This window comes from Neobacillus bataviensis LMG 21833, from assembly GCF_000307875.1.
In the GTDB taxonomy this organism is placed as follows: Bacteria; Bacillota; Bacilli; order Bacillales; family Cytobacillaceae; genus Neobacillus; species Neobacillus bataviensis.
On sequence record NZ_AJLS01000118.1, the window covers coordinates 1 to 89,666 of the forward strand.

An 89,666-nucleotide genomic window follows, 5' to 3' on the forward strand; every position below is an offset into this window, starting at 1 on the left:
GCGAAGCGAACCGATATTGACTTATCGTAGGGAGAAGAGCGAAGTACACTAGCCGATGGCGCCTGGAGCTGGACAATTCTCAAAGTCCATTTTTATAACTTTTTAAACGGGTGCCAAAAGGCACCCGTTTATTTCAATGTAAATCCGGTTACATTTTTTATTGGGTTATCCTGATTTGATCCATCAGGATAAAGAATGTGAACTGGCCCATCTGAAGATAATGGTTGTCCATTTTTTGAAAATGCTAAAATGAACTCATATGCTTTTTCAAGTGAAAACTCAGATTCGCCTTTTGTTGTATGAACTACCAGGGTTTTTGCTTCACTAGCCGGTTCGGCATTTAACAAGAACGGTTTTAAAGGGATTCCGAAGGTACCCGTTAAAACTTTTTCTTTTTCAAATTTCTTCTCTGTTTTTAAGGTAGGAGGAACGACTGCCCCTTCCATGATTTCACGATCCCAATGCTTTGAAACTGCTTTCGTATATGCCTCAACAGAATCAGAATTTGCTTTTTCCTTTATAAAATAAGTCGTTAAATCAATCCGGCGGTCATCAAAAATCCAGACGCCTGGATCAAGCGTAATAGGATATTTCACATTTCCCGATATACTCATAATTGTTTCCATTATCCATGCCCCCTCAAGTTCTACCAAGATTAAGTATAGCTTTTTTTGTGTGGAATGTCATAGATGTAACATATGTTTTGCAAAATCCTTCATTGTTCTTGCAATTTTAACTTGTAAACGGTAAAATTTATAGATAAGTTGAATTATCGCTCTGAAACGGGGGGATCAATGGTGGCGTCTGAAATGATCGTGAATCACCAGGAAAAAGCCTTAGCATTATTACAGGCTGATGCTGATAAAATATTAAAGCTTATCAAAGTGCAAATGGACAATCTCACGATGCCTCAATGCCCTCTTTATGAAGAGGTATTGGATACACAAATGTTTGGATTATCTAGGGAAATAGACTTTGCTGTTCGATTAGGCTTAATAGATGGTAAGGATGGTAAAGCGATTCTAGCTCAATTAGAGAAAGAATTATCGGCACTTCACGATGCATCCTTGAAAAAATGATGACTTAAAAACTCAAACAATTCACCGTAATTGTTTGGGTTTTTTATTAAGTTAAATAAGTTTCAGAATCTTCTTTATTAAATTATTATAACAAATGAACTTTTCATCAAGTCATATCATTCATTTTCTATTATAATAGAGTGTATATATCAATTTTGAAAATGAGGACGTCTTACATGGTTAAAAAAATACTGAAATCATACGATTATACCTTGTTCATAACCATAATCCTTTTGTGTGCTTTTGGATTAGTTATGATTTATAGCGCAAGCATGGCCTGGACTGTTCAATATTATAATAAGCCAAGTGATTTCTATTATCAAAGACAAAAATTGTTTTTGATAGCCGCTTTATTCGTATTTATGGTTTGTGCCATTATTCCTTATAAAATAATGCAATTTACCAAATGGTTTCTAGCACCAATGGTTTGCCTGTCTATTTTGGGGCTTTTGGGGTTGGATGTTTTTGGACATGTTGCCGGCGGTGCTCAAAGCTGGTATCAAATTGGTCCGTTTAAATTTCAGCCTTCTGAGTTTGTAAAGCTAACTATTATTATCTATTTAGCTGCAGTCTATGCAAAAAAGCAGAATTACATTAATCAATTTAATAAAGGGATTCTTCCTCCACTAGTTTTGCTTTTTATCGTTTGCGGGTTAATCATCTTACAGCCGGATTATGGCACAGCTTTTATTATTGCGGCAATTGCGGTTACGATTATATTTGCATCCGGAATGAGCTTTAAAAGTATTTCAAAATTAGTGATTATGGCACTGATCATCCTTCTTCCACTTGTTTTTGTTGCAAAGGATAAAATCTTTTCTGAAAAACGACTGAGTCGATTTACGGTATTAAATAATCCATTTGCAGAAGATATTGTAAACAAAAGCGGGTTTCATCTGGCGAATTCTTACATAGCTATTGGATCAGGGGGCATCAATGGACTTGGCCTAGGGAAAAGCATTCAAAAGCTTGGCTACTTACCTGAAGCACACACTGACTTCATTATGGCTATTGTCGCCGAAGAATTAGGGATTTGGGGAGTAGGATTCGTCATTATTTTATTGGCTTATTTAGTTTTAAGAGGAATTTATATTGGTATTCAATGTAAGGATCCATTTGGAAGCCTGCTAGCCATAGGGATATCCAGTATGATTGGTATTCAATCTTTTATCAATTTAGGCGGTGTATCAGGGGTTATCCCTCTTACAGGTGTAACACTGCCATTTATTAGCTATGGAGGTTCATCTTTGTTAATGCTTGCTGCAGCGGCTGGAATTCTTTTGAATGTGTCAATGTTTGTGAAGTATGAAAAGAAATATAAAAACAAACAAGAAGAAATTGGTAAAAAGCCAAAAACCAAAGATGGAAAAGTTTATTACATGTAATGAAAACGCTGGGGACAAGTAATCCCTTGCGTTTTTAAAAATACATAGAATAGAAGGTGCTTTAAGAGTGACAAGACAGATAAATAAAGTATTGGTTGCTAATCGGGGAGAGATTGCAATAAGGGTTTTCCGCGCTTGTACTGAACTGAATATTCGCACTGTTGCAATTTATTCGAAAGAGGATTCAGGATCCTACCATCGCTATAAAGCGGATGAGGCCTACATAGTTGGGGAAGGAAAAAAACCAATTGATGCCTATTTGGATATAGACGGTATCATTGCCATCGCCAAAAAGAGCGGTGTGAATGCGATCCATCCCGGCTATGGCTTTATGTCCGAAAACATTCATTTTGCCAAACGTTGTGAAGAAGAGGGAATTATTTTTATCGGCCCAACGTCCGAACACTTGGACATGTTTGGAGATAAGGTAAAAGCGAGAAGACAAGCAGAGCTTGCCAATATTCCAGTTATACCTGGAAGTAATGGACCCGTTGATAATGTAATGGAAGTGGAAGAGTTTGCAAATGTTCACGGATTCCCGATCATTATTAAAGCCTCGCTTGGCGGCGGCGGCCGTGGGATGAGAATTGTCAAAACTCGGCAAGAGGTTCGGGAGGCCTTCGACCGGGCAAAATCAGAAGCAAAAGCGGCGTTCGGTAATGATGAAGTCTATCTTGAAAAGTTAATTGAAAAACCTAAGCACATTGAGGTTCAAATCATTGGAGACAGTCACGGGAATATCGTACATCTTTTTGACCGTGATTGTTCCGTTCAAAGACGTCATCAAAAAGTAGTTGAAGTTGCCCCAAGTGTATCCATCTCGGATGACCTACGTAAGCGCATTTGTGATGCTGCTGTAAAATTAATGAAAAATGTCGATTATTTAAACGCAGGGACTGTTGAGTTTCTTGTTGCAGGAAATGAATTTTATTTTATTGAAGTAAACCCTCGTATTCAAGTTGAACATACGGTGACGGAATTAGTCACAGGTATTGATATCGTCCAAACACAAATATTAGTTTCGGAGGGCCATGAGTTACACGGACCAATCATTAACATACCGGCACAGGATAAAATACAGCTTAATGGATTTGCTATTCAATCACGGGTCACCACAGAAGATCCACTAAATCAATTCATGCCTGACACAGGTAAAATTATGGCTTACCGTTCTGGAGGGGGATTTGGGGTTCGTCTTGATGCGGGAAATGGGTTTCAAGGGGCTGTGATTACCCCATATTATGACTCGTTGCTTGTTAAACTTTCTACATGGGCTTTGACTTTTGAACAAGCTGCATCAAAAATGGTTCGTAATTTACAAGAATTTAGAATAAGAGGAATTAAAACCAATATTCCGTTTTTAGAGAATGTAGTCAAGCATGAGAAGTTTCGGAATGGGGAATATGATACCTCTTTTATTGATACGACACCTGAATTATTCATTTTTCCGGTAAGCAAAGACCGAGGAACAAAGATGCTAAATTACATTGGAACGGTAATAGTTAATGGGTTTCCAGGTATTGAGAAAAAGAAAAGGCCTGTTTTCGTCAAGCCAAGAATACCAACCGTAAAATTTGACTTACCTTTGCAAGACGGAACCAAGCAAATCTTGGATAAGTACGGAGCGGATGGACTTGTTCAATGGGTAAAGGATCAAAAACAGGTTTTATTAACGGATACAACCTTTCGGGATGCACATCAATCATTGTTAGCGACGAGGATGCGGACAACAGATATCATGCATATTGCAGAACCAACTGCCAAACTACTACCTGATTTATTTTCGTTTGAAATGTGGGGCGGAGCAACGTTTGATGTTGCTTATCGGTTTTTAAAAGAAGATCCATGGGATCGATTATTAACACTGCGTGAAAATATTCCCAATGTTCTGTTCCAGATGCTCATCCGCGGAGCCAATGCCGTAGGCTATAAAAACTATCCGGATAATTTAATTCGAGAGTTTGTTAACCAATCAGCAGCTGCGGGAATTGATGTTTTCCGGATTTTTGACAGCTTAAACTGGGTAAAAGGTATGGAAGTGGCGATTGACGCAGTTCGTCAGACCGGAAAAATAGCAGAAGCTTCGATTTGTTATACTGGCGATATTTTAGACCCAACAAGAGCGAAATATAATCTTGAATATTATAAAAATCTTGCTAAAGAGCTTGAGCAGCAGGGTGCCCATATTTTAGGAATCAAGGATATGGCAGGCTTATTGAAACCTGAGGCAGCCTACCGTTTAGTGTCCGAATTAAAAGAAGCAATCGAGATCCCAATTCATCTCCACACACACGATACAAGTGGAAATGGAATCTTTACTTATGCTCGTGCAATTGATGGAGGGGTTGACATTGTTGATACTGCCTTAAGTACAATGGCGGGGTTAACGTCCCAGCCGAGTGCAAATTCATTATATTACGCGCTACAAGGTACTGATCGAAGACCAAAAGTAAATATTGAGGCACTTGAGAAATTATCGTATTACTGGGAAGATGTCCGCAAATATTATCAGGACTTTGAGAGTGGGATGATGTCACCACATTCTGAAATTTATCAGCATGAAATGCCTGGCGGACAATATAGTAATCTGCAGCAACAGGCTAAGGCAGTTGGCCTTGGAGAGCAATGGGAAGAAGTAAAAGAAATGTATGCCCGAGTGAATAACCTGTTCGGTGATCTTGTCAAAGTGACACCTTCATCAAAGGTTGTCGGGGATATGGCATTATTTATGGTTCAAAATGAGTTAACAGAGGATGACGTATTATTAAAGGGACATACGCTTGATTTTCCTGACTCTGTTGTGGAATTATTCGAGGGATACCTTGGGCAGCCATATGGAGGATTTCCCGAGGAGCTCCAAAAGGTCATTTTAAAAGGGAAGAAGCCTTTAGAAGTAAGACCTGGTGAACTGCTTGAGCAAGTGGATTTTAGCAAGCTCCAGTCAGAACTTTTTGACGAGCTTGGCAGACAAGTGACAACACATGAGATCATTTCCTATGCATTGTATCCAAAGGTATTTATGGAATATAGAAAAACGATAGAACTTTATGGGAAAATTTCTATGCTCGATACCCCAACATTCCTTTACGGGATGAGACTGGGTGAAGAAATTGAAATCGAAATTGAAACAGGTAAAACACTGATTGTTAAACTTGTATCTATTGGACAGCCTCAGGCTGATGGCACGAGAGTAGTCTATTTTGAACTAAATGGACAGCCGCGGGAAGTCGTGATCAAGGATGAAAGTATCAAATCCACCGTGATTTCAAGATTAAAAGCGGATCCGAAAAACGAAGAACATCTATCAGCTTCAATGCCAGGAACAGTCATAAAAGTTGTCGTCCAAAAAGGGGAAAAGGTTGAACGTGGTGACCATTTAATGATTACAGAAGCGATGAAAATGGAAACGACGGTTCAGGCTCCTTTTTCAGGTATTGTAAAGGATATTTATTTGAAGAGCGGTGATGCAATCCTAACAGGTGATCTTTTACTTGAATTAACTAAAGCATAAAAAAAGCTGCCGGGAGAATTTCACCGGCAGCTTTTTAGTTATGTTTTCTTTTTGAACGAGAATATAACAACAGAAAATAACTTAATACACCAAACAAGCATGTAATAAAGAAGGCATGAAGCAGTGCAATATATAAGTTTAATCTGCTAAAAATAATGAACGCACCCGCTATCACCTGTAATGACACAAGGATGAAGGAGATCATCCACCCATAATATAGTACCTTTTGATCCTTGTAATGGCGAACGGCCAAATAAAAAATATAGGTAATCCAGATAAAGATAAGTCCTGCAGCAGCCCGGTGTCCCATTTGCACCCATTCATAAATGTTAGACGGCAATGAAGGCGCATCATTTAAACATAGTGGCCAATCGCGGCAAACGAGGCTTGCTTTCATATGCCGTACTAATGCACCTGTATAAATTACAAGGTAGCTATAGATGGATACACCAAGGATGTGGAAGCCCATCCGCTTATCAATGTAGACCTTATCAGCATCAAATTTTTTATCAATTTCAAAAATTAGCAGTGTCAGTAATAAGACAGCTGCAAAAGAAACGAGAGAAATACCAAAATGTAAGGCAAGGACAAAACTTGATTGCCCCCATTTTACGGCAGCAGCTCCAATCAATGCTTGTAATAGTAAAAAGAAAAAAGAAAGCAAGGAAAGAAATTTGGTTTCCCGAATATGACCAATCGCCTTCCAAGACCAAACTGAAAGAGCGAGAACCATAATCCCGCCTACACCGGAGACAAGCCGATGGGCAAGTTCAATGATTAATTCAGGAGTTATTTCCGAAGGAAGAAATTTACCATGGCATAAGGGCCAGGATCTGCCACAGCCCATTCCGGAACCAGTCTTTGTCACTAATGCCCCGCCAATTAAAATAAATATCATTCCGATTGTAGTTGCAACAGCCAACCACTTCAAAGAACGTCGCAAAAAATTCACCTCTTAAAAAAGTTCAATAATTTGTCATAGGATAAACCTGACAGTATAATGAATGAAAAGTAACTAGATTTAAAAGTCCCTACCTATCATAACGAAAAAAAAAGAAAAAGAACAGGTTTTAAGCATAGATTTTTAGATTACTTTTAATAAACAAAAACAACTAATGAATAATAAATATTTTTCACTATTATTATAGTGAAAACAGTTGAAACTTAAGTTTGAGTCTGTTAGAAATATATATATAGGTGTTTTATTTAGAATGATTATTTTTTAAAAGTAATAAAAATTAATTTAATTTAGGTTAATTACTCTAGACTTTTCAAGAATATAATATGAATTGATATGTATGAAAAGAGTAATTATTGATAATTGTACTAGTTTTGAAAAAAAAAATTAACTCTGTCACAATTTAGTCAAAAATTATTCAAAAAAAATTCACAAAAATACCGGAAAGTGTGATTTAATATACAGAGAAAGTGTTTTAAAAATCACTACTTTTTTTAGAATTCGATTTTTACATAATGATTTTCGGACAAAATAAATAATAGCGACTTATAAAAATAATTTTTGTATTTATATCCCCTCGTTTGGTTAATATTTGTAAGTAAGGATTAGGAGGAGAAATATATGTCCAACACAAAGGCTTATGGAGATGCTGCCATCGAAAATGGCGCTGCAAGCCTACATACAACATTGGAAAAGACCTCGGCTTGGAAAGACTTCATGGCCCTAATCAAGATTGGGATTGTGAATTCCAATTTGATTACCACATTTACAGGACTTTGGCTTGCGCTCCATTTTTCAGGTCAAAGCTTTCTAGGTAATTTAGATATTATATTTTTTACTGTGGCAGGTTCTTCCCTGATCATTGCAGGGTCATGTGCCGTCAATAATTATGTAGATCGTGATATCGATCATTTGATGGAAAGAACGAAAACAAGACCTACCGTTACAGGAAAAATAGTACCCGCTAAAGTTCTTGGTTTAGGTATTTTACTAATTGGACTGGGAACACTGTGTTTATTCTTTACAACCATGACTGCAACAGTAATTGGACTGCTTGGAGTTTTTAGTTATGTTTTCCTCTATACGCTGTGGTCAAAGCGTCAATTGGTTTCAAATACAATCATTGGAAGTATTTCAGGTGCGGTTCCACCGTTAATTGGCTGGGCTGCAGTTGATGCGAATCTTGACATCATGGCGTGGGCATTATTTGTTCTTATGTTTGTTTGGCAGCCTCCACATTTTTATGCACTCGCAATGAGGAGAGTAAAAGAATACAAAGCAGCTGGTGTTCCGATGCTCCCTGTAGTGAAGGGCTTCAAAACAACCAAAATTCATATTTTAACATGGGTAGCGCTGCTCTTGCCCATCCCATTTTTTCTTACCAAATTAGGAATCCCATTTCTAATTCTAGCGACTGCGTTAAATATTGGTTGGCTGGCATTAGGGATTTATGGATATAGGGTCAAAGATGATATTAAGTGGGCAAAGCTAATGTTTGTTTATTCTTTGCAATATTTAACTATTATTTTTGTAGCAATGGTTATCGTTACACTCATTTAGTTTTGTCAACGATTCTTTCCGATTTTAAAAGAAAGGAAAGGGTCGTCTTACATACTTCTTCGACCAAACAAATTTTTTTAGAATTCATTAGTGAAAGAGGGGTTTGATTAAGCTATGAAAAGGCTTGCGAAATGGCGTCTGACATCGTTATTTGCGATCTTAGCGCTTATACTTTCCGGATGCAGCGGTGAAAGATATGTTTCTGCACTCCGACCAGCCGGTGAAGTTGCCGACATGCAATATGATTTAATGAAGTTAAGCACCTACGTCATGGTGGGAGTAATCATTGTAGTAATGCTCATTTTTGTTATTATATTTTTCCGTTTTAGAAGGAAAGATGACAAAATTCCTAAGCAAGTAGAAGGAAGTCATACATTAGAAATATTATGGACTGCGATTCCTATTCTTTTACTACTAATTTTGGCGGTTCCAACTGTTTCCGCAACATTTAAGCTTGCTGATGTTAAAGAGATGGATAAGAAAGACTCTAAAGCTCTTGTTATTAATGTTAGATCACATTTATATTGGTGGGACTTTGAATATCCCGGACAAAAGATTGTGACGAGTCAGGAATTAGTCGTTCCTACAGATGAGAAGGTTTATTTCAACCTAAAATCTTTAGATGTAAAACACTCATTCTGGATCCCAGCTGTTGGTGGGAAACTAGATACCAACACTGATAACATCAATAAATTCTGGTTGGAATTTGATGATAAACGTGCAAATGAAGCCGGAAATCTTTTTTACGGAAAATGTGCTGAGCTTTGCGGGCCATCACACGCTTTGATGGACTTTAAGGTAAAAGCTATAAGCCGTGATAAGTTTGATACATGGGTATCTGCGATGCAGGATGTAAAAGAGCCACAAAAAGCGCAAACAGATTTAGCAGTAAAAGGACAAGATATTTTTAATCAAAGCTGTATCGGCTGTCATGCTGTTACACCTGCGAATAAAATGCCAGAGACAGCACGTCTTGCACCTAACCTTTCCAATTTTGGTGAAAGATCCCGTGTCGCAGGTATTTTAGATCATAATAAAGAAGAATTAAAAAATTGGATCAAAAATCCTGAAACCTATAAACCAGGTAATACGATGACTGGCAAGTATCCAGAGATGTCAGATGACCAGCTTGATGCGTTAGCGGAGTATCTGATGGGCTTAAAGGTTCAGGAATAAGGGGAATTGGTTGAAAGGGAGGTAAAATTGTGAGTACCATTGCTCAAAAAAAGGGATTTGGCGCAACAATATGGGACTTTTTAACAACTGTCGACCATAAAAAGATTGCCATTCTCTATATGATTGCAGGTGGATTTTTCTTCGTAGTCGGAGGACTAGAGGCTGTATTTATTCGGATCCAACTTGCTGTACCAAATAATGATTTTGTCAGTGCAGGTGCATTTAATGAAATTATTACGATGCACGGAACAACGATGATTTTCTTAGCCGCCATGCCGCTTCTTATTGGTTTTATGAATGCGGTTATGCCATTGCAAATTGGTGCCCGTGACGTTGCATTTCCATTTCTGAATGCATTGGGATTCTGGCTGTTCTTCTTTGGGGGAATCTTTCTAAATCTATCATGGTTTTTAGGGGGAGCTCCTGATTCAGGCTGGACGTCTTATGCATCACTTGCCTTACACTCAAAAGGACACGGCGTTGATTTTTATGTATTAGGACTTCAAATATCAGGTCTTGGTACATTAATTGGTGGTATTAACTTCCTCGTTACAATTATTAACATGCGTGCACCAGGAATGACATATATGAGAATGCCATTATTTACATGGACAACATTCGTTGCATCTGCAATGATTCTGTTTGCATTCCCGCCTTTAACAGTTGGTCTTACACTGATGATGTTTGACCGTATGTTTGGTGCTAATTTCTTTGATGTAACAATGGGCGGTAATACTGTTATTTGGGAGCATCTTTTCTGGATTTTCGGGCATCCTGAAGTTTATATCTTAATCCTACCGGCTTTTGGTATTTTCTCGGAAATTTTTTCGATTTTTTCAAGAAAGCGTTTATTCGGATATTCATCAATGGTTTTCGCAACCGTGTTGATTGGTTTCTTAGGGTTCATGGTTTGGGCACACCACATGTTCACAACTGGTTTAGGACCTGTTGCTAATGCGATTTTCGCTGTTGCAACAATGGCAATTGGTGTACCTACAGGTATTAAGATTTTTAACTGGTTATTTACGATGTGGGGCGGCAGTGTTAAGTTCACGACTCCAATGTATTATGCATTTGGATTTATTCCATCATTTGTTTGCGGTGGTGTAACTGGGGTAATGGTAGCTACTGCTGCGGCTGACTATCAGTATCATGATACTTATTTTGTTGTCGCACACTTCCACTATGTAATCGTTGGTGGAGTAGTATTAGCTATCCTTGCAGGTGTACATTTATGGTGGCCAAAAATGTTTGGAACAATGTTGAATGAAACATTAGGTAAAGTTACATTCTGGTTCTTCTTTATTGGATTCCATTTAACATTCTTTATCCAGCATTTCTTAGGTCTATGGGGCATGCCTCGTCGTGTCTTCACATACCTGCCAGGTCAAGGATTTGATACGGCAAATATGATTAGTTCTGTTGGTGCAGCATTTATGTCTATTGGTGTCATTGTCTTGCTTATTAACATTATTGTTACTTCTGTTAAAAATGTTAAAGTCGGAAATGATCCATGGGGCGACGGAAGAACACTTGAATGGGCAATACCATCACCTCCGCCATTCTATAACTTTAAACAACTTCCACTTGTTCGCGGATTGGATGCTTATTGGTTGGAAAAAATGGAAGGTAAAAAAGGCATGACGCCTGCAGAACCACTTGGTGACATTCACATGCCGAATGCTTCGTTCATTCCATTCATGATTTCGCTTGGTTTGTTTATTGCTGCTTTCGGTGCAATGTATCATGTTGACAAGGTTGCATGGGCATTACCGCTTATGATTTTTGGTTTACTTGTAACATTTGGGTCTATGTTAGTTCGCTCAATCAAGGACGATCACGGTTTCCATATCCATAAAGAAGAATTACAAGAAGAGAAGGGGGCTAAGGCATAATGCATGTTGAAGATAAAATGACGTATGAAACATGGCCTGCGGCACCGGAGAAATCCACCCTTGAAGCAAAAAATAAATTTTTAGGCTTTTGGTTATTCTTAGGGGGAGAGACAGTTTTATTCGCCTCTCTCTTTGCCACCTATCTTGCCTTAAAAGATAAGGTGCCAGATACGAGTCAACATTTGGCAAAGGATTTATATGAATTGCCGCTTACATTTGTTGCTACGATGTTGTTATTAACAAGTTCCTTAACAAGTGTTTACGCGATGTACCATATGAAAAACTTTGCCTTTAAGAAAATGATGGTTTGGCTTGGTTTGACAGTTTTATTAGGTGCTGGATTCCTAGGGCTTGAGGTTTATGAATTTACACATTACGTCCATGAATTTCACCATACCTTTACAAGCAGTGCATTTGGATCCGCCTTCTATACGCTTGTTGGATTCCACGGTGCGCACGTGGCCTTTGGGTTATGTTGGATTTTATCGTTAATGATTCGTAATTCTAAACGAGGTCTAGACCTTTACAATGCTCCAAAGTTCTATGTCTTCAGTCTTTACTGGCATTTTATCGACGTTGTATGGGTATTTATCTTTACGGTAGTTTATTTAATGGGGATGGTGGGATAACATGACAAATCAGCCATTAAACTCAGGTAATCCAAGTGTAGATCTTGAATATCGCCGCAAGAAAAGTGCGGAGGAAATGCGCTATCAAATTATTTCCTTTGCCTTGATGATTTTCTTAACGCTTATTGCGTTTGCTTGTGTAGCAATCAAGGGATTTTCCTCATGGTTTACCGTACCATTTATACTGCTATTAGCGGCAGTTCAAGTTGTTTTTCAATTATTTTACTTTATGCATATGAGCCATAAAGGCCATGAAGCTCCACAAATGTTTCTGTTTTCTGGAGTGTTTGTAGCTATACTAACGATATTGACATTTGTTACCATTATTTGGTGGTAATGAAAAAAAAAGAAAATCGGCTTTATGCCGATTTTCTTTTTAGGTAAAGAAATAGTAAACATTATGGTAATTTTATTTTTTGCACTAAAAATTTTCTATGGTTATAATAAAGAAAATACTTCTTTTACTATATACTTGAGGTGATATCAAGGTGCTACCATTAGATATATTTGGATTTAAAGCCCTTTGGAGCCCGTACTTTTTGCTAATCTTGCTTGCGCTGACTGTTGGATATTTTCTCATTACGATTCCCTTTAGATCAAAGTTTCGTGATAGTGAACCATTAGCAGTGAAACAAGCTATGTTATTCTTGACAGCTATTGTTTTATTATATGCGATTAAAGGTTCACCACTAGATTTAATGGGTCATCTTATGTTTTATATTCATGGGATAACAATGGTTATTTTAGTCTTATTGATCCCTCCATTGTTTATATTATCGATTCCTAAGTGGCTTTGGAGAAGTGTTCTTGATGTTAAAATAATCAAATCGATATTTAAGCTCTTTACAAAACCGGTTATTGCGATTCTATTATTTAACGGCTTTTTCTCCTTTTATCACATCCCGATCATTTTTGATCACGTTATGCAAAACAGATATTACCATGGCGGATACTCGATTCTATTATTTGTAATGGCTGTTTTTATGTGGTGGTCATTAATCAGCCCGCTTCCTGAATATCAACCATTAAGCGGGATTAAAAAAGTAGCTTATTTATTTGCAAACAGTATGTTAATCACACCTGCTTGTGCCTTGATTATTTTTTCAGATGCCTCCCTTTATGCAACCTATCACGATCCGAAAGTTTGGGGGCAGGTAATGAGTTTATGTGTGGGGCCATCTGTATTTTCAAATTTGAATCTGAGTGGACCAGAATTATTTAGTTCTCTGTCACTTGTTGATGATCAACGTCTTGGCGGGGTAGTCATGAAAATTATTCAGGAAATTATTTATGCTATTGTTTTAGCCCAAGTATTTTTTGAATGGTACCGTAAAGATCAAGAAGAATCTGAACGCGAAATGAAGAACCAAATGTTAAATCCACATTTTGTTGAATAAACTCCCATTCAATTGGGGGTTTTTTTTGAAAACCTCTGTATTATTTGAAATGGATAGGGAACTAAACTAAAATGAGGGTAGAATATGTAAAAAGTGAGGAAATATATGAATTCGTTACCGATTTTACCAACAATCAGCACCACCTTTATCTTGTTAAGCGCCATTACCGTTGCGATTGGATGGTGGCAAATAAAACAAAGGAAAATTGAGGCTCACAAAAAGACCATGTTTATTGCCGGGGTTTTTGCACTTCTCTTTTTTATTATTTATGCCTCACGAACGATTTTTATAGGAAACACTGCTTTTGGCGGACCGAAAGAGATTAAGATTTATTACACGATATTTTTAGTTTTTCATATTACGCTGGCGACCATTGGGGCTGTATTTGGGGTGGTTTCCATCTTGACCGGGTTTAAGAATAAGCTTTCCATTCATCGTAAGCTTGGACCTGTCACGAGTATCATTTGGTTTTTCTCAGCGATTACGGGTGTCGCTGTCTACCTATTGTTATATGTTTTTTATCATGGCGGTGAAACGACCTCGATGATCAAAGCGATTCTTGGTTTTTAAATAAAAATGAGGGAGCATGGTTTGTTAACCATGCTCCCTCATTTTTATTCTTAATTATACTGCAAATTTACTTACTTCCTCTTTAACAGTTTCGAGAATCTTTTTGCATTGGTTAACGAGTGAGGCTGGGAAGTTCTCACCTTCTCCATATTCAACCCCGTGTGGATAATAATGTTTTCCTAAAAATGGTGTCATTAATTGAATCGTTGCTTTGAACGTATCGACGTCCCCTTCAAGCGCATAGCCCTGAACACGAAGGTAATATACACCTTCTTTTAATTCAAACTTGCGGTCGTATGTAACGCGTTCGTAATCCCATTGTCCTGCACGAACCAAACCATGTTCATGCATGACTTCGTCTAAACGGTTTAATTCCGCTTTTAACTTCTCAATTCCCGTATTCTCAAATTTCATTAACTAGCCCTCCTAAAACGATTGCCTTACCCATTTTCCCTATATTGGTATTATAGCAATTATAGTTCATTTTAATAATAGTTGAAAATGTTTCAACTTGCAATGGATAGTTCAGCCGAATAAAACATTCACGGTTTGATAACCATAGTATTGTTAACAGAAATATATAATTGGAGGAGTATGACATGGAAGAAATTCGTGAGATTATGACAGATAATGTGGAATGCTGCACATTATTAGATAATTTGTTTGAGGTTGCAGTAAAAATGAAGGAATTAAATGTTGGTGCCATTCCCATTGTTGACGAGGAAAAACTTGTCGGTATGATAACAGATAGAGATATTGTCATCAGAGGAGTTGCTGAAAAACATCCCGGTTCAACAAAAGTAGAAGATATTATGAGTAAAACTCTCGTAACGGTTACTCCAGATACTTCTAGCAGGGATGCAGCAAAGTTGATGGCAGAGCATCAAATCCGGCGGTTGCCAGTAGAGGAGAATGGAAAGTTAATAGGAATTGTTTCACTCGGAGATTTTGCAATTCGCGATTTAACTGACGATCAAGCAAAAGAAGCGCTGACAGAAATCTCTGAGCAAAACTATAATGGTGTACAATACTAAATTTATTTTTTTGAAAAGTAAAATTTAACGAAAAACAGGTGCATAGAGTACCTGTTTTATTTATTATCAGACATTTTTGTTAATGATTATTACTAATCGGGATATTGGTGATATAATTAATTTACCCATACATAAAATGATAGAAAAAGGAATAGAGAGGGTGAATGCCTCTGCGGACTCTTAGTAGAATTTTAATACTCTCAGTCGTTTTTTTAACCATTGGTTTTTATGTTAGCATAAATGAAAAAAATGATGATAATGTATTGATTAAAGAGGATCCTACCTTGAAAATGAAACAATCATTGCCTCAAGGGCTTAATAATCAAGAAGGTAATAAAACATCTTTAGAAAAACCAAAAGAAGGGGTAGCATTATTGATTGGACAAGACGTTTCTGTCCTGGAAAAGGAATTCGGGGCTCCTACAAGGATTGATGAATCTTTGTATGGGTATCAATGGTATATATATAAGCAGAATTATAACCGTTATTTACAGGTTGGGGTCGAAAATAATCAGGTAGTGACCATTTTTGCAATTGGAGAAACACTTGATGTTGCTCCTTTTGAAATCGGACAGCCAGTTGAGGAAATTTTTAATACACAATATTTTGATACCAATATAAATCTTGAAGTGAATGGAAATTCCTACCGATTTGAACTGAATGATAATGATTTAAATCTTCGGCCAATGGTAAAATTAGGGGATCTGTATGTCCAACTCTACATTGACAGGATTACAGGCAATTTATCAAGTGTGCGCTTTCTAAACGCTGAAACTCTTATTAAACAACGTCCATATGAACTTGTTTATAGCGGCGAATTACCTCAGGTGGAAGGCCCGAGTGAAGAGGCGTGGAAGCTCATAGAAGATGGGATGGCACAGGAGATATTTGATATCACGAATGTATTACGGGTAAGGAATAAATTAAAACCGTTAATTTGGGATGAGGTAATTGCTGATGCGGCCTTTGGGCATAGCAGAGATATGGCAGAAAATGACGACTTTTCCCATACCTCCAAAAAATTCGGTGATTTGACCAATCGATTAAAGGCAGCAAAAGTAGCCTACGTGTCGGCCGGGGAAAATATTGCCGCAAAATATTCGGATGCCCCGGCAGTAGTAGAGGGCTGGCTCAATAGTAAAGGTCACAGAGATAAATTATTAAATAAGGATTATTCCCATCTTGGTGTTGGGGTCTATCAAAAATATTATACTCAAAATTTTATTCAAAAAGTGGAACAATGAAAAAAGGTGACGTAAACAGTCACCTTTTTTCATTGTTCAGCTCCCTGGCCATTTTGTCTTTCATAATAACTAAACAAAAATGTGCTGCCTTCCCAGCTTCCATATACACGAATAACATCACCAATGGTGAAAGAATCTGTTTTTATGTTTTTCTTTATAGGAGTGATCATTTTTGCTGTGGATAATTTTGATGCGGTTTGCAGTTTAAGGGTCTGTACAAAAATGTAACGATGGTAATAAAAGCGCTGCCGCTCTTCCATGATACTTTTTACTTCTCCTATTATGACAGCCTCATGCCGGACATCCCCTGCATTTAGCCATTTCACATCCTGTTCTTTCATCTCTTTTCTTGTCAGCCAATAAAAATATAGACAAATGATTGGAATCACGATGGCGGTAACCATTTTGATTAAACGCCCCTTATTTTTTTATGATAAAAAAGGTTCCGGTTGCATAAGCGATTTTTTTCCCATCATTACGGTATACTTCCCCGGATATCACCATAGTTTTACTGCCATGATGGATGATTTCAGCTTTACAGCGGAGTGAGTCACCAATTCCCGGTGCAATATAATGGATATTAAGCTGATTGGTTACTGCAGCAAATTCTTCTGGAAGCTGTTGGTAAGCCATGACACCCATAGCTGAATCAAGAAGCGTAGCGGTGATTCCACCGTGGACAATATCAAGGTCATTATTAATAATTGGATTAATCGGAATCGTAATTTCGCAGGAATTTTGGTCAAAACTTCTTTCCATATGTAGAAGGCCATCAATAAAGGTATTCCTGTTACGTTTAATCTTTCTTTGGACACCTTCTAATAGGGTGGTAATAGCCTGCAGGTCTGTTTCTGACCCAGTTTCGAGACATGATTCTAATAATAGACGCAATTCGTCTTTCATACTTCTACCCCTTTCATTACGTTTTCTTTTGACATCTTACCACTTAGAAGCTTAATAATAAATCATTTCACATTTCATCTTTTGATACATATTGTATTATTGGCGATTAATATGGGCAGAGGTGAGAAACATGACGCAAAAAAAATTGCACCCTTCCGTGCTCAAATTTAAAGAATTTGTAAAGAATAATCCGAAAATCATCAAAGAGGTTCGGGATGGGAAGGCGACCTGGCAAGAGCTGTATGAGGATTGGTACCTATTAGGAGAAGAGGATCAACGTTGGGAAACTATTGGTACAGAAAAGGCCACTGAGCCTGAAACAAGTAATGAATCCAAAGGAGATTGGATGTCCAATATTATGGGGATGGTCAAAAAGATGGATCCAAATCAAATGCAAAATCATATTAATAACTTAAGTCAGGCTTTAGGCGCAATCCAGGGTGTTATTTCACAATTTCAAGGCGGTAATGCTGCTGCCGGATCGATCAAGCCGCCCGAGGGGCCAAAAAATCCTTTTGGATTTCGAAAAGACTAATGGAAGGGAATAGTAAAAAATGCGAAGAGATGTACTAGATTATTTAGGACGACAGAAGGATTTAAAGCAATTTGTACGGGAGCAGCCACATTGGTATCGAAAACTATCAAGAAATCCCTATGATTTACAGTCGCTTGAAGTTGCATCATTACATTATTATAAAAAGACAATTCCTGATCAGGTTGAAAAGTTTTCTAATAGTGTCCAAATGGCCTCCATGATGTATGCTATGTTTCAAGCAATGAAGACACAAACTTAACAAACGGCCACATAAAAAAATATGTGGCTCTTTTTTTTGCTTTTAAGGAAAAAGACTAAAAAAATAAAAGGAGGCGAACAATACCTACATAAGGAGTGATAAGGTTGAAGAGGATCATACCATTTTATATTCTACTATTCCTGTTTACGGGGAGTGTTTCTGGATGCCAAAAAGATTTGCCAAAACCTGAAACAAAACCGAAAATCATAGCTATTGATCAGTCAAGTCATTTACAAGCCGATATCGTCCCTGTTTATAATCAAAATTTAAGGGAAATTCCTTCACTATTTGTTCAGCACAAGACAAATGGAAACCAAGTTTTAGTTGAATGCATTGTTAATGGAGTTAGCTTCCGGGAATCCGACCATTCCAAGCAAAAGATTGGAAAAATGATTGTTTGGGTTGATGGGAAAAGGAATACAGAGGTGACTTCAGCAGCGTTTATTATTAAGGATCTTCGTCCAGGCGGACATAAAATAAAGCTAGAAGTGGTAAAGCTTACTAATGAGCCATATGGATTAACAAAAGAATTTATGGTAAATATCCATAGATAGATGGAATTTTTCGCTTTCTTTTTGCTTTCATGGTAAAATGGCATTGGAGGTGGGCGCAGTGCTTGCTACTATTGAGAGAATTGAGTTATTAGAAAATGCCGAGAGTTTAGCTAAGATGGTATTAGAGTCTGACATAGCGGAACAATACCAAATTTGTTTATATAAAATGCAACATAACAAAGAGACACAGCGTAAGATTAAGCAATTTGTCGGCCTAAAGGAACTTTATGAAGAGGTTCAACGCTTTGGGAAATACCATCCGGATTATAAAAAGGTCATGATGCAAATTCGTGAGTATAAAAGGGAAATGGATTTAGATCCATTCGTTGCCGAGTTTAAAGTCGCTGAAAATGAATTGCAGGATCTTTTGGATCAAATCAGCAGGCTCGTCGGAAATTCGGTTTCAGAACATATTAAGGTACCTAGTGGGAACCCATTTTTTGATAATGGTCATGGTAGTGGCTGTGGCACCGGTGGCAGCTGTGGGTGCGGATGATAAAAATCAGCTTATTTTCAGCTGATTTTTTTTATTATTAAGTTTGAATTGAAAAAGATTGATTTAATGTGCTAGACTTATGTAAAATGATGGTTTTGCTGAAGGGGAAAAAAGTATGTTTGTTCAGAGACAGGGATTAGTTGTTTGGCTATATTCTTTAAAACAAGCTAAGATGTTAAGGCGATTCGGAAATGTTCATTTTGTGTCGAAAAAGCTGAAATATGTCGTCTTGTATTGTAATCAAGATGAGATTGAGGGAATAATGGAGAAGTTAAAATCTTTTTCATTTGTTAAGAAAGTAGAACCTTCATATAAGCCATTTTTAAGAATGGAGTATGAAAATTCGGCTCCAGATAAAGCAAAAGAATATGACTATAAAATGGGTATTTAAAATGGCGGGGGATTTCGGAACCCTCGCCTTTTAATATTAATTTGGTAATAAGAAAAGCGCTAGGGCACTGGAGCTGGACAAATAAAAAAAACCCTGCAGAAAATTCTGCAGGGTCCTTCTACATCCTAAAAAAAGGATAGAAGGCAAAGGGAGAGGAGAAACCGGAGGAAGAACTTATGGGGAAACGTAAGTCTTCTCCGCGGTTGGCAACAACATCCTCGAATTGATGTTGTTACTTACATTATTTCCACAACGCAAAAGGTTATACGTCTTTTCAATAATTTTTCCATTCGGAAGGATTTTTGCTAAATACTTATCATTATTAAAAGAAATTCCGGAACGGATTGTCTACTTTTTATAAATTATGATAGGATGTATTAAGAAAATTGATTTTTGAAAAAATGTGGTGATAGGTCTATGAGAGTAGTATCAGGTATATGCAAGGGGAGACCTCTTAAAGCAGTTCCAGGAAATACGACTCGTCCGACGACAGATAAAGTGAAGGAAGCCTTATTTAACATGATTGGCCCTTATTTTGATGGGGGGATAGGGTTGGATTTATTTGCCGGCAGCGGAGGGTTAGGCTTGGAGGCTCTAAGCAGAGGATTAGAGAAGGTTATATTTGTTGACCGAGAGTCAAAGGCCATCCAAGTGATTCATGAAAATATTAAAGCCTGCAAATTTGAGGAGAATTCCGAAGTTTTTCGTAATGATGCAGATAGAGCCTTAAAAGCACTTATAAAAAGGGATATTTGTTTTGATTATATATTTTTGGATCCGCCTTATAAAAAACAACAGCTTGTTCATTTAATGGAAAAGATGGATCAGCAAAACTTAGTAAAGAAAAGTGGTATTGTTGTTTGTGAGCACAGCTTTGATATTGAACTGCCACAAACGGTTGGACGATTTACAGAAATTAAACATGAAGCGTATGGAATGATTGCGATAACAATTTATTCAAGAGACAGTGAAAAGTAGGGGGAGTTAAGTTGGTTAGAATAGCTGTTTGTCCGGGGAGTTTTGATCCAATTACATATGGCCATTTAGATATCATTAGAAGAGGTGCAAAGGTATTTGATATGGTCTATGTAAGTGTTATGAACAATTCAGCAAAAAATCCGTTATTTAGTGTTGAGGAGCGAATTAATCTTATTAAAGAGGTAACAAAAGATCTTCCAAATGTAAAGGTTGATGAACATTCTGGATTACTGGTTGATTACGCTAAAGAGGTCAATGCAAATGCGATTATACGTGGCTTGCGGGCGGTTTCGGACTTTGAGTACGAAATGCAAATTACCTCGATGAACAGGGTGCTGAATGAAGATATTGAAACCTTTTTTATTATGACAAACAATCAGTATTCCTTCTTAAGCTCCAGCATTGTCAAAGAAGTAGCTAAGTATAATGGGGATATTTCATCACTTGTCCCGCCAATTGTTGAAAAAGAACTGCACAAAAAATTTAAACGGTAAAAGAGCTGGGCATTTGCCTAGCTCTTTTTTAACCTCGTAATCAATATAAGGATATAAAGAAACAATGAACAGATGGTTATGAGTGGCCCAATCTCCATCATTTTATGGTAAAAATTGTTTGTCCATGAACCTTCTTCGAAGAACCAGCCAACTGGCAAGGCGTTTGTGGGCTGTTCTATATTATTAAAATGTACATAAATTGGTTTCCACAGAAGGATTGCAAAAAAGCTGGCGAGAATACCGTGAATTATTCTTGCGATAAAAAAAGGCTTAAATCTAATATCTGTTTGTGCAAGGATACTGGCAACTTGTGCTTGGACACTAAATCCGCTAAAAGCTAAAATAAAACTGACAATCACTGCCTGTTGAAGAAGTGTTGCTGCTCCAACATGGCTGGTCAGGTCACTTCCCAGCGTAATTTCAAATAGTCCCGATATAAGTGGAATGCTTAACTTTTCCGGAAATGATAAAAATGTCAGGACAATTTCCATGAACTTTCCAAGTGCTGCCGTTATATGTAAGTGATAAAGAAGTTTATTAAGCACTGAAAATATGATAATAAATCCACCAACCATTAACAGGGTTTGAATCGAAGAATTGACAGCATCACCTAAAAGTTTCCCGATGGGGCGATTATCTTTTAATCTAGTTTGATGCAAGGTTGATAAAGCAGCTTTTATTTTAAATCCTTTCCTTTTTTCAGCCATTTTGTCAGGAGATTCATTTCCATAAAAACGCATAATAATCCCTACGGAAATATTCCCAAAATAATGAGCTAATGCAAGGAGAATTCCTAAATTGGGGTTATGAAAGAATCCTACGGATACAGCCCCGAAGATAAATAAAGGATTCGAGGAATTCGTAAAAGAAACGAGCCTTTCTGCTTCTATTTGCGTTAATTGCCCCTCTTGGCGTAATCTTGCAGTAAACTTAGCACCCGCTGGAAATCCAGAGGCCATTCCCATTGCCAATACAAACCCGCCCACACCGGGAACTTTAAAAAGTGGTCTCATGAAGGGTTCTAGCAAAACGCCAATGAACTTGACCACTCCAAAACCAATCATCATTTCTGAGACAATAAAAAAAGGAAGAAGTGAAGGGAAGACAATTTTCCACCACATATTAAGGCCACGGATCGAGGCTTCAACTGATTCTTGTGGAAAGGAAATAAGTGAAGCTGCTAAAATAGTGACAGAAACAGAAAGTAAAATCGTTTTTAATTTTGACCGAAACAATGATAGACCTCCTTCCAGGGCGGATTACTCAAACTGTGCAAATCAATAGCTTCAGTGCTAAAATAGAGATTATTCTCAGGGTGTAAATCAACTAACCCTTGTCCTCATATAACTCAAATATACTCATAGAACGTTATTTTAGACCATAAGATTGAACGAGATTTCTATTCAGTAATTTTTAGGAGGTCAAGCGTTATGGAGCACCCTAAAATAGGCCTGGCACTTGGTTCAGGTGGAGCACGCGGGTTTGCTCATTTAGGTGTCATTATGGCATTGACAGAAGCAGGGATTCCGATTCATTTGATTGCAGGAAGCAGTATGGGGGCACTTGTAGCAGGCTTCTACGGGGCGGGAATTGACTTGGATCGATTATATAAATTATCAACCGCTTTTAAAAGAAAATACTTTTTAGATTTTACTGTTCCTAAAATGGGGTTAATCTCAGGAAAAAAAATCAAAGAGTTTATAAGGGTTTTTACCCATGGAAAAAATATTGAAGAGCTTTCATTACCCATCAGCATTGTGGCAACTGATTTATTGACTGGCGAAAAGGTCATTTTTCAAAAGGGTCCTGTTGCTGAAGCGGTACGAGCAAGTATCTCCATTCCCGGTATTTTTGTGCCGGAAAAATATAATGGAAGAATTTTAGTGGATGGCGGGGTAGCTGACCGTGTTCCTATTTCGGTTGCCAAAGAAATGGGGGCGGATATTGTCATTGCAGTGGATGTGTCACGAGTGAAACGGAATGCTGAAATAACCACCATTTACGATGTTATTATGCAGAGCATTGATATTATGCATACGGAGATCATCAACAATCGGGAAACCTCCGCTGATGTGATGATTCGACCCCCTGTTGAAATGTATAGCTCACGAGCCTTCACACATCATGAAGAAATCATCAAAGCCGGAAGAGAAGAGACAAAAAAACATTTACTACAAATTGAAACCGTTATTGAACAGTGGAAGGGTGAGCACTAGGTATGCGTAAAAAAATTTATATAGGATCTTTACTATTAATAGCACTTATTCTTATAGGCGGAATGTATTATTCTCTGCCATACTATGTATCCAAACCGGGCATGGCTAAAGAACTAGCACCTATCATTTCGGTTGAGGACGGCAACAAGGATGAAGGGAATTTTATGTTGACAACTGTTAGAATGGGCAGAGCCAATATTTATTCCTATTTAGAAGCAAAACTGCGAAAATATGAAGAAATTTATCCATTGGAAATGATTTTATATAAAAAAGAAACAGAGGAAGAGTATAATGCCAGACAATTGCACCTGATGGCCGGTTCGAAACTAAATGCGATTGAGGTTGCCTACCGTAAAGCAGGATTACCCGTAAATTATAAATATAAAGGCATTTATGTCGTACAGGTGGTACCGGGTATGCCCGCCGAAGGAAAACTTCAGGCAGGTGATCGAATTTATAAAATAGATGGGCATCAGTTTCCTTCTTCGGAAAAATTTATTGAATATGTTGGCCAAAAACGGACCGGGGATGAGGTCACGCTAACGTACTCTAGAAATAAAAAAACAGACATAGTCAGCTTAAGTCTGCAGTCATTTAAAGAGGATCCTACTAAAATAGGAATAGGAATTTCACTTGTGGACGATAAAGAAATATTGGTTAAGCCTAAGGTAAAGGTAAAAACGGATGAAATTGGCGGACCATCCGCTGGATTAATGTTTTCCTTAGAAATTTATAACCAGTTAACAAGTGAAGACTTAACGAGAGGATACCAGATAGCTGGTACAGGAACGATTGACGAGAAAGGAAATGTCGGGCCTATTGGTGGGATTGAACAAAAGATTGTCGCGGCTGACAAGGCGGGAGCGGAAATTTTCTTAGCTCCAAATGAAAAAGGGGCAAAAAAATCAAACTACAAGGATGCGATAAAAACGGCTCGCGATATTCACACTAAAATGAAAATTGTTCCAATCGACACATTTGATGAAGCAGTGAAATATTTAGAAAAACTGCCTGAAAAGTAGAAAAGATGATGCATATCGCATCATCTTTTCTACTTAATATAGATAGGCGGTTGTGTAAATTCCTGCTTAATCATTTCATTTTTCAGCTGATTAGGGACACCAAGAGAATACACACGTGAAGCCCTAACATCAAGGAGGATTTCATTATCCTTAAAAGAAGAAAGTTTAGAAACAAGAGGAAGACTGAAATTCTTTTTATTCTTGTTCAAATATTCTCTTCCTTTGCTGGTCATCCCTAATAGTCTTAAATAGGAGGCGGTACCTAGTTGATTGTTCATTTCTTTTTTTGGGGTATTTGTTAGAATATGAACGCACAAACGCTGTAGTCTCGTCCAAGTATATCGTTTCGTTTTTACCTTCCGCATAAATTCCTGAAAGCTCGCTGCCTCTAATGCCGCTGCTAGTAACCTGTTTTCAAGACCCTCCTCCATTTCATAGATTTCTCTAAGGTCGTCCGGGGTCGTATGGAGAAGCCGGAATTGCAGGTAGCTCCAATAATTTTCCCATTGATGGAAAACAAGATAGTGGTGAAGATAGTCCTTTAACAATTGTTTGGTTGGTTCAGGTACATATTGGTCAATTTCCGTTTTGCCATCTAGTTTAGAGAAAATGGCTTTACGGATACTCGTTGCACTTGCAATTGTTTCGGAGGAAAAATGTTCATCATGGTAATCAGCATTTTTTCGTGGTACCGTCAACGGCTGGATTCTGCTTTTTTGTTCGTTAACCGCTTTTATGTATTCAAGTCCAAGAATGTTGTTCGGCTTCGCCAAATCCAAATATTTTTCTGAGTTTGCCAATTGTTTAAAAGCGAGGGATACGGCCTTTGGATAACTGACCCCTGTATCTATAAATTGATGGATATTTCCCTCAAATGGTTGTTTATGCTCCCGTAAAAAATTGATCGTTTGATAAAAATCAGAGATATTTCCGCTCTCACTTCCGAAACAGACCGATTCGCAGCAGGCGGCATCTAGAATTGACACGGCTCCATTTGCAAAGGTTTCTGCCTTTTGCACGGCGAAGCGGTATGGAAGTTCAAAGACCAGGTCAACACCATTCAGTAACGCCATTTTCGTACGGTACCATTTGGAAACAAGTGCCGGTTCCCCTCGCTGCAAAAAATTCCCGCTCATGACAGCGATAACAACATCAGCATTTGCGGCTTCCTTTGAAGCTTTTAAATGGAAGGCATGTCCGTTGTGAAAAGGGTTATATTCGACAATAACGCCAACTGCATTCATTTACAATCTCCCTTTGAATTATTACTTTTTTAACATTATAGCAAATTTCTAAGGAAACCAATCAAATATTGTGATAAGATGTTGAAGATGTTTGTCTTGGACGTATCTGGATACACTATAAAGGAAAAACTCTTTTATGTAATTCTAGTTACTGTAAAAACACCTGACGGGGTGTAAAGAAAAAACATTGACAAAAATTTTATCGAAGGCTATAATTACCTTTGTTGCCTTGGGGTGATTCAATTGAAATGGACATTAAGTCAATTACAAAAATATCGAAACAAGGAATTTTTAATTGATGAGACAACTCGTGTGGATGAGATCAAACAAATTGATACGACCGTTCGCGAGGTTTCGCCGATGCATATCACTGGTCGGGGAGATATCGACTCAGCAAAAGTGACATTCCATTTAAAAATCGAAGGTCATTTAATCCTTCCTTGTTCTCGTACTTTAGTGGATGTAAAACTTCCAATTAATGTCGAAACAACTGAAACTTTCCTCTTACAAGGTTCAGTTTATGAAAGTGGAGAGGAAGCTTACCAGGTAAATGGAGATGTGATTGATATAATGCCAATCATTAAAGAGATCCTTTTACTTGAGATTCCAATGCAAGTGTTTTGCGAGGATGTAGAGTCTGAAGATGCTGCTCCGCAGTCCGGCAAGGATTGGGAAGTCCTTCATGAAGAAGGTTCATCGAAAAAGATTGACCCGCGCCTGGCAGGGCTTGCAAAGTTTTTTGACAAAAACAATTCTTCCGAATCATAATCGGCAAACCTAAGAAGCTAAGTGAAGAACCAGAACTCCTGGTCTTCATTACTTTCTTAATATTCTTTAAGGAGGTGGGAAGAATGGCTGTACCTTTTAGAAGAACTTCTAAAACTGCAAAAAGAAAGCGTCGTACTCATTTTAAACTAAACGTACCTGGTATGGTAGCTTGCCCTAACTGTGGTGAAATGAAACTTGCTCACCGCGTATGTAAAGCTTGCGGAACATACAAAGGAAAAGAAGTTGTGAACGACTAATTTCCGTTAAGGATAGAAAGCACAAGGAGCTAGTAAAGCCCTTGTGCTTTTATCGTTTCTATACATACTATAGCTGCTAAAGAATTAATTGGTGAATATTTCTATTTAGAGGTGATAGAGATTGGCCTATACCATCGAAAAACGTGAGAAGGGCTATTTATTATTTACTATTACAAGAAGTGAAAAAAGAAACGCCATTAATTATGAAGTAATGGATGGCCTTCGTGAGGCGGTAAAAAGAGCCGCTGAATCAGATATTAAGGCACTTATCATTACCGGAGAAGGGTCACAAGCCTTTTGTTCTGGTGGTGATTTATCCGTTTTTCATAACCTTCATACGAAGGAAGAAGCATATCCTATGCTTTCGATGATGGCTAACATTCTATATTCGCTGCTTACCTTACCAATACCGACCATTGCACTTATTAATGGGACGGTCATTGGTGGAGGTTGTGAGCTTGCGGCTGCATGTGATTTTCGTTTAGCACGAAAGGGAATTAAAGCAGGGTTTATTCAGGGAAAGCAAGCAATCACAACGGGCTGGGGCGGCGGTACCATTCTAGCAGAAAAACTTTCAGCATCGGATGCGATGCAACTTTTAATGGAGGCAGAACTCAAAGAAGCTGAAGACTTAAAAAAACTTGGCTTTTTTAATGACCTCTTCGAAACCGACTCTCTCCAGGCATGTGAGGCATTTATGGAAAAGATGTTAGCCATTGATGGAAGTGTCCTCCAATCCTATAAAAAAGTGTGGATTAGAAAATGGGAGCAATCGCTGCTGAGTGAAAGAATAGAGGAAGAAGTTCAAAATTGTTCACGACTATGGGAAAGCGATGCCCATCATCGTTATGTAAAAACGTTTGTGAGTAAAAAAACTTTGAATAAAGAGTAAAAGACAACTCTTGGCTAAGTCTATCTTTTCTAGTAGATGCATATGTATTATAAAAAACACTAGGAGGGATGGACTGATGTCACCAACAAGACAAGATGCATGGTCCCAGGATGAGGATTTGTTGCTTGCTGAAGTTGTCCTAAGGCATATCCGTGAAGGCGGAACGCAACTGCAGGCATTTGAGGAGGTTGGCAAACGGCTGTCGAGAACTTCCGCGGCCTGCGGTTTTAGGTGGAACTCATATGTACGTAAGCAGTATAAGTCGGGAATAGAGCTTGCAAAGAAGCAGCGGAAGGAGTTAAAGAAACATGACGCTCCCGTCGTTGAAGGTGAGCCTATTCAAGAGCCTGCAAATGTGGAAGTTCTCCAGTCTCCGCCAGGATGTGATCAGGGGAGTACGATCACCTTTCCCGCCGTGATTCATTTCTTAGAAGGGCTTCAAAAGCAAGTGGAGACCTCAGCTAGTTTTGAAGAGGACAGGAACAAATCCGCTGAAAAAATCAAAGAGTTGGAAAAGAAGTCTTATTATTTGGCAGCTGAAAATGAAAGATTGGCAAAAAATTTAAAGGCAATCGAGGAAGACTACCGTTCTTTAATTGAAATTATGGAAAGAGCCAGGAAAATGGTCGTCCTTCATGATGAGGATCGACAACAAAAAGTGAAATTCCAAATGGATAAAAACGGGAACCTTGAAAGAGTGGAGAAATAACTAGAAAAGCGAAAGGCGCCCGTTTATCGTCGTATGGACTGGAGCTAGACAAGAAAAAGCGGACAATTTTGTCCGCTTTTTCCTTACTTTTTGTCTAGCTACAGCGCCTAGCCCCTCGAGGTCACAAGCCAATCCGTCCAAAAGGTTAAAAAGCAACCTTTCGGCCGGCTCGTCTTGTGCTATGCCTGAGGCTGACCAAGGCGCTTGCGCATATTTTATTGATGCCGTGCTTCCACACCTGCTGGATACCAGACTAATGGATTTTCTCCACGGTCACGCTCCATATCATATTCTACATTAGAAAACTCCATATGTTCCCAGAACTCTCTGGATTGAACTCTTGGGTTTGTCTTGATTGGGAGACCAAAGCTTTTGGCAAATTCCACAAGGATTTTTCCAAATCCCTTACCCTGATAGCCAGGTAATACCTCAAGCTTCCATAATTCTAAATAGTTTTGCGGGGGATAAAAATAGCGGTCAAATTTAGCATCAATTTGATATAAACTCATACGCGCTACTAGTTTGTCCCCGAAATAAATCCCGTAAAATGGTGATTCACTATCATTATCAACCATATTTGCTTCAAGATCCTCAAGCATGGATAGTTCCTGAATTCCATATTCTTTAAATTTTTTAAATTCTTCTAGCGTTTTAAAATTTACTTTTAGTTTTTCCACTTTTGCTTTCATGGTCAACCTCCATAAAATGATAATCTAATAATATTGTATATATTCTTGTGGATCTGAATAACATGAAATGAATAATTTTCGCATTATTCAAAATGGATTACTATCATTATATAACAAAACCACAAAAAATTCTTCAAATAACTTTCGAAAGCGTTTTCAAAATTTGCAGGAAATTCGGGGAATGATGTAGAAATTTAATTATGATGGAACAAAAGGGGTATGAAAGGGGAAAAAATGTGCAAAAAATTTTAATTGCCAATCGGGGAGAAATTGCCCTTCGGATTATTAAAACCTGTCATGTGATGGGAATTGAAACAATTGCTATTTATTCTGATGCCGATAAGGAAATGCCTTTTGTAAAAGCGGCAACAAAGGCTGTTTATGTGGGAGAATCACCAGTTAACAAATCCTATTTACTAAGTGATAAAATTTTGGAAATAGCAAAGAACGAAAAAGTGGATGCCATCCACCCAGGATATGGATTTTTATCTGAAAATGCAGCATTTGCTAAAAAGGCCATCAACGAAGGTATCATTTTTATTGGGCCGAAGCCCGAGACAATTGAATTAATGGGGGATAAAATTGTTTCGCGGCAAACCATGGAGAAGGCCGGTGTTCCAGTTGTACCTGGTAGTGGAGGCGGTTTAAAAACCATCGAAGAAGCTCTTAGTCTTGCTGAGACAATCGGATACCCTGTCATGCTTAAAGCAAGCGGTGGAGGCGGCGGAATTGGTATGGTGCTTTGTGAAAATGAGCAAGCGCTCGTTAAGTCTTATGTTTCGACAAAGTCCAGGGCAATGGCCTATTTCGGTTCAGATGAAGTGTTTATTGAAAAATATATAGCGAACAGCAGGCATGTTGAAATTCAGGTATTTGGCGACCACAGTGGAAACATTGTTCACATGTTTGAAAGAGATTGTTCCATCCAAAGAAGACACCAAAAGGTTGTCGAGGAATCACCTTCCCCATTTCTGTCTGAAGCAGTCAGGCAGAAAATGTACGAAACTGCGGTAACAGCCGCACATGCTGTCGATTATTCAAATGCGGGAACGATCGAATTTATTGTCGATGAAAATGAAAACTTTTATTTTCTCGAAATGAATACACGACTCCAAGTAGAGCATCCTGTGACCGAAATGATTACAGGGCTTGATTTAGTTAAATGGCAAATACTTGTGGCTCGGGGCGAGAAATTACCATTGCTGCAGCCTGAGATTGTATCTTCCGGGAATGCTATTGAGTTTCGGCTTTATGCTGAAGATCCTGTCCGCTTTTTACCTTCACCGGGGAAAATTACCTCGCTTCATTGGAATGAAAATAATGGGGTGAGAATTGATTCGGGATATGAAGAAGGCGGAACCGTAACACCATACTATGATCCGATGATTGCCAAATGTATTTTTCACGGTGCAACAAGGGGATTGGCATTAGCTGCTGCGGAAAACTTCTTTAGCAAGTTGAAAATTGAAGGTATCAAAACAAATGCACCGCTTTTCTTAAATATTTTGGCGGATGAAGACTTCCAACAGGGATTGTACACCACGAGCTTTTTAACCAAAAATTTAGTGAAATAATAAGGAGTGTAAAAATCATGAAAGAAATCACAGCATCAATGGCAGGGACAGTATTAAATATATTTGCTCAAGCAGGTGACCAAGTAAACTCAGGACAAGAAGTATTAATGTTGGAATCAATGAAAATGGAAATTCCAATCGAATGCGGAATCGAAGGTGTAGTTCAGAAAGTAAATGTCAGCATCGGTGACTTCGTCAATGAAGGCGATGTTTTAATTGTTCTAGCATAGTATTTCTAAGAGGGGGAGCATGATGGCAACAACTAATACATTAAATGACCTATTAAATGAAAATAGGAAAAAAATCGAGGCTGGCGGACATCCAAAATATCATGAAAAGCTGGCAGAGCAAAAAAAGCTGTTTGTTCGTGACCGCTTAGCATTATTATTCGATGAAGGAAAATATGAAGAGGATGGAAAATTTGCTAATTTCCAAGCTGGTGATCTGCCTGCAGACGGTGTTGTAACAGCTATTGGTAAAATTAATGGTCAGACAGTTTGTGTCATGGCCAATGATTCAACGATTAAAGCAGGTTCATGGGGTGCTCGCACGGTTGAAAAGATCATCCGGATTCAAGAAACAGCGGAAAAATTAAAGGTTCCATTATTCTATCTTGTCGATTCTGCTGGAGCGAGAATCACCGACCAAGTAGAAATGTTTCCAAATCGCCGCGGAGCAGGGAAAATCTTTTATAACCAAGTAAAGCTTTCGGGAATGATTCCACAGGTTTGTATTCTATTTGGCCCTTCCGCGGCTGGTGGCGCATACATCCCGGCATTTTGCGATATTGTCATTATGGTTGATCAAAATGCGTCGATGTATTTGGGTTCACCACGGATGGCTGAAAAGGTGATTGGTGAAAAAGTAACGCTTGAGGAAATGGGCGGAGCCCGCATGCACTGTACAATCAGTGGCTGCGGTGATGTACTGGTTTACAGTGAGGAAGAAGCCATTGAATCGGCCAAAAAATATATAAGTTATTTTCCCGCAAGTTTTAAAGATAAGCCAAAATTGACTGAGGGTGTGGCAACAAAAGAAGGCCGTGAACTGGAAGCGATCATCCCTGAAAATCAAAATGCCCCATTTGATATGTTCGAATGTATTGACCGACTAGTGGATAATGCTAGTTTTTATGAAATAAAAAAATTATTTGCTCCGGAATTAATCACAGGGATAGCTAGAATTAATGGAAGAGCCGTTGGAATTATTGCCAACCAGCCTAAGGTAAAAGGCGGTGTTTTATTTGTTGATTCTGCTGATAAAGCAGCAAAATTCATCCAGCTCTGTGATGCTTTCCATATACCATTATTATTTCTAGCAGATGTTCCCGGCTTTATGATTGGCACGAAAGTAGAACGAGCAGGAATCATTCGTCATGGAGCAAAATTAATTGCCGCTATGAGTTCAGCAACTGTACCGAAGATCTCAGTCATTGTGAGAAAAGCTTATGGCGCAGGTCTTTATGCGATGGCGGGTCCAGCGTTTGAGCCTGATTGCTGTATTGCCCTGCCAACCGCCCAAATTGCCGTAATGGGTCCGGAAGCTGCTGTAAATGCTGTTTATTCAAATAAAATTAATGAAATTGAGGATGCAAAGGAAAGAATCGCCTTTGTTCAAGAAAAGCATAAAGAATATAAAGAACATATTGATATTTATAAACTCGCTTCAGAGCTCATTGTTGATGAAATTGTTGCCCCGTCAGAATTAAGAGAGGTGCTCATTCAACGGTTCGCTTACTATGAATCGAAAGAATTAAACTTCAGTGACAGGAAGCATCCGGTTTATCCAGTCTAAAGAAAATCCCCTTTTCGATCTTTTCGGAAAGGGGATATTTTTTGAAAAGTTCTACTAATAATCCTACAGCATCTGCTAAAATAGCGAATATAGACAATATAAAATGAGGGATTACGATGAAAGTTGGCATTATTGGAGCAGGTTCAATTGGATTGTTATTTGCATCCTACATTAGCAGGGTTTTTGAGGTGGCGATTTACACAAGAACTGCTAAGCAAGCACAGGAAATCAATAAAAATGGAATTATCCTAAGAAAAGGGGAAGAAGAAAAGGTAACAATGGTCAAGGCACAGCCATTTTCGCTGTGGCAGGGTACAGAGGATGTAACGATTATAGCGGTGAAGCAATATCAGCTTCCATCCATTATCGAAAAAATAAATCTTTTATCGGTTATGCCTGATCATTTCTTATTTTTACAGAATGGAATGGGGCATTTAAAGCTGCTCGAAGAGATTGGGGCAAACCATCTTTATGTTGGGTCTATCGAACATGGGGCACTAAAGGAAAATTCATATACGGTGAGCCATAATGGGAACGGAGTAACGAATGTGGCCGTATTCAAAGGCGATACCATTACATTACAACAATTTTCATCAGCTTTTACAAGAGAATTTCCAATGTCTTTTCAAGAAGATTTTTATCCTATGTTGGAAAAAAAATTAATTGTTAATGCAGTTATTAACCCATTAACTGCCCTCCTTCAAGTGAAAAATGGTGTTTTAATCGCCAATCCGTTCTATTACCAGGCAGTACGGAATATTTTTGCGGAAATTTCCTTTATTTTGAACCTTGAACAATCGGATGAATATTTACAGCTGGTAATTGATATTTGTAAGAATACGGCAGATAATCGTTCCTCAATGCTTAAAGATATGGAAGCCAACAGGTTGACTGAAGTAGATGCAATTTTAGGCTATTTACTTGATGAAGCGAGAAGGCAGGAAAAACAGGCACCACAGATAAGTAATCTTTATCATTTTATTAAGGGAAACGAACTAGAGAGGGAGGAGGTTTTATGAGCACCATTCTCTCTGCCTTTTTAACTGTGTTCTTTACACTGCCGTTTTTAGGAACTATTCTTGTTTTTATCGTGCTAAAATTAATCACAAAAAATGCACGTAAATCCCTGCATAGAGCACTAGATTATACCACCATTTTGTTTATCATTTCTGTTCATTTCTTAATCGTTACCATTTGGGGGAAATCGTTATTTTGGGTGATCATCCTCATCATGATTATGATTGCTATGGTATTTGTGTTTGTTCATTGGAAGGTAAAAGAAGAAATTGTCCTAGGTAAAGTGATGAAAGGGTTTTGGCGCTTTAGTTTTCTGTTCTATTTTCTCGCATATATCACTTTAACCTTGTATGGGTTAATCCATCGAGTTGTTATTTTTACGTTTTTTACATAAAAATAAGTCGAAGTTTTTTTCAAATTGAATGGGGAGTGGTATACTCGTAAAAGAATGAATTTAGGTGATCAGAAAGGAAGTACATAAATGGAGATTTTAAATCTCTCGTTACCAGCAACGAACCGGTTTGCCTCAAATTATTTGGAACAATCAGTTGAAATCCAGCCTTTTTTTCATTATCGGTTTAATGATGTACAAGAAGATATGAAAAGAATAGCTGAACTTAGTAGCCGATCGTTTCCCCGCATAGAGGTTGCTGCACATATTGAGGGTTTTATGGAGCGCTTTCCGTCTTCAGATGCTGTAAAGAATTCAATTGAAAAGTTGAAGGCAAGTAATAGTGCTGTTGTTATTGGCGGCCAACAGGCCGGGATCCTAACGGGACCGCTTTATTCCATACATAAAGTCATTTCTATTATAAAATTAGCAGAGCAAAAAGAAAGACAGCTGGGAATCCCTATTATCCCTGTTTTTTGGATTGCCGGCGAAGACCATGATTTCCAAGAAGTCAATCATGTCTTTGTCCCTTGTGAGGAAAAAATAGATAAGTGGACATATCCTGAAAAAGTTCATCAAAAGAAAATGGTGTCCGATATCACTCTAAACAAAGATATATGTCTTTCGTGGGTAGAGAATTTGATTGAGAATTTTGGAGAAACAGAATACACAAATAGTCTTTTAGAATTTGCCGAAGTGCAAATATCAAAGTCAACCACCTTTGTTGATTTCTTTGCGAATATTATTATGGAACTTTTCAAGGATTACGGACTGTTAATTGTTGATTCGGGGAATAGGGAATTCCGTCAGTTACAAACGGATTTTTTCAAAGAACAAATTGTTCACCATGAGGCAATTACCTTTTCACTTTTGGAGCAGCAAAGGCTAATAACAAAAAATGGTTTCCCTATTACTATTGAAGCGAACGAGAAAGCTGCAAATCTTTTCTATTATAATGAAAGAGCAAATGAACGAATTTTGCTGGAATATGATCGTGAAATTGATTGCTTCGTGGGGAAAAGTGGTACTATTACCTTTACTAAAGAAAAATTAGTGGTGTTGGCTGAGGAAAATCCCGCAGCATTAAGTAACAATGTGGTGACACGACCGCTCATGCAGGAATGGCTTTTTCCAACTGTTGCATTTATAGCGGGTCCAGGTGAAATTGCTTACTGGGCTGAGCTTAAGCTTGTGTTTGAGCATTTTCATCTAAAAATGCCGCCCATTGTTCCACGCTTGAATATTACTTTTTTAGATCGTTCAGTGGAAACGGATGTGTCAGAATTAAATCTTAATCTGATAGATATCTTGAAAAATGGAACCAAGCAGGAAAAAGAAAAATTTTTAGCCGCCATTAAAGATAAAGAATTAGCGGAATTATTCTCACGTACAATCGAACAGTTGGGAAAACAATATAAACTGATTGAAGCCAAAACAGAGCAATTAGACCGTGCACTTTTGCCAATGTTGAAGAAAAACGAGAATTACTTACTAAAAGAGATTAACTTCATGCAAACAAAACTAGAAAACGCAGTAAAATTGAAACATGACGTTCTCTTAAAAAAATATGCCCGGATTGATTTGGCATTACGGCCTGATGGATTTCCGCAAGAACGAGTGTGGAATGTATTTTATTATTTGAATAAACATGGTTTAACGTTCATGAAAAATGTCATGGCAGGAACCTTTGAGTTTGATGGCCGTCATAAGGTTTTGAAAGTATAGAAAACTTCACACCCGTTGTGAGGTTTTTTTTTTTCAAAAATTTACGGATAAAAAAGGATTTCAAGAAATTGGGGCGAATTGTTTAAAAATAGGTGGTGAAAAGTGGGGGAATGTGGTACATTTTTTATAGAAAGTGGGGGTAACGGGTATGTTCATGGGTGAATACCATCACAGCATTGATAATAAAGGCCGTATAATTGTGCCCTCCAAATTCCGCGATGAACTTGGCGACATGTTTATCATCACAAGGGGATTGGATCAATGTCTATTTGGTTACCCAGTTTCAGAGTGGGCGCTAATTGAAGAAAAGCTTAAAGGCCTGCCGCTGACAAAAAAGGATGCCCGTGCTTTTACAAGATTCTTCTTTTCAGGTGCAACAGAGAGTGAACTTGATAAGCAAGGAAGAATCAATATCCCTGCACCACTGTTGCAATATGGAAAATTGGAAAAAGAATGCGTAATCTTAGGTGTTTCCAATCGAATTGAAATTTGGAGCAAACAGATTTGGGAAGATTATTTTACACAGTCTGAGGAATCTTTTGCGGAAATTGCAGAAAATATGATTGGCTTTGATATATAATGGATAAGTTATATTAATATATTTTCTGTAATATTGTTCGATTGGAAAAGGTGGTAACTAATATGTTTGAACATACAACTGTGTTATTAAAAGAAGCTGTTGACGGCTTAAATATTAAGCCAGATGGAATTTATGTCGATTGTACCCTGGGCGGTGCGGGTCATAGTTCCCTCATTCTTTCAAGACTTGGGGCAGGTGGTAAACTATATGCATTTGACCAAGATGAAACAGCCATTGCGCATGCAAAAGAAAAATTATCCGAATACGGAGAACGATTAGTAATCATTAAAAGCAATTTCTTATATTTAAAAGAGGAACTTGAGAGTCTTGGAATTGATTATGTAGATGGAGTTCTCTATGACTTAGGCGTATCCTCACCGCAGCTGGATACACCCGAGAGGGGCTTTAGCTACCATCATGATGCACCACTGGACATGAGGATGGATAATGATGCAGACGTTTCCGCATATGATGTCATTAATCATTGGTCATATGAAGACTTAGTCCGCATCTTTTTTCGCTACGGGGAGGAGAAATTCTCCAAACAAATCGCTCGTAAAATTGAGGCAGCGAGAGAAGTAAAACCAATTGAAACGACGTTTGAGTTAGTAGAATTGATTAAGGATGGGATTCCGGCACCTGCGAGAAGAAAAGGTGGACATCCTGCGAAAAGAATTTTTCAAGCTGTCAGAATAGCTGTAAATGATGAATTAGCGGTATTTGAAAAGTCTTTGAACCAAGCGATTGACCTGCTAAAGCCGGAGGGGCGAATAAGTGTCATCACCTTCCATTCACTTGAGGATCGAATTTGTAAGGCGGCCTTAAAAAAAGCGAGTGAGACTCCACAATTGCCTAAGGGTTTGCCTATCATTCCTGATGAGTATAAACCGGTACTAAAGCTAGTCTCCCGGAAACCAATTCTTCCAACTGAAGAAGAATTAGAACAAAATAATCGTGCGCGATCTGCAAAGCTTCGTATAGCAGAAAAATTATAAAAATAAAAGCGAAAGCGCCTTGCCCAGGGGCGACAGGCATAAGACGAGCAGGCGCGAAGGTTGCACTTTAACCTTCTTGACTGATTGGCTTATGACCCCGAGCCCCTAGGCGCTTTCGCTAGATAAGAATAACAATCTGGAGGGGAAATGGTTGAGTAATCTTGCCAGGAAATATTTAGAACAGCAACAAGCGGAACAAAAAGTGCAAAACAAAAGTCAAGTGAAAATTAAAAAATCCTGGCTTACTCCAGGGGAAAAAGTAATTGGCGTCGTATTTGCCGGAATGGTATGTTTTGGTTCAGTTCACCTTATTACAAACCAATCAAAAATATACGAGGTTAACAAAGACATTCAATTGGTGGAAGAAAAAATTTCAGATCAAAAAAAGGTTAACAGTGATTTACAGGTACAAGTAAAAGAATTAAGTTCCTATGATCGAATTTTTAAAAAGGCTGTGGAAATGGGTCTTTTTAGGGATGAAAATAACGTCAAGGTTGTGCAGAAAAAATGAACAAGAAACAGCCATATATGAATGTAGGAGCAGCGATATTGTTTGCGATATTCGGCCTGCTCTTTTTTGTATTGATCTGCAGGTATTTTACGATTCAAATTTCCGGGGAAGTAAGCGGGCAGCCACTTGCCGCAAAGGCTCAGCAAAAATATGGCCAAAAGGGAACCCTGCAAGCTAACCGTGGAATCATCTTAGATCGAAATGGCGAGTTGGTGGCCGAGGATACAGCTTCATATACCCTTATCGCGATCCTAGATAAAAAGATGACAACGAATCCAAAAAAACCGAAACATGTAAAGGATATTAGTAAAACAGCACAAGAGCTTTCCAAGTATATTAAAATGGATGAAACAGAGATTAATAAAATCTTAACCAAAGGGAAAGAGAATAAAAGGTTCCAGGTCGAATTTGGCAAAGCAGGAAGAGATATTTCTTATGACACAAAGAAAAAAATAGAAGACCTTGAGCTTCCGGGTATCACATTTTCCCGTGACTCCAAACGTTTCTATCCAAATGGAATCTTTGCTTCACATTTAATTGGATATGCAGATAGAGTTAAAAATAAGGATGAAAGCTATGTTATCCAAAAGGATGGAACCTATTTAACAGAAGGAAAAATGGGGATTGAGAAAGCCTTCAACGATGAGCTAACAGGGAAAAATGGAAAAATAAATTATGAAAGTGATTTGTGGGGTTATATTCTTCCAGATGGAAAGCAAAAGATTTCCCCGGCGCAGGATGGGGACGATATATATTTGACCATCGACCAAAAAATTCAAGCCTTTTTGGAAGATGCCATGGATAATGTGGTGAAAGAATATAAACCGAAAAAAATCATCGCAGTAGTGGCAGACCCGAAAACAGGGGAAATCCTGGCAATGGGTCAGCGTCCTTCTTTCCATCCGAAAACAAAAGAAGGAATTGAAAAAAGCTGGCATAATGAGGCGATTGAAACGTCCTTTGAACCAGGGTCAACCATGAAGATATTTACCCTTGCTGCCGCGATACAAGAAAATAAATTCGATCCGAATGAAACGTATCAGTCCGGCTCCTATAGAGTTACGGATAAGGATAAAGCTATTCATGATCATAATGGATCCGGTTGGGGAACGATCACCTATCTAGAAGGTGTGCAACGATCTTCAAATGTAGCGTTTGCCAAAATCGCCAAAGAAAAATTAGGCTTTGAAACATTTAGAGAATATTTAACAAAGTTTGGTTTTGATAAACCGACGGGAATTGAACTTCCAGATGAAACATCAGGAAAAATTCAATATACGTATCCAAGTGAAAAAATCACGACCTCCTATGGTCAGGGAACAGCGATTACCCCGATACAGCAAATCCAAGCGGCGACAGCAATAGCTAACAACGGGAAAATGCTCAAGCCGCATGTAGTTAAAAAAATTGTAAATCATAATACCGGTGAAACAGTAAAAGAAGAATCACCGGAAGTTGTGTCAACGCCGATATCGGCAGAAACTGCAAAACAGGTGCGTGATATTCTCGAAACGGTTGTCACCTCACCTAAAGGTACCGGAGGCCGTTATAAGATAGAGGGTTACAGTGTGGCCGGTAAGACAGGAACGGCTAATATTCCAGGCCCTGGCGGTTATTTATCAGGGGTTAATAATTATATGTTTTCATTCCTAGGGATGGCGCCAAAGGATGACCCAAAATTAATCGTTTATGTTGCCGTTCAGCAGCCTGAGCTTGAAGGGCTTGATGCAGGACAAGGCGCAATACCAGTTTCGGCTATTTTTAATCCTGTGATGAAAAATAGTCTGCACTACTTAAATATCCAACCATCTATGCTCGAAAAGGCTGTGGTAAATAAATTAGCAAATCTTAAGGGACAAGCTGCCGATGAAGCTGAAAAGAATCTAAAAGAAAAGGGCTATGAAACCGTTGTGCTCGGCAGTGGAACAAAAGTTATTGGTCAGCTGCCAAAAGCGGGGACAACTGTTTTAGAAGGCGAGAAAGTAATCATCCAAACCGATGGTGAACTGACGGCACCAGATATGACAGGTTGGTCACTTAGGGATGTTATGAAATTAGCTACTATGGCTGAATTAAAATTAAATTCTAAGGGTAAAGGCTATGTCTCACAGCAAAATATTACACCAAACACCATTTTGCAGCGTGGGGATTTCCTTATTGTCGACTTAAAAACTCCCGAAGAAAAATGGGATATAGAAAAAAAGGCAGCACAGGATGAAAATGGAAAGACGAAGGAAGAACAAGTAGATAAGGTGCAAGATTAATTGATAATCCCGCTTATTAAGCGGGATTTTTGCTTATCTGTGGTCAATCATGACAACGTTCTATTTGGACTAGTACAAGCATATAAATGAACGATAAAGCAATGAAAGTGTGTGATAAAGGAGGATTATTCATTGTATGCGTGTTTCTAATGTAACTGTCCGTAAACGGCTTATGATTGCCCTATTCGTTGGAATTCTAACCTTCTTAATCATTGATGTTCGATTGGGATATGTTCAATTTATCCTAGGTGACATGTTGACGGATGGTGCAAAAGGATTATGGAGCCGGAATATCCCTTTTGAACCTGAGCGTGGAAAAATAGTTGATCGGAACGGGGTACCGTTAGCAACAAATATTAGTGCCCCCACTGTTTATGTGATTCCGAGACAAGTAAAAGACCCAGCAACAACGGCTGAAAAGCTCGCGGCAGTGCTCGATATGCCAAAAGACAAAGCATATCGAGAAATTACGAAGGGCGCATCGTCCGTCCGGATTAAGGAAGGCAGAAAAATCTCTCATGAAAAAGCAAAGGAGATAAGAGCTCTCGATCTTGAAGGTGTCTATATTGGTGAAGACTCAAAACGGCATTATCCAAATGGGAGTTATCTTTCCCATGTTCTAGGGTTTACAGGGGTGGACAACCAAGGATTAATGGGACTTGAGAAGTATTACGATAAAGAGTTGAGTGGTGAACGCGGGGCTGTTAAATTTTTTGCTGATGCTAAGGGCAAAAGAATGAAGGGGATGGCTGATGATTATGAGCATCCTGTTAACGGCCTCGATTTGAAACTTACGATTGATTCAAGAATAGAAACCATTATTGAAAGGGAACTGGATATTGCCGAAGCAAAATATAATCCGGACGGAATTGTTGCGATTGCCATGAAACCAAATAGCGGCGAAATATTAGGGATGTCAAGCAGACCGACATTTGACCCGGCTAATTTCCGTAATGTTCCCCAAGAGGTATATAACCGGAATCTTCCAGTCTGGTCAACCTATGAACCAGGTTCCACCTTTAAAATTATTACCCTTGCTGCTGCACTAAATGAAGGAAAAATCGACTTAGAAAAAGATCATTTCCATGATTCAGGGTCCGTCCAGGTTGCAGGAGCAAGGTTAAAATGCTGGAAAAGAGGCGGTCATGGGAGCCAAACCATGTTGGAAGTAGTTCAAAATTCCTGTAACCCAGGATTTGTGAAAATGGGCGACCTTTTAGGCAAAGACAAGCTTTTTAAATATATAAAGGATTTCGGCTTTGGTCAGAAGACCGGGATTGATTTACAAGGGGAAGGAACGGGGATTTTATTTAACCTAGACCGAGTGGGACCTGTTGAACAAGCTACAACCGCCTTTGGGCAGGGTGTTTCGGTAACGCCTATCCAGCAGGTAACAGCTGTTTCAGCAGCAATAAATGGCGGGATTCTTTACAAGCCATTTATCGCAAAGGAGTTAATTGATCCGGTTACAAAAGAAGTGGTGATGAGAAATACTCCAGTCGAGAAAAGACGAGTGATAACAGAGGAAACATCTAAGGAGATCCGCCATGCTCTTGAAAGTGTGGTTGCAGAGGGAACAGGCGGTAAAGCATTTGTGGAAGGATATCGTGTTGGCGGTAAAACGGGAACGGCACAAAAGGCACAAGGCGGGAGATACTTGGAAAATAACTATATTGTCTCCTTTATTGGTTTTGCTCCAGCTGATGATCCGCAGATTGTTATTTATGTGGCCGTGGATAATCCCAAAGGTGTTACTGCCTTCGGGGGAACCATTAGTGCACCGATCGTTGGAAATATTATGAAGGATAGTTTAAGTGCGATGGGAATAGAACCAAGAAAGGATCAAATTGAAAAAGAAATAAAATGGCCTGATACCCCATTGCTGACATTACCTGACTTTGTGGGAATGTCAAAAAGTGAACTTATGGAGCAGATGATTAATTTAAAAGTAGATGCCAGTGGAGAAGGTGATATCGTTGTAAGACAATCACCAGACCCGGGAACGAAAGTGAAGGAAGGCTCAAAAGTACGGCTTTACTTCGGTAAAGGCGATTAACCTGAATAAAAAGATAATAATTAATTGGGGCGGTCGGAATATTTTCCGCCGCCTAAAATTTTATTAAGCTTTGATTACTAAATGGTAAAATAAAATATTTTAATGTAAAATAAGATGGAACTTTCGAAAGAAGTTTTTTTTAGGTGAATGCTGGTAAATAGATTTGGACGGTTTATGAGAGGATTTGAGAGAAATGAAGCTACAAAAGCTACTTGAGTATTTGCATCCAATCCATCCTTATAAGGGGGAAGACCCGGAAATTACTTCAATTGAAAATGATAACCGGAAGGTGCAAAAAGGGAGCTTATTTATTTGTATTAATGGCTATACTGTGGACGGTCATGATTTTGCTGCGTCTGCCGTTAATAGTGGTGCTGCAGCAATACTTGCTGAGCGTCCGTTAGACCTGGATGTACCTGTTATCGTTGTTAACGATACAACAAGAGCAATGGCAGTGCTAGCTGATGCCTATTACGGACAGCCGACAAAAAAACTGCAATTAATTGGCATCACAGGAACAAATGGAAAAACCACTACCAGTCATTTGATTGAAAAAATATTCGCTGATACAGGCCGAACCACAGGCTTAATTGGCACTATGTATACGAAAATTGCTGACAAAACAATTGAAACAAAAAACACAACTCCTGAAAGCCTGATCCTCCAAAAAACATTTCAACATATGGTTGATGCTGGTGTGAGCCTTGCAGTAATGGAGGTATCATCGCATGCCCTCGATTTAGGCAGGGTTCACGGATGTGATTATGATATTGCTGTTTTTACTAACCTAACGCAGGATCATCTTGATTACCATAAAACGATGGCGGAATATAAGCGGGCAAAAAGCTTGTTGTTTGCCCAGCTTGGCAACTCCTTCGAAAAAGATAAACCAAAATTCGCCGTCTTAAATGCAGATGACCCTGCATCGGAAATGTACAGAAGGTCAACGGCTGCACATGTGATTACATATGGAATTGAACAAAATGCAGATCTACAAGCTGAAAATATTAAAATGACACCAAGGGGAACAAATTTTGATCTTGTAATTGAGGGTGCCATCTATCCAGTTCAAATGCAATTAATTGGTAAATTTAGCGTTTATAATGTTTTAGCGAGTATTTCGGCGGCGTTAGTCTCCGGTATTGAGATTCATGATATCATCCATTCTATCGAAAGTGTCGAAGGGGTAGCTGGAAGGGTTGAACTTGTTAATGCCGGCCAAGACTTTACCGTGATTGTTGATTATGCACATACACCTGACAGTCTTGAAAATGTATTAAAGACAATTCAGCATTTCGCGAAAAATAGGATTTTCGTCATTGTTGGCTGTGGGGGAGATCGTGATCGCACTAAACGGCCATTGATGGCACAAATTGCCTGCAATTGGGCAACAGACCCTATTCTCACCTCGGATAATCCGAGAAGTGAAGATCCGCAAGCGATTTTAAAGGAAATGGAAGCAGGTGTGCAAGGTAAATCATACCAAGTCATTCCTGATCGAAGGGAAGCGATTTATTCAGCTGTCCATCAGGCCACCGCTGGCGACGTCATTTTAATTGCGGGTAAAGGACATGAAACCTATCAAATCATTGGCACTGTCGTTCACGATTTTGATGATCGGATTGTAGCCAGAGAAGCAATTGAGGGGAGATAGGTATGTATTTAGCTTTGAACGACTTGGCAAGTTTGTTTCCTGATAAACAAGGAATCCAGGACGAAATGGTGTTTCATACTGTTACGGATCAAGCAACTACTAATCAGCCCAAAGGTTTATTTTTATCAATAAATGAGGAGTCAGGGGAACTCTCAGATGCGATTGCGAATGGAGCCATTGCTGCTATCTGGGATCATCAAAAAAAACTCCCACGATACACACCAACCTATTTTCCTGTTTTTTTTACAAAGGATGTGGCTTGGTCAGTAAAAAAGATAATAACACTTTATAAAGAAAAATTAGACGGAGAAACGAATAAGCGTATGGAGATCACTAATTTTATATTATTAAATAAAAAACTTCTTAATAAAAATAATCAAACATATGATATAGCTGGGATACTAGAAAAGCTGGAAAATAAACGATCGAATGATACCGAAAGGAGGGGATAAAATGAAGGAGCAAGTTATTTTTTTCACAATAATCATGGGGTTTCTTATTTCAGTTTTACTTTCTCCCATTTTTATTCCCTTCTTAAGAAGGTTAAAATTTGGACAAAGCATTCGGGAAGAAGGACCCAAATCACATCAAAAAAAATCTGGCACGCCGACAATGGGCGGTGTCATGATTTTATTCTCGATTATCATTACCACTTTGGTCATGATGGGGAAATACTCGGATCAAATTCCGATGACAACATTTTTACTAATATTTGTGACCTTTGGGTTCGGTTTACTCGGTTTTTTAGATGACTTTATCAAAGTAGTTTTGAAACGAAATTTAGGATTAACATCAAGGCAAAAGCTTTTAGGTCAAATTATTATTTCTGTTATATTTTATTTAATCTATAAACATACAGGACTTTCTACAGAAATTAAACTGCCATTTGGGGATTACTCGATTGATTTAGGCTGGTCATATGTGTTTTTTATCATCTTCTGGCTCGTGGGATTCTCAAACGCAGTGAACCTGACTGATGGATTGGACGGTTTGGTATCAGGCACCGCTGCGATTGCTTTTGGGGCATTTGCTGTATTGGCGTGGAATCAAAATAACTTTGAAATTGCTGTTTTCTCTGTTGCTGTGGTTGGTGCGGTGTTAGGGTTTTTGGTCTTTAATGCCCATCCGGCTAAAGTATTTATGGGGGATACTGGATCGCTTGCACTCGGCGGTGCCATTGCAGGGATTGCCATTTTAACGAAACTGGAGATTCTGCTCATTATTATTGGCGGCGTTTTTGTTATCGAAACATTATCCGTTATTCTTCAGGTTGCCTCCTTTAAGACGACCGGGAAACGAATTTTTCGAATGAGTCCCTTGCACCATCATTATGAACTGGTGGGCTGGTCAGAATGGCGGGTAGTCGTTACATTTTGGAGTGTTGGTTTAATATTTGCGATACTAGGTATCTATATCGAGGTGTGGTTGTAAGTGAGACAGATTGAATCCTATCAACATAAAAAAATTCTTGTCCTTGGATTGGCTAAAAGTGGTGTAACAGCTGCGACTCTGCTACATAAGCTTGGAGCATTTGTAACAGTTAACGATAAAAAGCCATTATCGGAAAATCCCGAAGCGCAAGGATTATTAGAGCAAGGGATTAAGGTAATTTGTGGTGAGCACCCAATTGAACTCCTTGATGAAGGGTTCGAACTAATTGTGAAAAATCCAGGTATTCCGTATTACAATCCAATGATTGAAGGAGCTCTTGAAAAGGGGATACCGGTCATTACAGAGGTTGAGCTTGCCTATGAAATTTCCGAAGCACCATTTATTGCGATTACCGGGACAAATGGAAAGACAACAACGACAACACTTGTTTTTGAAATGCTGAAAGCAGGAAAGAAGGAGCCGTTAATTGCAGGGAATATTGGGACAGTGGCTTCTGGTGTTGCCGAAGAGGCAACACAGGATAATATGATTGTCATCGAATTATCTTCGTTCCAGTTAATGGGGATCCGGTCTTTTAATCCGAAAATTGCAATCATCACAAACCTGTATGATGCCCATTTGGATTATCACGGATCACGACGGGAATACATTAATGCCAAAGCGAACATTACGAAAAACCAGACAGAGCTGGAATATTTAATCATAAATGCAGACCAAGAAGAAACAATGGAAATCGCCCGTCAATCAAAAGCCAGTATCATCCCGTTTTCCACAAAGCAGGAATTAACGGAAGGTGCTTTTCTAAAAGATGGCTGGATCATGTTTAATCGTGAAAAGGTAATGAAAATCAATGAAATAGCCTTACCGGGGGTACATAATCTCGAAAATATTTTATCCTCCATGGCCGCGGCCAAACTTTCCGGGGTAGAAAATAGCTCAATCCAAGAGGTGCTCCGAACCTTTACGGGTGTCAGGCACCGTTTGCAATATGTAGCTGATGTTAATGGGCGAAGGGTTTATAATGATTCAAAGGCGACGAATAGTTTAGCGACGATCAATGCGCTTGCTGCGTTTGAAGCACCAATCATCCTGCTTGCCGGTGGGCTCGACCGCGGTAATGAATTTGATGAACTTCTGCCCTATTTGAAAAATGTAAAGTCGTTAGTCACATTTGGTCAAACCGCCCCTAAGATTGAGCGAGTTGGCGCCCAAGCGGGAATAAAAATAATCAACCGTGTCGATAATGTTGAAAAGGCAGTGCCTGAAGCTTATCGATACTCCGAACCGGGGGACATCATATTATTGTCTCCTGCCTGCGCCAGCTGGGATCAATATAAAAGTTTTGAAGTCAGAGGAGACATTTTTATCGAGGCCGTGCATAAGCTTAAGTAAGGGCTTGTCCAACGAAAAGCGGAAGCGCTGGAGCTAGACACTTATCTAAGTTCAGCTATTACTACTTGCTAAGCCCTAAAACTCGTGGTTGAGGTGTATAGCGGTGCCGACAAAGAGAACAACTCCTGATTTTATTTTAATGATTGTCACTTTCACGCTGCTGGCAATTGGGCTCATTATGGTATACAGCGCGAGTGCGATATGGGCTGAATTTAAATTTGATGATTCCTTTTTCTTTGCTAAAAGGCAAACCCTATTTGCCGGTGTTGGGATCATTGCCATGTTTTTTATTATGAACATTAACTACTGGACATGGCGGACTTGGGCTAAAACCATTTTAATTGTTTGCTTTGTTTTGTTGGTACTCGTCTTGATACCGGGCATTGGGAATGTTCGCAATGGCTCAAGAAGCTGGATAGGAGTAGGAGCATTTTCGATTCAGCCTTCGGAATTTATGAAGCTGGCGATGATCGCTTTTCTGGCAAAATTCCTTTCCGAGCGGCAGAAGGTGATTACCTCTTTTAAAAAAGGACTTGTTCCTTCATTGGGCCTTGCCTTTATCGCTTTTGCTATGATCATGCTCCAGCCCGATTTAGGTACCGGAACCGTCATGATGGGAACCTGTGTGGTAATGATTTTCATTGCCGGTGCACGGGTCAGTCATTTTGCTTTCCTAGGGCTTTTGGGTGTTGCGGGGTTTGTTGGCTTAATTGCTTCCGCCCCCTATCGAATAAAACGAATCACCTCGTTTTTAGATCCCTGGTCAGATCCATTAGGCAGTGGATTTCAAATTATTCAATCCCTATATGCAATCGGCCCCGGAGGCTTATTCGGACTCGGTCTTGGTGAAAGCAGGCAGAAGTTCTTTTACTTACCTGAACCGCAGACAGACTTTATCTTTGCCATTCTTTCGGAAGAATTAGGATTTATTGGCGGCTCTTTTATCCTGCTCTTATTCGCACTATTGTTGTGGCGTGGAATACGCATTGCACTTGGGGCTCCTGATTTATATGGAAGCTTTCTTGCTGTAGGAATTATCGCCATGGTGGCCATCCAAGTTATGATTAATATCGGTGTTGTTACCGGTCTAATGCCGGTAACTGGCATAACACTGCCATTTTTAAGCTATGGTGGCTCCTCGTTGACCTTGATGTTAATGGCTATCGGTGTTCTCCTAAATATTAGCCGTTATTCAAGATATTAAGAATGATACCCTGTTCGGTGGCAGGGTTCTTTTTATTTTTTGTAAAAAAGAAATCATTACATTTAGGTAACATTCTTTTTTCATTCGCATTTTTTCATATGTTTTTATAGTAGAATGTGTTTAGCAACTTTTTAGAGGTGAGAAAATGAAAATAGTAGTAAGCGGTGGCGGGACTGGTGGACATATTTATCCTGCGCTCGCATTAATCAGAGAAATTCAAAAAGAGAACAAAGATGCCGAGTTTCTATACATAGGTACAATAAATGGCTTGGAAAGTAAAATCGTCCCTAGGGAAAATATTGCTTTTAAATCGATTCATATTACGGGATTTAAAAGAAAGCTTTCCATAGAAAATGTCAAAACTGTTTTTCGATTTCTAAAGGGTGTGAAAGACAGCAAAAGAATTTTAAAAGAGTTTAAACCTGACATTGTCATTGGAACTGGCGGATATGTGTGCGGGCCAGTTGTTTATGCAGCACATAAGTTGCGGATTCCAACGATTATTCATGAACAAAATAGTGTCCCGGGTCTAACCAATAAATTCTTAAGCCGCTATGTAAACAAAATTGCTATTTGTTTTGAAGAAGCAAAGGCATATTTTCCAAGTGATAAGATTGTTTTCACGGGGAATCCGCGTGCTACTGAGGTCATAGGCAAGGATGGTATAAAAGGTCGCCTGTCAGCGGGGCTTAGTACAACTAAATCTGCCGTCCTCATTTTCGGTGGCAGCCGTGGGGCACGGCCAATCAATGAGTCGGTCGTGAAAGCCTTCGCTGAATTAGCTGAAAAACCGTACCAGATTCTCTATATTACAGGTGACGTACATTTTGAGGATGTCAAAAAGGAAGTAGAGTTGGTTGGAAGTCCGAATAATGTAGTGATAAAGCCATTTATTCACAATATGCCGGAAGTTCTTGCCGGAATTGATTTAGTTGTATCACGAGCGGGAGCAACAACAATTGCCGAAATTACCTCACTTGGTATTCCGAGCATTCTTGTCCCAAGCCCGTATGTGACAAATAATCATCAAGAAAAAAATGCCAGGTCACTAAGTGATCATGGTGCTGCTGAATTGCTTTTAGAAAAGGACTTAAATAATAAAAGTCTTGTCAACCACATTGATCGAATTCTATTGAATAAAGATAATTTACAGGATATGAAAATAAAAGCTAAGAAAATGGGTGTCCCTGATGCAGCAAGCAGACTTTATGCAGTTATGAGACAACTTGTAAAAAGTAAACCATAGGTAGCCCAAAAGATTTTTATGCATAAACTGTAATAAACGCATCATGGAAAGATAGGGTGATAAAAATGGAAGCAATTTTAACGGAATTGCAAAACTTATATATTGGGAAAGTGAAACAAAATGAACCCCTTCTTAATCACACAACAATAAAAATTGGCGGCCCGGCTGATCTTTTTATTGAGCCTTCATCAGTTGAAAATTTAAAACAGGTAATGTCCGTGATTGAAAAACACCGACTTAATTGGCGTGCGATTGGCAGGGGTTCCAATCTATTAGTATCTGACAAAGGGATTGAGGGTGTTGTAATAAAGCTCGGTTCTGGTTTGGATCATCTTGAGGTTAGCGACACCGAAATTACAGTCGGCGGAGGTCATTCGCTAGTCAGCTTAGCCACATTAATTAGCAAAAAAGGGCTGACAGGACTTGAGTTTGCCAGCGGTATCCCAGGATCTGTCGGTGGTGCCGTTTATATGAACGCCGGTGCACATGGCTCAGATATTAGCAAAATATTAACAAGGGCCCATATATTATTTGATGATGGAACGATGGAGTGGCTCTCGAATGATGAAATGGAGTTTTCTTATAGAACATCCGTCCTCCAGAAGAAACGACCGGGTATCGTGGTGGAAGCCGTTTTTCATCTTGCTCTTGGAGATCGAGCTGCAATAGTTTCGAAAATGCAACACAATAAAGATTATCGAAAAGAGACACAGCCATGGAATTTTCCGTGTGCAGGCAGTATTTTCCGAAATCCGCTGCCTAACTACGCAGGAAAGCTAATCGAAGCTGCCGACTTAAAAGGATATAGTATTGGCGGAGCAAAGATTTCCGAAATGCATGGGAATTTCATTGTCAATGCCGGAAATGCGACTGCAGTAGACGTGCTCGCCTTAATCCAGCATGTCAAGGATACCATCTATAGTCTATATGAAGTGAAGATGGAAACTGAGGTAGAAATAATCGGAAGAAAATAGCCATGTAAAACTAATCAAAGTTCCCAAATTTCGGCTTACTTTTCTTGTAAGAAATCCCTTACGAATGACAAATATTGTGTTATAATTACTGATAACATTATATGAGGAAAAAACAGTGGGAACGAATAACGGCATGATTTTTCGTGCCGTTGTTCTCTTTTTTAAGTATCCTTTAACTTGTTTAGTGGACAAGCTTTTAGTAAATTAGGGCAACTGCTTTTTATTGAAATGTCCAGCTTCAGCGCCTAGCCCCTCGAGGTCACAAACCAATCCGTCCAAAAGGTTAAAAAGCAACCTTTCGACCGGCTCGTCTTGTGCTTGTCGGGGCTGACCAAGGCGCTTGCGCTTTTCTAGGGAGGAATAATGAATGGAAAAGGGTAAAATTGTTGCTCTAGAAGATCGTATACCAAAATTAAAGGAGCAAAGACGGCGAAAAGCCAACAAACGGCTTGTACTTCTGCTCATTTTATTTTTTACCATGATTGTCGTTATCGCGTATACTCAATCACCATTAAGTCATGTGAAACACATTACTGTTAAAGGAAATGAAGTGTATACCAAAAGTGAATTAATTAAACTAAGCGGTATTACAAATGATACAAATATTTGGAAAGTAAGTAAAAGTGATGTCACTTCAAAGCTTGGACAGTTATCTGAAATGAAAAAGGCCATAATTAAAATTCAGTGGCCAAACACCATCCAAATTCAGGTTAAAGAGCATAAAAGGGTGGCATATCTTAAGCAAGATACTACTTTTTTTCCCGTTATGGAAAACGGTAAAATTTTAAAAGATAGAAAAACGGAAATAATCCCAGTTAATTCTCCGATTCTTTTCGAATTCACCGAAGGTAAAGTCCTTAATCAAATGGTAAAAGAGTTAGAAATTCTTCCGAGTGAAATTTTAAACTCCATTTCTGAAATTCATTATTCTCCGAAAAAAACTGATCAGTATCATATTTCCTTATTTATGAATGATGGCTTTGAAGTAAGTGCTACACTTAGAACTTTTTCGGAAAAGATGTCCCATTACCCTTCAATCATAAGCCAATTAGACCCTAACAAAAAGGGCATCATTGACTTGGAAGTAGGTTCGTATTTTAAGGCTTTTGAACCGGAAGTGGAGGAAACAGAAGTTGAAAAAGATAAAGGTGAAGGGTAAGCATTTAATCATGTCCCTTGTCTGCCTTGTTTTGGGGTTTATGTTGGCATTCTCCTTTCATCTAACCCAAAAAGAAAATCAAACAAAAAATTGGGACATGTCAAATAAGCAATATGAAAAGACCCTTGCATTAAGAGATCAGTTAATTGCCCAAGAGGAAACGAATCAAAAACTTCAAAGAGAGTTAAATCAAAAGCAAGAACAGGTTCTAAAAAATGAAAAGGATCTTTCTAAGGAAGCACAGGTTTTCCTTAACCTTGCGGAGGATGCAGAGAAGTATCGGATGTATCTTGGAAAGGTGAAGGTAAAAGGAAAAGGCGTCAAGATTACTCTTTCTGATGGTGCATATGACCCAAAAGAAGATAATATAAACAATTATTTAGTTCATGAGCATCATGTTTTTAAGGTAGTGAATGAGCTTTATATCTCAGGGGCCGTGGCTATTGCTATAAATGGACAAAGGCTGACGAGTCATTCTTATATTGTTTGTAACGGACCAGTCATTACGGTTGATGGCGTTCCATATCCTGCACCGTTTGTTATTACTGCAATTGGTGAACCAGATGTCCTCTCGTCCGCACTAAACTTGACGGGGGGAGTTAAGGATCAATTAGTCAATGATAATCTTGTTTTTACACTGGAAAAGATAAATGAAATTGTCCTAAACCCTATTTTAGGCAGTTAATCAGTGTCCACCTTAAAAAGGATATTAAAGGTTAGGTGAGTAGAGTGGACAAGCCGAAATTAAATATAAGTTTTACTTTAATCGCAACGGTGGTTGGATTTATGATTGCGATTCAATTCCAAACGGTAAAAAAACCTGTTGAGCGTGACACACGAGATATTTGGCAGCTCCGCGAGGCATTATTAAAAGAAAAAGAACTCCAGTCCGAACTATTAAGCGAAATTCGATCGAATGAAATAAAACTATCTGCCTATGAATCTAAACGGAAACAAAGTAAGGGGCAAGTGTTAAAGGAAACATTACAGGAATTGAAAACAGAAGCAGGACTTACTGAGGTTTCAGGACCTGGTATTACTTTACAAATTGAACCTGTAATCGAAAGTGTTCAATTGGGAACTCCAGTTACAAAAGACGTTTCACCTGAGCTGTTAAAAAGATTATTAAATGAAATAAATATGTATGATGCAAAATATGTAGCAATAGACGGACAAAGGATCATTAATAGCACCGTGATTAGAGATATTAATGGTGAAACCAAAATTGATGGCCATACGATCAGGAGTTTACCAGTAGAGATAAAAGTAGGTGTAAATGAATTGAATACGGCTGAAAAATTATCAAATCGGATGAAGGTCTCAAAAGCCAGAGATGAATTTTTTACAGAAAACTTAAGACTGAACGTATCTGCGCCAAATCAAACTATTACCATTCCCGCCTATGATAATTCCATTCGTATTAAGTATATGGAGCCGGTCAAGGAAGGGAGTAATTCTTAATGTGGCTTCCGATTATGGGACTTGTTCTTGGGATTATTCTTGGGTTATTAACAGAAATTCGTATTCCTGAAGAATATTCCAATTATTTGTCGATTGCTGTCCTCGCGGCATTCGACACGCTTTTCGGTGGTATCAGGGCATACTTGCAAAATATTTATGATGAAAAGGTCTTTGTTTCGGGATTCTTTTTTAATATAATACTCGCAGCAAGTTTAGCTTTTCTCGGTGTTCATCTTGGTGTAGACTTGTATTTAGCAGCAGTTTTCGCGTTTGGTGTCAGATTGTTTCAAAATATTGCCGTCATAAGACGAATATTATTGACGAAATGGTCAACAAAGAAAGAAAAAATCGAAAAAAGTTGATATTTTTTAAAGGGAAATATGTTGTTATGACGAATATTTAAGATATTACTATGGAAACATTTATTGAACAAAATAAATTGTTGTTCGACCTAGGGAGATTAAAAGGAGGTGCCAAAGAATGAACAGCAATGAAATATATGTTAGTCTTGACATCGGTACATCCAGTGTAAAAGTTATCATTGGTGAAATGGTCAATGACTCGGGTAAAGACTCGTTGAATATTATTGGTGTTGGCAATGTGAAATCTGAAGGCCTACGAAAGGGATCAATTGTCGACATGGACGACACCGTTCATTCTATTAAGCGGGCAATTGAGCAGGCGGAAAGAATGATTGGGATGGAGATCCGGGAAGTGGTAGTCGGTATTTCTGGGAACAACATCCAGCTTCAGCACTGTCACGGTATTGTTGCAGTTTCCGGCCAAAATCGAGAAATTACCAATGAGGATGTCCTTCGTGTCATTGAAGCAGCACATGTGGGTTCCATCCCACCGGAAAGAGAAAATATTGGCGTCATTCGCAAGCAATTTATTTTAGACGGTAAGGATGAGATTAATGATCCTCGTGGAATGATTGGTGTTCGTTTGGAAATGGATGGGACACTCATTACTGGATCTAAATCCATTATTATTAATACATTACGTTGTGTAGAACGTGCTGGTCTTGATATTTTAGACATTATCTTGCAGCCATTGGCAGCAGGGGATTTCGCCTTATCTAGGGATGAAAAAAATCTTGGCGTTGCCCTCATTGACATTGGCGGTGGATCTACGACAATAGCTGTGTTTGAAGAAGGTTTTTTAAAGGCAACAGGTGTGATCCCAGTTGGCGGAGATCTTCTTACAAATGATCTTTCCAAAGTCTTGCATACTTCCACGGAGGATGCAGAAAAAGTCAAGGTTAAATATGGACATTCCTTCTATGACAATGCCTCAGAAGATGAATTCTTCAGCGTTCCAATCATTGGAAGTGATCAACACCAACAATTTAATCAGCTCTATGTATCTGAAATTATAGAGGCAAGAATGGAAGAAATTTTTGAATTAATTGCACATGAATTGAAACGTTTAGGTGTAAATGAATTACCTGGTGGTTTTGTCTTAACAGGTGGTACAGCAAAAATGCAGGGTGTTTTGGAGCTTGCCCAGGATATGTTTCAAAATCCAGTTCGAATCGCCTCACCAGACTATATTGGTGTAAGAGAACCTCAATACACAACAGCGGTTGGCTTAATAAAATATGCCTACAAGAATACTAGATTACCAGGTGGAACCATTGGTAGTACGGCAGCGGTTACTGAGCCTATCGAAAAAAGAATGCCAAAACAACATCAACCTAAAGCAAAAGTAGAAAAACATCCGGAAGATAAGATGTCAACAAAAGTAAAAAAATTCCTTGGTTACTTTTTCGAATAAGTGAAAAGTAAATCGACGAATTAGGAGGATTTGTCATGTTAGAATTTGATACAAATTTAGATTCTCTTGCAACTATAAAAGTAATTGGGGTTGGCGGCGGCGGTAATAACGCGGTAAACCGTATGATTGAACATGGTGTTCAAGGTGTTGAGTTTATTGCAGTTAACACCGATGCTCAAGCCTTAAATCTATCAAAAGCGGAAGTAAAAATGCAGATTGGTGCGAAGCTGACTCGTGGACTGGGAGCAGGGGCTAATCCAGAGGTAGGTAAAAAAGCAGCCGAAGAGAGTAAGGAGCAAATTGAAGAAGCACTACGCGGTGCTGATATGGTGTTTGTAACGGCAGGAATGGGTGGCGGTACAGGTACTGGTGCCGCGCCAGTAATTGCGCAAATTGCGCGTGACCTAGGCGCTTTGACGGTTGGTGTTGTTACCCGTCCGTTTACTTTTGAAGGTAAAAAGCGTTCAAATCAAGCTTCTGGCGGAATTGGTTCCATGAAAGAAGCCGTCGATACACTGATCGTCATTCCAAATGATCGCCTCCTTGAAATTGTTGATAAAAGTACACCAATGCTTGAAGCGTTCCGTGAGGCAGATAATGTCCTTCGCCAAGGTGTTCAAGGTATTTCCGATTTAATTGCAACCCCTGGTTTAATTAACCTGGATTTCGCGGATGTAAAAACTATTATGTCCAATAAGGGTTCGGCATTAATGGGAATCGGTGTTGCAGCAGGTGAAAACCGTGCTACGGAGGCTGCCAAAAAGGCTATTAATTCACCTTTATTAGAAACGTCCATTGATGGGGCTCAGGGTGTATTAATGAATATTACCGGCGGAGCGAACTTAAGTCTTTATGAGGTTCAAGAAGCAGCGGATATCGTTGCAACTGCTACCGACCAGGAAGTAAATATGATTTTCGGTTCGGTTATTAATGAAACATTAAAAGATGAAATCATCGTAACCGTCATTGCAACTGGATTTAATGAAGAGGTTTCCCAGCCAAAAGTAACCCGTCCGTCTTTTGGACAGGTAAAACCGACTGCTAGCGCTGGTAGCACTGGGACCGTCAAAAGAGAACATAAGCGTGAAGAAGCACCGCAGGAACCGGTACGTAACACGAATGCCTCTCAAGAGGATGCACTGGACATTCCAACCTTCCTACGGAATCGAAATCGCAGACGATAAAAAGAAATATAAAAAATGCATGACCCAAAAAGGGTCATGCATTTTTTTATGTGACAACATCCGATGGGAATAGTGAAAATTTCTGTTTTTTTGATTACAGAAAGTGACACACTTCAGCCCTATAACTACGTTATACTTTTTCGTAAACAGATTAATAGTGCAGTCAAAAAAAAGGAGGAAGCTGTTTGATTGTCTATTTAGATGTAATCTGGGCTCTTAATTTGTTATTTGATAGTCTTCTCCTTTATTTAACAGCTATTTTTCTAAAAAGAAAAATACGGGTTTGGCGATTACTTGCAGGGGGCTTTATTGGCTCACTGATCATTTTATTATCGTTTACACCATTAAATGTCTATTCGGGTCATCCAATTTCAAAACTAATTTGTTCCGTTCTAATGGTATTAATAGCCTTTGGGTATAAACGGCTGACTTTTTTCCTAAAAGCACTGATGACATTCTATGTTTCTACCTTTTTAATTGGCGGCGGATTAATGGGAGTTCATTTTTTTATTCAGTATGATGAAAAGTTGACAGTAAGTGTTCTAAAAGGATTTGGTGACCCGATTAGTTGGCTTTTCGTCTTAATTGGCTTTCCTGTTGCATGGCATTTCGGTAGAAAAAATATTGAAACAATGGAGATGACAAATATTCAATATGAACAAATTGTCACTGTAAGATTAAAGCTGGGAAATGAAAGTATGGTTTTTAGGGGCTTAGTGGATAGCGGCAATCAGCTATATGATCCTTTATCTAAAATGCCTGTGATGTTCGTTTCCATCAAAGATCAAATGGAAGCTGTCCCGAAACCGATTGGAGATCTTGCGTTGGATCCTGAATCATTTATTATGGGAAACCTGCTCTTACCCGATGAATGGCAAAATAGACTCAGAATTGTTCCCTGCCGAGTGGTTGGAAAAGAGCATCAGCTTATTTTAGCCGTAAAGCCTGATCGTATTTTAATTGAATATAAAGATGATCACTATTTATGTGAAAAGGGACTTGTATCTTTCACGCTGCAGCAGCTTTCAGCCGATGATGCTTTTGAATGTATTGTCCATCCGAAAATGCTAACGGGGCCGAAGCAGCAAGGAGGGTCTGTGAAAGTAAGTTAATAATACTATACTCAGTAAAACATTTTTTAGAAGGAGGAACATGCATGAAAAAATGGAGACTTCGCTTATCCTACTATTGGTATAAGTTACTAATTAAATTGGGCATAAAAACGGATGAAGTTTATTATATTGGCGGAAGCGAAGCACTGCCGCCTCCTTTAAGTAAAGACGAGGAAGAGATGTTATTAAAAAAGCTTCCTGTCGGTGATAAAGCAGCCCGATCTATCTTAATTGAACGAAATCTTAGGCTCGTTGTTTATATTGCCAGAAAATTTGAAAATACCGGTATTAACATTGAGGATCTCATCAGTATCGGGACCATTGGATTAATTAAGGCAGTTAATACCTTTAATCCGGAAAAAAAGATAAAACTTGCTACATACGCTTCAAGATGTATTGAAAATGAGATTCTTATGTACCTACGACGTAATAATAAGATAAGATCAGAGGTTTCCTTTGATGAACCATTAAACATTGATTGGGACGGTAATGAACTGTTATTATCGGATGTGCTTGGAACCGATGATGACATTATCACAAAGGATCTAGAGGCAAATGTGGATCGGAAGTTATTATCCAAAGCATTGCACCAGCTGACTGACCGTGAAAAGCAAATCATGGAGCTTAGATTTGGCTTGACGAATGGGGAAGAAAAAACCCAAAAAGATGTGGCTGACATGCTTGGTATTTCCCAATCGTATATTTCACGATTAGAAAAAAGAATCATTAAAAGATTACGAAAAGAATTTAACAAAATGGTGTAGAAAAGAAATTTTTTTCCATTAAAAAAACCATTGCCATTCATGATTAAATCGCATTTTTCGACAAATATCCACCTTTCCATCGTCTAGGACAGGTGCATATTTTTCCTTCTCAAGGAGATACTGTTTTTTGTACAGCAGCTCCTGTGAGGAGGGAAAAGGATTGACTCGAAATAAAGTCGAAATTTGCGGTGTAGACACATCAAAACTTCCTGTTTTAAAAAACGAAGAAATGAGAATACTCTTCAAGCAAATGCAAGAGGGCGATATAACGGCCAGGGAAAAGCTTGTCAACGGAAATTTACGTCTCGTATTAAGTGTGATTCAACGGTTTAACAACCGAGGCGAGTTTGTTGATGACCTATTTCAGGTTGGTTGTATTGGACTAATGAAATCGATTGATAACTTCGATTTAGGTCAAAACGTAAAGTTTTCCACTTATGCCGTACCAATGATTATTGGAGAAATTCGAAGGTACTTACGTGATAATAACCCAATTCGCGTTTCGCGTTCCCTGAGAGATATCGCCTATAAGGCACTTCAGGTAAGGGAACGATTAATGAGCGAAACCTCACGTGAACCGACTGCTGAAGAAATTGCTAAGGTCTTAGAAGTCCCCCATGAAGAAATCGTATTTGCACTCGATGCGATACAGGATCCAGTGTCACTGTTTGAGCCGATTTACAATGACGGCGGCGATCCTATTTACGTCGTGGACCAATTAAGCGATGAGAAAAGTAAAGATATTCATTGGATTGAAGAAATTGCCTTAAAAGAGGGAATGCGAAGATTAAATGAACGTGAAAAATTAATTTTACGAAAGCGATTTTTTCAAGGGAAAACGCAAATGGAAGTGGCAGATGAAATTGGTATCTCCCAAGCCCAGGTTTCCCGCCTTGAAAAAGCTGCCATTAAACAAATGAATAAAAATATTCAAAGTTAAAGCTGTCCATACCGGACAGCTTTATTTTTCTATATTAAAGATAAAATTCCTTTTTACATCATATAGTTATGATAGTAATGTAATTGGGAGTGGTGCAGGTGGTTAAGATTTCCGAATTCCAGATAAAAGATGTCGTGAATGTATCGGATGGTAAAAGGCTTGGGAATATTGGGGATATTGAAATAAATTTAACAACGGGAAAAATTGAAGCGGTCGTCATCTCCGGTAACGGCAGGGTATTGGGCTTTTTCGGGAAAGATGAAGACATTGTCATTCCCTGGAAAAATATTATTAAAATTGGCCAGGATGTCATTTTGGTAAGGTATAAGGGCGGTGTCGAGCATATATCCGAAGAGGCATGAGGACCACCTGAGGTACTTAACGGTGACCATTTTTTCTTTTCATGGTAAACTATAGAAAAAACAGAAGAGGTATGGAAATGGAACCCTTTGTTTTAAAAAATCAGTCTATTTTAACCATTGAAAGCTGGTGCAAGCAATTTCCGGAATTAATTGCCGGGTTCACAACTAAAAGCGGCGGTTGCAGCATTGGTGACTATGAGTCCCTTAACCTAGGCTTTCATGTGAACGATGATGGTTTAAATGTTTGTTCAAATAGAGAAAAAGTTGCCGAGTTGCTTAAGTTCCCTCTCAAGTCTTGGGTTGGTGCAGAACAAATCCATGATAGTATGTTGAAAAAAGTAACGAAAGCAGACCGTGGAAAAGGGTCCAATTCCTATGATGATTCCTTTAAAGGCACGGATGGTTTTTATACGGATGAAGAGGGTATCCTGTTAACACTTTGCTTTGCTGACTGTGTCCCTCTTTTTTTTATTGCTCCTGAAAAAAAGATGATTGGCACAGCACACGCGGGCTGGAAGGGAACAGTTGGACAAATAGCGAAGCAAATGATCAGTTCCTGGGGCAGGGAAGGGATTAAACCTGACCAGATTTTTGTCGCTATAGGTCCATCTATTTGTGATAAATGTTATATTGTTGATAAGTATGTTATAAACTTTGTAGAAAATACACTAGAAGATGGCGGCGTATTACCCTATAATTTACTTAACGAGGGGCAATATTCATTAAATTTACGTGAATTAAACAGGCAAATTCTACACGCAGCGGGTGTACCAGACGAAAATATTTTGGTTACAGAACTTTGCTCCAGCTGCAACCGTGAAGAATTTTTCTCACACCGCCGCGATCATGGTAAATCAGGAAGAATGCTTAGTTTTATTGGCTGGAAGGAGACTTCGGATCGTTTATGAGAGTAACTGAAAACCTTAAACAAATTCGTCAACAAATAAATGAGGCATGCCATAAGGTGCGTCGGAACGCCGATGAAGTGAAATTGATTGCCGTTACGAAATATGTAAGCACAAAAAGGGCTAGTGAAGCGCTTGAAGCAGGAATAAGTAATCTTGGAGAAAACCGTGATGACGGTCTGCTTGAAAAGTGGGAAGTATTACAGGACAAGCCAAAATGGCATTATATTGGGACACTTCAAACCCGAAAAGTGAAAAATATCATTGATAAGGTAGATTATATCCATTCTTTAGACCGCCTATCACTTGCTGAAGAAATCAATAAGCGGGCTGACAAAAAAGTAAAATGTCTTGTTCAGGTCAATGTCTCTGGTGAAGAATCAAAGCATGGTTTATCCCGAGAAAAGGCCATATCGTTTATTGAATCATTGCGTCCATTTGAAAATATTAGTGTGGAAGGTTTAATGACAATGGCACCCTTCACGAATGATGAACAAACACTGCGTGACTGTTTTCGAAAACTTAGGGAACTTCGCGATCAAGTTCAAGCCTTACAGTTAGATTTTGCACCATGTACAGAGTTGTCAATGGGAATGTCCAATGATTTTTCCGTTGCCATTGAAGAAGGGGCAACAATGGTTAGAATAGGCACAGCGCTTGTCGGTGAAGATGGTTAGGAGAGAAAAATAATGACGATTAAATCAAAATTAAAAACATTTTTCTTTTTAGATGAAGAATTTGATGATAATAATGATGTGAATACGGATGTGGTTGAACCAGTAAAACCAAAACAGCTGCCGGTGAAAGGACATAATGTTGTCAGTCTGCAAAGTGTACAAAAGGCTACAAGTTCATCCAATTTTTCTAAGTCGGCAAAGGTAATATTAGTGGAGCCCAGAACCTATTCAGAGTCAACTGATATTGCCGACCATTTAAAAAACCGCCTTGCTGTTGTAGTAAACCTGCAGCGGATTGACAATGAACAAGGCAGACAAATAATTGACTTTTTAAGCGGTGCCGTCTATGCGCTCGGAGGAGACATTCAAAAAATCGGTTTAAGTATTTTTTTATGTACTCCCGATAATGTTGAGGTTTCAGGGAATATTTCGGATTTAATCCCAGACCATGAAAATCAAAATACAAGGTGGTAATGTAGATGGCGTTTGTTTTTAGTTTATTGCAGCAGATCATCCAGATTTATTCGTGGGCGTTAATTATTTATATCTTAATGTCATGGTTTCCAAATGCTAGAGAGTCCTCTATTGGTCAATTCTTAGCAAGAATCTGTGAACCATATTTAGAGCCATTTAGGAAAATCATTCCGCCAATTGGGATGATGGATATTTCGCCAATTGTTGCGTTTCTAGTACTAAACTTTGCTCAAAGCGGGCTAAGTAGAGTATTTTTATGGCTTACGTAAGCACTTTATTAATTAGGTTGTGTTATTCATAAATGAATATTTATCAGCATTTCCGCCCGGAAGAACGGGAATATATTGACCAGGTAATAGATTGGAAAAATTATGTTGAGACACATTACACCCCAAAACTAACAGATTTTCTGGATCCGAGAGAGCAGCATATTCTTAAAATGCTAATAGGGGAAAATGGTGATGTAAGATACAGCCTTTTTGGCGGTACGGAGGGTGTTGAACGAAAAAGGGCGTATATTTTCCCGGACTATTTGGCTGCTAGTGAAGATGACTTTCAAATTAGCCTATTTGGCATCGAGTATCCTGCGAAGTTCGTGACAATTGAACACCGACAAGTTTTAGGAACCCTTATGTCTTTAGGGTTAAAGCGTGGAAAATTTGGTGACATTTTAATGAAGGATGGTCGAATTCAATTATTTGCCGCTAAAGGAATTAGTGATTTTATTAAAAGCAATATCGAATCAATTGGCAGGGCAGGGGTGAAATTAGTCGAAACTGATATTACTCATGCAATTGCTGCTAAAGAATTATGGAACGAACAGGATTTAACCGTATCTTCCTTACGGCTCGATACCGTTATTTCTGGGATATACCATATTTCACGTCAAAAATCGCTTACTTACATTCAACATGGACTTGTGAAAGTAAACTGGACAGTCACAGAAAATCCATCATTTGCTTGTGAAGCAGGTGATATGATTTCTGTCCGCGGCCATGGAAGAGCAAAAATTATCGGAATTGACGGAAAAACAAAAAGAGAAAAATGGCGAATTATTGCCGGGAAACAAAAATAATTTAATTAAAAAGCAGGATATTCGTAAAACTTGTCGAATATTTGCTTATACATATAGAAGTACAGATTGTATGGAGGTGGCATCAATGCCGTTAACGCCGTTAGATATTCACAATAAAGAGTTTAATAAAGGTTTTCGTGGGTACGATGAAGATGAGGTAAATGAATTTCTTGATCAAGTCATCAAAGATTATGAGCTAGTACTCAGAGAAAAAAAAGAAATGGAAGAGCGCTTGAATGACATGAATGAGCGTCTTGGACATTTTGTGAATATTGAAGAAACACTCAATAAATCAATCATAATTGCTCAAGAAGCAGGAGAAGATGTAAAACGCAATGCTCAAAAGGAAGCAAAACTGATTATTAGGGAAGCGGAGAAAAATGCAGATCGGATTGTGAATGAATCTCTTTCTAAAGCAAGAAAAATTGCGCTCGAAATCGAGGATTTAAAGAAGCAGTCTAAGGTTTTCCGTACCCGTTTCAAAATGTTGATAGAGGCACAACTTGATATGCTGAATACGGACGATTGGGATCATTTACTAGAATATGAAGTAGATGCAACGGAATTGAAAATTCACCAAGAAGAAGATTCATTAGCTTGACGAATTGCGTTTTCTTAGCATATAATTTTTAAACATAGTTATATAGGATGGAAATTGACGATGAAAGGGACAGTACAATTTTTCTATGGCTTTAAGAAGCGAACTGGGGATGGTGAAAGCCTGGTAAAGCCGAAAGATTGGAACATCACCCTCGAGTTCCGGACCGAAGCCTTATTTTTTAGGTAGTAGACTCTGGCGTGTTATTCACGTTACGAATGGTCAAGCGGATTGGTCGAAGCATGTCGGCTTATCTATCAGGGTGGTACCGCGGGAATCAAACCTTCTCGTCCCTTTTTAGGGATGAGAGGGTTTTTTTATTTGTCTATTGGCAATTCTGTCTAATGATGAGATATACAGGAGGAAGAAAAAATGGAGTATAAAGATACGTTATTAATGCCGAAAACTGAATTTCCAATGCGTGGCAACCTTCCCCAAAGGGAACCTGAAATTCAGGCGAAATGGGAAGAGATGAATATTTATCAAATGGTGCAAGAACGGACGAAGGGCAGGCCGATATTTGTATTACATGACGGTCCTCCTTACGCCAATGGGGATATCCATATGGGTCATGCCATGAATAAAATTTTAAAAGACATGATTGTCCGCTATAAATCAATGAGCGGTTTCCGCGCCCCATATGTTCCAGGCTGGGATACACACGGATTGCCTATTGAACAGGCATTAACTAATAAAGGTGTCAAACGCAAAGAAATGACGGTTGCTGAATTCCGTGAGCTTTGTACAAAATATGCACTTGAACAAATTGATAATCAGCGGACTCAATTTAAGCGTCTTGGTGTTCGGGGTGATTGGGAAAATCCATACATTACCCTGAAGCCTGAATATGAAGCACAGCAAATAAAAGTGTTCGGTGAAATGGCGAAAAAGGGCTATATTTATAAAGGACTTAAGCCAGTTTATTGGTCCCCATCAAGTGAATCAGCTTTAGCTGAAGCAGAGATTGAATATCAAGATAAACGCTCAGCATCCATCTATGTTGGATTCAATGTAAAGGACGGCAAGGGTGTCCTTGATACGGATATTCAAATTGTCATCTGGACAACAACTCCATGGACCATTCCGGCAAACCTTGGTATTTCTGTCCATCCGGACTTAACCTATGTGGTAGTTTCAGTAAATGACAAAAAGTTTTTAATTGCGGAAGCACTTCTTGAAGCTGTTACGAAGGAAATTGGCTGGGAAGATGCTGTTGTTATTCAAAAGGTCAAAGGTGCGGAATTAGAAAGAATTGTAGCGGTTCATCCGTTATATGACCGTGATTCCTTAGTCATGTTAGGCGAACACGTAACTACAGACGCTGGAACAGGCTGTGTTCACACTGCGCCTGGTCACGGGGAAGATGACTTCTATATTGGCCAAAAATATGGCTTAGATGTTCTCTGTCCAGTAGATGATAAAGGTGTTATGACAAGTGAGGCACCTGGATTTGAAGGCTTATTCTACGATACAGCAAACAAGCCAATTGCACAGGCTTTAGAAGATGCCGGTGCATTGTTAAAGCTTTCGTTTATTACTCACTCCTATCCACACGATTGGAGAACAAAGAAACCAGTTATCTACCGTGCGACAGCTCAGTGGTTTGCTTCCATTAAAGACTTCCGCGATGACTTACTTGAGGCAGTTAAGGAAACGAAATGGGTGCCTGCCTGGGGTGAAACAAGACTATTTAATATGGTTCGTGATCGTGGCGATTGGTGTATTTCCCGTCAGCGTGTTTGGGGCGTACCAATTCCTGTTTTCTATGCTGAAAATGGTGAAGAGATTATTACTGATGAAACCATCAATCATGTGTCAAACCTATTTAGGGAGAATGGTTCTAATATTTGGTTTGAACGTGAAGCCAAGGAATTGCTACCTGAAGGGTTTACCCATCCTGGAAGTCCTAACGGAACATTTACAAAAGAAACAGACATTATGGATGTATGGTTTGATTCCGGTTCATCGCATCAAGCAGTGCTCCTCGAAAGAGAAGATTTAGTCCGCCCTGCTGACCTTTATCTTGAAGGCTCAGACCAATATCGCGGCTGGTTTAACTCTTCCTTGTCAACTGCCGTTGCTGTAACAGGTAAAGCTCCTTACAAAGGAGTTTTGAGTCATGGGTTTGCCCTTGATGGTGAAGGCAGAAAAATGAGTAAGTCGCTTGGAAATACCGTTGTACCTGCGAAAGTCATGAATCAGCTAGGCGCCGATATTTTACGGCTTTGGGTTGCTTCTGTTGATTATCAGGCAGATGTGCGTGTCTCAGATGCCATCCTGAAGCAGGTTGCGGAGGTTTACCGTAAAATCCGAAATACCTTCCGCTTCTTACTTGGTAACTTGGCGGATTTTGACCCAACAGTAAATAAGGTTTCCTATGAAAACCTGCGCGAAGTGGATCAATTTATGCTGGTAAAATTGAATAAATTGATTAAATATGTTCGAAATGCTTATGAAAATTATGAATTTGCCGGTATCTATCATGCAGTCAATAATTTCTGTACTCTTGATTTAAGTGCCTTTTATCTTGATTTTGCAAAAGATGTTCTTTATATTGAGGCGGAGAATCATCATGATCGCCGTGCAATTCAAACGGTTTTATATGAGTCATTGCTTGCTTTAACAAAATTAGTGTCGCCAATTCTTTCGCATACAGCCGATGAAGTATGGAAGTTTATTCCGAATGTTCAAGAAGAAAGTGTTCAGTTAACAGATTTTCCGGAATATCGGGAACTTGCCGGTTCAAATGTTTTGGAAGAAAAATGGACGGCATTTATGAAGCTTCGCAATGATGTATTAAAGGCACTTGAGGAAGCCCGAAATCAAAAAGTGATTGGAAAATCGTTAACGGCAAAAGTTACACTGTATGTTACCGATAATTCAAAGGCACTTTTAGATTCAATTGAAGAAAACCTGACTCAATTGTTTATCGTTTCGGGATTTGAAGTAGCTGGAACTTATGACCAGGCTCCTGAGAATGCAGTAAAATTAGAAACCGCAGCTATCGTTGTTACCAAGGCTGAAGGCGAAACATGTGAACGCTGTTGGATTGTGACACCTGAAGTGGGTCAAGATCCAGAGCATAAAACCCTTTGCCCGCGCTGTGCAGATGTTGTAAAAGGAAACTATTCACATTTAGCATAAGAAGAATGCCCTGAGTTTAAAAACTCGGGGATTTTTTGTCTTAATTATCCTCATCCGTTAATTGTTGTTGATGATGTCAAATGTTTTCCCGTGTTAGCCATTCGCGAACGGAGATAATAAAACAAATGACAAATAACGGAGGTAACAACTATGAATGCCATGCAGGAAAAGCTGTTTTTGGAACTCCGTCAAACAAGAGATGAGATCGAAAATTCGCTAAAAAGCAAACAAAGACAAAATTGGCTGCGGATTATTTTAGAAGAGGAACTACAAGACCTTAATGCAGCTATTCAAAAGTTTGAAAATGGAAGCTATGGGCAGTGTGAAATTTCCGGTGAATTAATTCCGGAGGATTTGTTAAAGATCATCCCCACTTTGAGGTCACTAAAGGATTCAGAAGATGTGGAGTCGTATTGCAAAAAATCAGTATCCGTTTCTTTTTTATAAGTAACATTGTCGTTTCGCGAAAAAGTATGCTAAAATGCAAAAGAAGTATGTCAAGGTAAATGTTGTGGAGGTATTTCTTAGTGTTTTATTACTTAATCGCTATTTTTGTTATTTTATTAGATCAAATTACAAAATGGTTAATTGTCAGTAACATGTATTTAGGGGAAAGCATACCCATCATTGATAATGTTTTGTATATTACTTCTCACCGAAACCGTGGTGCAGCATGGGGAATCCTTCAAGGTCAAATGTGGCTTTTTTATGTGATTACTATTGTTGTTATTGTGGGAATCATGTATTACATGTACAAAGCGGCAAAGGGAAAATGGCTTTTAGGGGTATCACTTGCATTTATGCTTGGGGGTGCAATCGGTAATTTTATCGATCGTCTCCTTCGGAAAGAAGTAGTCGACTTCATTCATACGTATATTTTTAGCTATAATTTTCCGGTCTTTAATATTGCAGACTCTGCACTAGTGATCGGAGTAATTTTGCTTATGATTCAAATGCTGCGTGATGAGAGAGAAACAAAGGAGAAAACGTATGGAGAAAATGGAACACACCATTCTTGAGGAACAAAAAGGAGATCGGATTGATAAGGCCATCTCTAGTCTTAACGATGAATGGTCACGAACACAGGTACAACAATGGATTAAAGATGGAAATATCCTCGTAAACGGACAATCCGTCAAAACAAATTATAAGTGCAACTTGAATGATGAAATTAAAATCACGATTCCGGATCCAGAAGAATTGGATGTTTTACCTGAAAATCTTGATTTAGAAATTTATTATGAAGATAAAGATGTTTTGGTTGTTAACAAACCGCGGGGAATGGTTGTTCACCCTGCACCAGGTCATTTGTCTGGAACACTTGTTAATGGCTTAATGGCACATTGTAAGGACTTATCAGGTATTAATGGCGTATTAAGACCTGGTATCGTTCACCGCATTGATAAAGATACATCGGGTTTATTGATGGTTGCTAAAAATGATCTGGCACACGAAAGCCTAGTGAATCAATTGGTGAAAAAAACGGTTACTCGTAAATACAAGGCCATTGTACATGGGGTCATTCCCCATGACTATGGGACGATTGATGCTCCCCTTGGCAGGGATACAAAAGACCGCCAAAGCATGGCAGTTGTAGATAACGGTAAGCATGCGGTAACCCATTTTCAAGTTCTTGATCGCTTTAAAGATTTTACGTTCGTGGAATGCCAATTGGAAACAGGTAGAACACACCAAATTCGCGTTCATATGAAATATATTGGTTATCCGTTAGCTGGAGATCCCAAGTATGGTCCGAAGAAAACGTTAGATATTGGTGGACAAGCGCTGCATGCAGGAGTTCTAGGATTTATACACCCTAGAACAAACGAATATTTGGAATTTGAAGCACCACTACCGGTGGATTTCGAACGATTACTTGATACTCTGCGAAATAATCGTTGACGAACGCCCAAAATTACAGTAAGATAACAATAGTTTAATAAGCCTTTAATTCAGCCCCGTGAGGCTGAGAAGGAACGGTTAAAAGATACGGCTGTTTATGCCTTTATCTTGTAGTATAACTTATCCTCCTCTCACCGACCGGCGAGAGGTTTTTTATTTTTAAAAAAAGAGAAGGTGTAACATGAACCGTAAAGCACTTGTCCTTGATGAACAGGCAATCGGAAGGGCGTTAACTAGGATTGCCCACCAAATTATTGAGAAAAACAAAGGAATTGATGATTGTATTCTTGTTGGAATACGAACGCGAGGGATCTACATTGCGGAACGGCTTGCAGCTAAGATAGAGGAAATTGAAGGAAAGTCGATATCTGTTGGCGAAATCGATATTACACTTTATCGTGATGATTTAACCAAAAAAACGGAGAATCAGGAACCACTTGTAAAAGGTTCGAATATTCCGGATGATATTGGCAATAAAAAAGTGATTCTTGTTGATGACGTATTATATACAGGCAGAACGGTCAGAGCCGGCCTTGATGCGCTAATGGATATCGGCAGGCCGGCAGTCATCCAGCTTGCAGTCTTAGTGGATCGCGGGCATCGTGAGCTCCCAATTAGAGCGGATTATGTAGGAAAAAACATCCCTACCTCAAGCGAGGAAAAGATTGTGGTTGAATTATCCGAAGTGGATAAGCATGACCAAGTCAGTATTTTTGACAAATAAATAGCTGCCCTTTTAATTGCAGTCCCGTGAGGCTGACAAAGGGGAAAAGAGCCGTAGATCCTATCATTAAGCGGCATTTTCTAAACCCTCTTTGTGCCTTAACGGACGCTGAGGGTTTTTTTTTTGAAAAAAGCAAAACCTATAAAAATAAAAAAAATAACAGGGGAGATTAACATGAATAACAAACCCATCCTAGACGTATCAGATAAACCAAGACCAGCCCAGTGGCTGACCCTAAGTATCCAGCATTTATTCTCCATGTTTGGTGCAACCATCCTTGTTCCATATCTAGTCGGCTTAAGTCCGGCAATTGCCCTTATTTCAAGCGGGCTTGGTACATTGGCATTTATATTGATAACAAAAGGGAAGGTTCCAGCTTACCTAGGATCATCCTTTGCCTATATTATTCCGATAAAACTTCTTAATGAAGCTGGCGGCCCTGGGGCTGCAATGATTGGTACATTCCTAGCGGGACTCGTGTATGGAATTATCGCTCTGATTATCAGTAAGGCAGGATACCGCTGGATTATGAATCTGCTCCCGCCGATTGTAGTTGGACCAGTCATTATCGTGATCGGCTTATCTGTTGCAAGTACGGCAGTAGGGATGGCGATGAATAACCCGGCCGGAAAATATAGTATGCTTCATTTCTCCGTCGCTTTGGTCACGCTGGTTGCAACCATTATTTTCTCGATTTTTGCCAAAAAAATATTAAGCATTATCCCAATATTAGCAGGAATAATCATTGGTTACATTTACGCACTGATCGTCGGAATCGTCGACTTTCAGCCAGTATTGAAAGCGGATTGGTTCGAAATGCCGGACTTTGTCATCCCCTTTGTCACGTATAAAGTGAAAATTACCTGGGACATTTTCTGGTTAATGGTACCTGTCGCAGTGGTTACCATCTCTGAACATATCGGCCATCAGTTAATACTTAGTAAGGTCGTTGGGCGTGACTATATTAAAGAACCAGGCCTGCATCGCTCCATACTCGGTGATGGAACAGCGACCATTATTTCAGCATTGGTTGGAGGGCCGCCAAAAACTACCTACGGAGAAAATATAGGTGTCCTAGCCATAACTAGGGTTTATAGTGTATACGTTCTGGCTGGTGCAGCAGTTTTAGCCGTTATCTTCGGATTTGTTGGCAAGATTACTGCGTTAATCCAAACGATTCCAACCCCGGTTATGGGCGGTGTCTCCATTCTGCTGTTTGGAATTATCGCCTCATCTGGATTAAGAATGTTAGTCGATAGTAAAATTGATTTTGATGATAAACGAAACCTGGTTATCTCATCGGTTATTCTAGTCATCGGGCTTGGTGGAGCAATTCTCAAGCTGCCATTTAAAGATATCCAAATTCAAGGGATGGCTTTAGCAGCTATTTTGGGAGTAGTATTAAACCTCATTCTGCCCGGAAGACAGCCAGTTAGTGACAATATGTTTGAAGAGGATGTAAACGAAAACCAAAAAACAGCATAGTTAAGAAACCTTTTAACTAAGTCCTGAGAGGCTTATAAGGGTGTCAGGCTTGAACCAGACTGATTGGGATGGTTTAGGCTAGATTCAATGCACCCTGAAGGAAATTTTCAGGGTGCATTTTTTATTCTAAATGAGGAAGGCGGGAAAAGGATGATACATCATTTACTAACCACAAATGAATTAAAAGTAGAGGAAGTTTATCAAATACTTGAGGATGCTGAAAGATTTTCTAAAGGGATGGTCTGGAGACCGGAGCAGCAAATGTTTGCGGCAAACCTATTTTTTGAAGCAAGCACGAGAACAAAATGCAGTTTCGAAGTAGCTGAAAGAAGATTAGGCTTAGGGGTCATTCCATTTGAAGTGGAAAGCTCGAGTGTTCAAAAAGGAGAAACACTCTACGATACCGTCAAAACTTTGGAAGCAATTGGTGTCAACGCTATCGTCATTCGACACGGGCAGGATCGTTATTTTGATGAACTGGTTGGAAGAATTGATATCCCAATCCTTAACGGCGGCGATGGCTGCGGTCATCATCCAACACAGTCGCTGCTAGACCTGTTAACCATTAAGCAAGAGTTCGGGCGTTTTCAGGGCTTGAAGGTAGCGATCATCGGGGATATAAGTCACAGCCGCGTAGCCCGCTCCAATGCCGATACCTTAACAAGACTTGGTGCAGAAGTTATATTTTCCGGACCAGAGGAATGGTTTGACAACCATAGTTTAAATTCAGCAAGATTTAGGCCAATAGACGAAGCTATCCGTGACGCAGACGTTGTTATGCTGCTTCGAGTCCAGCATGAGCGGCATCAAAAGAAGGGAAGCTTTACAGCCTCCGAATATCATCGTCAATTCGGACTCACGTTAGAACGAGAAAAGCAAATGAAGCCAAACAGCATTATTATGCATCCCGCTCCGGTAAACCGTAATGTGGAAATTGCAGATACTTTAGTAGAATGCAAACGTTCAAGAATCTTCAGGCAAATGGAAAACGGTGTTTATATCAGAATGGCAGCTTTAAAACGGTCAATCGAAAGTTTAATAGGAGGGAACCAATATGAAATTGCTAATCAAGAACGCAAATTACATAGCATTTAACAACCAATATAAACAGAAAGATATTTTAATAGAAAATGGCATGATTACGAAGATCGGGAATGAAATACATGCAGACGTTGATCGCCTTATTGACGCATCGGGAATGGTGGTTTCCCCGGGATTTATCGACTTACATGTCCACCTCCGAGAACCAGGCGGTGAGAAAAAAGAAACCATCGCAACCGGGACAATGGCCGCAGCAAAAGGCGGATTTACCACTGTTGCCACCATGCCAAACACCAGACCGGTGCCTGACACCAAAAACCACATGGAGGACTTGCAAAAGCGGATCCAAGAGACGGCCCATGTGCGAGTTTTGCCATACGCATCCATTACGACAAGGCAGCTAGGTCAGGAATTAACGGACTTTGAGGCACTAAAAGGTGCCGGTGCGTTTGCTTTTACCGATGATGGGGTAGGGATACAATCGGCTAGTATGATGCTTGATGCGATGCGGAAAGCGGCAGTTCTCAATATGGCTGTTGTTGCCCATTGTGAGGAGAACAGCCTTATTAATAAGGGTTGTGTACACGACGGCTCATTTGCCAGACGAAACAATTTAAACGGAATCCCTTCGGTTTGTGAATCAGTCCAAATAGCCCGAGACGTGCTGCTGGCCGAGGCAGTAAGTTGTCATTATCATGTTTGTCATGTCAGTACAAAAGAATCTGTGCGGGTCATCAGGGATGCTAAGCGTGCAGGAATCAAAGTTACTGCTGAAGTGACTCCGCATCACCTCTTATTAACACAGGATGATATCCCAGGCCTTGATGCAAATTTTAAGATGAATCCACCGCTAAGGGATGCAGCTGATCGTGAAGCCTTAATCGAAGGACTGCTTGACGGAACTATCGATTTCATCGCTACCGATCATGCCCCCCATACACTTGAAGAAAAAAGTGAAGGCATGGAATTAGCACCGTTCGGAATTGTCGGCTTAGAGACAGCATTCCCGCTGCTTTATACACATCTTGTTTTAAAAGGAATAATTTCTTTAGAGCAATTAATCAGCTTTTTAACAAAGAAGCCAGCCGAAAGCTTCTCCCTTCCATATGGAAAGATGGAAGTGGGAACACCTGCAGACCTCGTCCTTTTGAATCTGAATGAAGAAAGAGAAATTGATCCCACCGGTTTCCTCTCCAAGGGAAAAAATACCCCATTCACGGGCTGGCAATGCAAAGGCTGGCCGGAGATGACAATCGTAAACGGAAAAATAGTATGGGAAAAGGGATGTGTTACAGCATGAAAGCTCAACTAATATTAGAAGATGGAACGGTATTTATTGGTGAGGGTTTTGGCAGCCATATGGATACAATTGGTGAGGTTGTTTTTAATACAGGGATGACGGGTTACCAAGAAATTCTATCGGATCCCTCGTATTGCGGGCAAATTGTCATGCTTACTTATCCATTAATCGGAAATTACGGCATCAACCGCGATGATTTTGAATCCATTCATCCTGCAGTGAAGGGATTTATTGTTAAAGAGGTAACTGATTACCCATCCAATTGGCGCAGTGAATTCACACTTGATGAATATTTTAAGATGAAAAAAATCCCTGGAATTGCCGGGATTGATACAAGAAAATTAACGAGGATTATCCGTCAGTATGGGACACTTAAAGCTGCGATTTGCAGTATTGACAGGGATCCATATGAGGTTGTCAGTAGATTAAGGCAAACAAAACTCCCAATTGACCAAGTCAGAACAGTTTCAACAAAAAACCCCTATCCAAGTCCGGGACGCGGCAAACGAATTGTTCTGGTTGATTTTGGCATGAAGCATGGTATTTTACGAGAATTAAATATGCGCGGCTGTGATGTCGTTGTCGTTCCTTACCATACAACGGCAGATGAAATCCTGCAATTGCGGCCTGATGGAATTATGCTTTCAAATGGACCTGGAGATCCGAAGGATGTCCCTGAAGCTATCCATATGATTAAACAGGTGTTAGGTAAAACTCCGATATTTGGCATTTGCCTTGGTCACCAATTATTGGCCTTAGCATGCGGCGCAAATACAGTGAAAATGAAATTCGGACATCGTGGTTCAAACCATCCTGTGAAGGAATTGGCTACAGGTAAAATTGCCATTTCGTCGCAAAACCATGGCTACACAGTAGAAACTGAATCTTTACATCAAACAAGATTAGCAGTTACACATACAGCATTGAACGATGGAACAATTGAAGGCTTAATGCACTTAGATTATCCTGCCTTTACGGTTCAATACCATCCGGAGGCATCACCGGGACCAGAGGATGCAAACGGCTTATTTGAACAATTTCTTGCCATGATTGAAGCTGAAAAACAGGAGGGAACAGCAACATGCCAAAACGTACAGATATAAACTCCATATTAGTCATCGGATCGGGACCAATTGTCATCGGTCAGGCCGCAGAATTTGATTATGCCGGAACCCAGGCCTGTATAGCGCTAAAGGAGGAAGGCTATCGTGTCATCCTAGTAAACTCGAATCCGGCAACGATTATGACAGACACTGAGATTGCTGATGCTGTATATATCGAACCCTTAACAGTGGAGTTTGTCAGCCGGATTATTCGTAAAGAACATCCGGATGCATTAGTTGCGACGCTTGGCGGCCAAACCGGTTTGAACCTTGCTGTGGAGCTTGCAAAATCGGGAGTTTTGGAAGAATGTGAAGTTGAAATTTTAGGCACTAGGCTTGCGGCTATTAATCAGGCAGAAGACCGAGAATTATTTCGCAGCTTAATGAATGAGCTAGATGAACCCGTCCCAGATAGTGAAATTATCCATCAATTAGCGGAAGCGAAAGCCTTTGTTGAAAAAATTGGCTTCCCGGTCATTGTCCGCCCTGCCTTTACACTAGGCGGAACTGGCGGCGGAATCTGCCACAATGACGAAGAATTAGCGGAAATTATAACTAGTGGCTTAAAAAGCAGTCCAGTTCACCAATGCTTACTTGAAAAAAGCATCGCAGGCTACAAGGAAATTGAATATGAGGTAATGCGTGATGCAGCAGATAACGCGATTGTGGTTTGTAACATGGAAAACATCGACCCTGTCGGTGTTCATACAGGTGATTCCATCGTCGTCGCCCCTAGTCAAACCTTAAGCGACAGGGAATACCAGCTGCTTAGAAATGTTTCGCTTAAAATCATTCGTGCACTAGGAATTGAGGGAGGCTGTAATGTTCAGCTGGCCTTAGACCCAGATAGTTTTAACTACTATATTATCGAAGTAAATCCTCGGGTAAGCCGGTCTTCAGCACTTGCATCGAAAGCGACGGGGTATCCAATTGCCAAACTGGCTGCCAAAATCGCTGTCGGCTTAACACTCGATGAAATGCTTAATCCGGTCACAGGAAAAACATATGCCTGTTTTGAACCGGCACTAGATTACATCGTCACCAAAATCCCGCGCTGGCCATTTGATAAATTTGAATCGGGAAATCGCTCACTTGGAACTCAGATGAAAGCAACAGGCGAAGTCATGGCGATAGGCCGTACCTTTGAAGAGTCGCTGCTAAAAGCAATCCGTTCGCTTGAAGCAGGAGTACATCATTTTGAATTAAATGGGGCGGCTGATATTGACGACGAGTTGCTGGAAAAAAGAATTCAAAAAGCAGGGGATGAACGGCTCTTTTATATTGCGGAAAGCTTAAAGCGTGGGACATCGATTGAAACCATTCACCACTGGAGCAAAATTGATCTATTCTTCTTAAAGAAAATGGAGGGAATAATTGCACTTGAAAGGAAGCTTGCTGCCCGCCCGTTTGACAGTGAACTGTTAAAAGAAGCAAAACAAAAAGGCTTTTCTGATAAAAAGCTTGCCGAGCTATGGAACCTAGCAGAAGCTGAAATTTACGATTGGCGCAGGGAATTAGGCATCGGCCCTGTCTACAAAATGGTGGATACATGCGCTGCGGAATTCGAAAGTGAAACACCCTACTACTATGGTACTTACGAAGAGGAAAATGAATCGATAGTGACTGAACGGAACAGTGTCATTGTTTTAGGATCAGGTCCAATTCGAATCGGCCAGGGAATCGAGTTTGATTACGCCACTGTCCATTCGGTAAAAGCGATTAAAGAAGCCGGCTACGAGGCAATTATTATAAACAATAATCCGGAAACCGTCTCAACTGATTTCAGTATTTCTGATAAGCTCTATTTTGAGCCGCTGACGATTGAGGACGTTATGGCTATTATTGAATTAGAAAAGCCAATTGGTGTAGTGGTTCAATTTGGCGGCCAAACAGCGATCAATCTGGCAGCTGAAATGGTTGCACGTGGCGTAAAAATATTAGGAACGAGTCTAGAGGATTTAGACCGAGCGGAAAATAGGGATAAATTTGAACAAGCACTAGAACAGCTCAATATTCCGCAGCCACTTGGTAAAACGGCCCTTTCAGTGGAAGAAGCAGTAATGATAGCTGAAGAAATCGGTTATCCGGTCCTGATTCGTCCCTCCTACGTTCTTGGCGGGCGGGCAATGGAGATTGTTTACGAGAAGGAAGAATTACTCCATTATATGGAGCATGCAGTTAAAATCAATCCTGAACATCCCGTCTTAATTGACCGTTATTTAACAGGTAAGGAAATCGAAGTCGATGCCATCTGTGATGGTGAACAAGTACTGATCCCGGGGATTATGGAGCATATAGAAAGAGCCGGTGTCCACTCAGGGGATTCAATCGCGGTTTACCCGCCACAGTCATTGTTAGAGGAAGTAAAGGAAACACTTGTTGAATATACGGAGAAATTAGCTAAAGGCTTAAATATTATCGGGTTGTTAAATATCCAGTATGTCTTATCTGGTAATCAAATTTACGTCCTTGAAGTCAATCCGCGCTCTAGCCGAACGGTGCCGTTTTTGAGTAAAATCACCCATGTGCCAATGGCGAAGATTGCTACAAAGGCATTACTCGGATTATCAATCACTAAACAAGGGTATCAGCCAGGGCTGGTTCCTGAAAAAAGCGGCGTTTACGTCAAGGTTCCCGTATTCTCGTTTGCCAAGTTGAAAAGTGTCGATATTACTTTGGGGCCTGAGATGAAATCAACAGGGGAAGTAATGGGCAGGGATACCACATTGGAAAAGGCACTTTATAAAGGTTTAATCGCCTCAGGTATGAATATTCAAAGATTCGGTACGGTGTTGTTTACCGTTGCTGACAAGGATAAAAATGAAGCATTAAAGCTCGCCGAGAGATTTGCTGCCAATGGATACCGCTTAATGGCAACAAGCGGAACGGCATCCGTGCTTGAGTCTGCTGGATTAAAGGTGAAGGTTGTAGGCAAGATCGGTTCGGAAGGGCAGACGCTAATAGATGTCATTCAACATGGAGAGGTTCAATTCATTATCAATACGCTCACTAAAGGAAAACAGCCGGAGAGAGATGGTTTTAGAATCCGCCGGGAAGCAGTTGAAAATGGGGTTCCATGTTTAACTTCCTTAGATACAGCTGATGCGATTCTCAAGGTAATCGAGTCAATGAGTTTTTCCGCAGATGCAATGGGGGTGCAAAATAAGGAGGCAGTCCTGGTATGATTCAAAAAGAACTTTGCCGAATCATCAGTCAAAGGGAAATAGCCGCTGATATTTATGAATTAGTAGTTAAAGCATCATTGGTAAACCAAATCAAAGCTCCAGGGCAATTTGTTCATATTCGGATTGCTAATGCCCTGGATCCACTGCTCAGGAGACCCATCAGCATTTCATCGTTTCATCACGAGAAAGAAGAGCTAACTATGATTTATCGGAAGGAAGGCAAGGGAACATCTCTGCTTGCCACAATGGAGCCGGGGATGGAGCTTGATATCCTTGGCCCATTGGGAAATGGGTTCCCTGTTGAAGAAGTAAGTGGCGGAGAAACAGCGCTCCTAGTCGGTGGAGGGATTGGTGTGCCACCGCTTTATAGACTTTCTGAACAGTTAGTTGCCAAAGGGGTCAAGATCATCCACGTTCTCGGTTTTCAGACGGAATCAGCCGTGTTTTATGAAAAGGAATTTTTAAAAAATGGCGAAACACATGTGACAACAGTTGACGGAACGTACGGGACAAAAGGGTTTGTAACAGATGTAATCAAGAATTTACAGTTTGATTGTGTCTACGCCTGCGGTCCAACCCTGATGTTAAAGGCGCTAGAACAACAATATTCAGAAAAAAGGATGTTTTTATCATTAGAAGAAAGAATGGGCTGCGGCATTGGGGCATGCTTTGCCTGTGTGTGTAAAAAAGCAAATGACCCTACAGGCGTTTCCTATAAAAAGGTTTGCAGTGATGGACCAGTATTCCGTGCCGGGGAGGTTGTATTATGAACCGTTTAAATATCAATTTGCCAGGGTTAAATCTGAAAAATCCGATTATGCCGGCATCAGGCTGCTTCGGTTTTGGTCGTGAATACAGCCAGTTTTATGATTTAAGCAAACTTGGAGCAATCATGATTAAAGCAACAACCGTTGAACCAAGATTTGGCAACCCCACTCCAAGGGTCGCCGAAACAGATGGCGGCATGCTCAATGCCATCGGCCTGCAAAATCCCGGACTAGAAAAAGTTCTATCAGAGGAATTGCCGTGGCTCTCACAATATGATGTTCCGATCATTGCAAATGTTGCCGGTTCCAATGAAGAAGACTATGTCACCGTTGCACGTGAAATCTCGAAGGCAACAAATGTCCAAGCGTTAGAATTAAATATATCCTGCCCGAACGTTAAAACAGGGGGGATCGCGTTTGGAACAATACCTGAAGTCGCCAAGCGATTGATACGGAAGGTAAAAGAGGTTTCCGAGGTGCCGGTTTATGTAAAGCTCTCCCCGAATGTCACCAATATTGTCGACATGGCACGTGCTGTTGAAGAGGGCGGGGCCGATGGGCTCACGATGATTAATACCCTTGTTGGCATGAGACTAGATTTAAAGACGGGAAGACCGATTTTAGCAAACAGAACAGGCGGGCTGTCAGGCCCCGCAATTAAGCCAATAGCCATTCGGATGATATATGAAGTTAGTCAGGCTGTCTCGCTGCCAATTATTGGGATGGGTGGTGTACAATCGGCGGAGGATGTTATTGAGTATTTTTATGCCGGGGCGAGTGCCGTTGCGGTTGGAACAATGAATTTCGTTGATCCGTTTGTTTGCCCGACCATCATTGAGGAACTTCCTGTCCTTTTAGAAAAATTAGGGTTTGAACACATTAGTGAACTTAGTGGAAGGAGCTGGAAGATGAATGAACAACTCGCTTATCATCGCGCTTGATTTTGCTGCTAAAAGTGAAATTGAACGATTCTTGAAGCCGTTTGAAGACAGGAAACTTTTTGTTAAAGTGGGAATGGAGCTTTTTTATCAGGAAGGTCCTGGAATTGTTCACTTATTAAAAGAAAAGGGGCATCGGATTTTTCTTGATTTAAAGCTTCACGATATTCCCAATACCGTGAAAAGTGCCATGAAGGGGCTGGCACGACTAGAATGCGACCTTGTCAATGTTCATGCAGCCGGTGGAAGCGATATGATGCAGGCGGCATTAGAGGGACTAGATGCTGGGACGGCAGGAGGAAGAAAACGTCCCAATTGCATCGCTGTAACGCAGTTAACCAGTACCTCCCAAATACAAATGAACAATGAGCAGCTTATTCCCGTTACGTTAAATGAATCTGTCCTCCATTATGCTTCCTTAGCGAAAAATGCGGGATTAGATGGGGTAGTATGCTCTGCATGGGAATCCGCATCGATTCATACACAAAAGGGAGATTCTTTTTTCACCATTTGTCCGGGTATCCGGATGGAGTCTGATTATGTTGGTGACCAAAAACGAGTAGCTACACCGCAATTTGCAAGAGATGCAGGTGTAAGTGCAATTGTTGTCGGACGTTCAATTACACGGTCAGTGGATCCGGTGAAAAGCTATGAACAATGGATGGACGCATGGAGAGGAGTATTATTATGAAACAGGAAATAGCTGAAAAATTATTAGAAATTAATGCGGTGGCGTTAAGACCGCAGGATCCATTTACTTGGACATCAGGACTTAGATCCCCAATTTATTGTGATAATCGCTTAACCTTGTCGTTTCCTGCTGTAAGAAGAGAAATTGCCGGAGGTTTGCAAAAACTCATCCTTGAAAAGTTTTCTGAAGTGGAAGTAATTGCAGGAACGGCAACCGCGGGGATTCCGCATGCGGCCTGGGTAAGCGAGCTATTAGATTTACCGATGTGTTACGTTCGCTCGAAAGCGAAGGGACACGGAAAAGGAAATCAAATCGAAGGCAAAGTGTTAACAGGGCAAAAGGTTGTTGTGGTAGAAGATCTCATTTCAACCGGAGGCAGTGTAATTACTGCGGTTCAAGCCCTAAAAGAAGCAGGCTGTGAAGTGCTTGGAGTTGTGTCTATTTTTACATATGGGCTTGAAAAGGGAAGACAGTTACTTAAAGAGGAAGAAATAAAAAGTTTTTCATTAACAGATTTTGCAACATTAATTGAAGTAGCCATATCAAAAGAGTATGTGAGTGTTGAAGACCAGGAAAGCTTGCTTTCATGGAGCGAAGACCCTTCACAATGGAGTAAACAGTTCGAAGATGCTGCTCTTAAATAACAAAAATAGGATGTCCGAATCTTACTGGACATCCTATTTTTTTATTTCTTCTTCAATTTCAAGACTATTTCTTCATCAGGCGTTATATAAACCGTCTGCTGGTTGTCATAAATGACAAATCCCGGCTTGGCGCCACTTGGTTTCTTAACATAACGAACCTTTGTAAAATCTACAGGTACCGAACTGGAATTTCGTGCCTTACTGTAATAAGCAGCCAAAACCGCTGCCTCTTTGATTGTTTCATCAGAAGGTTCTTTACTGCGAATCACTACATGTGAGCCTGGAATATCCTTCGTATGCAGCCAAATTTCATCCCTAGCTGCCAGCTTATTGGTCAAATAATCATTTTGTTTATTATTTTTCCCGACGATGATATCCGTGCCATCTGAAGCTATAAAATGATCCAATACAGGCTTGATATTCTGCGTCTTTTTACCGCTTCGTTTCTTCCGTTCGCGGATATACCCGCCATCAATTAGCTCTTCGCGGATCTCCTGAATATCCTTTGGTGACGCAGCAAGGACCTGCTGAAGTAAATTATCAAAATAAACAACTTCTAAGTGAGCTTTTTCAATTTGCTCCACCACCACAGCTACCGCATTCTTTGCTTTTTGGTATTTAGAAAAATATTTTTGGGCATTTTCCGAAGGAGTTTTCCGTGGATCAAGCGGAATCACAATGGTTCCACCTAATTCATCATAATAATCGAGCACTTCGATTTCCTTCATCCCTTTTTTGGCCGAATAAAGATTGGCAGTTAACAGTTCCCCATAACGCTGAAATTGCTCTGCCCGTTCGGCTTCTTTCAATGTATCCTCAAGCTTCCTGATTTTTTTCTCGTTTTTATCTTTTTCATTACTAATGAACCGTTCTATATCATTTCCTTGCTGCTTGACTCGGTCTCGTTCTGCCTTGCCGAAATAAAAACGATCAAGCAATTCACTAAGGGTAGGGAAAGTTTTAATCTCCCCTTGTAAATGCTCTAGTGGAAACAGGTAAAATGAGTCTTTCCCATTAGCAGAGATAATGGAAGGTGAGATATCTCCGTCAGCAATTTTTTTTATCAAACGGATAAACGTCCCCGGTACAGTGGTGCGATTAGCTAGACCGCTTTGAAAAATAACCTCCTTCGCAAAGAGCGGCGAGGTTCCGGCAAAATGCTCTACGAGTTGGCGGTCGAGCTTCCCGCCAATAAAATCTACCGTTTTTACTACATCCTCTTCAACAGCCTCATAGGGATTGATCTTGTTTTGAGCTGGAGGAAAGATGTATGGCTGCCCAGGCAAAATCGCCCTGTGACTATTCACGGCAAAAGAGACATGCTTAATACTATCAAGAATGACATTTCGCGTTTTATCAACTATTACGATATTGCTGTGTCGACCCATAATCTCAATAATTAATTGCTTATTACTGATATCACCAATTTCATTCCGACCCTTAATTTCAAAAATAATCATCCGATCATTTTCAACCTGATATAAATCCTCCAATATATGACCCTCAATATGCTTCCGAAGCAGCATACAAAACATTGGCGGTTCACTTGGATTATCATAGGATTCGTTTGTGAGCTGCACTCGCGCATAACTTGGGTGGGCTGATAACAGCAGCTTTTGATTCACTCCGTTTGCCCGGATTGTAAGAATTACTTCATTTTTATATGGCTGATGAACTTTGTTAATCCGGCCGCCCTTTAAGGAACGGACAAGCTCATCGACCATTGCCTTTGTAAATAAACCATCAAATGACATCGAAAACATCCTTTTCTTCAAACATATACATTCATTATATCCTACAATTTTAAAATCTGTCTTAATTTCCCCTTCAAGACACTTTCCGATAGCATTTTTTTGGACGACCCTGAATAAGCTTTCCATAGGGTAAGTCTATTAAAGGGGGAAGTGAGATGGTCGGATGAAATTCCATGAAATGAAGATAGATCAAGTAGAAAAGGCCTTAGAAACCGACTTTTCTTCTGGATTATCACAGGAAGAAGTAAAGGAACGAATCAAACAGCATGGACTAAATGAATTAAAAGAGGGAGAAAAGCAATCCGCTTTACTCTTATTTTTTAGTCAATTTAAAGATTTCATGGTCTTAGTGCTCCTTGCCGCAACGCTAATATCCGGGTTGCTCGGCGAATATATTGATGCGATTGCGATTATCGCGATTGTCATTATTAACGGCTGTCTTGGTTTTTACCAGGAAAGGAGAGCAGAGAAATCACTGCAGGCATTGAAGGAATTATCGGCACCGCAGGTTTCGGTACTTCGGGATGGTAAATGGCTTAAAATCCCTTCGAAGGACATTGTTATTGGGGATATTTTAAAGTTTACCAGTGGTGATCGCATTGGTGCTGATGTTCGGATTATTGAATCGAAAAGTTTAGAAATCGAAGAATCTGCTTTAACGGGTGAATCTGTTCCGGTATCTAAACATATTGATAGTTTAACTAATCCTAACCCTGGAATTGGTGATATGGAAAATATCGCCTTCATGGGGACGATGATTACGAGGGGCAGCGGGCTGGGTGTTGTTATTGCCACCGGGATGAAAACGGCAATGGGACAAATTGCCGATTTACTCCAAAATGCCGAATCCCAAGAAACACCATTGCAGAGGCGTTTAGAGCAGTTGGGAAAAATACTAATTACTGTTGCCTTGTTGCTGACCGTCTTAGTAGTAGTTGTTGGTATTTTACGGGGACACGAATTATATGAGATGTTCTTAGCCGGTGTTTCTCTTGCTGTTGCTGCCATACCTGAAGGACTCCCTGCGATTGTGACTGTGGCCTTATCCCTTGGTGTTCAGAAAATGATTAGGCAAAATGCGATTGTTAGAAAGCTTCCGGCAGTGGAAACACTTGGCTGTGCCTCGGTTATATGTTCTGATAAAACAGGGACGATGACACAAAACAAAATGACCGTAACGCACCTGTGGAGCGGTGGTCATACATGGACAGTCGATGGGGTTGGCTACCAGCCGAAGGGGAATTTTTACCGGAATGAATGTCCGGTACTTCCAAAAGATGAAAAGTCATTGCAGCAAATGTTGATATTTGGGATGTTATGTAATCATTCTGAATTGATTTTAAAGGATGAAGATTACATCCTTGATGGCGACCCAACGGAAGGTGCACTGCTGGTTAGTGCGATGAAGGCGGGTTTTAATCGCCAGAAATTATTAGACGAGTTTACGGTTATTAATGAATTTCCCTTTGATTCTGCCAGAAAAATGATGAGTATCCATGTTAAAGACAAGCAGGGCCGGCATTTTATCGTAACAAAAGGGGCCCCTGACGTCGTTTTAGGTATTTGTGAATCAATCCTTTGGGATGAGCGAACACAATTTTTAAATAAAGAAACACATGAAAAAGTTCAAGAGTCAATAAACAGTCTTGCTTCACAGGCGCTGCGTACGATTGCAATAGCCTTTAAGCCAATCCCGGCGAACACGGTCATCCTTAGTGAGCAGGAGGCAGAAAAAAAATTAACCTTTATTGGTGTCCAAGGTATGATTGATCCGCCAAGACCTGAAGTAAAGGCGGCTGTAAAAGAATGTAAGGAAGCCGGGATTAAAACAGTCATGATTACCGGTGATCACATCATTACAGCGAAAGCAATCGCTTCCCAGCTTGGAATTTTAACGAGAAAAAGCAAGGTGCTGGATGGCAAAGCATTATCAGGCATGTCAGTGGAGGAACTTGAAGAGGTTGTCGATGATGTTTCCGTCTTCGCAAGGGTTTCACCTGAACATAAGTTAAAAATAGTTAGGGCATTGCAAAATAGAGGTCATATTGTGGCGATGACAGGTGATGGGGTAAATGATGCCCCGGCTATCAAAGCAGCAGATATCGGTGTGGCAATGGGGATAACCGGAACAGATGTCGCTAAAGAAGCATCGGCACTAGTGTTGTTAGACGATAATTTTGCGACAATAAAGGCGGCTATAAAAGAAGGCAGGAACATCTATGAAAATATCCGTAAATTCGTCCGCTATTTGCTGGCTTCTAATGTGGGTGAAATATTGGTGATGTTATTTGCGATGCTGCTAGCTCTACCGCTTCCGCTCGTACCAATCCAAATCCTATGGGTTAATTTGGTGACGGACGGGTTGCCGGCAATGGCACTTGGCCTCGATCGCCCCGAAGAAAATGTGATGAAGCGGGGGCCGCGCAGCCCAAGTGAAGGCGTTTTTTCACGCGGATTAGGCTGGAAGGTAGTATCTCGCGGATTCCTAATCGGTATTGTGACATTATTAGCCTTCATCATTGTGTACCATAACGACCAATCGCAATTGCCATATGCGCAAACTGTTGCCTTCGCGACACTTGTCATGGCACAGCTGATCCATGTGTTTGATTGCCGGAGTGAAAAATCGGTACTGTCGCGAAACCCATTTGGGAATAAATATCTTGTGTGGGCGGTAATCTCTTCGCTGGCGTTAATGTTAGCGGTAATCTATTATCCGCCATTACAGCCTATTTTCCATACGCTGCCAATTACAGGGAAAGATTGGCTGTTAATTATTGGCCTATCCTCGATTCCAACTTTTTTACTAGCCGGATCATTTTTGTTAAGAAAAACAAAATAAAGTGTGTTATAATCCAAAAGGTAATAGAATCCATTCTATTACCTTTTTTAAGTACATAGAAAGCCGATCATCTTTCAAAGATTGGATGTGCACGTGATGGTTATAAGTATGACAGGCTTTGGCAGAGGTAAGGCTGTTTCAGGCTCCTTCAGTGTGAACGTAGAAGTTAAAACAGTCAATCACCGCTTTTCTGAAATGAATATTCGCATGCCAAGACAATTGTTAAAAATAGAAGATAAAATAAAAAAGAAACTAAACGAGTATATTCGCCGCGGGCGGGTAGAGGTTTATGTGAGTGTTGAAGGTGAAGGTGTCGTTACCCGTAAAGTTCACGTTGATTGGAAGCTGATTGAGGAATACTATCAGTTTATCGAACAGGCACGAAATAAATATGGGATAGAAGAAACGATTACCCTAAAGGATTTGCTTAATCGGACAGACCTTTTACATATTGAGGAAAGAGAAGAGGGCAATGAAGAAATTGAATCTTTAGTTCTTTCCGCCGTTGAAGAAGCAGTGATTTTACTAAAACAAATGCGGACGGCTGAAGGGGAGGAAATAAAAAAGGATTTGCTTGCGATTACTTCCCAATTGGAAGCAAATATATTTGATCTTCAAAAATATGCTCCGCTCGTCGTGCAATCATTTAAAGAGCGCTTAACGAAAAGGATGAATGAGTTTGTCAATGGGCAATTGGATGAAACACGTATTTTAACAGAAATAGCTATTTTTGCTGATAAAGCGGATATTAATGAAGAAATTACCCGGCTGAAAAGTCATATTCAACAATTCCTCCAAACTTTACAAGATCAGGAGCCTATTGGCAGAAAGCTCGATTTTATCGTTCAGGAAATGAATAGGGAAGCAAATACAATTGGATCAAAAGCAAATGACTCCAAAATAGCCAAAAAGGTAGTCGAGATAAAAAGTTTACTTGAAAAGCTAAAGGAACAGGTTCAGAATATCGAATAGGGCTTGTTTAGAAACTGTATAACACGGTCAAAATATATTACTGATGATTGGATGAATAACCATGTCGATTAAATTAATTAATATTGGATTTGGAAATATCGTTTCTGCCAATCGTATAATTTCCATTGTCAGCCCAGAATCTGCTCCAATAAAAAGAATCATCCAAGATGCCCGTGATCGGGGGTCGTTAATAGATGCTACATACGGAAGACGGACACGCGCGGTAATTGTCATGGATAGCGATCATGTTATTCTATCAGCTGTACAGCCTGAAACGGTGGCACATCGCCTAACGGATCGTGATGAAACTATTTATGAAGGGTAGGATAAATTGAATGCAGGAAAAAGGATTGCTGATAGTACTCTCAGGGCCATCCGGTGTTGGAAAAGGAACGGTTCGAAAAGAAATATTTTCTCACCCTGATACGGCTTTTGAATACTCGATTTCAATGACAACCCGCTCACCCCGCGCAGGGGAAGTGGATGGGGTAGACTATTTTTTCAAAACAAGAGAAGAATTTGAATATTTAATCGGGCAGGGAAAACTCTTAGAGTATGCTGAGTTTGTCGGCAATTATTATGGGACCCCTGTTGATTATGTCCGTGAAACGCTAGATGCCGGAAAAGATGTTTTTTTAGAAATTGAAGTGAAGGGTGCCCGTCAAGTACGCGAGAAATTCCCTGAAGGGTTATTTATTTTCTTGATGCCGCCAAGTTTGACAGAATTAAAAAATAGAATTGTCACACGAGGAACGGAAACGGAAGATATTATCCATAATCGGATGCTATCTGCCCGTGAAGAAATTGAAATGATGGAGCTATATGATTACGTCGTTGAAAATGATCAGGTTGAGCTCGCCTGTGAACGTGTAAGGTCCATTGTGACAGCTGAGCATTGCCGCAGGGAACGTGTGGAATATCGCTATAAAAAATTGCTGGAGGTTGAATAATATGTTATATCCATCTATCGACTCATTGCTTGAAAAAATTGATTCTAAATACTCGCTTGTCTCTGTTGCAGCGAAGCGCGCTCGCGTGATGTCGCAAATAAAAGACGAGAGATTGCCGAAATACGTTTCCTATAAATACGTTGGGAAGGCGTTGGAGGAAATTTATAGCGGCGAGCTTACCTATCGAATTTCTAAAGCAGATCTTAATGCTGACTAAACATGATGAATTGTATTAAATGTACAAAATGAAAGAAGGACTGACAAAAGGAAAACTCCGACATGTCAGCCTTTTTTATTTGCTTATACGTAATCCACCGATTATTGTCGATTTTAGGTAGGAAAGAGATGAAAAATTGACTGCTTTCTAGCATAATAAGAAGAAAGATCATGTGGACAAGAAGTGAGGGATTTAGGCAATGATATTTGATAAAAAGATTTTATTATGCGTTACAGGTGGAATTGCTGTCTATAAAGCAGCAGCTTTAACAAGTAAACTTGTTCAAGCTGGAGCACAAGTTAAGGTGATTTTGAGTGAATCCGCAGAAAAATTTGTTTCCCCATTAACCTTTCAGGCATTATCCCGCCATGAAGTATTTACTGATACTTTTGATGAAAAAAATCCGCAAGTGATTGCCCATATTGATTTGGCCGATTGGGCAGATTTAATTCTTGTTGCCCCGGCAACTGCCAATACAATTGCTAAGCTCGCAGGCGGAATTGCCGATAATATGATTACGACAACACTCCTTGCTGCAACTGCACCTGTGTGGATTGCCCCTGCAATGAATGTACATATGTACGATCATCCTGCTGTGAAAAATAACCTCGCTATTTTGGCTGGGTATGGATATCAATTCATCGAACCTAGCGAAGGGTATCTGGCCTGCGGCTATGTGGGCAAAGGACGATTAGAGGAGCCAGAAAAAATAGTAGAGTTAATCCGAGCATTTTTTGTTAATGATGAACGAAAACAGTTAACAGGGAAGACAGTGGTCGTTACCGCTGGGCCTACTCGGGAAAAAATTGATCCCGTTAGATTTATTTCCAATCATTCAACCGGAAAAATGGGATATGCTCTTGCAGAAGAGGCGAAAAAACAAGGTGCCCATGTGGTCTTAGTTACAGGCCCTGTTCAAATAGCTGCACCTGGTGGTGTGGAACTTGTAAAGGTTGAAAGTGCCGAGGAAATGTTTAATGTGGTCATGGAATGGTATGACAAAGCAGATGTAGTCATAAAAACCGCAGCTGTCGCTGACTACCGCCCAAAAATCAGCTATGATCATAAGGTGAAAAAGCAGGCAGGTGACGCAACAATTGAACTTGTGAGAACAAAGGATATTTTGTTCGAGCTGGGGCAAAGAAAAAAGGGTCAGGTACTTGTAGGGTTTGCCGCAGAAACAGAAAATCTGGAAGAATACGCTAGAAAAAAATTAACAAAGAAAAATGCTGATATCATTGTTGCTAATAATGTGAAATCAGCAGGTGCAGGTTTTGGAACCGATACAAATATAGTCACTCTTTTTAAGCGTTCTGGAACGGTGACAGAGTTGCCGATTATGTCAAAAATCGATGTTGCGAAAAGAATTATCGAAGAAATTACTTCACTTTTGAAGGATATGGGTGGAAATGGAAATAGCTAGTGTGATTGTTGATGTACCGACGAAACAAACGGATCGGGTGTTCGATTATATTATTCCGGAGCAATGGGGGGGAGTCATTCAACCGGGAATGAGGGTCATCGTTCCATTTGGACCAAGAAATATCCAAGGTTTTGTCATTGGATTAAAAGCAGAATCAGAAATTAAGAAGTTAAGAGAAATACTGGAGCCGATGGATTTAGAGCCTGTTTTAAACAAAGAATTATTGGAGCTTGGCGATTGGCTTACGGATCATACACTTTGCTTTAAAATATTTGCCTATCAAGTGATGCTGCCGGCGGCATTAAAGGCAAAATACGAAAAAAAGGTCAAGCTTGCTGCTGACACCGCCGTTACAGAACTTCCTTTGCAACTGCAGCCTTTTTTCGAACACGAAGATATGCTCGACTGGGAAGCTGCGTTGAAGAATGGAATAGTTCCCTTGTTACAAAAAGAAGCAGCAAAAGGGCAACTTGAAGTCATTTATCTTGTAAAGGAACGGGTTAAGAAAAAACAGCAAAAATATGTTAAACCATCCATGACACTTGCTGAATTAAGCAAGGAAATTGACCGAATCCCGGCAAACGCAGAAAAGCAAAGGCAAATATTACGGTTTTTTATTGAAAATTACCATGAGATTGAATTAAGGAAGCTGGTTTCTGAAGTAAAAACATCAACATCAACTGTAAAGGCCCTTGTTGAAAAAAAGCTATTGACGGAATTCGAAATGGAGGTCTATCGCAATCCCTTCGCACATCGGACCTTTGAACGAACGAAACCATTACCATTAACGGATGCCCAGCAAACTGCCATCGCGCCAATTCTTGATGCAATTGAACGGAATCAACACGAGGTGTTTTTACTTTATGGGGTCACAGGCAGCGGTAAAACCGAGATTTACTTACAATCTATCCAAGAGGTTATTGAAAAAGGACAGGAAGCCATCGTCCTAGTACCGGAAATTTCGCTCACCCCGCAGATGGTCAACCGTTTTAAAGGGAGATTTGGGGACTTGGTGGCAGTATTGCACAGTGGCTTGTCAGCAGGGGAAAAATATGATGAGTGGCGCAAAATTCAACGTAAGGAAGTTAAAGTAGCAGTTGGAGCAAGGTCGGCAATTTTTGCGCCATTTGAAAATATCGGGATCATGATTATTGATGAAGAACATGAAACTAGCTACAAGCAAGAAGAAATGCCTCGCTATCATGCCAGAGATGTGGCGATTGAAAGAGCTTTAAACTATAATTGTCCGGTCGTGCTCGGAAGTGCTACCCCGTCGCTTGAATCCTTTGCCAGAGCACAAAAAAAGGTGTACCATTTATTATCCCTTCCTAACCGGATGAACAACCAGAGTCTTCCGTCCGTGGAAATAATTGACATGCGCGAGGAACTACGTGAAGGCAATCGCTCCATGTTTTCCCGAAAGCTGTTTGAAATGTTGAAGGATCGAATCGAGAAAAAGCAGCAATCTGTTTTATTTTTAAATAAACGCGGTCATTCTTCGTTTGTCATGTGCAGGGACTGCGGATACGTAATGAATTGCCCGAACTGCGACATATCGCTGACTTACCACCGTGTAAATGAGCATATGAAATGCCATTATTGCGGGTATGAAAGTTACGTACCGAAGCATTGTCCTGAATGTAATAGTGAATACATCCGCTATTTTGGTACCGGAACTCAAAAGGTGGAAGAAGAACTAGGGAAGATCCTTCCAGAGGCACGTGTGATTCGCATGGATGTCGACACTACAGGGAAAAAGGGTTCACACGAGAGGCTATTAACTGATTTTAAGGATGGAAAAGCAGATATTTTATTAGGAACGCAAATGATTGCAAAAGGGCTGGATTTTCCGAACATCACCTTAGTGGGTGTGCTTTCAGCTGATACGATGTTGCATTTGCCTGATTTCCGAGCATCTGAAAAAACCTTCCAGCTCTTGACACAAGTGAGCGGGCGGGCAGGAAGGCACCAACTCCCCGGGGAAGTCATCATTCAAACCTATACGCCGGAACACTACAGCGTGGTGCTTGCGGGCAAGCAGGATTATGATCTTTTTTATCAGCAGGAAATGCTGATTCGAAAAACGCGTCAATATCCGCCTTTCTATTATCTTTCTCTCATAACGGTTAGTCATGAACAGCTCATAACGGTTGTGTCGGAAATGGAGAAAGTGGTGAAACACATTCGCTCGCATGTTTCATCGGGAACTGTTGTATTAGGACCTGCGGCATCACCCATCCCTAGGATAAATAATAGATATCGCTACCAATGTCTGATAAAATACAAACGGGAACCGAACTTGATAAAAATACTAAAAACCATCCTTGATCAATACCAAAAAGATACAAAAAGCGGTTTACAGGTTTCAATTGATGTAAATCCGTTTATCTTAATGTAATCTGGGTGAAAATAATAAGAAAAGCGGAAGCCCCCTGGTCAGCGGCGTATGGCCTGGAGCGCTCCAACTGAGATAAAGGAAACAC

At 39.7% G+C, this 89,666-nt stretch carries 89 protein-coding genes and 1 other annotated feature; of the genes, 80 read left to right on the plus strand and 9 right to left on the minus strand.

The window, feature by feature from the left end; all coding sequences use genetic code 11:
• Window positions 1–128: 128 nt before the first annotated feature.
• On the minus strand, window positions 129–626 hold the full coding sequence (locus BABA_RS15840) for a molybdopterin-binding protein (RefSeq protein ID WP_007086221.1): 498 nt from the start codon (window positions 624–626) through the stop codon (window positions 129–131).
• A gap of 171 nt (window positions 627–797) precedes the next feature.
• Between BABA_RS15840 and BABA_RS15845 the strand changes: the two genes are divergently transcribed.
• The 3 genes from BABA_RS15845 (at window position 798) to pyc (ending at window position 5,975) form a co-directional block, all read left to right on the plus strand.
• Window positions 798–1,079, plus strand: coding sequence for an Fpa/YlaN family protein (locus BABA_RS15845; RefSeq protein WP_007086222.1), 282 nt, complete (start codon window positions 798–800; stop codon window positions 1,077–1,079).
• Between the two features lie 176 nt (window positions 1,080–1,255).
• Window positions 1,256–2,464 carry an FtsW/RodA/SpoVE family cell cycle protein gene (locus BABA_RS15850; protein ID WP_007086223.1) on the plus strand — a complete coding sequence of 403 codons (1,209 nt, stop codon included), beginning with the start codon at window positions 1,256–1,258 and terminating at the stop codon, window positions 2,462–2,464.
• Window positions 2,465–2,531: 67 nt separating this feature from the next.
• Window positions 2,532–5,975 (plus strand): pyruvate carboxylase, encoded by a 3,444-nt coding sequence (gene pyc, locus BABA_RS15855; protein WP_007086224.1) that lies wholly within the window; start codon window positions 2,532–2,534, stop codon window positions 5,973–5,975.
• A gap of 34 nt (window positions 5,976–6,009) precedes the next feature.
• Here pyc and BABA_RS15860 read toward each other — a convergent pair whose 3' ends face one another.
• Complete coding sequence (locus BABA_RS15860) at window positions 6,010–6,918, minus strand: COX15/CtaA family protein (RefSeq protein ID WP_007086225.1); 909 nt, start codon at window positions 6,916–6,918, stop codon at window positions 6,010–6,012.
• Window positions 6,919–7,554: 636 nt separating this feature from the next.
• On the opposite strand from BABA_RS15860, the gene cyoE reads away from it, so the two are divergent.
• The 7 genes from cyoE (at window position 7,555) to BABA_RS15895 (ending at window position 14,160) form a co-directional block, all read left to right on the plus strand.
• A complete protein-coding gene (cyoE, locus tag BABA_RS15865) occupies window positions 7,555–8,493 on the plus strand; it encodes a heme o synthase (RefSeq protein WP_007086226.1) in 939 nt (312 codons plus the stop codon).
• Between the two features lie 114 nt (window positions 8,494–8,607).
• A complete protein-coding gene (coxB, locus tag BABA_RS15870; protein WP_007086227.1) occupies window positions 8,608–9,669 on the plus strand; it encodes a cytochrome c oxidase subunit II in 1,062 nt (353 codons plus the stop codon).
• A gap of 29 nt (window positions 9,670–9,698) precedes the next feature.
• On the plus strand, window positions 9,699–11,564 hold the full coding sequence (ctaD, locus tag BABA_RS15875) for a cytochrome c oxidase subunit I (RefSeq protein WP_007086228.1): 1,866 nt from the start codon (window positions 9,699–9,701) through the stop codon (window positions 11,562–11,564).
• The gene (locus BABA_RS15880; RefSeq protein ID WP_007086229.1) at window positions 11,564–12,193 is read left to right on the plus strand and encodes a cytochrome (ubi)quinol oxidase subunit III; all 630 of its coding nucleotides are present in this window, start codon (window positions 11,564–11,566) and stop codon (window positions 12,191–12,193) included. Before ctaD ends, BABA_RS15880 begins: the two co-directional genes overlap by 1 nt.
• A gap of 1 nt (window position 12,194) precedes the next feature.
• Window positions 12,195–12,530, plus strand: a complete 336-nt coding sequence (gene ctaF, locus BABA_RS15885; protein WP_007086230.1) for a cytochrome c oxidase subunit IVB — start codon at window positions 12,195–12,197, stop codon at window positions 12,528–12,530.
• Window positions 12,531–12,681: 151 nt separating this feature from the next.
• Complete coding sequence (gene ctaG / locus BABA_RS15890; protein ID WP_007086231.1) at window positions 12,682–13,590, plus strand: cytochrome c oxidase assembly factor CtaG; 909 nt, start codon at window positions 12,682–12,684, stop codon at window positions 13,588–13,590.
• A gap of 105 nt (window positions 13,591–13,695) precedes the next feature.
• Window positions 13,696–14,160 (plus strand): DUF420 domain-containing protein, encoded by a 465-nt coding sequence (locus tag BABA_RS15895; RefSeq protein WP_007086232.1) that lies wholly within the window; start codon window positions 13,696–13,698, stop codon window positions 14,158–14,160.
• Between the two features lie 54 nt (window positions 14,161–14,214).
• On the opposite strand, the gene BABA_RS15900 is transcribed toward BABA_RS15895, so the two are convergent.
• Window positions 14,215–14,574 (minus strand): YugN family protein, encoded by a 360-nt coding sequence (locus tag BABA_RS15900; RefSeq protein ID WP_007086233.1) that lies wholly within the window; start codon window positions 14,572–14,574, stop codon window positions 14,215–14,217.
• Between the two features lie 185 nt (window positions 14,575–14,759).
• Between BABA_RS15900 and BABA_RS15905 the strand changes: the two genes are divergently transcribed.
• Both BABA_RS15905 and BABA_RS15910 read left to right on the plus strand, forming a co-directional pair.
• Window positions 14,760–15,194: a CBS domain-containing protein gene (locus tag BABA_RS15905; protein ID WP_007086234.1), complete on the plus strand. Its 435-nt coding sequence runs from the start codon at window positions 14,760–14,762 to the stop codon at window positions 15,192–15,194.
• Between the two features lie 290 nt (window positions 15,195–15,484).
• Window positions 15,485–16,438: a CAP domain-containing protein gene (locus tag BABA_RS15910; protein WP_235749713.1), complete on the plus strand. Its 954-nt coding sequence runs from the start codon at window positions 15,485–15,487 to the stop codon at window positions 16,436–16,438.
• 29 nt (window positions 16,439–16,467) lie between these two features.
• Here the strand turns inward: BABA_RS15910 and BABA_RS15915 are convergent, their stop codons facing one another.
• Both BABA_RS15915 and BABA_RS15920 read right to left on the minus strand, forming a co-directional pair.
• Window positions 16,468–16,842, minus strand: coding sequence for a hypothetical protein (locus tag BABA_RS15915; RefSeq protein WP_007086236.1), 375 nt, complete (start codon window positions 16,840–16,842; stop codon window positions 16,468–16,470).
• Window positions 16,843–16,858: 16 nt separating this feature from the next.
• On the minus strand, window positions 16,859–17,341 hold the full coding sequence (locus BABA_RS15920) for a PaaI family thioesterase (RefSeq protein ID WP_007086237.1): 483 nt from the start codon (window positions 17,339–17,341) through the stop codon (window positions 16,859–16,861).
• 130 nt (window positions 17,342–17,471) lie between these two features.
• Between BABA_RS15920 and BABA_RS15925 the strand changes: the two genes are divergently transcribed.
• The 7 genes from BABA_RS15925 to coaD all read left to right on the plus strand — a co-directional run bounded on the left by BABA_RS15925 (window position 17,472) and on the right by coaD (window position 21,048).
• Complete coding sequence (locus tag BABA_RS15925; RefSeq protein ID WP_007086238.1) at window positions 17,472–17,876, plus strand: YlbD family protein; 405 nt, start codon at window positions 17,472–17,474, stop codon at window positions 17,874–17,876.
• Between the two features lie 19 nt (window positions 17,877–17,895).
• On the plus strand, window positions 17,896–18,135 hold the full coding sequence (locus BABA_RS15930; protein WP_007086239.1) for a YlbE-like family protein: 240 nt from the start codon (window positions 17,896–17,898) through the stop codon (window positions 18,133–18,135).
• Between the two features lie 104 nt (window positions 18,136–18,239).
• A complete protein-coding gene (locus BABA_RS15935; RefSeq protein WP_007086240.1) occupies window positions 18,240–18,689 on the plus strand; it encodes a hypothetical protein in 450 nt (149 codons plus the stop codon).
• A gap of 58 nt (window positions 18,690–18,747) precedes the next feature.
• On the plus strand, window positions 18,748–19,185 hold the full coding sequence (locus tag BABA_RS15940; protein ID WP_007086241.1) for a YlbF/YmcA family competence regulator: 438 nt from the start codon (window positions 18,748–18,750) through the stop codon (window positions 19,183–19,185).
• A gap of 115 nt (window positions 19,186–19,300) precedes the next feature.
• Window positions 19,301–19,576: a YlbG family protein gene (locus BABA_RS15945; protein WP_007086242.1), complete on the plus strand. Its 276-nt coding sequence runs from the start codon at window positions 19,301–19,303 to the stop codon at window positions 19,574–19,576.
• 417 nt (window positions 19,577–19,993) lie between these two features.
• Window positions 19,994–20,554: a 16S rRNA (guanine(966)-N(2))-methyltransferase RsmD gene (rsmD, locus tag BABA_RS15950; protein ID WP_007086243.1), complete on the plus strand. Its 561-nt coding sequence runs from the start codon at window positions 19,994–19,996 to the stop codon at window positions 20,552–20,554.
• An 11-nt stretch (window positions 20,555–20,565) separates the two neighbouring features.
• Window positions 20,566–21,048: a pantetheine-phosphate adenylyltransferase gene (gene coaD, locus BABA_RS15955; protein WP_007086244.1), complete on the plus strand. Its 483-nt coding sequence runs from the start codon at window positions 20,566–20,568 to the stop codon at window positions 21,046–21,048.
• A gap of 17 nt (window positions 21,049–21,065) precedes the next feature.
• Here the strand turns inward: coaD and ylbJ are convergent, their stop codons facing one another.
• Entirely contained in the window at window positions 21,066–22,283 is a 1,218-nt protein-coding gene (gene ylbJ / locus BABA_RS15960; protein WP_007086245.1) for a sporulation integral membrane protein YlbJ, read from the minus strand.
• A 195-nt stretch (window positions 22,284–22,478) separates the two neighbouring features.
• Between ylbJ and BABA_RS15965 the strand changes: the two genes are divergently transcribed.
• Window positions 22,479–23,264: a patatin-like phospholipase family protein gene (locus BABA_RS15965; RefSeq protein ID WP_007086246.1), complete on the plus strand. Its 786-nt coding sequence runs from the start codon at window positions 22,479–22,481 to the stop codon at window positions 23,262–23,264.
• Between the two features lie 2 nt (window positions 23,265–23,266).
• Complete coding sequence (locus tag BABA_RS15970) at window positions 23,267–24,286, plus strand: SepM family pheromone-processing serine protease (RefSeq protein ID WP_007086247.1); 1,020 nt, start codon at window positions 23,267–23,269, stop codon at window positions 24,284–24,286.
• Window positions 24,287–24,315: 29 nt separating this feature from the next.
• Here the strand turns inward: BABA_RS15970 and BABA_RS15975 are convergent, their stop codons facing one another.
• Window positions 24,316–25,530: a nucleotidyltransferase gene (locus BABA_RS15975; protein WP_007086248.1), complete on the minus strand. Its 1,215-nt coding sequence runs from the start codon at window positions 25,528–25,530 to the stop codon at window positions 24,316–24,318.
• Between the two features lie 243 nt (window positions 25,531–25,773).
• On the opposite strand from BABA_RS15975, the gene BABA_RS15980 reads away from it, so the two are divergent.
• The 4 genes from BABA_RS15980 (at window position 25,774) to BABA_RS15995 (ending at window position 28,156) form a co-directional block, all read left to right on the plus strand.
• Entirely contained in the window at window positions 25,774–26,298 is a 525-nt protein-coding gene (locus BABA_RS15980) for a YceD family protein (RefSeq protein WP_007086249.1), read from the plus strand.
• Between the two features lie 83 nt (window positions 26,299–26,381).
• Window positions 26,382–26,555: a 50S ribosomal protein L32 gene (gene rpmF, locus BABA_RS15985; protein WP_007086250.1), complete on the plus strand. Its 174-nt coding sequence runs from the start codon at window positions 26,382–26,384 to the stop codon at window positions 26,553–26,555.
• Between the two features lie 121 nt (window positions 26,556–26,676).
• Complete coding sequence (locus BABA_RS15990; RefSeq protein WP_007086251.1) at window positions 26,677–27,447, plus strand: enoyl-CoA hydratase/isomerase family protein; 771 nt, start codon at window positions 26,677–26,679, stop codon at window positions 27,445–27,447.
• 76 nt (window positions 27,448–27,523) lie between these two features.
• Window positions 27,524–28,156, plus strand: a complete 633-nt coding sequence (locus BABA_RS15995; protein WP_007086252.1) for an RsfA family transcriptional regulator — start codon at window positions 27,524–27,526, stop codon at window positions 28,154–28,156.
• Between the two features lie 215 nt (window positions 28,157–28,371).
• Here the strand turns inward: BABA_RS15995 and BABA_RS16000 are convergent, their stop codons facing one another.
• Window positions 28,372–28,845: an N-acetyltransferase gene (locus tag BABA_RS16000; protein ID WP_007086253.1), complete on the minus strand. Its 474-nt coding sequence runs from the start codon at window positions 28,843–28,845 to the stop codon at window positions 28,372–28,374.
• Window positions 28,846–29,081: 236 nt separating this feature from the next.
• Here BABA_RS16000 and BABA_RS16005 point away from each other — a divergent pair, with 236 nt between their 5' ends.
• The 48 genes from BABA_RS16005 to pyrE all read left to right on the plus strand — a co-directional run bounded on the left by BABA_RS16005 (window position 29,082) and on the right by pyrE (window position 79,025).
• Complete coding sequence (locus BABA_RS16005; RefSeq protein ID WP_040346659.1) at window positions 29,082–30,419, plus strand: acetyl-CoA carboxylase biotin carboxylase subunit; 1,338 nt, start codon at window positions 29,082–29,084, stop codon at window positions 30,417–30,419.
• Between the two features lie 17 nt (window positions 30,420–30,436).
• Window positions 30,437–30,649 carry a biotin/lipoyl-containing protein gene (locus tag BABA_RS16010; protein WP_007086255.1) on the plus strand — a complete coding sequence of 71 codons (213 nt, stop codon included), beginning with the start codon at window positions 30,437–30,439 and terminating at the stop codon, window positions 30,647–30,649.
• A gap of 22 nt (window positions 30,650–30,671) precedes the next feature.
• Entirely contained in the window at window positions 30,672–32,213 is a 1,542-nt protein-coding gene (locus tag BABA_RS16015; RefSeq protein WP_007086256.1) for an acyl-CoA carboxylase subunit beta, read from the plus strand.
• 116 nt (window positions 32,214–32,329) lie between these two features.
• Window positions 32,330–33,232, plus strand: a complete 903-nt coding sequence (locus BABA_RS16020) for a 2-dehydropantoate 2-reductase (protein WP_007086257.1) — start codon at window positions 32,330–32,332, stop codon at window positions 33,230–33,232.
• Window positions 33,229–33,624 (plus strand): DUF3397 domain-containing protein, encoded by a 396-nt coding sequence (locus BABA_RS16025; protein WP_007086258.1) that lies wholly within the window; start codon window positions 33,229–33,231, stop codon window positions 33,622–33,624. Before BABA_RS16020 ends, BABA_RS16025 begins: the two co-directional genes overlap by 4 nt.
• 87 nt (window positions 33,625–33,711) lie before the next feature.
• A complete protein-coding gene (gene bshC, locus BABA_RS16030; RefSeq protein WP_007086259.1) occupies window positions 33,712–35,346 on the plus strand; it encodes a bacillithiol biosynthesis cysteine-adding enzyme BshC in 1,635 nt (544 codons plus the stop codon).
• Between the two features lie 148 nt (window positions 35,347–35,494).
• The gene (gene mraZ, locus BABA_RS16035; protein ID WP_007086260.1) at window positions 35,495–35,926 is read left to right on the plus strand and encodes a division/cell wall cluster transcriptional repressor MraZ; all 432 of its coding nucleotides are present in this window, start codon (window positions 35,495–35,497) and stop codon (window positions 35,924–35,926) included.
• Window positions 35,927–35,988: 62 nt separating this feature from the next.
• Window positions 35,989–36,921, plus strand: coding sequence for a 16S rRNA (cytosine(1402)-N(4))-methyltransferase RsmH (gene rsmH, locus BABA_RS16040; protein ID WP_007086261.1), 933 nt, complete (start codon window positions 35,989–35,991; stop codon window positions 36,919–36,921).
• Between the two features lie 151 nt (window positions 36,922–37,072).
• The gene (gene ftsL, locus BABA_RS16045; protein WP_007086262.1) at window positions 37,073–37,432 is read left to right on the plus strand and encodes a cell division protein FtsL; all 360 of its coding nucleotides are present in this window, start codon (window positions 37,073–37,075) and stop codon (window positions 37,430–37,432) included.
• On the plus strand, window positions 37,429–39,696 hold the full coding sequence (locus BABA_RS16050) for a penicillin-binding protein (protein ID WP_007086263.1): 2,268 nt from the start codon (window positions 37,429–37,431) through the stop codon (window positions 39,694–39,696). Before ftsL ends, BABA_RS16050 begins: the two co-directional genes overlap by 4 nt.
• Window positions 39,697–39,832: 136 nt before the next feature.
• Window positions 39,833–41,752, plus strand: a complete 1,920-nt coding sequence (locus BABA_RS16055; RefSeq protein WP_007086264.1) for a stage V sporulation protein D — start codon at window positions 39,833–39,835, stop codon at window positions 41,750–41,752.
• A 193-nt stretch (window positions 41,753–41,945) separates the two neighbouring features.
• Entirely contained in the window at window positions 41,946–43,406 is a 1,461-nt protein-coding gene (locus BABA_RS16060; RefSeq protein ID WP_007086265.1) for a UDP-N-acetylmuramoyl-L-alanyl-D-glutamate--2,6-diaminopimelate ligase, read from the plus strand.
• A 2-nt stretch (window positions 43,407–43,408) separates the two neighbouring features.
• The gene (locus BABA_RS16065; protein ID WP_007086266.1) at window positions 43,409–43,858 is read left to right on the plus strand and encodes a hypothetical protein; all 450 of its coding nucleotides are present in this window, start codon (window positions 43,409–43,411) and stop codon (window positions 43,856–43,858) included.
• A gap of 1 nt (window position 43,859) precedes the next feature.
• On the plus strand, window positions 43,860–44,837 hold the full coding sequence (mraY, locus tag BABA_RS16070) for a phospho-N-acetylmuramoyl-pentapeptide-transferase (RefSeq protein WP_007086267.1): 978 nt from the start codon (window positions 43,860–43,862) through the stop codon (window positions 44,835–44,837).
• Entirely contained in the window at window positions 44,838–46,190 is a 1,353-nt protein-coding gene (gene murD, locus BABA_RS16075; protein WP_007086268.1) for a UDP-N-acetylmuramoyl-L-alanine--D-glutamate ligase, read from the plus strand. It begins immediately after the preceding gene.
• Between the two features lie 103 nt (window positions 46,191–46,293).
• Window positions 46,294–47,394 (plus strand): stage V sporulation protein E, encoded by a 1,101-nt coding sequence (gene spoVE, locus BABA_RS16080; RefSeq protein ID WP_007086269.1) that lies wholly within the window; start codon window positions 46,294–46,296, stop codon window positions 47,392–47,394.
• 145 nt (window positions 47,395–47,539) lie between these two features.
• Window positions 47,540–48,640 (plus strand): undecaprenyldiphospho-muramoylpentapeptide beta-N-acetylglucosaminyltransferase, encoded by a 1,101-nt coding sequence (gene murG / locus BABA_RS16085; RefSeq protein WP_007086270.1) that lies wholly within the window; start codon window positions 47,540–47,542, stop codon window positions 48,638–48,640.
• 65 nt (window positions 48,641–48,705) lie between these two features.
• On the plus strand, window positions 48,706–49,614 hold the full coding sequence (gene murB, locus BABA_RS16090; protein ID WP_007086271.1) for a UDP-N-acetylmuramate dehydrogenase: 909 nt from the start codon (window positions 48,706–48,708) through the stop codon (window positions 49,612–49,614).
• A 367-nt stretch (window positions 49,615–49,981) separates the two neighbouring features.
• The gene (locus BABA_RS16095; protein WP_007086272.1) at window positions 49,982–50,773 is read left to right on the plus strand and encodes a cell division protein FtsQ/DivIB; all 792 of its coding nucleotides are present in this window, start codon (window positions 49,982–49,984) and stop codon (window positions 50,771–50,773) included.
• 10 nt (window positions 50,774–50,783) lie between these two features.
• On the plus strand, window positions 50,784–51,458 hold the full coding sequence (locus tag BABA_RS16100) for a DUF881 domain-containing protein (protein WP_051186058.1): 675 nt from the start codon (window positions 50,784–50,786) through the stop codon (window positions 51,456–51,458).
• 44 nt (window positions 51,459–51,502) lie between these two features.
• The gene (locus BABA_RS16105; RefSeq protein WP_007086274.1) at window positions 51,503–52,234 is read left to right on the plus strand and encodes a DUF881 domain-containing protein; all 732 of its coding nucleotides are present in this window, start codon (window positions 51,503–51,505) and stop codon (window positions 52,232–52,234) included.
• Complete coding sequence (locus BABA_RS16110; RefSeq protein WP_007086275.1) at window positions 52,234–52,596, plus strand: small basic family protein; 363 nt, start codon at window positions 52,234–52,236, stop codon at window positions 52,594–52,596. The genes BABA_RS16105 and BABA_RS16110 overlap by 1 nt, the downstream gene beginning before the upstream one ends.
• A 118-nt stretch (window positions 52,597–52,714) precedes the next feature.
• Window positions 52,715–54,010, plus strand: a complete 1,296-nt coding sequence (ftsA, locus tag BABA_RS16115) for a cell division protein FtsA (protein WP_007086276.1) — start codon at window positions 52,715–52,717, stop codon at window positions 54,008–54,010.
• A 35-nt stretch (window positions 54,011–54,045) separates the two neighbouring features.
• Window positions 54,046–55,194, plus strand: coding sequence for a cell division protein FtsZ (gene ftsZ, locus BABA_RS16120; protein ID WP_007086277.1), 1,149 nt, complete (start codon window positions 54,046–54,048; stop codon window positions 55,192–55,194).
• Between the two features lie 185 nt (window positions 55,195–55,379).
• A complete protein-coding gene (gene spoIIGA, locus BABA_RS16125) occupies window positions 55,380–56,306 on the plus strand; it encodes a sigma-E processing peptidase SpoIIGA (RefSeq protein WP_007086278.1) in 927 nt (308 codons plus the stop codon).
• A gap of 44 nt (window positions 56,307–56,350) precedes the next feature.
• The gene (sigE, locus tag BABA_RS16130) at window positions 56,351–57,070 is read left to right on the plus strand and encodes an RNA polymerase sporulation sigma factor SigE (protein ID WP_007086279.1); all 720 of its coding nucleotides are present in this window, start codon (window positions 56,351–56,353) and stop codon (window positions 57,068–57,070) included.
• A 160-nt stretch (window positions 57,071–57,230) separates the two neighbouring features.
• Window positions 57,231–58,010: an RNA polymerase sporulation sigma factor SigG gene (gene sigG, locus BABA_RS16135; RefSeq protein ID WP_007086280.1), complete on the plus strand. Its 780-nt coding sequence runs from the start codon at window positions 57,231–57,233 to the stop codon at window positions 58,008–58,010.
• Window positions 58,011–58,108: 98 nt separating this feature from the next.
• A complete protein-coding gene (locus BABA_RS16140; protein WP_007086281.1) occupies window positions 58,109–58,372 on the plus strand; it encodes a YlmC/YmxH family sporulation protein in 264 nt (87 codons plus the stop codon).
• 77 nt (window positions 58,373–58,449) lie between these two features.
• Window positions 58,450–59,280 (plus strand): peptidoglycan editing factor PgeF, encoded by an 831-nt coding sequence (gene pgeF / locus BABA_RS16145; protein WP_007086282.1) that lies wholly within the window; start codon window positions 58,450–58,452, stop codon window positions 59,278–59,280.
• Entirely contained in the window at window positions 59,277–59,954 is a 678-nt protein-coding gene (locus tag BABA_RS16150) for a YggS family pyridoxal phosphate-dependent enzyme (protein ID WP_007086283.1), read from the plus strand. The genes pgeF and BABA_RS16150 overlap by 4 nt, the downstream gene beginning before the upstream one ends.
• Window positions 59,955–59,966: 12 nt before the next feature.
• Entirely contained in the window at window positions 59,967–60,428 is a 462-nt protein-coding gene (locus BABA_RS16155; RefSeq protein WP_007086284.1) for a cell division protein SepF, read from the plus strand.
• 5 nt (window positions 60,429–60,433) lie between these two features.
• Entirely contained in the window at window positions 60,434–60,697 is a 264-nt protein-coding gene (locus BABA_RS16160; protein ID WP_007086285.1) for a YggT family protein, read from the plus strand.
• Window positions 60,698–60,729: 32 nt separating this feature from the next.
• On the plus strand, window positions 60,730–61,503 hold the full coding sequence (locus BABA_RS16165; protein ID WP_007086286.1) for a YlmH family RNA-binding protein: 774 nt from the start codon (window positions 60,730–60,732) through the stop codon (window positions 61,501–61,503).
• 85 nt (window positions 61,504–61,588) lie between these two features.
• A complete protein-coding gene (locus BABA_RS16170) occupies window positions 61,589–62,104 on the plus strand; it encodes a DivIVA domain-containing protein (protein ID WP_040346636.1) in 516 nt (171 codons plus the stop codon).
• Window positions 62,105–62,155: 51 nt separating this feature from the next.
• Window positions 62,156–62,399, plus strand: a binding site (T-box leader).
• 74 nt (window positions 62,400–62,473) lie between these two features.
• A complete protein-coding gene (ileS, locus tag BABA_RS16175) occupies window positions 62,474–65,245 on the plus strand; it encodes an isoleucine--tRNA ligase (protein WP_007086288.1) in 2,772 nt (923 codons plus the stop codon).
• Between the two features lie 150 nt (window positions 65,246–65,395).
• Window positions 65,396–65,692, plus strand: a complete 297-nt coding sequence (locus tag BABA_RS16180; RefSeq protein ID WP_007086289.1) for a TraR/DksA family transcriptional regulator — start codon at window positions 65,396–65,398, stop codon at window positions 65,690–65,692.
• Window positions 65,693–65,751: 59 nt separating this feature from the next.
• A complete protein-coding gene (lspA, locus tag BABA_RS16185) occupies window positions 65,752–66,264 on the plus strand; it encodes a signal peptidase II (protein ID WP_275450344.1) in 513 nt (170 codons plus the stop codon).
• Window positions 66,236–67,147: an RluA family pseudouridine synthase gene (locus tag BABA_RS16190; RefSeq protein WP_007086291.1), complete on the plus strand. Its 912-nt coding sequence runs from the start codon at window positions 66,236–66,238 to the stop codon at window positions 67,145–67,147. The genes lspA and BABA_RS16190 overlap by 29 nt, the downstream gene beginning before the upstream one ends.
• Window positions 67,148–67,328: 181 nt before the next feature.
• The gene (gene pyrR / locus BABA_RS16195) at window positions 67,329–67,871 is read left to right on the plus strand and encodes a bifunctional pyr operon transcriptional regulator/uracil phosphoribosyltransferase PyrR (RefSeq protein WP_007086292.1); all 543 of its coding nucleotides are present in this window, start codon (window positions 67,329–67,331) and stop codon (window positions 67,869–67,871) included.
• Window positions 67,872–68,045: 174 nt separating this feature from the next.
• Window positions 68,046–69,356, plus strand: a complete 1,311-nt coding sequence (locus BABA_RS16200; RefSeq protein ID WP_040346650.1) for a solute carrier family 23 protein — start codon at window positions 68,046–68,048, stop codon at window positions 69,354–69,356.
• A 153-nt stretch (window positions 69,357–69,509) separates the two neighbouring features.
• Complete coding sequence (locus BABA_RS16205) at window positions 69,510–70,451, plus strand: aspartate carbamoyltransferase catalytic subunit (protein ID WP_040346664.1); 942 nt, start codon at window positions 69,510–69,512, stop codon at window positions 70,449–70,451.
• Window positions 70,411–71,697, plus strand: coding sequence for a dihydroorotase (locus BABA_RS16210; protein WP_007086295.1), 1,287 nt, complete (start codon window positions 70,411–70,413; stop codon window positions 71,695–71,697). Before BABA_RS16205 ends, BABA_RS16210 begins: the two co-directional genes overlap by 41 nt.
• Window positions 71,694–72,800 carry a carbamoyl phosphate synthase small subunit gene (locus BABA_RS16215; protein WP_007086296.1) on the plus strand — a complete coding sequence of 369 codons (1,107 nt, stop codon included), beginning with the start codon at window positions 71,694–71,696 and terminating at the stop codon, window positions 72,798–72,800. Before BABA_RS16210 ends, BABA_RS16215 begins: the two co-directional genes overlap by 4 nt.
• The gene (gene carB / locus BABA_RS16220) at window positions 72,779–75,985 is read left to right on the plus strand and encodes a carbamoyl-phosphate synthase large subunit (RefSeq protein WP_007086297.1); all 3,207 of its coding nucleotides are present in this window, start codon (window positions 72,779–72,781) and stop codon (window positions 75,983–75,985) included. The genes BABA_RS16215 and carB overlap by 22 nt, the downstream gene beginning before the upstream one ends.
• Window positions 75,985–76,755 (plus strand): dihydroorotate dehydrogenase electron transfer subunit, encoded by a 771-nt coding sequence (locus BABA_RS16225; protein WP_275450345.1) that lies wholly within the window; start codon window positions 75,985–75,987, stop codon window positions 76,753–76,755. Before carB ends, BABA_RS16225 begins: the two co-directional genes overlap by 1 nt.
• Complete coding sequence (locus BABA_RS16230; RefSeq protein WP_007086299.1) at window positions 76,752–77,693, plus strand: dihydroorotate dehydrogenase; 942 nt, start codon at window positions 76,752–76,754, stop codon at window positions 77,691–77,693. The genes BABA_RS16225 and BABA_RS16230 overlap by 4 nt, the downstream gene beginning before the upstream one ends.
• Window positions 77,665–78,381, plus strand: a complete 717-nt coding sequence (pyrF, locus tag BABA_RS16235) for an orotidine-5'-phosphate decarboxylase (RefSeq protein ID WP_007086300.1) — start codon at window positions 77,665–77,667, stop codon at window positions 78,379–78,381. Before BABA_RS16230 ends, pyrF begins: the two co-directional genes overlap by 29 nt.
• The gene (gene pyrE, locus BABA_RS16240; protein WP_007086301.1) at window positions 78,378–79,025 is read left to right on the plus strand and encodes an orotate phosphoribosyltransferase; all 648 of its coding nucleotides are present in this window, start codon (window positions 78,378–78,380) and stop codon (window positions 79,023–79,025) included. The genes pyrF and pyrE overlap by 4 nt, the downstream gene beginning before the upstream one ends.
• A 41-nt stretch (window positions 79,026–79,066) precedes the next feature.
• Here the strand turns inward: pyrE and BABA_RS16245 are convergent, their stop codons facing one another.
• A complete protein-coding gene (locus tag BABA_RS16245; protein WP_007086302.1) occupies window positions 79,067–80,779 on the minus strand; it encodes an Rqc2 family fibronectin-binding protein in 1,713 nt (570 codons plus the stop codon).
• Window positions 80,780–80,942: 163 nt separating this feature from the next.
• On the opposite strand from BABA_RS16245, the gene BABA_RS16250 reads away from it, so the two are divergent.
• From BABA_RS16250 to priA, 7 genes are all read left to right on the plus strand, one after another.
• Window positions 80,943–83,621 (plus strand): calcium-translocating P-type ATPase, SERCA-type, encoded by a 2,679-nt coding sequence (locus tag BABA_RS16250; protein ID WP_007086303.1) that lies wholly within the window; start codon window positions 80,943–80,945, stop codon window positions 83,619–83,621.
• Window positions 83,622–83,717: 96 nt separating this feature from the next.
• Window positions 83,718–84,593 (plus strand): YicC/YloC family endoribonuclease, encoded by an 876-nt coding sequence (locus BABA_RS16255; RefSeq protein ID WP_040346652.1) that lies wholly within the window; start codon window positions 83,718–83,720, stop codon window positions 84,591–84,593.
• A gap of 61 nt (window positions 84,594–84,654) precedes the next feature.
• Complete coding sequence (remA, locus tag BABA_RS16260) at window positions 84,655–84,918, plus strand: extracellular matrix/biofilm regulator RemA (protein ID WP_007086305.1); 264 nt, start codon at window positions 84,655–84,657, stop codon at window positions 84,916–84,918.
• A gap of 10 nt (window positions 84,919–84,928) precedes the next feature.
• Window positions 84,929–85,543 carry a guanylate kinase gene (gmk, locus tag BABA_RS16265; RefSeq protein WP_007086306.1) on the plus strand — a complete coding sequence of 205 codons (615 nt, stop codon included), beginning with the start codon at window positions 84,929–84,931 and terminating at the stop codon, window positions 85,541–85,543.
• Between the two features lies 1 nt (window position 85,544).
• Window positions 85,545–85,760 (plus strand): DNA-directed RNA polymerase subunit omega, encoded by a 216-nt coding sequence (rpoZ, locus tag BABA_RS16270; protein WP_007086307.1) that lies wholly within the window; start codon window positions 85,545–85,547, stop codon window positions 85,758–85,760.
• A gap of 199 nt (window positions 85,761–85,959) precedes the next feature.
• Window positions 85,960–87,183: a bifunctional phosphopantothenoylcysteine decarboxylase/phosphopantothenate--cysteine ligase CoaBC gene (coaBC, locus tag BABA_RS16275; protein ID WP_007086308.1), complete on the plus strand. Its 1,224-nt coding sequence runs from the start codon at window positions 85,960–85,962 to the stop codon at window positions 87,181–87,183.
• Entirely contained in the window at window positions 87,170–89,581 is a 2,412-nt protein-coding gene (priA, locus tag BABA_RS16280; RefSeq protein ID WP_007086309.1) for a primosomal protein N', read from the plus strand. The genes coaBC and priA overlap by 14 nt, the downstream gene beginning before the upstream one ends.
• Window positions 89,582–89,666: the final 85 nt, after the last annotated feature.

What these genes read in the sequence shown, in the direction of transcription:
- BABA_RS15840 (WP_007086221.1), bottom strand. Translation starts at nt 626, where the DNA reads ATGGAAACAATTATGAGTATATCGGGAAATGTGAAATATCCTATTACG.
- BABA_RS15850 (WP_007086223.1), top strand. Translation starts at nt 1,256, where the DNA reads ATGGTTAAAAAAATACTGAAATCATACGATTATACCTTGTTCATAACC.
- cyoE (WP_007086226.1), top strand. Translation starts at nt 7,555, where the DNA reads ATGTCCAACACAAAGGCTTATGGAGATGCTGCCATCGAAAATGGCGCT.
- coxB (WP_007086227.1), top strand. Translation starts at nt 8,608, where the DNA reads ATGAAAAGGCTTGCGAAATGGCGTCTGACATCGTTATTTGCGATCTTA.
- BABA_RS15880 (WP_007086229.1), top strand. Translation starts at nt 11,564, where the DNA reads ATGCATGTTGAAGATAAAATGACGTATGAAACATGGCCTGCGGCACCG.
- ctaF (WP_007086230.1), top strand. Translation starts at nt 12,195, where the DNA reads ATGACAAATCAGCCATTAAACTCAGGTAATCCAAGTGTAGATCTTGAA.
- BABA_RS15895 (WP_007086232.1), top strand. Translation starts at nt 13,696, where the DNA reads ATGAATTCGTTACCGATTTTACCAACAATCAGCACCACCTTTATCTTG.
- BABA_RS15900 (WP_007086233.1), bottom strand. Translation starts at nt 14,574, where the DNA reads ATGAAATTTGAGAATACGGGAATTGAGAAGTTAAAAGCGGAATTAAAC.
- BABA_RS15905 (WP_007086234.1), top strand. Translation starts at nt 14,760, where the DNA reads ATGGAAGAAATTCGTGAGATTATGACAGATAATGTGGAATGCTGCACA.
- BABA_RS15910 (WP_235749713.1), top strand. Translation starts at nt 15,485, where the DNA reads ATGAAACAATCATTGCCTCAAGGGCTTAATAATCAAGAAGGTAATAAA.
- BABA_RS15915 (WP_007086236.1), bottom strand. Translation starts at nt 16,842, where the DNA reads ATGGTTACCGCCATCGTGATTCCAATCATTTGTCTATATTTTTATTGG.
- BABA_RS15920 (WP_007086237.1), bottom strand. Translation starts at nt 17,341, where the DNA reads ATGAAAGACGAATTGCGTCTATTATTAGAATCATGTCTCGAAACTGGG.
- BABA_RS15925 (WP_007086238.1), top strand. Translation starts at nt 17,472, where the DNA reads ATGACGCAAAAAAAATTGCACCCTTCCGTGCTCAAATTTAAAGAATTT.
- BABA_RS15930 (WP_007086239.1), top strand. Translation starts at nt 17,896, where the DNA reads ATGCGAAGAGATGTACTAGATTATTTAGGACGACAGAAGGATTTAAAG.
- BABA_RS15945 (WP_007086242.1), top strand. Translation starts at nt 19,301, where the DNA reads ATGTTTGTTCAGAGACAGGGATTAGTTGTTTGGCTATATTCTTTAAAA.
- rsmD (WP_007086243.1), top strand. Translation starts at nt 19,994, where the DNA reads ATGAGAGTAGTATCAGGTATATGCAAGGGGAGACCTCTTAAAGCAGTT.
- BABA_RS15965 (WP_007086246.1), top strand. Translation starts at nt 22,479, where the DNA reads ATGGAGCACCCTAAAATAGGCCTGGCACTTGGTTCAGGTGGAGCACGC.
- BABA_RS15970 (WP_007086247.1), top strand. Translation starts at nt 23,267, where the DNA reads ATGCGTAAAAAAATTTATATAGGATCTTTACTATTAATAGCACTTATT.
- BABA_RS15975 (WP_007086248.1), bottom strand. Translation starts at nt 25,530, where the DNA reads ATGAATGCAGTTGGCGTTATTGTCGAATATAACCCTTTTCACAACGGA.
- rpmF (WP_007086250.1), top strand. Translation starts at nt 26,382, where the DNA reads ATGGCTGTACCTTTTAGAAGAACTTCTAAAACTGCAAAAAGAAAGCGT.
- BABA_RS15995 (WP_007086252.1), top strand. Translation starts at nt 27,524, where the DNA reads ATGTCACCAACAAGACAAGATGCATGGTCCCAGGATGAGGATTTGTTG.
- BABA_RS16000 (WP_007086253.1), bottom strand. Translation starts at nt 28,845, where the DNA reads ATGAAAGCAAAAGTGGAAAAACTAAAAGTAAATTTTAAAACGCTAGAA.
- BABA_RS16010 (WP_007086255.1), top strand. Translation starts at nt 30,437, where the DNA reads ATGAAAGAAATCACAGCATCAATGGCAGGGACAGTATTAAATATATTT.
- BABA_RS16015 (WP_007086256.1), top strand. Translation starts at nt 30,672, where the DNA reads ATGGCAACAACTAATACATTAAATGACCTATTAAATGAAAATAGGAAA.
- BABA_RS16020 (WP_007086257.1), top strand. Translation starts at nt 32,330, where the DNA reads ATGAAAGTTGGCATTATTGGAGCAGGTTCAATTGGATTGTTATTTGCA.
- BABA_RS16025 (WP_007086258.1), top strand. Translation starts at nt 33,229, where the DNA reads ATGAGCACCATTCTCTCTGCCTTTTTAACTGTGTTCTTTACACTGCCG.
- bshC (WP_007086259.1), top strand. Translation starts at nt 33,712, where the DNA reads ATGGAGATTTTAAATCTCTCGTTACCAGCAACGAACCGGTTTGCCTCA.
- mraZ (WP_007086260.1), top strand. Translation starts at nt 35,495, where the DNA reads ATGTTCATGGGTGAATACCATCACAGCATTGATAATAAAGGCCGTATA.
- rsmH (WP_007086261.1), top strand. Translation starts at nt 35,989, where the DNA reads ATGTTTGAACATACAACTGTGTTATTAAAAGAAGCTGTTGACGGCTTA.
- BABA_RS16050 (WP_007086263.1), top strand. Translation starts at nt 37,429, where the DNA reads ATGAACAAGAAACAGCCATATATGAATGTAGGAGCAGCGATATTGTTT.
- BABA_RS16055 (WP_007086264.1), top strand. Translation starts at nt 39,833, where the DNA reads ATGCGTGTTTCTAATGTAACTGTCCGTAAACGGCTTATGATTGCCCTA.
- BABA_RS16060 (WP_007086265.1), top strand. Translation starts at nt 41,946, where the DNA reads ATGAAGCTACAAAAGCTACTTGAGTATTTGCATCCAATCCATCCTTAT.
- BABA_RS16065 (WP_007086266.1), top strand. Translation starts at nt 43,409, where the DNA reads ATGTATTTAGCTTTGAACGACTTGGCAAGTTTGTTTCCTGATAAACAA.
- mraY (WP_007086267.1), top strand. Translation starts at nt 43,860, where the DNA reads ATGAAGGAGCAAGTTATTTTTTTCACAATAATCATGGGGTTTCTTATT.
- murG (WP_007086270.1), top strand. Translation starts at nt 47,540, where the DNA reads ATGAAAATAGTAGTAAGCGGTGGCGGGACTGGTGGACATATTTATCCT.
- murB (WP_007086271.1), top strand. Translation starts at nt 48,706, where the DNA reads ATGGAAGCAATTTTAACGGAATTGCAAAACTTATATATTGGGAAAGTG.
- BABA_RS16095 (WP_007086272.1), top strand. Translation starts at nt 49,982, where the DNA reads ATGGAAAAGGGTAAAATTGTTGCTCTAGAAGATCGTATACCAAAATTA.
- BABA_RS16100 (WP_051186058.1), top strand. Translation starts at nt 50,784, where the DNA reads ATGTCCCTTGTCTGCCTTGTTTTGGGGTTTATGTTGGCATTCTCCTTT.
- BABA_RS16110 (WP_007086275.1), top strand. Translation starts at nt 52,234, where the DNA reads ATGTGGCTTCCGATTATGGGACTTGTTCTTGGGATTATTCTTGGGTTA.
- ftsA (WP_007086276.1), top strand. Translation starts at nt 52,715, where the DNA reads ATGAACAGCAATGAAATATATGTTAGTCTTGACATCGGTACATCCAGT.
- ftsZ (WP_007086277.1), top strand. Translation starts at nt 54,046, where the DNA reads ATGTTAGAATTTGATACAAATTTAGATTCTCTTGCAACTATAAAAGTA.
- sigE (WP_007086279.1), top strand. Translation starts at nt 56,351, where the DNA reads ATGAAAAAATGGAGACTTCGCTTATCCTACTATTGGTATAAGTTACTA.
- pgeF (WP_007086282.1), top strand. Translation starts at nt 58,450, where the DNA reads ATGGAACCCTTTGTTTTAAAAAATCAGTCTATTTTAACCATTGAAAGC.
- BABA_RS16150 (WP_007086283.1), top strand. Translation starts at nt 59,277, where the DNA reads ATGAGAGTAACTGAAAACCTTAAACAAATTCGTCAACAAATAAATGAG.
- BABA_RS16155 (WP_007086284.1), top strand. Translation starts at nt 59,967, where the DNA reads ATGACGATTAAATCAAAATTAAAAACATTTTTCTTTTTAGATGAAGAA.
- BABA_RS16160 (WP_007086285.1), top strand. Translation starts at nt 60,434, where the DNA reads ATGGCGTTTGTTTTTAGTTTATTGCAGCAGATCATCCAGATTTATTCG.
- BABA_RS16165 (WP_007086286.1), top strand. Translation starts at nt 60,730, where the DNA reads ATGAATATTTATCAGCATTTCCGCCCGGAAGAACGGGAATATATTGAC.
- BABA_RS16170 (WP_040346636.1), top strand. Translation starts at nt 61,589, where the DNA reads ATGCCGTTAACGCCGTTAGATATTCACAATAAAGAGTTTAATAAAGGT.
- ileS (WP_007086288.1), top strand. Translation starts at nt 62,474, where the DNA reads ATGGAGTATAAAGATACGTTATTAATGCCGAAAACTGAATTTCCAATG.
- BABA_RS16180 (WP_007086289.1), top strand. Translation starts at nt 65,396, where the DNA reads ATGAATGCCATGCAGGAAAAGCTGTTTTTGGAACTCCGTCAAACAAGA.
- lspA (WP_275450344.1), top strand. Translation starts at nt 65,752, where the DNA reads ATGTTGTGGAGGTATTTCTTAGTGTTTTATTACTTAATCGCTATTTTT.
- BABA_RS16190 (WP_007086291.1), top strand. Translation starts at nt 66,236, where the DNA reads ATGGAGAAAATGGAACACACCATTCTTGAGGAACAAAAAGGAGATCGG.
- pyrR (WP_007086292.1), top strand. Translation starts at nt 67,329, where the DNA reads ATGAACCGTAAAGCACTTGTCCTTGATGAACAGGCAATCGGAAGGGCG.
- BABA_RS16200 (WP_040346650.1), top strand. Translation starts at nt 68,046, where the DNA reads ATGAATAACAAACCCATCCTAGACGTATCAGATAAACCAAGACCAGCC.
- BABA_RS16210 (WP_007086295.1), top strand. Translation starts at nt 70,411, where the DNA reads ATGAAATTGCTAATCAAGAACGCAAATTACATAGCATTTAACAACCAA.
- BABA_RS16215 (WP_007086296.1), top strand. Translation starts at nt 71,694, where the DNA reads ATGAAAGCTCAACTAATATTAGAAGATGGAACGGTATTTATTGGTGAG.
- carB (WP_007086297.1), top strand. Translation starts at nt 72,779, where the DNA reads ATGCCAAAACGTACAGATATAAACTCCATATTAGTCATCGGATCGGGA.
- BABA_RS16230 (WP_007086299.1), top strand. Translation starts at nt 76,752, where the DNA reads ATGAACCGTTTAAATATCAATTTGCCAGGGTTAAATCTGAAAAATCCG.
- pyrF (WP_007086300.1), top strand. Translation starts at nt 77,665, where the DNA reads ATGAACAACTCGCTTATCATCGCGCTTGATTTTGCTGCTAAAAGTGAA.
- pyrE (WP_007086301.1), top strand. Translation starts at nt 78,378, where the DNA reads ATGAAACAGGAAATAGCTGAAAAATTATTAGAAATTAATGCGGTGGCG.
- BABA_RS16245 (WP_007086302.1), bottom strand. Translation starts at nt 80,779, where the DNA reads ATGTCATTTGATGGTTTATTTACAAAGGCAATGGTCGATGAGCTTGTC.
- BABA_RS16250 (WP_007086303.1), top strand. Translation starts at nt 80,943, where the DNA reads ATGAAATTCCATGAAATGAAGATAGATCAAGTAGAAAAGGCCTTAGAA.
- BABA_RS16255 (WP_040346652.1), top strand. Translation starts at nt 83,718, where the DNA reads ATGGTTATAAGTATGACAGGCTTTGGCAGAGGTAAGGCTGTTTCAGGC.
- remA (WP_007086305.1), top strand. Translation starts at nt 84,655, where the DNA reads ATGTCGATTAAATTAATTAATATTGGATTTGGAAATATCGTTTCTGCC.
- gmk (WP_007086306.1), top strand. Translation starts at nt 84,929, where the DNA reads ATGCAGGAAAAAGGATTGCTGATAGTACTCTCAGGGCCATCCGGTGTT.
- rpoZ (WP_007086307.1), top strand. Translation starts at nt 85,545, where the DNA reads ATGTTATATCCATCTATCGACTCATTGCTTGAAAAAATTGATTCTAAA.
- coaBC (WP_007086308.1), top strand. Translation starts at nt 85,960, where the DNA reads ATGATATTTGATAAAAAGATTTTATTATGCGTTACAGGTGGAATTGCT.
- priA (WP_007086309.1), top strand. Translation starts at nt 87,170, where the DNA reads ATGGAAATAGCTAGTGTGATTGTTGATGTACCGACGAAACAAACGGAT.